Consider the following 115,343-nt stretch of genomic DNA (forward strand, 5'->3'; position numbering starts at 1 on the left):
GAAGGCGGTATGAAATGACGTTGCGTATGAGCTTGAGCCGTTGCCCTATCGACTCGCTGGGAGTCCGGTCGGAGCCATCCTCATCAATCGCCTGCTGGAGATAGGCCTTGAAGTCTTTCTGTGCTCTGAGGGCATTGATATGCCAAGCGAGTTGCAGCCCTGAATGGATACCATACTCCGGCAGCCGATGAGGAAGGTGCTCATAGATCAGAGTACAGAGATACTCAAGTTGCTTTTGCTCGGGGTTACCTTTCCACGTGAGCCATACGCTACCCAGCGCGAGCTCTCGCAGAATTCGGTCGGCCAATTCGACCTGACGTTCGACTGGAATGTGCCTGTTTTCGATCAGCGTCGCGACGGACAGCTGAGGAGTCGCATAGGCAGCCTCAAGACGCTGCCGTGACTGGTCGGTGAGGTATTCGGGTTCGAGTTTCATGAGCAGTCCCATTGGGGACGCCCCGTCTTGCAAGCCGATTGGGTACTCGACTATGAGGCTCTTCTCCTCTGGTGGCTCCTCCAGCATATGAACCTTACCGATGAAGTATTGATTCATTCGCCCGGCGCGCCCGGAAATATTCTTGAATGTGAAAAAATCAAAGGGACTGTTGTTGATTCTTCGGTCATAGATGATGACGTTCTCTGCCGACGTGTTCACCCCCTCGATCATGGTGGACGTGCAGATGATGTAGCGAATGGTTCGCTCGTTGAACAACTTCACAAAATATTGCTGGATGGCCCTTGGCACACCGCCGTGGTGAATGCCGATGCCTAGCGAAATCGCCTTCGCTACGTTCCAGGCAGGATGATAGTTATCCGCAATCCATTCTGAAATTTCACGGGTGCCATCAAGCGCAGAGAAGTCCCCCTCATCGATTAAATATTGCGCGACCCGATTTGCGCTTGCCGGTGACTGGCAGTAGATCAGGGTAGGGGAGGTGATCTGCGAGCACAGCTCAAGAAGCTTATCCTTTCGCGTGTCGCCGCGCGTTCGCAGGTTGTAGTGCGTCACGTCGACTGCCACGGTCGAGAAGTTCGAGGGAATGAAATTGTACTCATACCCATCCAGGCCTTGGATGTTCTGAATATGTGGGCCGAGTAGATAGAACTGAGCATTCAGTTTCGCAAGCTTGTGAAAAGCAAGGCTGAGATCAATAGATCGATTCTTTTCGTCAGAATCGCTGGCAAGGTCGAGCTTGTAGAACTCGTCAATGACGAAGAAATCAACATCACCCAGGTCATCACGCTGGAGCACCCTCTCCTGGGTCAGCAAGTACACATTAATAGGGGCATCTGTTGCCGCTTGGCTAGGGTGCGTGATGATGTTGCACTGCTGACGAAAGCGCCTGACCAGCCGCCGGCGAGTTTCATCAATGAGCGCGATCGTAGGCACGATCACTACAACCTTTCGGAACTTGCCCTGTGCGAGGACAGCATCAATCACCAGGCTCTTACCGACGCTGGTCGAGGCACTTAGTACGACGTTTCTGCCTTGCATCAACAAATGGAAAACATGTGCCTGCAGGCGATGAAAAACCATGCCTTTCTCAATCCCTTCCACTCGATGAACCTCATAGGCCAACCGGTCGGGGAACGAAACGCTCTCCACATGTGGGGTGATGTAGGGGAACAGTCCAACGGTACGTACTAGGCTGAGCAGCAACGACTGTTCGACTTCATCGAACAGCTCGAACTTGTCAAGCGCCCGAATGACCAAGTCACGGCCCTCCCATTCGGGATGACCCTTGTTCACGATAGAGCTCATCCCAATGAGCAGGCCGGATTTGTCACTTTTGAGATCGTAAAGGTTCTCTAGCTGCTGTTTGATGAGATCGTATTTCATATCAGCTAGCAGCCTTGCAGAGCGCATTAAATTTCTGAACGAGCTGGTGGATGCTCTCGATCGGCACCAGGAAGACCACTACCCGGACTTGTTTGATTTTTGACGGTAATGTATTGGCCAGCGCATTGTAGTGCTGGGTAACCTCTGTCTTGAGGTTGGCCAGATAATCAGACAGGTACCCCTCGGACAACGCGTCGCTGTCGTAGGCGAGCAGGATCGGGAAGCACAACACACTTAGCATTTCCTGCGCAGGAGCATTGCGGTGCAAGGCCTTGTTGAAGGCTTCGGCCGTGGGTAGGTGGTGATGAGGCTCGCGGAGCGTGATGATGATCTCTCGCTCCTCAGTTAGCGCCGCTCTGGAGATGGTGGCATCGAGCACATCGCAAATTTCTTTCAGTGTCTGATCCATCGTTCCGGTGGAAATCATCCGCGACAAACCAAGCCATAGCTGGTCTGCTTCACCCGGTTTCTGGACGATGTGCGCATTGCCGAACTCGGAAAGCTTGCCGTTGACCGCATAGAAAACCTTACATGCGATTGGCTCGCTGTTTTCCCGACTTCGCAGGATGGCATGCAATATCAACTCTGCAATCAATCGATCCCGAGGTACGGCGGCTTGGGTCAACGTGTTGATGGATCGCGCCAATGCCGTTGGCGTGTGGTGTATCTGGAAATTGGCGATTTCGCTCGCACGTAGACAGAATTCAGGCAGCCACTGCAGCAAGTGCTCCGCTAGTTGTTGGGCTCGCCATTCCTCGAAATCGTACTCGACGTCAAACCCAGAAAGGGTACGTAGCAAACCATCCTCTGTGGTCGTATGGAACTCCACCAGGAACGGATCGGGCTTGGTCTTGTATGGTTTGGCAAAGGCGGCAGAGTGCTTAGCAGCTGCACCAAGTAGTGCGTTCAGTCGCGCGAGGGCTGCCTCACGGCGGATTATTTTCTTCTCGGGCAAGGTTTTGACATCAGCAGTTGCAGCGTCGTCGGCCCAAGCCAGGAAGGCATCGTAGATCTCTTTCTGCTGGCGATGAGAAGGGGTCTCCCCATACAGATCGATAACCTCAGCAAGGACACGTAGATTCGTTGCCTCCAGCGACGAAACATCACCGCAAACTTGCCAGACGAAGTTGTCTGCCCAATAGGAAAAGTCCCGCCCTCTGACAGACACGGTCTTGAGCTGCTTGGCCAGCGTCCGCCCTCGCTGGGTGGCTAGGTCCGGGATAACCCGTCTGTCCAGTTCCTTGGCGAAATACTCCAGCGCCTTTGCGATATCGCGTTTGGACACGATCCTGAAGCAGGCTATGCCCGGTCGCACATCGCATTTTAATGATTTCTGAAACAGGGAGGAGTCAGCTTTCTGCTTCTCCAGGGCGGTGCACTCGGTCAGGTTCCACTTCTTATCACTTTCGGTGGTCTTGACCTGAATGTACTCATTGACAGTTTCCCCTGCATTCTCAGAAACCGCGACGATGTCATCAGCGGTTTCGCATTCCACTTGGAGATAGGTACTGTCACGCAGCATCTTCAAAATAAACGCAACGGCGACGTGATCCTGGTATTTGAAACCTTGTCGAGCTGCTGGCCCACCTTTATTTGATGGGCTTGGAATACTCACCATGACGTCCTTGTATCGATGAAGAAGGTTGGCGGCCGGGCTTGTGAAGAGCAAGCGCAAGCTTACGGATACATCCATTGATGGCTCCACGCTACCATCATTGGCGATCACTCGACTATCCCCACTTGTTCTCGTACGGAGGGTCAGCCATTAACTGAGGTGATCGAATAGCGCTCGACGGTGGTTGGGAACAGCAAAGGGTGACTTTTCGAGAAGGGAACTGTTGGGCGTTAGGCTGGGGGCATCCTTTTCAAACCATCCATAGCTTGCCCTCAGATATGCCCCCGGGAGCCTCATCTTCTGGAAGTGGATGGATCTCGATGGTCTGTGAAAAGGCAGAAATGATCAGCTGAACAGCCCGCCCGACGACGCCTAAAGACTCTCAGGATCGCCAAAAAACATCTGAATCCGCGAGCGCAACCAACGCTCGCCCGGATCATTGTCCTGCGATCCGCGCCAAGCCATGTGCAATTCAAAACTGCGTACCGGCAGCGGCGGATCTTCAGCCCGGACACCACCAGCCGCGGTTAGCGCGTCGGCCGTATAGTCAGGCACCGTCGCCACAATATCGGTGCCGCTCAGCAGCGAGCTCAGCCCGTTGAACTGCGGTACCGCGAGCACGACATGGCGTTTGCGCCCGAGTTTTTCCAGTTCTTCATCGATAAAACCGCTCAGGTCACCCGCGAACGACACCAACGCATGCGGCCGGGCGCAGAAGTCATCCAGGCTCAACGGCCCAGGCACGGTGTCGGCCCGCAACAGCTTCGGCATACTGCGACGCAGCACTTTGCGTTTGGCGTTGGCCGGCAGGTCGGCGGTGTAGCTGACGCCGATGGAAATCTCGCCCGAGGCCAATAGGCTCGGCATCAGAATGTAGTTGGCGCGACGCACCACCAGCACGATCCCGGGCGATTCGGCACGCAGGCGCTTGAGCAGCATCGGCAGCAGGGCAAACTCGACATCGTCCGACAGGCCAATGCGAAACACCGCGGTGCTGGTGGCCGGATCGAATTCCGCCGCACGGCTGACGGCCGTGGAAATCGAGTCCAGCGCGGGGGAGAGCAGGGCGAAGATTTCTATCGCCCGTGCGGACGGTTCCATGCTGCGACCGGTGCGCACGAACAGCGGATCATCGAACAGCCCGCGCAGGCGTGAAAGTGCCGCACTGATGGCCGGCTGGCCGAGAAACAGTTTCTCCGCAGCGCGGGTCACGCTGCGCTCGTGCATCAATGTTTCGAAAACGATCAACAGGTTCAGGTCGACACGACGCAGGTCATTACGATTCATCTGGAGTCCCTGGCAGAGTCATCAAGCTTGACGAGAGCGGCCATATAAGAACAATGGCCGGCATGAATCTTACGGGGAAAGGCTGCTACTCTGCACCGTGTAATTCAGTTTTTCCTGAAAGGCCGCTCCGATGTTCACGACATTTGATGATGCCGGCGGTGCTGCGGAATCAATGACAGGCATGTCGACTATTAATAGCCACGGATAGTCTTGGGTATAAAGCCCAGATAGAGTTCAAGGCATTAGAGGTTACTTTGACGAGGTTTGCGATGTCCCGCACGATCCGTTTTCACAAGTTTGGTCCAGCCGAGGTGCTCAAATGCGAAGAGCATGCGGCAGCGCTTCCTGCTCCGGGCGAAGTGCAGGTGCGTGTCGAGGCGATTGGCATCAGCTGGTACGACACGCTTTGGCGTCAGAACCTGGCTTCGTCTCACGCTCGTCTGCCTTCAGGTCTGGGCCAGGAAATGTCCGGTGTCGTTACGGCGCTCGGCGAGGGCGTCGATGACTTGGCAGTCGGTGACAAGGTCGCCAGCTTCCCGGCCCAAAGCCCGAACGACTATCCTGTGTATGGCGAGCAGATTGTTCTGCCACGCTCGTCACTGACCCTTTATCCGCAGGTGCTGAGTCCGATCGAAGCGGCCGTGCATTACACACCGCTGCTGGTTGCTTACTTCGCTCTCAACGATCTGGCACGGGTCAAACCCGGGCAATTTGTCCTGGTGACCGACGCCAGCCATTGTGCCGGACCTTCGTTCGTACAGCTCGGCAAAGCCTTGGGCGTACGAGTGATTGCCGCCACCAAAACGGCGGATGAACGTGAGTACCTGCTATCGCTGGGTGCCGAGAAAGTCATCGTCACTGAAGAAGAAGATCTGCTCATGCGGATCAACAAAATCACGGACAACCGCGGCGTGGATGTGGTGTTCGATGGGTTGGGTGGTCCGCAGATGTCGCTGCTCGGCGACGTGCTCGCGCCTCGTGGCAGCCTGGTGTTGTACGGCTTGCAGGGCGGTAACCAGACGCCGTTTCCGGCTTGTGCAGCGTTCCAGAAGAACATTCAGTTCTTTGTGCACTGTATCGGCAATTTCACCGGTAAGCCTGAATTGGGCATCATCCAGGACCAGGTCGCACTGCAGCGTGCCTTGCGTGATATCAACCAGTTGACCGCTGACCGCGTGCTACTGCCGCTCAAGACTCGGGTCTTCCCGTTTTCCGAGTTTGTCGAAGCACACCGCTACATGGACGAATGCCCATGCCGCGAGCGGGTGGCCCTACAGGTTGAGCCTGCGTAACACGCTCCAGAAAAAAGTCCGTGCTTGCACGGACTTTTTCATTCTCCCTCCGAAAAATGAGGCGCACCGTCAATCCATGACGGGGCCGTTCAGCAACTGAACTGGTTTTTGCCCTCAATCTGTATCTTCTAATCATCATATAAGCCCCGATAATTGAATGATTACTTTCATCTCAAGGAATGAGCTATGGCCAGGTATCGGGCAGATACTTTTCAATGCGCCCCGGCAATACAAACTCAACAATTGGCGTGTTATCGAACAGTTGCCGAAAAACTTAGGGTGACTTCTTTCTTTATTTATCGTGCTACTTGTCTGTGGGACGCTGTCGGATATTTCCTAGGATCACTCGCGCCGTCGCCAGACGCCCGTTCTGCCGGGACTGGAGGCCTGTCGACGCCAGGCGGTTTGTCGCCACGTTCTAATCGTTTCAAATAATGACTAAAGACTAAGTGTTAGCATTTGATATCAAGCACGACACTCTAATCATGACGGGCAACCGATTGCGCAATGCAAAGCGTTGTTTGCGTGACATCGAACCTATGAGTAACAGGTAAACAATGATGACCAATACCCATGATCAGGCAATGAACTATGTTTATCAGCAAGTATTGCAACGATTGCTGAGTTTCTTTTCGCGGGCCGAACGCACTGCATTGCAGCTGTTGATTCAGCGCGTGGTGGTCGCTGCAGGTGGCATGGAACGTATTGGCGAGTACAAGGTGCTGACGATCCAGTCCGGGACCCGCGACAGCTGCTATACCCTTGCGCTGCTACGTGCCGCGCAATTGAGCATTGCCGGCCGGGCACCCGCGACATTCCAGCTGCGGGTGGCGACCTTGCGCTTGAACGACGCAGCCTCGATGGCCCTTGAAAACATCCATCGCAGTTGCAGTGCGTTGTTTCTTTACGATGATCCTCGGGTTGAAGTGTTGATGGTCGATAACCGCGAGGTCCTGCCGTTCAATCACGGGGTCGGGGTCTCTGAAGCCGGCCGCGAGTCAAATCGACTCAATCTCTTGATGGTCGGTCACCGCCGAACCTGGAACGACCCTCTGGATCTGTGGGATGACGGCTACCTGGCAACGGGCGAGTTCTACGGACAAATCGCCCGCTGGGAACGGGGCGTCGATGCCATGGTCAGTAGCGATTCACCGCGCCAGCAAAAGCAGTTCATGGAGGGATTGAACCGTGCGGCGGCAAAGGCCGGCTTCCCGATGCCGGAGCAGGCTGACACCGGCTATGAGCAGCTCTTCGCGCGGCTTGATGAACTGGGCAGCGATTGCTATCGCGAGTTTTATCCCGGTCATGAGCAGCCCGCGTGGCGACCCGCAGAAAGTTTTGAGGCGTGTCGCCGCGCGACATTCATCGACATTCACGACCTGCTGGTCAGCAACCTGGAGGAGCGCTGGCCACTGCTTACCGAGTTCCTCAAGTTTCAACCTGACGGACTGATGACTCAGGTCGGCGATAACGACTACGCCAGCCTTTCGATTTCCGCACACCTGCGGGGGCTGCAAGCCAGGTTCGTGCAGGGGCGGACATACGAGGCCGGCATTAGCGATTATTTGCAGCGACTATTAGTCATGTTGCAACGCAAGCAACTTTCAGAGCATGTGTGCGACCAGGCATTGCAGACGTACGGCAACCCGGCAACCCTGTCGGAACAGCGCGAACTGGCGCAGGCCGAGGCGCAAAGAAACCTCGGCCTCAACGAAGCTCAACTGGTGTGTTTACTGTTTGCGCCCTTTGTAGAGAACGGTGCGTCGCTTGAACGTTTTCTACGCCAGTGTCATCCCGGCATGCTCGTGGCCTTGCCCGAACTGCATCGGGCAATGCAGGGCAAGCCTGCGCCCGAGCAGGTATTGCAATGGATGATCGACGTCAGCGGGTTGCCCGTTAGCCTGATCGGTGCGCTATATCGCATGGGGCCGGTGGCCAGCGCCGAAACAGCGGACACGGGACAGCACGCAGAGCTGATGGCGATTGACGCCATGACGGGCGAACGGTCAACGGGACGTTGAAAGTGCCTGGCTTGATAACGCGCACTCAGTTGCAGTGGGGCGAGCTCAGTATGTTCGGCCATTGCCCATGAAAGGACCCCGAGAAACCGACTTCGCTTATCAGGCGGTGTACCGCTACCTGACCCACCTGATCAGCGAACCGGTCAGCGACACCCGTGTGCGGCTCCCTTCGTTACGGCAGTTGGCGGACCGCCTGAGCGTCTCGATTTCGACCATTCAGTACGCCTATTCGCTGCTGGAAAAGGAAGGGCGCGTCTATTCGGTGGCCAAGTCCGGTTATTACGCACTGCCGGTGTCGTTCATCCGGCCACCTTGCAGCGGCAATGACCTGCTGGAGACGGTCTATGTGAATGCCAGACGCCCTGGAATGCTGGTATTGAGCGCTGATGAGCCTGCACTGCTGCAACCGTTGGACAGCCCGCTTTTGCTGCTTGAGAGAGAACTGTTGCGCCAGTATCCACGCCAGCCGCAACCCACCTCTCAACCCTGTGGCGAGCGGGAACTGCGCGCCGCCCTGGCGGCTCGTTACACGTCCTCTCCAGCGCGCTGTTGGCACGCCGACGATGTCTACATCGGTGCTGATCTGCGTGGCGTACTGGAAATATTGATCGCGGTGCTGTGCCTCAAAGACGCCACGGTCGTGGTGGAGTCGCCGTGCGACTGGGCGATCCTGCGATTGTTCCGGGACGCCGACGTGCAGGTCATCGAGTTGGCATTGCAAGCTGATGGCGGGCTGGACCTGGATCATCTGCAGATGCTGCTGGAAACCGAACCGGTGAGGCTGGTGATGCTGTCATCCGGCCTGAACATGCCGCGCGGCAGTGTGGCCTGCGACAGCAATCGACAATCCACGGCGCAGTTGCTGGAACGGCACGGCAGTTGGGTGTTGGAAAATGATTGTCACGGCGAACTCGAATTTGAACACGGCCGGCCACGGTTTCGTGATTGGCTGGACCCGGAGCGCTTGATCGTGTTCTCCACGTTCGAGAAGGTCATCGGGCCTGAAGCGCCCTATGGCTATCTGCTTTCGCGGCAACTGCGAGGTGAGCTGCAGCGGCACTTTTTGCTGCGATCGTTCCGGTTATCGCCGATCCGCCAGAAGGCCATCGCGCGTCTGTACAACAATGGACGAATCGATCAGCACTTACTGGTGCTGCGTCGGCTGCTCAAGGAGCGCAAAGTGCAGATGACTCAACTGCTGGAGGAGCGACTGGCAGACGCCTTGCATTTCGTCGATCCCCAGGGCGGCGCAACAGTCTGGGTGCGCTCGTTGCGGCGGGTCGATGTGCGCGGCGTGTTCCACCGCTTGCTCAAGCAGCAGGTCGTGGTGGCGCCGGGGGAATTGTTCAGTTTGCGCGGCCTGCATGGGCAACACCTGCGGCTGAGCCATACCTTTGGCGGTGAGCATGACCTTGCCGTTGCACTGGGTCTGCTGGGGGATGCCTTGCGTCTGGAGGCCACCGATTGAACGATGCGGTCAAACATCGTGAATCATCTTGAATCGATCCCATCGCGTTGCGGTCAAACTGCCAGTAAACTGCGTTCCAATTCCTGAACCAGTCTATTCCAGAGGTTTTGCATGACACTCAGTGCTTTTGCGGGCAAACCGGCACCGGCAGAATTGTTGGTCGACATCCCGCGACTGGTAACGGCCTATTACACCGGCCAGCCTGACGCCGCCATCTCTACCCAGCGTGTAGCCTTTGGCACGTCCGGACACCGAGGCAGTTCGTTCGACCTGAGTTTCAACGAATGGCACGTTCTGGCCATCAGCCAGGCGATTTGCCTGTATCGCGAAGCCCAGGGTATCGACGGCCCGTTGTTCGTCGGGATCGACACTCATGCACTGTCCACGCCAGCGGGTGCCAGTGCGCTGGAAGTATTGGCCGCTAACGGCGTCACTGTGATGATTGCCGAAGGTGATGAATACACACCGACCCCGGCCATTTCCCACGCGATTCTTTGCTACAACCGTGGCCGTACTTCGGGGCTGGCGGACGGTATCGTTATCACGCCGTCGCACAACCCGCCGCAAAGCGGTGGTTACAAATACAACCCCACCAACGGTGGCCCGGCCGATACCCATATCACCAAGTGGATCGAGGCAAAGGCCAACGAACTGCTGGCGGCCAAACTCGCCGGCGTCAAACGCATCAGTTACGAGCAGGCGCTGAAAGCCAGCACGACCCATCGTCACGATTACCTGAACACCTACGTGGCCGATCTGATCAACGTAATCGACTTCGACGCCATCCGTGATGCCAAGCTGCGTCTGGGCGTTGATCCGTTGGGCGGAGCAGGGGTGCGCTACTGGTCGGCGATTGCCGAGCACTACCGTCTGGACCTCGACGTGGTCAACAAGCAGGTCGATCCGACGTTCCGCTTCATGACCGTCGACTGGGACGGTCAAATCCGTATGGACCCATCGTCCACCCACGCGATGCAAGGCCTGATCGGCCTGAAAGAACGCTTTGACGTGGCCTTTGCCTGCGACCCGGATCACGACCGCCATGGCATCGTCACGCCGTCCGGTGGTTTGCTGGCGCCTAACAATTACCTCGCGGTATCGATCGACTACCTGTTCCAGAACCGCCCGCTGTGGCGCGCCGATGCTGCCGTGGGCAAAACCGTGGTCAGCAGCGGCTTGATTGATCGCGTGGCCAAGCGTCTGGGTCGTCGTTTGTATGAAGTGCCGGTCGGCTTCAAATGGTTTGCTGACGGGCTGTTTGACGGCTCACTGGGCTTTGGCGGTGAAGAAAGTGCTGGCGCCTCGTTCCTGCGCAAGGACGGCGGCGTCTGGTGCACCGACAAGGATGGTTTGATCCCGGCGTTGCTGGCAGCCGAAATGACCGCTCGCACTGGCCGCGATCCAAGTCAGGCCTATCGCGCGTTGACCGACGAACTCGGCGAGCCGTTCTCGGTACGCGTGGATGCCAAGGCCAACCCTGAACAGAAAGCCTTGCTGAGCAAGCTGTCGCCGGATCAGGTAACCTCGACTCAACTGGCGGGCGAGGCGATCCAGAGTATCCTCAGCCATGCGCCGGGCAATGACCAGGCCATTGGCGGCCTGAAGGTCATGACCGAAAATGGCTGGTTCGCGGCACGTCCGTCGGGCACTGAAGACATCTACAAGATCTACGCCGAAAGCTTTGTCGGTGATGACCACCTCAAGCAGTTGGTGGCCGAAGCGCAGACACTGGTGGATGGCGCCATTTCTGCGAAGTGATTGACGACCCCCATCGCGGGCAAGCCCGGCTCCCACAGGTTCAGTGGTGAACACAAATTTTGTGTTCGACCCCGACACTGTGGGAGCCGGGCTTGCCCGCGATGGCTTCAGTCCAGGCACCAAAAATCCAAAAAAAGGGGCGACCATCACGGTCGCCCCTTTTTTTGTCTGCCGTTTACCGGATCAAGCCAGGTCGACCAGGACGATTTCGCTGTCCTCAATCGCCGTCACTCGCAACACCTGCTCATCGGCTACAGCAACACCGTCTCGAGCTTGCGCACGTAAGCCATTGACTTCAATTACGCCAGTGGCCGGGACCAGGTAGGCGCGGCGACCGCTATCCAAGCGATACTCTGCGGATTCACCGGCCTTGAGGTTCGCCGCCACCAGGCGCGCATCGGCGCGGATTCGAAGGCTCTGATCATCGCCGGATTTACCGCTGGCCAGGGTCACGAAGCCTTCACGCTCACCTTTCGGGAACGGCTTGGCGCCCCAGGACGGTGCAAGACCGGATTCGTTCGGAATAATCCAGATCTGGAAGATCTTGGTCGCGGTCGCTTCCAGGTTGTATTCGCTGTGAGCAATGCCGGTGCCAGCGCTCATGACTTGAACGTCGCCTGCCTCGGTGCGGCCCTTGTTACCCAGGTTGTCTTCGTGAGTAATCGCACCTTCACGGACGTAGGTAATGATCTCCATATCCCGATGCGGGTGTTTTGGGAACCCGGTGCCGGAGGCAATCACGTCATCGTTCCACACTCGCAAGTTGCCCCAGTTCATGCGCTTGGGGTCATGGTACTCGGCGAACGAAAAGTGATGATGGGCATCCAACCAGCCGTGATGGGCGCCGCCCAGGGAGCTGAAGGGTCTGAGTTCGAGCATGGTCGTCTCCTGAAAGGGGGTTGATGGCGAGCATCATCTATCAGGCATACATCGATAAAAAGCGTAAAAAATGCCTTATTACAATCTAATTAGTTGATGTGAAATGCCCTCGAAATGTTCTCGTCCAGCTTTCACTTCATCGCATAAGCCAATGACCTCAAAGCATTTCACTAGAACTCAAGTGCAAATGCAGACACCATAGCCCTCAACAGCCTCACACCCTGGAGTCAGCCCGCGTGCCGCAACACACCCCCGATCTTCCTCCCGAACTTCGCCCCTTGGCCGAGATGCCGCTGCTCAAGCGCCTGGCCGCCCGATTCTTCGGTCATGGCTTGACCCGCCTGCGCGCGCAGCACCGCGCGTCCTGGTTGCACGGGCAGGCAGACGGCTTTCGCAGCGGTCACAGTGCGGGGTTTGATTACGGCTTTAAAGAGGGAAAACTCGAGGGGCTGGAAGAGGGCCGACAGGTCCTGCTGATCCGCGATTCACGCTCAACCGAGCATCGGCCGCCCAATGTCGATGACAACCTGTTTGACGATTGGCGCCTGCCATTGAGCGCTGAACTGAAGAAGCGCATGAAGGCCGATGTTGCCCGACTGCTGCCACCCCATGCCCAGCCAAGCGTTGCACAGTGGAAGATGATCTTCAGCGACACGCCGTCGACGTCGGTGATTGCCGGAGCGGGGGCCGGCAAATCGACCACGCTGGTGCTGCGTATTGTATTGCTGACCCACTATTTGGGTTTCGAGTTAGGCTCAATGACGGTGGTGACCTTTACCCGCGAATCGCGCAAAGACTTCATTAACAAACTGATCGAGCTGTTTGCGTTGTGGGGCCGTCCACTGAGCCTGAAAGAGGCGCGTGATCTGGTGCGTACCTTCCACTCGCGCATTCTGCCGATGGTTCGCAGCCTGCCGGGGTTCGAGCGTCTGCAAGCATTCGAAAACCTCAGCAACCGCGTGCAAAACGGTGAGGAAGAGGTCGACAGCAACCCGTTCGACCTGCGTATCAATGATGCTCAGCGTCAGCAGCTCAATGCCTGTTACCACCAGTTGCACACCCGCGATCAGCGCTTTCGCGAGTTGATCAAGCCTTTGTCCCGCCACGCCTTACAACTCAAGGAGCTGGAGCGCGACCACCCAGATGTGCAAAAACGCGTGGCCGTGACCGAGCTGGCGGCCAAGCGCGATGAAGAACTCTGTGACGTCATTGAAGACCTGTGGTTTCGCGCCGGCGCCTGGCCAATCAAGGGGATTGAACCCAATCGGCACTCGTTCGATATCAATGGCTCGACGTTCCGTTGCCACGGCTACATCCCGAGCCTGGATGCCTGGGTCGTATTGGGTTTCGATCCTCGGGAGAATCCGCAGGTTTGCCGCCCGAATGCCAAGCTGACCGTCCGGGCGGAATGGGCGGTAAAGCGCACACTGTTTCAAGCTTTCTGTCGTAAACCATTGATATGGCTAGATAGTTACGAATCATCAAAGCGGGTTTTGGCCTCTTTGGCAGGCGATGCCAGTGCGGGGCCGGGCTTTGATTACAAGGTTAAAGGCGAACTGGCTTCTGCACCCTTGCTGGACTGTTTTGTCGCGGCAGCCGGGTTTATTGAAAACCTGGGGCTGGATGTTCCGCACGCCGTTGGCCAGATGAGTTTCGCCAAGGACGACCCCGACCGGTTCTTCTTCGAGGCCTTGAGCCTGTTTTGGCGGGCGCTGGAAGATCATCTGCTTGATCAAAAACCGCCGGTGATGACCTACAACCGCATGTTCGCCTTGTTCAGCGAGCACTCCCCGGAAAACCTGAAACTGCTCAGCGATGAGTTGCTGCGGACACTGTCACACCTGATGATCGATGAATTTCAGGACGTATCGCCACAGATCGTTTCCTGGATTCGCGCCAGTCTGGCCGAGATCCGCAGTCGAGGTCCGGCGATGCATGTCGGGCGGGGGGCGCAACGCTCGTCTTTGCTTTGCGTGGGGGATGACTGGCAGTCCATTTATGGCTGGCGGGGCAGTTCGCCGACGTATTTCATGGAATTCAATAAAGAGTTCCCATCGCCAAGCACCACCAAAGTCATGCTCAGCGACAACTATCGCAGTCATCAACACATCATCGACGCTGCCGAGCATATCGTTCGCGCAGCACCGGCCATCGCGGGCAAGAAAGCCAAAGCCAGCGGCGAGCCTAAGCCGCTGCTGCCGGTAAACGTTCTGGACCGGGACGATCAAGGCATGGCCCAGCGCCTGATGGAGCATTACCGGAAGGGTGATTCAATCTTGATGCTTTATCGAAAAAGTAGCGATAAGTTATTGATTGAACAGCATATTCAACCTGTTGTTAATGTTGATTCGAGCTTGCCGTATGAAAACCGCCGGCTCAAACAGTTGACCTATCACAGCGCCAAAGGCTTGCAGGCCGACGCGGTGTTCTTGCTGGGTGATTGTCAGCATCTGACCAGTTCCCCCTACAAAAACCAGGTTTACCGCATGGCGGGACTTGGCAAGGCCGGTGACAGTGAGCCGTATGACAGCGCACAAAAAGACGAAATCCTGCGACTGGCTTACGTCGGCATCACCCGGGCAGTGAGCCATTGCTACTGGTATGTCGAGGGGCAGGACACGGCTGTGAACATGCCCAAGGCGTCGGACCGGATCGGCAAAGGGAAAGCGTTTTTTGCTGATCATCGGGTTACTCAGAAACTGGCGTAACCCTGAGTCGTCGCCCAATAAAAAGCCCACACAAAGTGGGCTTTTTATTGGGCTGTTCGGCCTTCAGGCATAGCTTTTGAGGGCCATAGGTGGAATAAATGCCTCAAGTTCATCCTCGACGGCTTCAATGATTCGTTCGACATCCGCCGCATTCATGACCGTTGCGCAAGGAATACCGGCAATGGCGATCATGGTCTCGCCACTGGCACGATCAAACAACCGGGCGATCATGCTGCCCGGCGCGTCCATGCTCGCCTCAAATCCCATGGGATGAAAATGCCAGCGCATCAGCTGGCAGGCGTTTGGAAACGTAACTTTGCTGAAATACCCTTTATTCATATGTAGCCCGCCTTCTTCATCGAGCGCTTCCTTTAGCTCATGTTAGGAGGGGAAGAGCCTTCAATGGCTCAACCGATGACTGCTTTTAAAAGTAGCACTCGAATGTGAAATCCATGTGATTTTTTTTCGGCCGTTGGGCGGTTCGTAGAGTTTATTTGATGAAGGTCACCTGACCATTTTTTCAGCCATTGAACCCGGTGCAGAACTTCGGCAAGCTCGGCGTTTTCCCATCGAGACCTTTATGCACCCCGATGATGATGGGCCGCAGCAAACCCGGGCCACGGGCGAGACGGTCATGCGCTACCACTTGTGCTGGAAACACCGTGACCTGGACGGCGTCATGGCGCTTTATCACCCAGACATCCAGTACCACGATTTTTTCCAGAACCGCGTGATGGGGCTCGACGATCTGCGCGAGTACGTGCGCGTGAGCATGCCTCGCAACCTGGACGAAGCGCTGGAACATTCGGACCGAATTCGCCTGGATGGCAACACCGCATTTATTCAGTACCGGATGACGTTGCGTGGCGGTGAGGGGCTGGTGTCCTTTCATACCAGCGAGGCGATCACAGTCCGTGACGGGTTGATCTGGCGGGTCAACGAATACGCCACGCTGGTCCACGAGCAGCCGCTTCGCAAGGCAACCAAAACGCTGCGTCCGGCCGTCAGTCGACTCGGCCTGTCCCCGCGCCAGTTGAGTTTCATGGCCGATGACTTGCAACAGTATTTCCAGCACCAGCAACCTTATCTGGACCCCGAGCTCGACCTGCAACGGGTAGCGAAGGAGTGCGGCTACAGTCGCAACCAGATTTCCTACCTGTTGAATCAAGTGCTGGGCCAGAGTTTCTATCGCTATGTTAACCAGGCGCGCCTGCAGCATTTGCTCGGCACGCTGGACACCGCCACACCGCCGATACGCGTCGACGAGCTGGCATTTGCCGCGGGCTTCAATTCGCTGTCGGCGTTTTACACCTGTTTTCGCCAGCACACCGGTCTGACGCCCAAGGCGTACACCAAACAAATTTCCTTGCGTGCACGCGCGCAAGACAGCCCCTGAGCCCACGCACTAGGATCGACGCCATCGAAGTTTGAGTGGCGGAGTCTTGCATGTCGGCGTGGCGCACTATCAGTTTATGGATGGATCAACTCGACGAGCCGTTATTGGCCCGTCCGGCGCTGGAACACGATCTGGACGTCGACGTGGCAATCATTGGCGCGGGATATACCGGGCTCTGGACCGCGTATTACCTCAAGCGTCTGGCCCCGGGCCTGGACATCGCCATTGTCGAAGCGCAAACCGCTGGTTTCGGCGCCTCGGGCCGTAATGGCGGCTGGTTGATGGGCAACCTGTTGGGTGAAGACCGCTTGCTCGCCGGGTTGTCCCCGGAGCAGCGCCGCGCCTCATTCGACTTGCTGCACAGCATTCCTGATGAAGTAGAAGTCGTTCTGGAGCGTGAAGGCATCGCCTGCGATTACCGCAAAGGCGGGGTACTTTACTGCGCCGCACGCTACCCCGAGCAGGAAGCCAGCCTGCGCCGCTATCTGGATGATCTCTACCGCCAGGGCCTGACCGAAAGTGACTACCGCTGGCTCAGCCCCGAGCAACTGGCGCAACAGATCAGAGTTGCGAAGCCTTATGGCGGTATCTATGCACCGCACGTTGCGACCATCCACCCGGCAAAGTTGGTGCGAGGCTTAGCACGGGCGGTGGAGAAAATGGGGGTCAGCATCTATGAAAACAGCGCCGTCACGCAGTGGCAGTCGGGGAGCTTGCGCACTGCCAAGGCGGCGGTTCGCAGTCGCTGGATTGTCCCGGCGGTAGAAGGTTACGCAACGACGTTGCCGCCGTTGGGGCGTTATCAAATGCCGGTGCAAAGCCTGATCGTTGCCACCGAACCACTGTCCGCTGCGACGTGGGACGAAATCGGCCTGAGTCGCGGCCAAGCCTTCAGCGAGAGCAGCCGTCAGGTGACCTACGGCCAACGCACCGCCGACAACCGCCTGGTGTTCGGGGCGCGGGGCGGCTACCAGTTTGCCGGCAAGTTACGCCATGACTTCGACCTGACGACCAGCGAAGTGGAGTTACGACGCTATCTGTTCGGCGAGCTCTTCCCGCAATTGAAGAATGTGCGGATTACCCACGCCTGGGGCGGAAATCTTGGCATGTCGCGGCGTTTCAAGCCGCACATGCTCTGTGATCACGCCAGCGGCATCGCCTTGTCCGGCGGTTATGGCGGGGAGGGCGTCGGTGCCAGCAACCTGGGCGGCAGAACCCTCGCCGACCTGATTCTTCAGCGCGATACCGAGTTGGTGCGCCAGCCTTGGGTCATGCCGCAGGGCGGACTCGACACGCTCAAGGCCTGGGAGCCGGAACCCTGCCGCTGGCTCGGTTACAACGCGATCATCCGCAGCTTCGTCCACGAAGACCAGACCCTGGCCAACCCGGCTACCGCACCCTGGCGCCGAAAGCTGGCCAGCGGGGTCGCGGGGTTCATGGAAGGTTTCATGCAGTAAACAACGCTTTTTCCATTGACAGGTACGCCCATGAGCATCACGCAATTCAAGAACACCGCCACCCTGAAGCTTGATGAATCCAATCCGGTCGCGGTGCCACTGGGAACACCCGTGGCAGTGGCCTCGACCACCAGCGTCGAACGCGATGATGGTGTCGAAACCGGTGTCTGGGAATGCACGCCCGGACGCTGGCGCCGGCAGATCGTGGCCCAGGAGTTTTGTCACTTCATCCAGGGCCGTTGCACCTTCACCCCGGACGATGGTGAACCCCTCTACATAGAAGCTGGCGATGCATTGATGTTGCCGGCTAACAGTCTCGGCATCTGGGATATCCAGGAAACTGTGCGCAAGACCTACGTTTTGATTTTTTGATCTTCTGATTGCCTGCCAATAACAAAAACCCCTACAGGAATCGACTCATGATCCGAAAGACACTGACACTGGCGCCACTTGCACTCGTCGCGACCCTTAGCCAGGCGGCCGAGACGGTCAAAATCTACAACTGGTCCGACTACATCGCCCCTGACACCACGAAAAACTTCCAGAAAGAAACCGGTATCGCCTTTACCTACGACGTCTACGACAGCAACGAAACCCTCGACGGCAAGTTGATGACCGGTAAATCAGGGTATGACGTGGTGTTTCCGTCCAACCATTTCATGGCGCGACAGATTGAAGGTGGCGCACTGAAGAAACTCGATAAAAATCAGCTGCCGAACTGGAAGAACCTCAACCCGGTGTTGCTCACAGCGTTGCAGACCAACGATCCGGGCAACGAGCATGGCTTTCCGTACCTGTGGGGCAGCACGGGTATCGGCTACAACATCGCCAAGGTCAAGGCCGTACTGGGTGACAATGCGCCCGTGGATTCCTGGGATCTGATTTTCAAACCCGAGAACATGGCAAAGCTGCAAAAGTGCGGCGTTGCCATCCTCGACAACGGCCCGGAACTCTTGCCCGCCGCCCTGAACTACCTGGGCCTGCCGCCTCACAGTAAAAACCCGGAAGATTATAAAAAGGCCGAAACGCTGCTGCTGAAAGTCCGTCCGTACGTGAGCTACTTCCATTCGTCCAAGTACACCAGCGACCTGGCCAATGGCGACATCTGCGTAGCGGTCGGCTTCTCCGGCGACATCCTGCAAGCCGAGAATCGGGCCAAGGAAGCCAACAACGGCGTCGACATCGGCTACGCCATTCCCAAGGAAGGCGCCGCCATCTGGTTCGACATGGTCGCCATGCCCGCCGACGCACCGGACGAGAAGGCCGGTTACGCCTTCATGAACTACCTGCTGCGGCCGGACGTCATGGCCAGCGTCAGCAACTACGTGCACTACGCAAACGGTAACGAACAGGCTGATAGCCTGATCGACCCGACGATCAAAAACGACACCAAGGTTTATCCGAGCCCTGAGATGATGGGCAAGCTGTTCGCGCTGGAGGCGATGCCGCTGAACATTGACCGGGTCCGTACGCGGGTGTGGAACAAGATTCGGACGGGGAGTTGAGGGTTCATAATTTGTAGTCATTGCCCCCAGTGACTTGGGTGGCTACACGGTAGATTCCAGGCTTCCTTTCAATTGATCAGGAGGCAATGGAATGCCAGTCGATACAAAAGCGGGTCACCTGCGCATTGGTCGTTTTTCGGAACCTGGGCGGATCTATCTACTAACGGCTGTCGTTCACCAACGACAGCCGTTTTTTGTTGATTGGCGATTGGGCAGGTTGGTTGTTCTGCAACTGCGCCAGGCACAAGAAGATGGATGGGCCGATTTTTTGACGTGGGTTGTGATGCCGGATCATTTGCATTGTCTGGTGCAGCTGCGGGACAAGACGCTGTCGGAGCTGATGTGTCGAATCAAATCCCGGAGCAGTCTTGCCGTCAACCAGGCATTGGGGCGGCGAGGGCGGCTATGGCAGAAGGGGTATCACGATCGTGCGGTTCGGTGGGAGGAGGATGTGAAGGATCTTGCTCGGTATGTCGTTGCGAATCCTGTCCGGGCAGGTTTAGTGACGCGCGTTCATGATTATCCACTTTGGGATGCGTGTTGGTTGTAAGTGTTTGACGACTGCTTCGCAGCCGAACGCAGCCTTCGGCAGCTGCTACAGGATTTTCGTACGCCGCGATCCTTGTAGCAGCTGGCGAAGCCTGCGTTCGGCTGCGCAGCAGTCGTTAAATATAAAATTCAATAAAGATATGGTTGATATCAATATAGTGGCGCTTATATTAAGCACTACCGTAATGTGAGACCTGTTCGACAAAAAACAACTTACCTATATTTAATATTTAAATAGCAAATTGTCAGACGATTTGCGCAAACGCACATACACAAGACAATCTTTCGACCCCACAAGCATTATTTCCGGGCATTTGCTGGATTTGCACAATTTGACGTCAAAAAAACACTAGACGTTTGATTTCGAATTGTGTCAGTTTTCTTTCGCCTTCATTGGGCGAGTGATAGGACGACCTCGCCAGAGATCGTCGCTATCTGACAAAAAACTGTTCCATAGCTAAACAAGGAAGTGTGTTTATGTCGAAAGTAAAAAACAATGCTATTGATCTAGCCGAACAGGCCATAACCCCCTTGCAAGCATTGGCTGCACCGAGTTCTGCGTATAACCAGATCGACAGCTTCAGCCATCAGTATGACCGCGGTGGCAATCTCACGGTCAATGGCAAACCGTCCTATTCCGTCGACCAGGCAGCCACCCAATTGCTGCGCGACGGTGCTGCCTACCAGGACAAGGACGGCAGCGGCAAAATCGAACTGACCTATACGTTCCTGACCTCGGCCTCGTCGAGCACCATGAACAAGCACGGGATTACCGGCTTCAGCCAGTTCAGTACGCAGCAAAAAGCCCAAGCGGTGCTCGCCATGCAATCCTGGGCCGATGTAGCCAACGTTACCTTCACCAATAAGTCTACGGGCGGTGACGGTCACATGACCTTCGGCAACTACAGTGGTGGCCAGGATGGCGCGGCGGCATTTGCCTATTTGCCGGGCACCGGTGCGGGTTATGACGGTACTTCCTGGTACCTGACCAACAGCAGCTACACGCCTAACAAGACGCCGGACCTGAACAATTACGGCCGTCAAACACTGACCCACGAAATCGGTCACTCGTTGGGCCTGGCCCACCCTGGCGACTACAACGCTGGCGAGGGTGCCCCGACTTACAATGACGCCACCTACGGGCAGGATACCCGCGGTTACAGCGTCATGAGCTACTGGAGTGAAAGCAATACCAGCCAGAACTTCAGCAAGGGCGGTGTCGAAGCGTATTCGTCCGGCCCGCTGATGGACGACATTGCAGCCATCCAGAAACTCTATGGAGCCAACACCACCACCCGTACCGGTGACACCACGTACGGCTTTAACTCCAACGCCGGTCGCGACTTCCTGAGCGCGTCTTCGTCGTCGGACAAGGTCGTGTTTTCGGTATGGGATGCAGGCGGCAAAGATACCCTGGACTTCTCCGGATTCACCCAAAACCAGAAAATCAACCTCAATGAAGCCTCGTTCTCCGACGTTGGCGGCCTGGTGGGCAACGTTTCCATTGCCAAGGGTGCAATCATCGAGAACGCGACCGGCGGTTCGGGCAACGACCTGCTGATTGGCAATGGTATCGCCAACGAACTGAAGGGCGGTGCCGGCAACGACATCCTCTACGGCGCCGGCGGTGCGGACAAGCTGTTGGGCGGTACCGGTTCGGACACGTTTGTGTTCGCTGCCAGCAGCGACTCCAAGCCAGGTGTCGCCGACCAGATCCTCGACTTTGTCAGCGGCCTGGACAAGATCGACCTGACCGGTATCACCCAAGGCGCAGGCCTGCATTTCGTGAGCTCGTTCACTGGTGCGGCAGGTGATGCCGTGTTGACCACCTCAGGCGGCAGTAGCCTGTTGTCGGTGGACTTCTCCGGGCACGGCGTGGCTGATTTCCTGGTCAGCACCGTCGGCCAGGCGGCGTACTCGGACATCGCAGCCTGATGTAAGGCGATAAGGAGGGTGGCGCCGATGCGCTGCCCTCTGTGGCTGGAGTAAAACAAAGATGGCCTCTAAAGCCTGTGCCGCATGGCTCTTGGCGATGTTCATGATTTTTTTTGGAGAAGCAGCCATGGCGAGCAGCCTGAAATTGGCAGATCCCTCGGAACTGGCCGGCAAATGGCAGGCCACCCTGAGCACCCGGGACGACTCGCCAGAGACCCAGGCACTGCAGGACAAGCCTTCCAACGTCTGTGTCATCGAATTGCAGCTCAAGCAAACGCTGGGTGAGGGTGCCGATTGTTTAAGCGCATGGCTTGCAGGCGAAAAAGCCATCGGTTGGTTTCCCGAGCCGGATGGTATTGCGATCACCGGTAAAGAAGGCTCGAAGATTCTGTTTCTCAGTCGCCAACGTGATGGCTCCTATAGAGCAAACTTGAAATCCACGCTGGTCATAACACTCGTGCGTCAGGCGCATTAATTAAAACGCCGCGACTCGTGATAAAGACATCGCGCAATTAAGTTGTAGTTAGTTTGTAAGCGCTAGTGCGCCAAATGCACATTCGCGCCTGCGCGGACAGTGAATGGAAACTTCGTCAGTATGACGAGGAATAACACCTCAGGAAGAACCCATGAAGATGTCAAAGAGCCCGCTAAGTGCACCGTTATTCAAAGCATTGGGCGACTATAAGAGCATCCTGATCAGCGTTGGCTGTTTTACCGCGTTAATTAACGTGCTGATGCTGGTCCCGTCGATTTACATGCTGCAGGTCTACGACCGTGTGTTGTCTTCGCAAAATGAAACGACGCTCGCCATGCTGTCGTTGATGGTGGTCGGTTTCTTTGTCTTCATCGGTTTGCTTGAGATCGTCCGTAGTTTCATCGTCATCCGCATCGGTAGCCAACTGGAACGACGCTTCAACCTGCGGGTTTATCAAGCCGCGTTCGAGCGCAATCTGTTCAAAGGTGAGGGCAACGCCGGCCAGTCGCTGGGGGATCTGACGCACATCCGCCAGTTCGTCACCGGCCCAGCGCTGTTTGCCTTCTTCGATGCACCGTGGTTTCCGGTCTATCTGTTCGTGATCTACCTGTTCAACGTCTGGCTCGGTGTGTTCGCGACCGTGGGCGCGCTGGTGTTGATTGGCCTTGCGTGCCTGAACGAAGCAATGACCAAAAAGCCCCTGGGCGAAGCCGCCGGTTTTTCCCAGAAGTCCAGCCAATTGGCCACCAGTCACTTGCATAACGCCGAAACCATTCAGGCGATGGGTATGCTGGGTGCGCTACGCAAGCGCTGGTTTGACGTGCATTCACGTTTTCTCGGCTTGCAGAACCAGGCCAGCGACACCGGCGCGGTCATCAGTTCCCTGAGCAAAACCTTGCGTTTGTGCCTGCAATCCCTGGTCCTGGGGCTGGGCGCGCTGCTGGTGATCAAGGGCGACATGACCGCCGGGATGATGATTGCCGGTTCGATTTTGATGGGCCGCGTCCTGAGCCCCATCGATCAGTTAATTGCCGTATGGAAACAGTGGAGCGGCGCCAAGCTGGCCTACCGTCGTCTGGACGCGTTGCTGCAAGCCTTTCCACCGAGTGACGAGGCCATGGCGCTGCCGGCGCCGAAAGGGCAAATCACCTTCGAACAGGTCAGCGCCGCGCCGCCGGGTCAGCGTGCTGCGACGCTGCACCTGGTCAACTTCAACCTTGGCGCAGGGGAAGTGATGGGCGTGCTGGGTGCTTCCGGCTCAGGCAAATCGACACTGGCCCGGGTGCTGGTCGGCGTGTGGCCCACCCTCGGCGGCACGGTTCGACTCGACGGCGCGGACATTCATCGCTGGAACCGCGACGACCTCGGCCCCTACATTGGCTATCTGCCGCAAGACATCGAATTGTTCAGCGGCAGCATTGCCGAAAACATCGCCCGCTTTCGCGAAACCGATCCACAAAAAGTCGTTGAAGCCGCGCAACAGGCCGGCGTCCACGAACTGATCCTGCGCATGCCGCAAGGCTACGACACAGTGCTGGGCGAGGACGGCAGCGGTTTGTCCGGCGGCCAGAAGCAACGTGTGGCTCTGGCTCGCGCCCTGTATGGCAGCCCGCGTCTAGTGGTGCTGGACGAACCGAACTCCAACCTCGACACCGTGGGCGAAGCCGCGTTGGCCAGCGCCATCGCGCACATGAAAGCGCAAGGCACCAGTGTGATTCTGGTTACCCACCGTTCTTCGGCGCTGGCTCAGGCCGACAAACTGCTGGTGCTTAACGACGGGCGCTTGCAGGCGTTCGGCCCGAGCCAGGAGGTATTGAAAGCACTGTCCGGCGCCCAGGAACAACAGCGGGAAAAAGCGCCGCAGGCACCCGGCGGACTGAGCATGAGCCGACAGTATCAGCCCTCGACAAGGAGTTCGGGCGTATGAATCACCGCAACGAAGCCACGATGGAACACGACTGCATCGCCGAACGCCCCGAGCACGATGCGCGCTTCTTCGCCCGCATGGGCTGGATTCTGGCGATTGTCGGCGCCGGGAGTTTCTTCACCTGGGCCAGCCTCGCGCCGCTTGATCAAGGCATTCCGGTGCAGGGCACGGTCGTGGTATCGGGCAAGCGCAAAGCCGTGCAATCGATGAGCCCCGGTGTGGTCAGCCGGATTCTGGTGCGTGAGGGTCAAGTGGTGAAGCTGGGCCAGCCGCTGTTCCAACTCGACCAGACTCAGGTCGCGGCTGACGTCGATTCGCTACAGGCGCAGTACCGCATGGCCTGGGCCAGCGTTGCGCGCTGGGAAAGCGAACGGGACAACCTCAAGCAAGTGAATTTCCCGGCCGAACTGAGCAAGGACGCTGACCCGCGACTGGCATTGGTGCTCGAAGGCCAGCGGCAATTGTTCAGCAGCCGTCGCGAAGCCTATTTCCGCGAGCAGGGCGGATTGCGCGCCAACATGGAAGGCGCCGCCGCGCAATTGGCTGGCATGCGTCGCGCGCGTACCGACCTGACGGCCCAGGCCAACTCGCTGCAACAACAACTGAGCAATCTTCAGCCCTTGGCGGATAACGGCTACATCCCGCGCAACCGGCTGATGGAATACCAGCGTCAACTGTCGCAAGTGCAGCAGCAACTGGCCGAGAACGCCGGCGAAAGTGGTCGGGTGGAGCAGGGCATCCTCGAAGCGAAACTCAAGCTGCAACAGCACATCGAGGAGTATCAGAAAGAGGTCCGCACCCAACTGGCCGACGCGCAACTCAAGAGCGTGACCCTCAAGGAGCAACTGACCTCCGCCGGGTTCAATTTGCAACACAGCGAGATCATCGCCACCGCCGACGGCATCGCGGTCAACCTGGGGGTGCACACCGAAGGCGCGGTGGTGCGCCAGGGCGACACCTTGCTGGAAATTGTGCCCCAGGGCACCCACCTGGAAGTGGAAGGGCACTTGCCGATCAATCTGGTCGACAAGGTCGGCACCCATTTGCCCGTGGACATCTTGTTCACCGCGTTTAACCAAAGCCGCACGCCGCGAGTGCCCGGCGAAGTCAGCCTGATCTCTGCCGACCAGATGGTCGACGAAAAAACCGGCGCGCCGTACTACGTGCTGCGCAGCAGTGTCAGTGACCAGGCCATGGAAAAGCTCAATGGCCTGGTGATCAAACCGGGCATGCCGGCGGAAATGTTCGTGCGTACGGGTGAACGTTCACTCCTCAACTATCTGTTCAAACCGCTGCTCGACCGGGCAGGCTCCGCGTTGACCGAGGAATAAGGATGTTCGGTTGTATGAATAAGCTTTCCAGGCTCGTAGCGACCCTGACGTTGCTGACGTGCAACAGCGTGATGGCCATGGGGCCGTTCGATATTTACGAGCAAGCGTTGCGCAATGACCCGGTGTTCCTGGGCGCGCTCAAGGAGCGTGATGCCGGTCTTGAAAACCGCATCATCGGCCGTGCTGGCTTGCTGCCAAGGGTGGCGTACAACTACAACAAGGGGCGCAACTCGTCCAAGGCCACTTACCTCAATGAGTACAGGCAGAATAAGACGGATGACCGCAATTACAGCAGTTACGGTTCGACCTTGACCCTGCAACAGCCTTTGATCGATTACGAAGCCTACGCGGCGTATCGCAAAGGCGTGGCCCAGTCGTTGTTTGCCGATGAAGCCTTTCGCGGCAAGAGCCAGCAATTGCTGGTGCGTGTGTTGGAGAACTACACCAAGGCGTTGTTTGCTCAGGATCAGATCGACATTGCGTTGGCCAGGAAGAAAGCCTACGAACAGCAGTTCCAGCAGAACGAGCAGATGTTTCACCAGGGCGAAGGCACTCGCACCGATATTCTTGAGGCCGAGTCCCGTTACGAACTGGCCACCGCTGAAGAGATCGAGGCGCGCAACGAGCAGGACGCGTCCTTGCGCGAACTTGGCGCGCTGATTGGCGTGCCGGTGATCGACATCACAGACCTGGCGCCGCTGGCCCCGCACTTCCAGACCTTCAGCCTGCAACCGGCCAACTACGACACCTGGCACGAAATGGCCGTGGCCAACAACCCGAACCTGGCCTCCCAGCGCCAGGCGGTGGAAGTGGCGCGTTACGAAGTCGAACGCAACCGCGCCGGGCATCTGCCGAAAGTCAGTGCCTATGCTTCGGTGCGCCAGAACGAATCGGAAAGCGGCAACACCTATAACCAGCGCTACGACACCAACACCATTGGCATCGAAGTCAACGTGCCGCTGTATGCCGGCGGCGGGGTGTCGGCGTCCACACGCCAGGCCAGCCGCAGCATGGAACAGGCCGAGTACGAACTGGATGGCAAGACTCGCGAAACCCTGATCGAGCTACGCCGACAGTTCAGCGCCTGCCTGTCCGGTGTAAGCAAGCTGAGCGCCTACCAAAAGGCCCTGACGGCTGCCGAAGCGCTGGTGGTGTCGACCAGGCAAAGCATCCTGGGCGGCGAACGCGTCAACCTGGATGCGCTGAACGCCGTACAACAACTATTTACCACCCGCCGCGATCTGGCGCAGGCACGCTACGACTACTTGATGGCCTGGACCCGGTTGCACTACTACGCCGGAACGTTGAATGAACAGGATCTGGCCAGGGTCGACGAAGCGTTCGGCCAGGGCCCGAGGACCTAATGATGGACCTGTAGCAGCCTTCGGCAGCTGCTACAGGGAGATGCGGTGCTGCTCCCAACGGGAAACCAGAATTCTAAAAACGCCAAAAAAGCGAGTAGTCATGAACAAGGAAGTCTCCAATAACCCGATCTCGGTAGGCACACTCTTGTTGCTGGTGTCAGCAATGCCTGGCGCTGCGCAGGCTGCCTACCTGGAAACCGGCCAACCCGGCGATGCCGCCAGTTGGCGCAGCGCAGAATTCCAGCGCGACTGGGGCCTGGCCCGCATGCAGGCGGATCAGGCGTACGCCGCCGGTATCACCGGCAAAGGCGTGAAAGTCGGCGAACTTGATTCCGGTTTCGATGCCACCCATCCCGAATTCGCCACCGACCGTTACCACGCGGTGACCGCCAGCGGCAGCTATGTCGACGGTACTGTGTTCAATGTCAACGGCACGCTCAACCCCAACAACGATTCTCACGGCACCCATGTCGCTGGCACCATCGGTGCCTCTCGCGATGGCATCGGTATGCACGGCGTGGCGTATAACGCGCAGCTCTTTGTCGGCAACACCAACAAGAATGACAGTTTCCTGTTCGGTCCCAATCCCGATCCGCACTATTTCAAAGCGGTCTACAACGCCCTGGCCGATGCGGGTGTGCGAGCGATCAACAACAGTTGGGGCAGCCAGCCGCCGGACGTCAGTTACCGCACCCTCGACGACTTGCACGCGGCCTACGCCCAACACTGGAACAAAGACACCTGGATGGATGCCGCGGCTGACGTTTCGCGGCGTGGCGTAATCAACGTGTTCAGCGCCGGCAATAGCGGCTATCCGAACGCCAGCGTGCGCTCGGCGTTGCCGTATTTTCAGCCGGATCTGGAGGGCCATTGGTTAGCGGTATCGGGGCTGGATCAAGGCAATCAGCAGAAATACAACCAGTGCGGGCTCGCCAAGTATTGGTGCATCACCACGCCCGGCGCGAAGATCGACAGCACCATTCCCGATGGTGGTTACGCGATCAAGTCCGGCACCTCGATGGCAGCGCCGCATGCGACCGGCGCACTGGCGCTGGTGATGGAACGTTACCCGTACATGAGCAACCAACAGGCACTTGAAACGCTGTTGACCACGGCCACTCAACTCGATGGTTCGATCACCGATGCACCAAACGCTCGAGTTGGCTGGGGCGTGGCCAACCTTGATCGGGCGATGCGCGGGCCGGGACAATTGCTTGGGCGTTTCGATGCCAATCTGGGGGCAGGGCAGAGCGATGTCTGGAGCAATGGCATCACGGACAAGGCATTGATTCAACGTCAATCAGAAGACCTCGCCGAACGCAGTGCCTGGCAGCAGACGCTGAAAAACAGAGGCTGGGAAAACGGCGTGCCGGTGAGCGCCAGTCAACAGGATCAGACGGATTACGCGGTAGGCATGACGCGTGATGCCGCTGCCGCCAGTCGCGTTTACGAAGGCAGCCTGATCAAGTCCGGTGCCGGGCAGCTGATGTTGACCGGCGACAATACCTATCGCGGACCGACCACGGTCAACGAAGGCTTACTCGCGGTCAACGGCTCACTGACCTCCCGTGTGACCGTCAATGACGGCGGTACGCTCGGTGGTTCGGGGCGCATCGGTGCGTTGAGCGCCAATCGCGGCGCAACGGTGGCGCCCGGCAATTCAATCGGCACCTTGCAGGTCACGGGTGACGTGACGTTCGCGCCGGGTTCGACTTACGCGGTCGAACTCTCGTCCACCAGCAGTGATCGCATTGTGGCGGGTGGTACTGCCACGCTTGGCGGCGCGACGGTGACGCTGTCACTGGAAAACAGCCCGACCCTGCTCAGCGCCACCGAAGTGCAAAGCCTGCTGGGGCATCAATACGCCATCCTGCAAGCCGCTGGCGGTATTCAAGGCCAGTTCGGCGCGGTGTTGCCCAACTATCTGTTTATTGGCGGCAGCCTCGATTACGCCGCGAGCGGTGTTCAACTGAGTGTCGAACGCAACGACACGTCTTTCGCCAGCGTCGGGCAAACGCCCAATCAACGCGCCGTTGCCACTGCCGTTGAAGGGCTGGGGGCGGGGAATCCAGTCTACGAAAGCCTGTTGCTGTCACCGTCCGCCAGTTCGGCACAACAGGCGTTCCAGCAGTTGTCCGGCGAAATCTACCCAGCGCTGGCTTCGGTGCTGGTCAATGACAGTCGTTACGTGCGTGATGCCGTGGGTGAACGCCTGGTGGAGGCCAAAGGCACTCAAAGCAATGGCTGGATCAAGGCGCTGGGTGCCTGGGGCAAGACTGATGACCGCAATGACACCGCCGGATATACGACGTCGATTGGCGGCTTGCTCGCCGGTGTCGATGGGGCACTGGATGAGCAAACGCGCATCGGGCTGGTCACCGGTTACAGCGGCAGCTCGGTGAACATGGGTTCGGGCACGCATTCATCGGCCCAGGTCGACAGTTATCACCTTGGCGCTTACGCCGGCCGCGAGTCGGGTGCCTGGCGTCTGAGCGCTGGCGGTGCCTACAGCTGGCATCGCGCCGACGTCAAACGTGACCTGCAATACGGCGAAGTCAGCGCCAGGCAGAAAACCAAAATCGATGCCGGCACCACCCAGGTGTTTGGCGAAGCGGCGTATCGGCTGAACCTGCAACCCTTGGCTCTGGAGCCTTTTGCCAATCTGGCCTACGTGCACCTCGACACTGAAGGTTTCACCGAGAAAGGTGATGCGGCCGCACTGAAAAGCAGCGGTGACACGCGTGACGCGGTGCTCAGCACGTTGGGTGCGCGCGCGCTGAAAACTGTGAACCTGTCCGCACAGCAGCAGCTGGACCTGAGCGCGAGCCTGGGTTGGCAACACAACCTGAGCAATACCGATTCCGAGGAACACCTGGCGTTCGCCAGCGGCAGCACGCCGTTTTTGGTGGAAAGCTCACCCATGGTGCCTGATGCAGCACTGGTCGGCGCCCATGCCAGCCTGGCCCTGAGCCGGGACATGCGCTTGAACCTTGATTACACCGGGCAACTGGCCAACCGCGAGAACATCCACGGAGTAGGGCTCAGCCTCAATTGGCAGTTTTAACGCGCCCCCTGTAGCAGCTGGCGCAGCCTGCGTCCGGCTGCGCAGCAGTCGTAAACCCTGAGTGATTTTGCGACTGCTTCGCAGCCGGACGCAGCCTTCGGCAGCTGCTACAGGGATGTGGGTGAATTTGAATGTGCTTTTCAAGGCACAGGGATTTTGGCAACACAACTAAGGACGGTAGCGGGATGAATAACAAACACAACACACTGACCGTGCTCTGCGCACTGGCGACAATCGGCACTGCACACGCCGAGCCTTACGTGGAAAACGGTAGCGCGGGCGACCCCAACAGCTGGCGCAGCGCCGAATTCAACGCTGACTGGGGCCTGGGCGCGATCAACGCTCAAGAGGCCTACGCCGCCGGTTATAGCGGCAAGGGCGTGAAACTGGGGATCTTCGACCAACCGGTTTACGCCCAGCACCCGGAGTTTTCCGGTGCCAATAAAGTGATCACGCTGGTCACCAGCGGCATCCGCGAATACACCGACCCGTACATTCCGGTCAAAGCCGGGGAGGCGTTTCGGTATGACGGCACGCCCACCGTCGGCTCCAACGGCAAGCTCGGTGCCCACGGCACCCACGTTGGCGGGATCGCAGCCGGCAGCCGCGATGGCGGCCCGATGCATGGCGTGGCGTTTGGCGCGCAAATCATCAGCGCCGATAACGGCGACCCGGGCCCGGAGGACGGCATTATTCGCGGCAACGACGGCGCGGTGTACAAGGCCGGTTGGGATGCCCTGATCGCCAGCGGCGCGCGGATCATCAACAACAGCTGGGGCATAGGCATTACTGATCGCTTCGACCTCGGCGGACGCGACCCGGCGTACCCGCATTTCACCGTGCAGGATGCGCAGTTGCAGTTCAACGAGATCCAGCCACTGCTCGGGACCAAACCGGGCGGTGCCTATGACGGTGCAATGGCTGCCGCACGTAGCGGCATCGTGACGATCTTCGCCGCTGGCAACGACTACAACCTCAACAATCCGGATGCCATTGCCGGCCTGGGCTATTTCGTTCCGGAAATTGCGCCGAACTGGGTCACCGTCGCGGCGTTGCAAAAGAACCCGGACCTCACCAGCCCGACCCCCTACACCATCAGTACGTTCTCATCGCGATGCGGCTACACCGCCAGCTTTTGCGTGTCTGCGCCAGGCAGCAAAATTTACAGCTCGGTTATCGGTGGCACCAACGCCGAGAACCTCACCACCGATTACGCCAATTACAACGGCACTTCGATGGCGGCGCCGCATGTCGCAGGCTCCATGGCTGTGCTGATGGAACGCTTCCCGTACATGACCGGTGCTCAGGTCGCCAGCGTGCTGCGCACCACAGCCACTGACCTGGGCGCACCGGGTGTCGACGCATTGTACGGCTGGGGCATGATCAACTTGCGCAAAGGCATTGATGGCCCGGGGATGTTGGTCACCGAGCAGGACATTCCCGAAGAATTCCGCATTCAGGGCGCCTACGGCTCCAGCCAGTTTGTTGCCGATTTACCAGGCATCGGCGCGATCATCGACGCCGGCAAACCCACCGAGCGTGTGTGCAACGATGTGCACTGCGGGCTCGATGTCTGGCGCAACGACATCGCCGGTCATGGCGGCCTGACCAAGCAGGGTATTGGTACGCTGGTCTTGTCTGGCGCCAACACCTACGCCGGACCGACGCTGGTCAATCAGGGCCGATTGGCGATCAACGGTTCGCTGGCTTCAACGGTCACCGTCAATGACAGCGGGATCCTCGGCGGCAACGGTCACATCGGCGGATTGACCGCCAAACGCGGCGGCACCGTGGCGCCGGGCAATTCCATCGGCACCTTACAAGTGGCGGGCGATGTAACCTTCGAGCCAGGCTCGACGTACGCCGTGGAATTATCGACCACCAGCAGTGACCAGATCGTCGCCGGCGGCAAAGCCGTGATCGACGGCGCCACCGTCAGCCTGTCCCTGGAAAACAGCCCGACGTTGCTGACCCCCCGCGAAGTGGAATCCCTGCTCGGCAATCAGTACACCATCCTGCAAGCGGCCGGCGGGATCGAAGGGCGCTTCGGTGCAGTGGTGCCCAATTATTTGTTCATTGGCGGATCGCTCGACTACTCGGCCACCGGCATTCAACTGGCCGTCGAACGTAACGCCACTTCCTTCGCCAGCGTCGGCCAGACACCGAACCAACGCGCCGTGGCCGCTGCCGCCGAACAACTGGGCGCAGGCAACGCGCTGTACGAAACCTTGCTGCTGTCGCCTACAGCCGCCGTCGCTCAGCAAGCCTTCCAGCAACTGTCCGGCGAGATTTATCCGGCCATCGGTACGCTGCTGGTCAACGACAGCCGTTACCTGCGCGATGCCGTCGGTGAGCGCTTGCGTGAACACGATCTGTTTGACGCCGCAGCGCCGACGGATGACCGCAGCAATGCCTGGCTCAAAGTGCTCGGTGCCTGGGGCAAGAGCGATGGCGGGCATGACAACGCCAGTTCCAACAGCTCCATCGGCGGCTTGCTGGCCGGGGTTGACGGTCTGATCACCGAAGACACACGACTGGGTTTCGTTACCGGTTATAGCGACAGCTCCTTGAGCATGGGCGATGGCACGCATTCGTCAGCCTCGGTCGACAGCTATCACTTGGGTGCTTACCTGGGCCATGAAATCGACGCACTGCGATTGAGTGTCGGCGGCGCTTATAGCTGGCATCGCATCGACGTGAAACGCGATCTGCAATTGGGTGACGTGAGCGGCAAACAAAAGTCCAAAAGCGATGCCACAACTGCGCAACTGTTTACTGAAGCGGCGTATCGCCTGGACGTGCAACCGTTGGCGCTGGAACCGTTCGCCAATCTGGCTTATGTGCACCTGAACAGCGACAGCTTCACCGAAAAAGGTGACGCGGCCGCACTCAAGGGCGCTGAAGACAACCGTGACGCCGTGCTTTCAACCCTGGGCCTGCGGGCGAGCAAAGCGATTGCCCTGTCGGACAAACAGCAGCTGGAACTGTCCGGCACGCTGGGCTGGCAGCACAACCTGAGCAGCACCCAGTCCGAAGATCACCTGGCGTTTGCCAACGGCAATACCGCGTTCAGCGTGCAAAGCGTGTCGCTGGACCGCAACGCCGCCGTGATCGGAGCCAGCGCCGGTTTGGCGGTGGCTCAGGATGTTCGTGTGAGCCTGGATTACAACGGCCTGCTTGGTTCCAACGAGAAAGACCACGGTGTGGGCCTGACGCTGGACTGGCAGTTCTGATCACGCAAAGGAAGCGACAACATGGGACTTTTTGATTACAAGCAGGCAGATGGCAAGGCGCTGTACAGCGATGCCATCGCGTTGACGCTGTATGCGTACACGCCGACGGGCCAGCCACTGCCCGCGACCGCGTGGGCACCGATACAAGCGACGGCATTGGGTTATCAAGGCAAGGTCGGCACACAGGGCACCTTTTATGGCGAGAAGGACGGTTTCACCAGTGCCGAGGCCGAAGTGCTTGGCAAATACGACGCGGCAGGCAAGCTGATCGGGATCGGCATAGCCTTTCGCGGCACCGGCGGCCTTGGGTATGGCGACACCTTTGGTGACATGAAAAACAACCTGCTGGCCGCCATCGGACCGGTGGATTATGCGAAGAACTACACGAAAAATGCGTTCGACACTTTGCTCAAGGACGTTGCCGCGTTTGCCATCGCCCATGGCATCACGGCCAAGGATGTGCTGGTCAGCGGTCACAGTCTTGGCGGGCTGGGGGTCAACAGCCTCGCCGAGCTGAGCGGTAACAACTGGGGCGGATTCTTCAAGGATGCCAACTACGTGGCCTTCGCCTCGCCGACCCAAAGTGCCACCGGCAACAACGTGCTGAACATCGGTTACGAGAACGATCCGGTCTTTCGCGTACTCGACGGCACCACGTTCAGCAGCGGTTCGCTGGGCAAGCACGACGGTCATCAAGAGTCGGCGACCAACAACATCGTCAACTTCAATGACCAGTACGCGTCCACCGCGCAAAATCTGGTGCCGTTCAGTATTCTGAACCCGCTGAACTGGTCGGCACACGGTTCGCTGGGGTACGCCGACGGTTTGAACCGGGTGATCGACTCGAGCTTCTACGACCTGACCAGCAAGGACTCGACGCTGATCGTTTCCAACCTGACGGAATCGGCCCGGGGTAAGACCTGGGTCGAGGACCTTGGTCGCAGCGGTGAGCTGCATACCGGCAGCACGTTCATCATCGGTACCGACAGCAACGATTTGCTCAAGGGTGGCGCCGGCAATGACTTCATCGAAGGCCGTGACGGCAACGACCGGTTCCGCGATGACGGCGGCTACAACATCCTGCTGGGCGGCAAGGGCAGCAATACCCTCGAATTGCAAAAGACGCTACAGAACTTCAGCGTAGCCAACGATGGCGACGGCACCCTGTATGTGCGCGATGCCTACGGCGGCATCAGCATGACCCGCGACATCGGCGCACTGGTCGGCAAGGAGTCCGGTTCGTGGTGGAGCACCCAGGACGTGACGTACAACGTCACCGCCAATGGTTTGCTCAACGGCACCGAGCTGACTCACTACAACCATTCGCTCAACGGTGACGCCTACGGCAACTCACTGGCGGCCAGCGTTGACGGGGACTGGTTGTTCGGCAATGCCGGCGACGACTTGTTGCGCAGCGACAAAAGCCACGTGACCTTCGTCGGTGGCACAGGCAATGACGCGATGCACACCGTCGGTGGCCAGAACACGTTCCTGTTCAGCGGCGCCTTCGGCTTCGATGCGATCAACGGCTACCAGGGTAGCGACAAACTGGTGTTCGTGGGCGTTCAAGGCGCGGGGCAGGGTTATGACTACACGCAGCATGTTTCGCAGGCGGGCCATGACACCGTGCTCAAGGTTGGTGACTTTGCGGTAACGCTGGTCGGCGTCGGGCTGGATAACCTGTCGGCTTCAGGCATCACGTTTGCGTAAAGGCAGCTTGCACTAAAGGCTCCGGGGCGCTTCGTGAGTGAGGCGTCCCGGTTGTGAGCCATCTCTGACAATTCCAACAAAAGAGAGGCAATACCAATGGGTGTGTACGACTACAAAAACTTCGGCGCAGCAGACTCCAAGGCGTTGTTCACCGACGCCATGGCAATCACGCTGTATTCCTATCACAACCTCGATAACGGCTTTGCTACCGGCTATCAGCACAACGGCTTTGGCCTGGGCTTGCCCGCGACATTGGTCACCGCGCTGCTGGGCGGCACCGACTCCCAGGGCGTCATCCCCGGCATACCCTGGAACCCCGATTCGGAAAAAGCGGCACTGGATGCGGTGCAAAAAGCCGGTTGGACACCGATCACCGCCTCGCAATTGGGCTATGACGGCAAGGTCGATGCGCGCGGAACCTTCTTTGGTGAGAAGGCCGGTTACACCACGGCGCAAGTCGAGATCCTCGGCAAGTACGATGCCCAGGGACACCTCACCGAAATCGGCATCGCCTTTCGCGGCACCAGCGGCCCAAGGGAAACCCTGATCAGCGACTCCATTGGCGATGTGATCAACGATTTGCTTGCGGCACTCGGACCCAAGGATTATGCGAAAAACTACGTCGGCGAAGCCTTCAGCAATCTGCTCGCCGATGTTGCGACGTTTGCCCAGGCCAATGGCCTGTCGGGCCAAAACGTCCTGGTCAGTGGCCATAGCCTCGGCGGCTTGGCGGTCAACAGCATGGCTGACTTGAGCACGGGCAAGTGGGGCGGGTTCTTCCAGGATTCCAGCTACATCGCCTACGCATCGCCGACCCAAAGCGGCACCGACAAAGTGCTCAACGTCGGCTATGAAAACGATCCGGTATTTCGCGCGCTTGACGGTTCATCGTTCAACCTGTCGTCGGTGGGCGTGCACGATGCCGCCAAAGCGTCGGCGACCGATAACATCGTCAGCTTCAACGATCACTACGCGTCGACGGCGTGGAATGTGTTGCCGTATTCCATCCTCAACATCCCGACCTGGATCTCGCATTTGCCCACTGCTTACGGCGATGGCATGAACCGGGTCATCGAATCGAAGTTCTACGACCTCACCAGCAAGGACTCGACGATCATCGTTGCCAATCTGTCCGACCCGGCGCGTGCCAACACTTGGGTTCAGGACCTCAATCGCAATGCTGAAACCCACAAGGGCAGTACGTTCATCATCGGCAGCGACGCCAACGACCTGATCCAGGGCGGTAAAGGCAACGACTATCTGGAGGGGCGCGACGGTAACGACACCTTCCGCGACGGTGGCGGCTACAACATCCTGCTCGGCGGCAAGGGCAACAATGTGCTGGAGTTGCAGCAGTCGGTGAAATCCGTGGAATTTGCCAATGATGGTGCTGGCACGTTGTATCTGCGCGATGCAGGTGGCGGTATCAGCATCACCCGTGACATTGGCAGCCTCGTCAGCAAGGAGCCGGGGTTCCTGTGGGGGTTGTTCAAAGATGACGTGACGCACAGTGTGACGGCCAATGGTCTTGTGGCCGGCAACAACCTGACCGCGTATGCCTCATCGGTGAAGGGCGGCACCGGGGCCGATACGCTCAAGGCGCAGGCGACCGGCGACTGGCTGTTTGGTCTGGACGGTAATGACCATCTGATCGGCGGCAGTGGTAACGATGTTTTTGTTGGCGGGACAGGGAATGACCTGCTGGAGTCAGGAGGCGGGGTCGATACGTTCCTGTTCAGTGGTGCGTTTGGTCAGGACCGGGTCGTGGGTTATCAGGCGAACGACAAACTGGTATTTGTTGGGGTTCAGGGGGTGGTGCCCAATGATGATGTTCGGGCGCATGCCGCGGCGGTGGGTCAGGACACGGTGCTGACGTTTGGCGGGGATTCGGTGACGTTGGTGGGGGTGGGGCTGGACAGTTTGTCGGGCTCAGGGATTGTGATTGCCTGATGGTTGAGTGGCGCCGGTAAGGGCCCCTTCGCGAGCAGGCTCGCTCCCACATGGATCTTGTGAACACCAGAGATTCACTGTGGGAGCGAGCCGGCTCCGGGCGGCGTTTCGACGATGAACGATAACTCGGTCTTCACTCTTCCGGGCGAATCGTGGCCACGTCCTTGGCATTGACCCTCACCGTCTTGCCTGAAATATCCTCGAACTCATAGAAGCCGTCCTTGTTCTTGGTATCCGGCATGTCCTTGGTCAAATACTGGGTGCCGTTTTGCAGGGTCACGACCGTCGGCGTCGAGCAGCCGGTCAAGGCTAACAAGGTTGCCGTGGCCAGCGGCAAACCCAGGGTTTTGATGTTCATATCCACCTCTCACAATGCTGAAAAATACCTCTATTGCGGTTGATGCCATCGATCGACATAGAGTTCGATGCCCACCTGAAAATGACCGAATATCGCCGCCGCTTATCCTTTTCCGTTTGCATCGCACCGCGGGTAACTGTTATCTGTACGCATAACCAGTACTCGCTTGCCATGGCGCTTTTCCCTGTGACTGCAAATCCCCTCGACGATCCGTTCTATTACCTTAACAACTTCATGCAAGTGCTTGACTGGCTTGAACATCGATATGCCGATCTATTAAGTGTAGAAGAACAAGCCTTCATCCGTGATTTCTCTCGGCTACCAAGGGAGTCACGGGCGCTGCTGGTCAGAATGGTGATGCGCAAGGGCGTGCATTTCAGGGCCGGCAAACTGAATTACGTCGAGATCGGTCCCATCGCCAGCGCGGCCGAGCCGTTGCTGGCGGCAGGCTGGATCGATGAAGTATCGCCTTTGCACATCGAGGAGCTGTTCGATGTGCTGCTCAAACCCGAGATTGTTCAGCGCTTCGGCGCTGTCATTGATCAGCCAAAGGGCAAGAAAAGTGATTGGCTCCCCCGGCTGAGTGAACAGTTTCCCGAGGCACACAGTTTTGCCCAATGGTGCCCGGCACTGAATGACCGGCTGTTCACCCTGACCGTCATGGACCTGTGTGACCGGTTTCGGCTGATGTTCTTCGGCAACCTGTATCAGGACTGGTCGGAGTTTGTACTGGCCGACCTCGGCATTTTTACCTATGAAAAAGTCGAATTCAGCGCCGAATCCCGGGGCTTGCGCAGCCGTGAGGACGTCGACGCGTGCCTGTTCCTGCACCAATGCCAGCAGCATTTCGAGGCGGGCGAGCCGCTGGCATCCATCGTCGAGCAAATCAATGGTCTGACACTCGGCAATCCGTGGCTGCAACGTCGTCGCGGCAAGTTGCTTTTTCAGATCGGTCAACACTGCGAGCGCATCGCCGATTTCGCCAGCGCACTGACGATATACCGCGACTGCGCCTATCCCGGCGCACGCGTGCGGCTGATTCGCGTGCTGGAGCGCTGTGGTGACTATCAGCTCGCCCTGGATTTGGCAACGCAGGCCCGGCAATCGCCGGAAAGCGCCGCCGAGCATCAACATTTGCTGCGCGTGCTGCCCAGACTGCGGCGCAAACTCGGCGGTCCGGCGCTCAAGCGGGCAGCCCCGCGGCCTATGCAGCGCCTGGACCTTCATCTGCCCAGAACCGATCTGGCGTTGTCGGTGGAAAATTACGTGCAGGCACACCTGGCGGAAGAACAGGCACCGGTGCATTACGTCGAGAACAGCCTGATCAACTCACTGTTCGGGTTGTTGTGCTGGCCGGCCATTTTTGCGCCGCTGCCGGGGGCGTTTTTTCACCCGTTCCAGCGCGGTCCGGTCGACCTGTTGCATGAAGACTTCTGCGCGCGTCGTGCCGAACTGTTCGAGGCGTGCCTTGCGGAGCTCGATGACGGTCGTTACCGGCAGACGATTCGCGAGCGTTATGCCGCCAAGTGGGGCGTGCAGTCGCCCTTCGTGTTTTGGGGCGTACTGAACGAAACGTTGCTGGATCAGGCACTCGCTTGCCTGCCGGCGGAACACCTCAAGCACTGGTTCAACCGCCTGTTGCTGGACATCAAGGCCAACCGCGCCGGGATGCCGGACCTGATCCAGTTCTGGCTGCAGCACAAGACCTACCGCATGATCGAAGTCAAAGGCCCCGGCGACCGGCTACAAGACAACCAATTGCGCTGGCTTGAGTTCTGTCATGAGCATCAGATGCCCATTGCCGTCTGTTACGTGCAATGGGCGGAGCAGACCGCTTGAGCTACAGCATTGCGGTACGGGCACTGTGTGAATTCACCGCAAAGGTCGGCGACCTGGACCTGCGTTTTACCCCGTCACCGACGGCGCTGGAAGGCATCGTCGGGCACCGCACGGTGGCGTCCCGGCGCAGCGACGGTTATCAAAGTGAAGTCGCCCTGGAAGGCACATATAAAACCTTGAGCGTGAAGGGCAGGGCGGATGGCTATGACCCCGGGCAAAACTGCCTGGAAGAAGTCAAAACCTATCGCGGTGACTTGAGCAAACAACCGCCCAACCACCGGCAGTTGCACTGGGCGCAGGCGAAGATCTACGGCTGGTTGATGTGCCGGAAACTGGAGCTGGCGCAGATCAACCTGGCGCTGGTGTATTTCGACATCGTCAGCGAAAAGGAAACCTGTCTGGTCGAGGCGTTCAGCGCTGAGCAACTGCAACCGTTCTTCGAACATCATTGCACGCTGTTTCTGCACTGGGCTGAACAGGAAATGGCCCATCGTGAGGCGCGCAATCAATCGGCGCAGCAATTGGCCTTTCCCCATGCCGGGTTTCGTCCGGGGCAACGGCATCTGGCCGAATCCGTGTTCAAAGCCGTCAGCACCGGGCGCTGCCTGATGGCGCAAGCACCGACCGGCATCGGCAAAACCGTGGGTACGCTGTTCCCGATGCTCAAGGCCCTGGCGCCGCAGCAACTGGACAAGGTGTTTTTCCTCACCGCCAAAACGCCGGGGCGCAAACTCGCGCTGGACGCTGCACAGGTGATCCTGCAAAGCGCCGATGCGCCGCCACTTCGGGTGTTGGAGATGATCGCCCGGGACAAGGCCTGCGAGCATCCAGACAAAGCCTGCCACGGCGAATCCTGCCCGTTGGCACGGGGTTTCTATGATCGGTTGCCCGCCGCTCGTCAGGCCGCCAGCGAACTGAGCCTGTTGAATCAGAGCACTTTGCGCGAGGTGGCACTGGCGCACGAGGTTTGCCCCTATTACCTGAGCCAGGAAATGGCCCGTTGGGCCGACGTGGTGGTCGCGGACTACAACTATTACTTCGATTTCAGTGCGCTGCTGTTCGGGCTCGCTCAAGCCAATAACTGGGCGGTCGCGGTACTCGTCGATGAGGCCCACAACCTGGTGGAACGCGGCCGGCAGATGTACAGCGCCAGTCTCGATCAGTCGACCCTCAACGGCGTACGCAAAACCGCGCCTGAGCCGCTGAAAAAATCCTTGCAGCGGGTCAATCGGGAATGGAATGCCCTGCATAACCCGCAATCCGGCGCGTATCAGGCGTACGACAGACCGCCGGAAAAACTGCTTCAAGCCTTGTTTTCGTGTAGTGCGAGCATCGGTGACTATCTCAACGATCACCCGCAGGGTCTGGACAGCTCGCTGCAAAGTTTCTACTTCGAGATGCTGCAATTTTGTCGAGTGGCCGAACTCTTCGATGAACAGTTCCTGTTCGACATCAGCAAACGCGACCTCGACCGCCCGCGCCAACTGTCACAGTTGTGCCTGCGCAATGTGGTGCCGGCCGGTTTCATCCGCCCGCGCCTGACCGCTGCGCGCAGCACTGTACTTTTTTCCGCGACGCTGAGCCCGCGGCATTACTACGCCGACCTGCTGGGCACCCCCGCGAATACGGTGTGGATTGATGTCGAGTCGCCGTTTCATGCTGATCAGCTACAAGTACACATCGTCAGCCAGATCTCGACACGCTTCGTCCACCGGCAGGCGTCGCTTGAGCCGATTGTCGAGCTGATCGCCCGGCAATTTGGCGAACGCCCCGGTAACTATCTGGCATTTTTCAGCAGCTTCGATTATTTGCAGCAAGTGGCGCAGTTGCTGGCCGAGCGTCACCCGCACATCACGCTGTGGTCGCAGTCCCGGGGAATGGGGGAGGCGCAGCGTCAGGACTTTCTCGACCAGTTCACCGCGCACAGCCAAGGCGTCGGCTTTGCGGTGTTGGGCGGCGCCTTTGGTGAAGGCATCGATTTGCCTGGCGCACGGTTGATCGGTGCGTTCATCGCCACGCTGGGTCTTGCGCAACTCAATCCGGTCAACGAACAGTTGAAACACCGCATGGCTGCCATTTTCGGTGCCGGTTATGACTACACCTATCTGTTTCCAGGGGTGCAAAAAGTGGTGCAGGCCGCCGGGCGCGTGATCCGTACCCAGCAGGATCAGGGGGTGGTGATGCTCATCGACGACCGGTTTGGCGACAGCAAGGTTAAACAGTTATTGCCACGTTGGTGGTCGGTTGAACCGACGCATTTTCGCGCTATCGAGTAGGATTTTTTACTTTAAAAAACAGTGACATATCTTGAAAGACACGCCGATTTGAACAAACAGCGAATCACCGCTTTATTCAAAGGGCAGGCAATCACTTTCAAGCGATTCTTTGATAAGGAAATCAGGGTATGTCAGTTGCACCAAACTACGCTTACACCCCGGAGCAGGTCACTGCCGCATTCAATGAAATCAAAGCGACGTTGTTCCGCGGCATCACTGCCCAGGCAACCCCCAAAATACTGATCGTTGCCGGGCTGCAAGGCTCAGGCAAAACCTATCTATTGGAAAACAGCCTTCTACCTTCCACGCGTTATCAGTGTTTTGTCCGTCTTTACTTGCCCGAGTACCGACAAAAACACCCCCAGTACGCCGAGATGATCAAGCTCGGCGTACTGCATGCCTATGAGCAGACAGAAGCCTTTGTCCGCGAGGTCAGCGCCAAGATCTTCACCGAAGCCTTCACTCTCAAATACAACATCATCATGGAGTGTGCGTTCGACAGCCTCGATTTCGCCGCCTTTCCTCCCCTGGCAACCGCAGCCGGTTATCAGTTCGAGACGCATATCGTTGGCTGCAATCAAGCGTTCGCTCACGTATCGAGCATCAGAAGAGCCCTCAGCAGCCTGAAAAAACAACAACTCGAAAGGTTCGTCACCTTATCGGCGCTGGATGCCAGCATGAGTAACGCGCAGGCGATTATCCTGGCCTTTGAAACCGCCTCGAAAGCGGTCAGCGGCTCACAGATCACGGTCTATGAACGCGGGCTCGGCGGGTTGAAAGAGCGGGTTTCGCGTTTCCAGAAGACTTATACAAAAGACGCAACTGAGATAACCCCTCCAACGGCACCGACCGTTTGCAGTACCTATGCCAGCATTATCAATAACCACGTCTACACCCTGAGGGAACGCGACGAGATGGTAAAGACATGCCACTTGGCGTTACTCAAAACCCAGGCACAAGCTACGCTGGTGCCTGACTTCGTCTACAACGACCTGCATGCCTACATCGTCAAATACGTGAACCGATAAGTCGTACCCATTCGGCGGCGAAGCGATGACAGTCTCCCGGCCAGCGAGCGGTCAATAACTGGCCATCACGCACGACAAAGCCTCGTTGTGGCTGGTCCGCTGAATCACGTACGGCGAGAAATCGGCCCCGCAGGAAATCTGCGGGGCTGGAAAGGGCGCTGGTGACTTCCGCCTCGACGGTCTGCGGGTAGGTTCGGTAGTAGCGCCCAAGCAAGGGCGCGGTCATTGCCCAGGCAGGTAATTCCATGGTGTTGGCCACCAGCGCGGTGACCTTGCGACCCCGCAATATAGAAAACCCGGTATCGGGATTCACGGTACGGGCCAGTAACAGAACACCGTGACACACCGCGGCCACCGGCTTGTCTGCGGTGAAAAAGTGCAAGGCAATCCGTTGTGCCTGAGCGGATTCCAGCAGTGTGCGCATGCCCTTGGCATGGCCACCAGGAATCAATAGACCGTCGAATTTGCTCGGGTCGACATCGTCATAGGACAGTGGTTTACGAAATGACGCGTCTTCGATCATCTGCCTATAACTGGCGAGGTCGGGCTTGCGTGTCATCAGCAAAGGGTTGAGCGGACCAAAACCGATATCCACCAGGCGCGAGTCGGCGTAGGCAGGCAAACCTTGTGGTGTGGCAAAACACACCTCGAACCCGGCCCTGCGCATCGCTTGCCAGGGCACGCTGCTCTCGGTCGGGTCGTAGTCGCAGGTTGGTAACAGAATCAGGATCATGGTGGCGCCTTATATCCGCCCAAGATGGCGTTTGGCGTCGAGCATAGGTGTTCTGCTGCCTGCACTCCACTGAACAAGCGTGCTGCGGCTTTCCAAACCCACGGTTTGCCGCATACTCCATCAAAACGATAGTCGCGGGTGTAATCGATGAGTGATGTGCCGTCCAAAACCAATTCCATCGAGGAGATGCGCTTTCGCCTGCTGATTGATGCTGTGGTGGATTATGCGATCTACATGATCGATCCCGACGGCATCATCACCAGCTGGAACTCTGGCGCCCGGCGATTCAAAGGCTACGAGGAAGCGGAGATTCTCGGCCAGCACTTCTCGCGGTTCTATACCGAAGAGGATCGACGTGCCGGTTTACCCCAGCGCGCGCTGGACACGGCGATTAATGAAGGTCGTTTTGAAGGCGAAGGCTGGCGGGTGCGCAAGGACGGCACGCGTTTTTGGTCGCACGTGGTGATTGACCCGATTCTGGACCCGACCGGCAAGCTGCTGGGATTTGCCAAAATCACCCGCGACCTCACCGACCGCAAAATGGGCGAGGAAACCCTCAAGCAAAGCGAACAGCAGTTCCGGTTGCTGGTTCAAAGCGTCACGGACTATGCCATCTATATGCTTTCCCCGGATGGACGCCTGACCAACTGGAATCAGGGCGCCCAACGCATCAAGGGTTATCGGCCCGAAGAAGTCATCGGCCAGCATTTTTCAATGTTTTACACCCCTGAAGACCGTGAAGCCGGCGAACCGCAACGGGCATTGGAGACGGCCATACGGGAGGGGCGATTCGAAAACAAGGCGTGGCGCGTGCGCAAGGACGGTACACGGTTTTTTGCTCACGTCGTGGTGGACCCGATCTGGGGCGACACCGGCACGTTGCTGGGTTTTGCCAAGATTACCCGTGACATCACCGAGGCGACCCTGGCCCAGCAAGACCTTGAGCGAACTCGCGAGGCGTTGTTCCAGGCGCAAAAAATGCAGGCCATCGGCCAACTCAGCGGCGGGATCGCCCACGACTTCAACAACCTGTTGACGGTCATCCTCGGCAATCTGGAAATCGTGCGCAAACGGATAGGGGATGATCCGAAACTGACCCGTCTGGTCGACAATGCCCGCCAAGGCGCCTTGCGCGGTGTATCCCTGACTCAGCGCATGCTGGCCTTTGCCAGACGTCAGGAACTCAAATTCGAATCCGTGGAAATACCCGCACTGATAGAAGGTATCAGTGGGTTGTTACGCAGTTCCCTCGGGCCTTCAGTAGTCCTCGAAACGCACTTTTGCGCAGAACTTGAGCCGGTCATGGCTGACGTCAACCAGCTCGAACTGGCCGTTTTGAACCTCGTCACCAATGCCCGGGATGCCATGCCCGACGGTGGTGAAATCGTCATCACAGCCAAGAAAGCGGAGCCGGGCGATCAAACAGCGTTATCCCTGAAGGAAGGCGCTTATGTTTGCCTGAGCGTTACCGATACGGGCGAAGGGATGAATGAGGAAACGCTCGCGTCGGCGATGGATCCGTTTTTCACCACCAAAGGGGTGGGTAAAGGCACGGGCCTGGGGCTGTCGATGGTGCATGGTTTTATCGAACAACTGGGTGGGCGGTTAATTCTCAAGAGCCGCAAGGACATAGGCACCACCGCTGAACTGTGGATCCCTGTCGCCACTCCTGCGTCAGACATCAGGCCCGTCATCGAAGAAGAACAATCAGCGCCGGTGGCGCAGCTGTGTGTGCTGGTGGTGGACGACGACAGCCTGGTGTTAACCAGTACCGGGCTGTTGCTGGAGGATCTGGGTCACCGGGTAATCGCTGCGATATCCGGTGCGAAAGCGCTTGAACTGTTCGAGAGCGAGCAGCACATCGACCTGGTGATCACCGACATGGCCATGCCGCACATGAATGGCGCGCAATTGGCACAGGCCATCCGGCTGAAGAAACCCGACCTGCCGATCATCCTGGCCACCGGTTACGCCGAACGCCTGGAAGGTTTCGCGACCATGCTCCCGCGCTTGTCCAAACCATATACCCAACTCAATCTGGTAGATGTCATTGCCCAGGCTATGAAGTGATTGCCTTTGAATTGCCACAATGCCGGTCAGTTACTCGAATACGCATTTGTAGCAGCAGGCTCCGCCAGCTGCTACGGATCGAGTCAAGCAGCGAGATTACCGTCGCTCCTACAGGGGCGATTGGTTGTGTTTGTCAGACCTTGCGATTACGCAAGCTGCGCTCCATCCGCGCAATGCCTTCTTCAAGCAACGCGCGCGGGCAGCCGAAATTCAGGCGCACGAATTGTCGGGTGTCATCGCTGAAATCCAGGCCAGGGCTCAAACCGACTTTGGCTTCTTCCAAGAAGAACTGCTGTGGGTTGTCCAGCCCCAGCGCCGAGCAATCGAGCCACGCCAGGTAGGTGCTTTGCGGGACGTTCATGGTGACGCCCGGCAGGCGGGTGCGGACGGCGTCGACCAGGTAATCGCGGTTGCTTTGCAGGTAGGCGCTCAGTTCCGCCAGCCATGGCCCGGCTTCGCTGTAGGCGACGCGGGTGGCTAACAGGCCCAGTGGGTTGACGCTGTCGACCATGCCGCAACGGGCGTGGTTGACCTTCTCGCGCAAGGCGCGGTCCTGAATAATCATGAACGAAGTTTTCAGGCCGGCGATGTTGTAGGCCTTGCTCGCCGACATCAGCGTGATCGTGTGCCGGGCGATTTCCGGGCTGAGCGTTGCCATCGGTATATGCTTGCGCCCGTCGAAGCACAACTCGGCGTGGATTTCGTCCGAGATGATCCAGGCGCCCTGTTCCAGGCAGATGTCGGCAATCGCTTGCAGTTCGTCTCTCGGGAAGGCTTTGCCCAGCGGGTTGTGCGGATTGCTCAGCAGCAGCGCGCCACCACCTTGCAGCGACTGGCTGAGGCTGGCGAGCGGGGTGGTGTAGGTGCCGTCAGCCTGCTCATCGAAATTCAGCTCGACCTTGTTCAGCCCCCAATGACCCGGCGCGTGGCGCAGCGGCGGATAGTTGGGCACCTGCACCACCACGTTCTGTTGCGGCTGGACCAGCGCCTTGAGCGCCATGTTGAAGCCCGACTCGACTCCCGGCAAAAAGATCAGCTCTTGCGGTTCGACGCGCCAGGCGTATTTGTTCCAGAGGTCGGTGACGATGGCGTCACGCAAGTCATCCGGGGCCACGCTGTAGCCGACCATCGGGTGTTCCAGGCGTTTTTGCAGGGCCTGGATGATCATCGGCGGCGCGGCAAAATCCATGTCGGCCACCCACATCGGGAGCACCTCGGCCGGGTAGCGGCTCCATTTGGTGCTACCGGTGTTATGGCGGTCGAACACCTGATCAAAATCGAAAGTCATGCGCGGTCTCGTAACAGCGGGTGGTTGATGCCGGCCATGATAATCGCCAATCCCTGTGGGAGCGAGCCTGTTGGCGATGGCGGCGAATGGTTTGAATCACATACCCCTGTAGGAGCTGGCTTGCCAGCGAAAGCGGTTTGACATTCAACATCTATGTTGCCTGACATTCCTTCTTCGCTGGCAAGCCAGCTCTTACAATGACCGTGCTGATTGATGCAGATACGCGCAAACGTCCGACGGTCGGTTTTCACACAGGACGCAGCTGCGTTGACTAAAGTTTCAAGTGTCGGCAGCCCGTCTGCCGCCAGCGTGATTGCTTAGAAAGTCCGGCAAAGCCCCGGACTTCCACCTGATCAGGAGTGCACGATGGACCTCAGCCGTCGTCAGTTCTTCAAGGTCGCTGGTATCGGCCTTGCAGGCTCGAGCCTGGGCGCGTTGGGCATGGCCCCCACGCTTGCCTTCGCCGAGCAGGTGCGCCACTTCAAGCTTGCCGCCACCCATGAAACCCGCAACACCTGCCCGTATTGCTCGGTCGGTTGCGGCGTGATCATGTACAGCCAGGGCGATACTGCCAAGAATGTCGCGCAAAACATCATCCATATCGAAGGTGACGCCGACCATCCGGTCAACCGCGGCACCCTTTGCCCCAAAGGCGCGGGCCTGCTGGATTTCATTCACAGCCCCGATCGCCTGCAATACCCGCAAGTCCGCAAGCCCGGCAGCAGCGAGTGGACGCGTATCTCCTGGGATGAAGCGCTGGATCGCGTCGCCGACCTGATGAAGGCCGACCGCGACGCCAACTTCATCGAGAAGAATGCTCAAGGCCAAACGGTGAACCGCTGGCTCACCACCGGTTTCCTCGCGGCATCGGCGTCATCCAACGAAGCGGGCTACATCACCCACAAGGTCATTCGCAGTTTCGGCATGCTGGGGTTTGATAACCAGGCGCGTGTCTGACACGGCCCGACGGTGGCAAGTCTTGCCCCGACGTACGGCCGTGGTGCCATGACCAATACCTGGACCGATATCGCCAACGCGAATCTGGTTCTGGTGATGGGCGGCAACGCAGCAGAAGCGCACCCGTGCGGTTTCAAATGGGTGACGGAAGCCAAGGCGCACAACAACGCGCGTCTCATCGTGATCGATCCGCGATTTACCCGCACGGCCTCGGTGGCCGACTATTACGCGCCGATTCGCACCGGCACCGACATCGCCTTCATGGGTGGGCTGATCAACTACTTGCTGACCGAGGACAAAATCCAGCACGAATACGTGCGCAACTACACCGACGTGTCGTTCATCGTCAAAGCCGGGTATGGCTTCGAGGACGGGATTTTCAGCGGTTATGACGTGGCTAAACGCGCCTACACCGACAGGTCCGGCTGGGGCTATGAGCTCGGTGAAGACGGCTTTGCCAAGGTCGACCCGACCCTGCAAGACCCACGCTGCGTCTATCAATTGATGAAGCACCATTACAGCCGTTACAACATTGACCTGGTGAGCCAGATTTGCGGGATGCCGGTCGATGCCATGCAAAAAATCTGGGAGGAAATCGCCACTTGCTCGGTACCGGGCAAGACCATGACCATCCTCTATGCGCTGGGCTGGACCCAGCACTCGATCGGCTCGCAGATGATCCGTAGCGCGGCGATGGTGCAATTGCTGCTGGGTAATGTCGGCATGCCGGGCGGGGGAGTGAATGCTTTGCGCGGGCACTCCAACATCCAGGGCCTGACTGACCTCGGGTTGCTCTCCAACTCGCTGCCGGGTTACCTCACATTGCCGGGCGACGCCGAGCAGGACTACGCCGCGTACATCACCAAGCGCACGCAAAAACCGTTGCGCCCGGGGCAGTTGTCCTACTGGCAGAACTACAGCAAGTTCCACGTCAGCCTGATGAAAGCCTGGTACGGCGGCAATGCCACGGCCGAGAACAATTGGGCTTACGAGTATTTGCCGAAACTGGACATTCCCAGCTACGACATCCTCAAAGTGTTCGACCTGATGGGCCAGGGCAAGGTCAACGGCTACCTGTGCCAAGGCTTCAATCCGATTGCCGCGTTGCCCGACAAGAACCGGGTGATGGCGGCGCTGGCCAAACTCAAATGGCTGGTGGTGATGGACCCGCTGGCCACCGAAACTTCAGAGTTCTGGCGCAATGTCGGCCCGTACAACGATGTGAAAAGTGCTGACATCCAGACCGAAGTGATTCGCCTGCCCACTACCTGTTTTGCCGAGGAAGACGGCTCGCTGGTCAACAGTAGCCGCTGGCTGCAATGGCACTGGAAAGGCGCCGACGGCCCGGGTGAAGCGCAAACCGACATTCGGATCATGGCTGAGCTGTTTCTGCGTTTGCGTCAACGGTATCAGGCGCAGGGCGGCGCTTATCCCGACCCGATCCTCAAACTGTCGTGGAAGTACAAGATCGCCGACGAACCCTCGCCAGAAGAACTGGCCAAGGAAATCAACGGCTACGCCACCACTGACTTCACCGACGCCACGGGTGCGGCGATCAAGAGCAATGCACAACTGGCTGCGTTCAGTCAGCTCAAGGATGACGGCAGCACCGCGTCCGGCTGCTGGATTTTCTGCGGCAGCTGGACCGAGTCCGGTAACCAGATGGCCCGTCGCGACAACAGCGACCCGTGGGGCATGCACCAACAACAGGGATGGGCCTGGGCTTGGCCGGCGAACCGACGGATTCTTTACAACCGCGCGTCCGCCGACCTGCAAGGTAACCCGTGGGACCCGAAAAAACGTCTGGTGTGGTGGAACGGCAAAGTCTGGGGCGGCACTGATGTGCCCGACTACAAGGCCGACGTGCCGCCAGAAGCGGGGATGAATCCGTTCATCATGAACCCCGAAGGCGTGGCGCGGTTCTTCGCCGTCGACAAGATGAACGAAGGCCCGTTTCCTGAGCATTACGAGCCGTTCGAGACGCCCATCGGCATCAATCCGCTGCATCCGGAAAACAAAAAAGCCACCAGCAACCCGGCGGCGCGGATCTTCGATTCGGTGTGGGATTCCCTCGGCGTGGCCAAGGATTACCCGTACGCGGGCACCAGCTACCGCTTGACCGAGCATTTCCACTTCTGGACCAAGCACTGCAGGCTCAACGCGATTACCCAGCCGGAGCAATTCGTCGAAATCGGCGAGGTCCTGGCGAAGGAGAAAGGCATCGTCGCCGGCGACCGTGTGCGCGTCAGCTGCAAGCGCGGGCACATTGAAGCGGTGGCGGTGGTGACCAAGCGGATTCGTCCGTTGCAGGTCAACAATCAGGTGGTGCACCAGATCGGTATCCCGTTGCACTGGGGGTTTACCGGACTCACGCGCCACGGGTACCTGACCAACACCCTGGTGCCGTTCCTCGGCGATGGCAATACGCAGACCCCGGAATCCAAGTCATTTTTGGTCAACGTGGAGAAAATCTAAATGGCCAGCCAAGACATTATTGCCCGGTCGGCCACCACGACCCCGTCGCCATCGGTGCGCATTCAGGAGGAAGTGGCCAAGCTGATCGACACCACCAAGTGCATCGGCTGTAAGGCTTGCCAGGTTGCCTGCTCGGAATGGAACGAGCTGCGCGACGAAATTGGCTACAACCACGGCACCTACACCAACCCACAAGACCTGAGCGCAGAAACCTGGACCCTGATGCGCTTCACCGAGCATGAAACCGATGCCGGCAACCTCGAATGGCTGATTCGCAAGGACGGCTGCATGCATTGCGCCGAACCCGGTTGCCTGGCGGCGTGCCCGAGCCCGGGGGCGATCATCAAGCTCGCCAATGGCATTGTCGATTTCAACCAGGACCACTGCATTGGCTGCGGCTATTGCATCACCGGCTGCCCGTTCAACATTCCGCGGATCTCGCAAAAGGATCACAAGGCCTACAAATGCACGTTGTGTTCGGATCGGGTCGAATACGGGCTGGAACCGGCCTGCGTGAAAACCTGCCCGACCGGGGCGATTGTGTTCGGCACCAAGGAAGACATGAAAGAACACGCCGCCGAACGGATCGTCGATCTGAAAAGCCGTGGCTTCGAAAACGCCGGCTTGTACGACCCGGCCGGCGTTGGTGGCACCCACGTGATGTACGTGCTGCACCATGCTGATACGCCGCAGCTGTACGCCGGGCTGGCGAAGGATCCGGCAATCAGTCCGCTGGTGGGGTTGTGGAAAGGCGTGAGCAAACCGTTAGGGCTGTTGGCCATGGGCCTGGCGGTGCTGGCCGGGTTCTTCCATTACGTACGCATCGGGCCGCAGGTGGTCGAAGAGGACGAACATCCTCCAGGCAAGGACCCGGCCGTGCATGAGGTTGACCCATCGGTTCATACCTATGATCCGCGGCGGGAGGACAGGCCATGAGCAACAAAACGATCCTGCGCTACACCACCGGCCAGCGCACCAATCACTGGCTGGTGGCGATCCTGTTTTTCATGGCGGCACTCTCCGGGTTGGCGTTGTTTCATCCGGCGTTGTTCTGGCTCAGCAACCTGTTTGGCGGTGGCCCATGGACACGCATCCTGCACCCGTTCATGGGCGTGGTGATGTTCGTGCTGTTCCTTGGATTGGTGCTGCGCTTCTGGCGAGCGAATTTCTTCATTACCAATGATCGGTTGTGGCTGAAGCGAGTCGGGCGGGTGATCAAGAACGAGGAAGAGGGCGTGCCACCGATCGGCAAGTACAACCCCGGGCAGAAGCTGCTGTTCTGGACCTTGCTGGCCTGCATGCTGGTGCTGCTGTTCAGCGGGCTGGTGATCTGGCGCGCGTATTTCAGCGATTTTTTTGGTATCACCACGATTCGTTGGGCGATGCTGCTGCATGCGTTGGCCGGGTTTGTGCTCGTGCTGAGCATCATCGTGCACATCTACGCCGGGATCTGGATCAAGGGCTCGGTCAGCGCCATGGTGCATGGCTGGGTCAGCCGCGCCTGGGCGAAAAAACACCATGAACTGTGGTACCGCGAAGTGACCCGCGACGAACATCCCGACCGGCCGATCAGCAAAAAAGGATAAGCACTTGCCGACGATTCTTGAGCCTGGAGAGATTGAAGCGGCGGCGAGTTCACCGCCGTTTCTGTACCTGCCGCCGCACAACCTGTTCACCTTGCGTGCATTACGCCTGGAGCGGTTGGCCGAGGGGCATCCGCTGGCCGATTACCTGCGCCTGGTGGCCGGCCTGTGTTATGTGCAGCAGCAACTGATGGACGATCCACCCGTCGCCACCTTGCCAGATCCCGAGCGAATCAAGGTATGCCAGGAGCACGACCTGCCACCGCTTGCCGCCGACAGTCTGGTGCGCGAGGGGCATTGGTTGCCCTACCTCGACACCTTGTTGGAACGCTACCGGCCAGCGCCGCAACTGGCGGTAGAACAAGCCCTGGCGACGTTGCGCAATACCGACTCCGGACAACGCAAAGCCTGGGCGGTGGCCTTGGTCAGCGGCCAGTTCACGCTGCTGCCCGCAGCGCTGGTGCCGTTTCTCGGCGCCGCCTTGCAAGCGGCCTGGAGTCACTGGTTGCTGAGCACGCCGGACCTGGCGCTGAAACCTGGTGACAGCCTCAGCCAATGCCCGGCCTGCGGTTCGCCGGCGATGGCCGGGGTGATTCGCAACCGTGGCAAACACAACGGTTTGCGCTATCTGGTGTGCTCGTTGTGTGCCTGCGAATGGCATGTGGTGCGGGTCAAATGTGTGTACTGCGAACAAAGCAAAGGCCTGGAATACGTCAGCCTCGACGACGACCGCCATGCCGCCAATCAGGCGCCGTTACGCGCCGAAACCTGTCCGGGCTGTCGCAGTTACCTGAAACTGCTGTACCTGGAAAACGACGCTGAGGCCGAAGCGTTGTCGGCTGACTTGGCCAGTCTGATGCTCGACATGCGCCTGGAACAGGAAGGCTACCTGCGTCCGGCGCCCAATCTGCTGCTGGCACCCGGGAGCGACTGAACGCTCAGCGGCTACACTCAGGCGCGACGGTCAATCGTTTTCAGGAGCGCCGGATGCCTTCAACCTCCGCCAGCCAAACCCTGCGGCTGCCTTCCATCGACAGTCTGCTGCGCCATCCCGCCTGCCAACCACTAGCCGAGCGCTATGGCCGGGAGTCGCTGCTGGCAAGCCTGCGGCAATTGCTCGATGACTTGCGCGAACCGGTGCTGGCCGGGCAACTCGATGCCGTGGAAATCAGCCCGCAGGTATTGGCGGGGCGGGCGGGTGAGCGTCTGGCCCAACATCACCAAAGCCATGTGCGGCGGGTGTTCAACCTGACCGGGACCGTGCTGCACACCAACCTCGGCCGGGCGCTGCTCCCCGAAGTCGCCATCGAAGCGGTGCAAATGGCTGCGCGCTATCCGCTCAATCTCGAATTTGATCTACACAGCGGCAAGCGCGGCGACCGTGATGACCTGATCGAAGGCCTGATCCGCGAACTGACCGGCGCCGAAGCGGTGACGGTGGTCAACAACAACGCGGCGGCGGTGCTGCTGACGCTCAACAGTCTGGGCGCGCGCAAGGAAGGGATTATTTCCCGGGGCGAGCTGATTGAAATCGGCGGCGCCTTCCGCATTCCCGACATCATGGCGCGAGCCGGGGTCCGGCTACATGAAGTCGGCACCACCAACCGCACGCACGCCCGTGATTACGAAGCAGCCATCGGCCCGCGCAGTGGTCTGGTGATGCGCGTGCATGCGAGCAATTACAGCATTGAAGGGTTCACCGCGCGGGTGCCGACCGCCGAACTGGCGCAGTTGGCGCACAGCCACGGATTGCCGCTGCTCGAAGACCTCGGCAGCGGCAGCCTGCTGGACCTGACCCGCTGGGGCCTGCCCGCCGAACCGACGGTGCGCCAGGCGCTGCTCGATGGTGCAGACATCGTCACCTTCAGTGGCGACAAATTGTTGGGTGGTCCGCAGGCCGGGTTGATTGTCGGGCGCAAGGACCTGATCGCGAAGATCAAGAAAAACCCGCTCAAACGCGCACTACGGGTCGACAAACTGACCCTGGCCGCGCTCGAAGCGGTGTTGGGTTTGTACCGCGATCCCGAGCGCCTGGCCGAACGTCTGCCAAGCCTGCGCCTGCTGATCCGCCCGCAGACCGATATCCTCGCCCAGGCCGAACGCTTGCAACCTTCGCTGGCGCACGCATTAGGTGACGGCTGGAGTGTCAGTGCGCTGCCGGCGTTGGGCATGATCGGCAGCGGCAGCCAACCGGTGGCGCGCCTGCCCAGCGCCGCGTTATGCCTGCGGCCAAAGGTGTCCAAACGTCTACGCGGGCGGCAGTTGCTGGGGCTGGAGGCCGCGTTCCGCCAGTTGGCCATTCCGGTGCTGGGCCGCATCGACGACGACGCACTGTGGCTGGACCTGCGCCAACTGGACGACGAAGCCGCCTGGCTGGTGCAACTCGATCAGTTGTCGGTCGAGGGGCAGGTAGGGTGATCGTCGGCACCGCAGGGCACATCGACCACGGCAAGACTTCGCTGCTGCAAGCATTGACCGGGCAGGCCGGCGACCGTCGCCGCGAAGAACGCGAACGCGGCATGACCATCGACCTTGGTTATCTTTATGCGGCGCTGGAACCGGGCGCCGAGTTGACCGGGTTCATCGACGTGCCCGGTCACGAGCGGTTCACCCATAACATGCTGGCCGGGGCGCAGGGCATCGATCTGGTGTTGCTGGTGGTCGCCGCGGATGACGGCGTCATGCCGCAAACCCGCGAACACTTGGCGATCATTGAACTGCTGGGCATTCCCCGGACGCTGGTGGCGATCACCAAGTGCGACCGGGTCGATCCGGCCCGGGTGCAAGCCGTCCATGAACAGATGACAACGCTACTGGCGCGCGGGCCCTATGCCGATGCGCCGCAGATCGCGCTGTCGAGTGTGACCGGGGAGGGCGTCGAGGCACTGCGCCAGGCGCTGCTCGATGCACAGCGTGACGTCCTTCAACGCAGCAGCAACGGCGGTTTTCGTCTGGCAATTGATCGGGCTTTTAGTGTGGCAGGCGCTGGCATCGTGGTGACCGGCACGGCATTGTCCGGGCAAGTGGCGGTGGGCGACACACTGGTGCTCAGCCCGCTAGGTAAACCTGTGCGTGTGCGCGGTTTGCATGCGCAAAATCAAGCGGCAAACAGCGCGTATGCCGGGCAACGCGTTGCGTTGAACCTGAGCTCCGAGCGCCTGGCGCTGGAGCACATTCACCGTGGCCAATGGCTGCTGGCCGAGTGGCTGTATGCCCCGACCCAGCGACTGGACATCGACCTGCACTTGCTGGCCAGCGAAGCCAAAGCCTTCGAACACTTTCAGCCGGTGCATGTTCACCTCGGCACTCAGGACGTGACGGGGCGGGTGGCGTTGCTCGAAGGTGCCAGTCTGGCGCCGGGTGGGCGGATGTTCGCGCAAATCCTGCTCAATGCTCCGGTGCAGGCGGTGAAAGGTGACCCGTTGATCCTGCGGGATCAGAGCGCCCAACGCACCCTCGGCGGGGGCCGGGTGCTCGACCCGTTTGCTCCGTCCCGACACCGACGCAGCCCCGAACGCCTGGCACAGCTACAGGCCCTCGCCAGCCGTAATACGCTGGAAGAACTCTTGCCAGCGTTGTTGGCCAACAGCGACACCGGCCTCGATCCACGGCAACTGGAGCGTCAGTTCAACCAGCTACGTGCGACCTGGGTATTGCCCGCTGACGTGCGCTTGATCGAGACCCGCCAAGGTCCGTTACTGTTCAGTGCTGCGCGTTGGGAGTCGCTGAAAGCTCCCTTGCTGGAACAGCTCGCACGCTTCCATCAACTTGAGCCGGATCAAATGGGCCCGGACCGGGATCGCCTGCGTCGCTTCGCTGCAACGGCTTTGGAACGCCCGACCTTCATCTGCCTGCTCGACGAATTACTCGCCAGCGGCGTCCTCGCCACCAGCGGGCCGTGGTTGCATTTACCCGGTCATCAAGTGCGCTTGAGCGAAGAGGACGAAGCCCTGTGGCAGCGTTTGCAACCGCTGTTCGAACAGGCCGGTTTCGATCCGCCGTGGGTGCGCCAACTGGGAAATGACGAGGCTACCGTGCGCCTGTTGTTGCGCAAAATGGCGCGGTTGGGGCTGCTGCATCAAGTGGTCCGGGACCTGTTCTACACCGACGCGATGATCCGTCGATTGGCGGCTATGCTCTTGCAACTGGCCGAGCACAACCCGGTGATTCAAGTCGCGGCGTTTCGCGATGCGGTCGGCCTGGGTCGCAAGCGCAGCATTCAGATTCTGGAGTACTTCGACCGCATCGGCCTGACCCGACGCCTGGGCGACAAGCGCCAAATCCGTCTCGACAGTGCCTTGGCGCAACAGAGAGACGACTGACTTCAAGGAAGGTAATCGCGCCCGGTGGCGCGGCCGGGCTTCAAACCCGGTTGGGGACGGCATCCGTTCCCGGGCCGGTTCGACTCCGGCTGCCTTCCGCCATTTTCCGCACGACCTGTCTCCTCCGGACAGCGGGAGGGCGTGGTTGCGTAGATTCAGGCGCGGATGTTGGATCGATGTGCTGCATTGTCACTTTTTTTTTTCGAAGTGCTGCGATGCAGAGCACAGATCACGTCGCACTGTTAAATCATTGTCTATGCTGGCCTTACCGCTTCCCTACCTGCTTTGCATAAGCAAGGAGACATCCATGGTGCCCACACCTCTGTCCGAGAAATCGTTGACCCGCAGCATGCTCGATGTCCTGATTCGTGCCGGGTTGATTGTTGTTCTGGTGCTGTTTTGCTTCGATATATTCCAGCCGTTTCGCGACCTGATGCTGTGGTCGGTGATCCTGGCGATCACGCTCTACCCGTTGCAACTGCGATTGATGGGGTCGTTCGGACGCAGCGAAGGGCGTGCTGCAACGGCGATTGTGCTGATTGCCATCGCTATTCTGGTGGTGCCGGTCTATCTGTTGGGCACCTCGATTGCTTCGTCGGTCGGGCAGGTCATCGACCTGGTGAAGGAAGGTACCTTCAACATCCCGCCGCCGCCCGACACGGTCGCCACGTGGCCGATCGTGGGTAAAACTATCTCGTCAGTATGGATGCAGGCATCCACCGATCTTCCGGACCTGATAGCGAAGTACTTGCCGCAAATAAAAGGCGTCAGTGTGGGCTTGTTGACCAAAATTGCCGGCGTCGGTGCGGGTTTGTTGATGTTCATTGTTGCCTTGATCATCGCCGGTATTTTCATGGCGCACGGTGAGGCCGGCACCCGTGCCGCGGTAGAGATCGCGTCTCGCATCAGCGGTCCTGACAAGGGGGCAAAAATCGCCGAACTGTGCACTGCAACCATCCGCGCAGTTGCGCTCGGCGTGGTCGGCATCGCGTTCATTCAGATGCTGCTGGTGGGTATCGGCTTCGTGCTCAAAGGCATCCCGGGCGCAGGTATACTTGCCATCTTCGTGTTACTGCTCGGCATCATGCAGTTACCGGCCACGCTGATTACGCTGCCGGTGATCATCTATGTGCTGGCCACCGAGGGGCCCAACACGAGGACCATTATCTTCTCCGTCTTTGTGTTCGTTGCCGGCCTGGTGGATAACGTACTCAAACCGCTGTTGCTGGGACGGGGGGTGGATGTGCCGATGCCGGTCGTGCTGATTGGCGCGCTGGGCGGCATGGTCACGAGCGGCATCCTGGGCTTGTTCATAGGGCCGGTGGTGCTTGCGGTGGGCTACCAATTGTTCTGGCAGTGGGTTCAGGATCGGCCGGAGGAAGGGTAAAATCCGTAACCATGAACGCGCCAAGTCACGAGTTGCTGGACCGGGTGTTGACTGCTCATGGTGGTGTCGAACGCTGGAACAGCCGAGAAGCCCGACGGGCAGGTCGTTGCCGAACGATCAGCCCCCCGGTCCTCCTTTCCAGGTCACGAAGAAAATACCCCTTGGGACCCACTGCACCGCGCATACTTCAACGGCTATGCGTTGTGGTCCTACCTGACCATGCCCTTCCAGTTCAGCTGCCGGCTGTCGTACGGAAGAACTCTCGGCATCAGGTCAACCAGACACGAAGGCGTTACTGGTAGCAATCGACCTCAGCGACATCGTCTACTCGTAATGCACGTTGCAGTGCCCGCGGGCTCTGTCAACGGCCGGGGTCGGAGGAGGCGTTTTGAAACCGTTCCTGCCCGGACCGGGTACATCAGCGTGGAACATGTTGCGCCAGGCGTGCCTGCAACGCCGCGATGCCGTGCCGCCAACCTTGACGGAACTGGCGGTCGTCCCCGGCATTCCAGAGGCGCGTTACTGGCTGGACCGGGAAATCGCTCCGCTGATTCGGGACGTGCATCAGGCCAACCATCGAGAGGCCCAAGCGCTTGCCAGAGCCGGGGAGCCGAATGACATGCTACCGCTGGCCAACATGCTGGCGGTCTCTGGTGGTAGTGACGCTGGCACCTTCGCGGCGGGCATCATCGCAGGATGGACGTTGCATGGGACGCGGCCAGCTTTCAAAGTGGTAACGGGCATCAGCGCTGGCGCCCTGGTTGCCCCGTTCGCTTACCTGGGGCCTCAGTACGACGACATCATTCTGCGCATCTGCAGCGCCATCGGCCCCAAAGACATTTTCCGTTCGCGCAATGTGCTGACCCGGCTTGCCAGCGACGGTATTGCGGACAGCAAGCCATTGTCGCGGCTCGTCGCGCAATACGTCACCCCTGACCTTCTGGCGGCGATTGCGGCGCAGTACGCCAATGGACGACTCCTGATGATCGGCACCACCGACCTCGATGCAGGGCGGCCCGTGACCTGGAACATGGGCGCCATTGCCGCAAGCGGTGCGCCGGGAGCGCTCGACCTGTTTCGTCAGATCCTGATCGCATCAATGAGTATTCCCGGTGCCGTCTCACCCGTCATGATCGACGTGGAGGTCAACGGTCAGCGGTTCCAGGAAATGCACGTGGACGGCGGCGTCATCACGCAGGTATTTCTTTACCCCCCAGGCACCGTCATGGCGCTGAATAACGTGACGGGCGCGCGCTTGCGCCGTGATCGGCATTTCTATGTGATTCGCAACGGGAAAATGGAGCCGCAGTGGTCCGGGACCAAGCGCCGCACGCTGAGCATCGGCGGTCGCGCCATCAGCGCGTTGATCCAGACGCAGGGCATCAGTGACCTCGACCGGATTTACCGAATGGCCCAGCAGGACGGGTCCGACTTCAATCTTGCGTACATCGGCTCCGATTTTCATCACCTTCGCACTCATCGGTTCGATGGCGAGTACATGAAGCGTTTGTTCGAGTACGCCTTTGAGCTCAGCGCGAAAGGTTACCCGTGGCATAAATCCCCCAATACCTGAATCTTTTATGTTTCTGTACCGGGATGTTGTTGGACTGGAACGGCCCCATCGCGAGCAGGCTCGCTCCCACACTGGATCTCCATCAGGCACAGATTTTGTAGATGACAAAGATCAACTGTGGGAGCGATCCTGCTCGCGATGGGGCCAGTCAAGACACCCATTACTGTCAGGTGTACTTGTGCTTGTCCGGTGCTGGCGGGAATTACTGGCGCAGTTGCTTTCGTGAAATTAATCATGTAGTTTTTCATGAAATTATAAAAACATAATTTCATGAGAGCCGATATGTTCCAGCAGTCCACGCAGCATGTCGCCAGCTACTACGCCCACAGTTGCGCTGATCGCCTGACCACTCGACCTGCGCTCGCAGGTGAACACGACACCGAGATCCTGATCATCGGCGCAGGGTTCAGTGGCCTGCACACCGCGTTGCGCCTGGCCCTGGCCGGCAAGCGCGTGACATTGCTGGAAGCCAGTCGCGTGGCGTGGGCAGCCTCGGGACGCAACGGTGGTCAGGCCATTCTCGGCTGGTCATGTGACATGCCACCTCTGGAAACGGCGCTGGGTTATGAGCGCGCTCGCCGGTTGTGGGACGGAATGCGTTGGGCGGCGCAAGAGCTGCGTGAATTACCCGCTCGCCATGGTTTTGACTGTGATTATCGCGCCGGCCATCTGTGGACTTCGGTCATGCCCCGACGTGTTGGTCTGCTGACCGAGTGGCAGCGCGAGGCCAGTCACAAGTGGGGGCACCATGGCTTACAGTTCATCAGCCGTGAGCAGTTGCCGCAGTGGATCGCCAGCGAACGCTATCAGGCCGGTCTCTTTGATCCTGAGGGCGGTCATTTGAACCCGCTGAAACTGGCACTCGGTCTGGCCACCGCCATCGAACGCGCCGGCGGCCGTATCCATGAACAAAGCAAAGCACTGAGTTATCGAGAGGACAGCGGTCGCTTCGTGGTGAACACTGATCGCGGGTCCATTCGGTCGGATGTTCTGGTGCTGGCCTGCAATGCCTATCTGGACCGGCTCGACCCCAAGCTGGCCAGTTGCGTATTACCCGTCGGTACTTATCAAGTGGCGACCGCGCCCCTGACGCCAGAGCAGGCCACTGAGCTGCTGCCCCGCAATGTATGCGTTACCGACAACCAGTTTGTCCTCGACTATTTCCGTCGCACACCGGACAACCGGCTGCTGTTCGGCGGCGGCTGCACGTATCTGGGCGGCATGCCCAAGGACATTGCCGGGGCAACACGACCGTTCCTGGAACGAGTGTTTCCACAGCTCAAAGGCGTAGAGCTGGAGTTCGCCTGGGGCGGGCACATCGACCTGACACTTAAACGAACGCCTGACATCGGCAGGTCGGGGGATCGCTACTGGCTGCAAGGCTATTCCGGGCATGGCGTCCTGCCCACACTGGCCGGCGCCCGTGCAGTGTCCGACGCCATTCTTGGCCAGGACGATGAATTATCCTTGTATCAGGGCTTGAACAACGGCAGTTTTCCCGGTGGTAAATACCTCGCCGCGCCGCTGGAAGCTATCGGCAAAGCCTGGTATCGACTGCGCGACAGTATCTGATGAGTCATCTACCGGAATTGCAGGCATGAACAAGCAAGAAGAAATCGCTGCGCTGGCGATCCTGATTCACGATTTGCGCAAGCACAAGAAATACACCTTGAAGGAACTGGCGGACAAAATCGGCCGTTCCGTAGGCTTTCTCTCGCAGGTCGAACGCGGTCTGTCTCGGCCTACCGTGGCAGACCTGACGGCGATCAGTGAAACCCTGGACGTACCGACGACGTATTTCTACAGCCTGCCAAAACCCAAGGAATTGCCGTGGGTCACGCGGCCGGACGAACGCCGCACGTTGTACTTCGCCAACGGCATTACCGACATTCTGGTTTCGCCAAAAATACGTGCGTCATTTTCCATGCTCGAAAGTCATCTCGAAGCTGGCGCCAGCAGCGGCGACCGGCACCTGACCGACAGCTCGGAGCAGGGCGGTTACGTGCTCGAAGGCGAGCTGACGCTGTGGCTGGGCGACGACGAAGACCCCGTTACCTTGGTGGCTGGCGACAGTTTTCAGTTCGACAGCCATACCCGTTGCCGTTACGGCAACCTCACCGGGCACCTCACGCGAGTGCTTTGGGTTTACACCTGATAACAAGATAAGGACCAACAATGATGGATGCTACCTGCTCTGATCTGCTGGCTGAGGTGCGGGCCTTTCGCCAACGCTATCCTGAGGTGCGCTATGTCGACCTGATTTCCCTCGATATTCCGGGACATTTTTACGGCAAGCGTTACCCGGTGGACATGCTGGAAAAGGTCGCGGCCGGCAGTGCGCTGAAACTGCCGCAGAACTGCGTATTGCTGGGCGTGCAGGGCGGTTTGTTCAAGATCGGTGATTACTGTTTCAACGACGGCGATCCGGATGCATTGCGTCGTCTGGTGCCGGGAACACTCAAACCGGTGAGCTGGGAAGGGCAACCGCTGGGGCAAATGCTGATCACCTCGGACGGCACTGAAAACCCCATTGTGTTTGAACCGCGCCAGGTACTCGCGCAGGTCCTGGACAGGCTTGCAGGTAAAGGCATTCATCCCGTGGTGGCGTTCGAGCTGGAGTTCTACCTGTTCGATAAAAAGCTGCGCGACGGGCTGCCGCAGTTTCCCCGCGACGGGCTGACGGACGATGCCGATGACCAACCCAACATGCACATCGAGCGACTGTCACGCTTTGCGCCGGTACTCGACGACATGGTCGAGACCTCGCGGGCTCAGGGTATCGACAGCACGGTGATCACCGCCGAACTCGGGCCGGGTCAGTTCGAAATCAATTTCGGTCACCTTGACGATGGCTTGCGTGCGGCAGACTGGGCGGCGCTGTTTTGTCGCAGCAGCCGTGGCGTAGCGCTCAAGCATGGTTATCGTGCGAGCTTCATGGCCAAACCTTACTTGCAGCACCCGGGCAGCGGCATGCACGTGCATGTCAGTCTTTACGACGCGGCCGGCAACAACATCCTGGCGGCCAACCAACAGCAGTCATTGCGTCACGCCGTGGCCGGCTGCCTGGAATTACTGCCGCATTGCATGCCGGTTTTCGCCCCGAACCAGAACGCTTATCGCCGCTTGGGCGGCACGACTAACATCGCCACGCGAGCGAGCTGGGGCTTTGAAGATCGTGATGCGTGCCTGCGCATTCCGGAGTCGGATTCGAAAAATTTGCGCATCGAACATCGTCTGGCGGGCGCCGACGCCAATCCCTATCTAGTGTTGGCGGCGATTCTGGTGGGACTGGAACATGGGCTGGACGCCCGCAAAGAACCCATCCCGCCGCTGAACGAAGACCGCAACAGTGGCGTCGACTTCCCACTGGAAATGCTCGAAGCCGTGCGATCGATGCAGCATCAGCCGCAATTGCGTGAAGGTTTGGGGGCCGAGTTCGTGGATGTCTATTGCGAGAACAAACGTCAGGATCATTTGGCGTTCATGCAGGAAATCAGCGCGCGGGAATACCGCTGGTATCTGTAATCGGTGGAGACGGGCAATCGTTCAATCCGAGTGATTGCCCGCGACACTAGCGAGAAGATCGATGGTGCCCAAGACGATTGAGCACGAGAAGCGAACCGCTAACCAACAGCGCAACACCGACCACCAGCAGCGCCGAAGGGCGAATCGGCATTCTTTCGGCACTTGTCGTGCCGATTGCCGACGAGTACGAAGGGCTCAAGTGCTGGCGGCTGCATGGATCGCCCCGAGTCTACTTCAGCCACTAATTTAGCTCTCAATTTTTCATTGGGTGGAGTCTGGCCATGTCGTGTGTAATCTGTGAAAACGTTTCTGCACGAACAATCTGCGCGGGCGCGTGGCAGGAATTCCATTGCCCTGAATGCGGCAATGGCCGTATTTCCCAGGAGCTTCTGAGCCTGATGATGTTATTGAACCTGCAACTTGATGTCAGGCGCAGCCGAAAATGGTTTCAAGAGCGCAGACCCTCCGACCCACTGCCAATGATGCGCGTGTCTGACATTTTGCTGTGCTGTGGCGCCAAGGATACTGTCGGTCCGGCCACAGGCGCCAAGGGTTAGGCACCGCAGAGCAGGGAATCTAGTTGCCATCCGCCACGTGGCGTTCTATCTCCGCTATTTTTTCTTTGAACTTCTCTATGGCCTGTTCCTTGGCGTGGGTGGAAGAAGGCGTGAGGGTTTCATCAACGGCCTCTGCATCACGGTCCTGAAGATCGCGATCGACCACGTTAACGGGTTTATCTGTTACATCAGTGGTTGGGCCATTTGATGTTGCTTGGGTGTCTTTGACATCGTCATCGTTGTGCATGTCGTTTACCTCTGTTGACTGCATTCACTTGGCTTTTTCTTCTTCTGAGCCTTCCTGCGAAGGTTACAAAACGTTAGAAATTCAGGATGAGGTAAAGGTGCTGTTTCGCTGACGAGCGGCAGCACTTGTGGGAGCGAGCCCGCTCGCGATAGCGGTGGGTCAATCAACAATGAAGCCGACTGACGCACCGCATTCGTCGGAACGCCGCCCGGAGCCGGCTCGCTCCCACAGGGGATTTGTGTGAGGGCATTAAAAAAACGCCGCGCATCTGACGATGGGCGGCGTTTTCTATGGCGTTGTAGCGTTAGGCTTGAACGACCGGAATGTTGGCGTTCGCAGCCGCTTCACGGAACTCGGCGATCTGGTCGAAGGACAGGTAGCGGTAGACATCGGCCGCCATGCTGTCGATCTTGCCAGCGTATTCCATGTACTCCTCGACGGTCGGCAGGCGACCCAGGATGGAAGCCACGGACGCCAGCTCGGCCGAGGCCAGGTAGACGTTCGCGCCGTCACCCAGACGGTTCGGGAAGTTACGGGTCGACGTCGACACCACGGTGGCGTTTGGTTCTACGCGAGCCTGGTTACCCATGCACAGCGAGCAGCCCGGCATTTCCATGCGCGCGCCGGCCTTGTTGTAGATGCCGTAGTAGCCTTCCTCGGTCAGTTGGTGAGCGTCCATCTTGGTCGGCGGCGACAGCCACAGACGGGTTGGCAGCTGACCGTCGACCTGTTCCAGCAACTTGCCGGCCGCGCGGAAGTGACCGATGTTGGTCATGCACGAACCGATGAACACCTCGTCGATTTTCTGACCTTCAGCGGTCGACAGCAGACGAGCGTCGTCCGGGTCGTTCGGTGCGCAGAGAATCGGTTGGGTGATTTCTGCCAGGTCAATCTCGATGATTTCAGCGTATTCGGCGTCAGCATCGGCAACCAGCAGCTCAGGGTTGGCCAGCCAGGCTTCCATCGCTTGAGCACGACGTTCCAGGGTGCGCGCATCGCCGTAGCCTTCGCCGATCATCCAGCGCAGCAGGGTGATGTTGGAGGTCAGGTACTCGGCAATGGCCTTTTCCGGGAGTTTGATGGTGCAGCCAGCCGCCGAACGCTCGGCCGAGGCGTCGGACAGCTCGAAAGCCTGCTCGACGGTCAGGTTGTCCAGTCCTTCGATTTCCAGGATGCGTCCGGAGAAGGCGTTGATCTTGCCTTTCTTCTCCACAGTCAGCAGACCGGCCTTGATGGCGTAGTAAGGGATCGAATGGACCAGGTCACGCAGGGTGATGCCCGGTTGCATTTTGCCTTTGAAACGCACCAGGACGGACTCGGGCATGTCCAGCGGCATAACGCCGGTGGCAGCGGCGAACGCAATCAATCCGGAGCCCGCCGGGAACGAAATACCGATCGGGAAACGGGTGTGCGAGTCACCACCGGTACCGACGGTGTCCGGCAGCAGCATGCGGTTCAGCCAGCTGTGGATGATGCCGTCACCCGGCTTGAGCGAAACACCGCCTCGGTTGCGCATGAAGTCCGGCAGGGTGTGGTGGGTCGTCACATCCACAGGCTTGGGGTAAGCCGCGGTGTGGCAGAAGGACTGCATCACCAGATCGGTCGAGAAGCCCAGGCACGCCAGGTCTTTCAGTTCGTCACGGGTCATCGGACCGGTGGTGTCCTGAGAACCGACGGTGGTCATCTTCGGTTCGCAGTAGGTGCCCGGACGAACGCCCGTCACACCGCACGCCTTGCCGACCATCTTCTGCGCCAAGGTGTAACCCTTGGTGCTTTCAGCCGGCGCTTCAGGCTTCTTGAACAGGTTCGACGGTGGCAGACCCAGCTCGGCACGCGCCTTCTCGGTCAGGCCACGGCCGATGATCAGCGGAATACGACCGCCAGCACGGACTTCGTCCAACAGCACCGGGGTCTTCATTTCGAAGGTGGCGATGATTTCGTCAGTGCCGTGCTTGCAGACTTTGCCAGCATGCGGGTACAGGTCGATCACGTCGCCCATGTGCATGTTGGACACATCGAATTCGATTGGCAGGGCGCCGGCATCTTCCATGGTGTTGTAGAAGATTGGAGCGATCTTGTTGCCGAAGCAGAAACCGCCAGCGCGCTTGTTCGGTACGTAAGGCACGTCGTCGCCGAAGAACCACAGCACCGAGTTGGTGGCSGATTTACGCGACGAACCGGTACCGACCACGTCRCCGACGTAGGCGATSGGGAAGCCTTGGCCGCGCATTTCTTCGATCTGCTTCATCGGGCCGGTGACGCCTTGTTCGTCCGGCACGATRCCGTCGCGAGCCATTTTCAGCATGGCCAGGGCGTGCAGCGGGATGTCCGGGCGGGACCAGGCGTCCGGAGCAGGGGACAGGTCGTCGGTGTTGGTTTCGCCGGTGACCTTGAACACGCGCAGGCTGATCTTGTCGGCCAGCACAGGGCGGTTTTTGAACCACTCGCCGTCAGCCCAGGATTGCAGCACGCCTTTGGCGTGAACGTTACCGTTCTTGGCGCGTTCAGCGACGTCGTGGAAAGCGTCGAACATCAGCAGGGTGTGCTTGAGTTCTTCGGCAGCCACTGGGGCCAGTTCGGCGTCGTCCAGCAGGTTGACCAACGTGACAATGTTGTAGCCGCCCTGCATGGTGCCGAGCAGTTCAACCGCGCGCTTCTTGTCGATCAGAGGGGATTTGGCTTCGCCTTTGGCGAGGGCAGAGAGGAAACCGGCCTTTACATAGGCCGCTTCGTCCACTCCAGGTGGAACGCGATTGGTGATCAGGTCAACGAGGAAAGCTTCTTCGCCAGCCGGGGGATTCTTCAGCAGCTCGATCAGGCCTGCAGTTTGTTCGGCGTTAAGCGGCTGGGGAACGATACCCAGTGCTGCACGCTCTTCGATATGTTTGCGGTAGGCTTCAAGCACAGTTATTACCCTCATCAGTGGTCCCAAATGGGTGTCCGGGACGCTCATCCCGAATTGCCGTACTCATGCGCTGCATGGCGTTGTGAGCCACTTAGCCAGAATTACCGGCAATTCCTTACAGAAGCTGCTTTCAAAGTTTTACGCCTGCAGAACGGGAGCTGATGAGGGTTGGCGCTGAGCTTTTCCCCGCTGGAAAAACCCTTCGCCAACACCGCTCTGAAGGAACGACTGTGCTCGTGACGCTTTGAAAACAGCTTCTAACGGACATTGGCGCCTTAAAAGGCTGGCTGATTCTACGGCAAAAAAAAATTAAAGGTAAGTTAGACCCCGAATTTTGAGGGGTGATGAATGTTAGACAAAGGGCTAACATGCCGACCTGTCAGTTTCCCCCGTGTTTTGCCTATCTATGCCCAATCAGACCATCAAGACCCCCTGCGTCGGCCTTTGCTCCACTGTTTACGGTGATTTGGTGTGCCGTGGCTGCAAGCGTTTCCACCATGAAGTGATCAACTGGAATGGTTACAACGAGGAGGAAAAGCGCGCGGTATGGCTGCGTCTTGAGCAATTGCTGTCCCAGGTGATGGCCAGCAAACTGGAGGTTTTCGACCCTCAGCGTCTGCGTTTGCAACTGGAGCAACGCAAGATTCGTTTTGTGCCGCATCAGTCGGAGTATTGCTGGGCGTATCAGCTGATTGCCCGTGGGGCGCGGGTGATCAATAACCTGGAAGCCTACGGGATGGTGCTGATGCCGGAATTTCGCGACTGGAACCTGCCGGAATTGCGTGATGCCATTGATCGGGAATTTTTCTTGCTGTCTGAGGCGCATTATCAACGGTACATCGCACCGGGCTTCCTGAAAGACGCCTTTGGCGCCTAAAAGCATCGTCGGAACGCCGCCCGGACCAAGCCCGGCTCCCACAGTGGATCTCCAGTGCTCACAAAACCCTGTGGGAGCCGGGCTTGCCCGCGATGGCGTCCGACCAGACGCCATAGATTTCAATGCTGAGCCAATTCCCCAAGCTTATCCTCAATCTCCTGCGGCTTGAGCACCAGCACATCACCCTCCACCGCATCCAGCACCACTTCCGCCGTATTGCCGATCAAAGCCCCCGACAACCCGGACCGCGCCACGGTGCCGATCACGGTCACTGCCGCCTGTAGCTTGTGCACCATGAACGGAATCAACACATCCGCCGGGCCTTCCTCGATATGCAAATGGTCATCGTCGATGTCGTATTCCGCCTGGAACGCCTTGCACTGCTCGCGATAGCGCGCTTCGATGGTTTCCTTGAGCTGGAAGGTCGGGTCGGCCGACGACAGCATCGGCGATGGATGCGCACTGATCACGTGCAAATGAGCCTTGGCCAGGCTGGCGATGTCATAACCGTAATCAATGATGGTGTTGTGCAGGTGACGGTGTTCAAGGTCGCTATTGCCGACATCGACAGCCGCCAGGATCACTTTGTCTTTCCAGGAACCGGCAGTTTTTACCAGCAGCACCGGGGTAGGGCACTCGCGAAGCAGCTTCCAGTCGTCCGGGGTCAGCAGTGCCTTTTTCAGCTGGCTGTCCGGGTAATGCTGTTTGACCACCAGCCCGCAGCCCTCAGCCTGCTGCACTTCGATGATGGTTTGGTGCAGGCTTTCATTCCAGGCCTGTTCGGTGGTGACGCTAAAGCCGTCCGCCAACAAGGCTGCCTTGAGCACGCCCAACATACCGTTATGGTCATGTTTGCGGTCAACGACCAGCAGGTGCAAGTGCGCCTGAGTCACTCCGGCAATCAATTTGGCCCGTTTGAGCGCCAGGCTCTCCGAATGTTCGGGTTCTATGACCACCAGAATGCTGCGAATGGCTTGCATGATCGGGATCTCCATAAAGGGGTAAAAAGCACGGCGTTGCACAACTATAGTTGCTGCTCGCCAACCAGGTACTTGATGCATATCAACGGTTGGCGACTGGTGGTCTGCCGACAGGCCGGTATAATCGGCGCCCTTCGTTTTTGAACCCTTTATCCGTGAGCCCCATGATCCTTCCCGAAATTCACGAGTTCCTCGGCTGCCGTACCCCTGACGGCTGGGTGCAGGCCGCACTGGCCGATCAGGAAACCTTGCTGATCGACCACAAGAACTGCGAATTCAAAGCGGCCAGCACGGCGCTGAGCCTGATTGCCAAGTACCACTCCCATGTCGACCTGATCAACCTGATGTCGCGCCTGGCCCGGGAAGAACTGGTGCACCATGAACAAGTCATGCGCCTGATGAAAAAGCGCAAGATCGAGCTGCGCCAATTGTCCGCCGGTCGCTACGCCTCGGGCCTGCGCAAAGTGGTACGCAGCCATGAACCGGTGAAACTGGTGGATACGTTGGTGGTGGGCGCTTTTATCGAGGCCCGCAGTTGCGAGCGTTTCGAGGCGCTGGTGCCGCATCTGGATGAAGAACTGGGCAAGTTCTACTTCGGGCTGCTGAAAAGCGAGGCGCGGCATTTCCAGGGTTACCTGAAACTGGCTTACCAGTACGGGGACGCCAAGGACATCGCCCAAGTGATCGATAAGGTCCGTGCGGCAGAGCAGGAGCTGATCGAGTCGCCGGACGTGGAGTTCCGTTTCCACAGTGGCGTGCCCGCTGCGGCCTGACGCTTAAAACGCCTTAGCGGCTCAAGCCGAGGCGTTCGTGCCAATCAGCGATGGACTCTTCGGGATAGACCTCGAACTGCTGATCGCCGGAATGCGCCTCGACCTCCACCCACGGCGCTTTTGAGCCGAGCATCAAGTGCGTGTGCTCTGGCGGCACCGGCAACGGGGTGTCGATGGCGGACGCAAACGGGTGGATCAGCTCCGGCCATTCAGGGCTGAACAGCCACAGTCCCGTACCACAAAGGGAGCAGAAATGCCGTTCGGCGCTGCTGCTGTGCGCCCGTTTATCGCCTTCATCCTTGAGCCGTGCATGGTAAATCGCGATGTGCTTTCGGCCGCGTACCTTGAGGCTCCCGGCATCGCCGCCGAGATTGATCGCATAACCGCCACCGCCCTGTGTCTTGCGACAGATCGAGCAGTAGCAACGTTGATAAGGGTAGGGGTGGGCACTGTTCAGGCTGAATGACACGGCGCCGCAGTGGCAGGAACCTTCTAGATGCATGGTCGCTTCCTACGAGTATTGGGCTTATCTGCAAAGCTTAGACTTTCAGTGGTAAGGCGGGCCTCATCGCGGGCAAGCCCTAATGCCGATCAGTTAAGCAATTTATGCGACAACGCAATTTTTGTAGCAGCTGGCGAAGCCTGCGTTCGGCTGCGCAACAGTCGCGAAATCAGACGATGCAGTGTTTCAGGAAGACCGCAAACTCAGGTTTTACGACTGCTGCGCAGCCGAACGCAGGCTTCGCCAGCTGCTACGGATCGCGTTATGGCTTAACTGATCGGCATTAGGGCAAGCCCGGCTCCTACATTGGTTTTGTGAACACTGAAGATCAACTGTAGGAGCCGAGCTCGCTCGCGATGAACGATTACGCGGTCTTGCTGGACGCCCGCTAATGGCCAAGGCAGCATGAGCGCCTTCACCACCGGGGCTGACTCATGCGACGACTACCTTCACTGGCAGCACTGCGAACCTTCGAATGCGCCGCCCGCCACGCGCACTTCGGCCGGGCTGCCACTGAGTTGTGTGTCACCGACAGCGCTGTCAGCCACCAAATCCGCCAACTCGAAGAACACTTGGGCGTTTCGCTGTTCATCCGCGAAGGCCGGCAGATTCGCCCGACCATGGCTGCCGGGCGGCTGATGCAAAGTTTGCAGCAGGCTTTTGAACTGATCGGCGATGCCTGCGATGAGCTGCGCGATCCGTCATCGCTGGCGGTGTTGCGTCTGGCTGTTACCGCCGAACTGGCCCAAAAGTGGTTGATGAGCCGCCTCACGGATTTCTACGCGCGCTATCCGCACATCACCTTGCACCTGTACGAACAACCGATCGATGCAACGGCGCCGGGGGAAGACATCGACTTGGCGATCACCTACGGCACCGGTCCGGTGGACAGTAGTGCGTACTTTGTCAGGCCATTGCCGGCATTGCAGTTCTTTCCGGTGTGCAGCCCCGGCCTGTTCAATCAGGGCACACTCAAAGCGCCCAGGGATCTGGCACGCCATTGCCTGCTGCACGATGACCAGGACGGCAAGACCTGGACTGCCTGGCTGACCAGCCATGCCGGTGACCAGCGCCCCGAGCGACAGTTGTATTTCGCACATGCCGGCCTCGCACTGGAAGCGGCAGCCCAAGGGCAGGGCGTGGCGATGGGCGATAACCTGACAGCACAGGAAGATTTGCTCAGCGGTCGTCTGGTCCGGCCGTTCACCTCCAGCATGACCGCCCTCGGGCAATACGCGCTGGTGTGCGAACGAGTGCGGCTGGAGCGTCCGGCGGTGGCGCAGATGCTGGAATGGTTCAACGATCAACTGATCGATTGATGAGTTGAATTCAACTGTTCCGAAATAATCGTCGTTGGCGAGCAAGGCGCCAGCAACCTTAGCCTGTGGTCATTCCAATCCCCGCTGATGAGGTTTGACCATGGCACGTTTGCTCGATTCAACCCCTAAACAAGACGGTTTCCGTTTGCCCGGCGAATTCGAAACCAAGTCCGGTTGCTGGCTCGGCTGGCCGGAGCGAACCGACGTGTGGCGCAATGGCGCCAAGCCGGCGCAGAAAGTCTGGGTGCAAATTGTCACCGCGATCTCGCACAGCGAACCGGTCACCGTTTGCGCCTCTGCCACGCAGTTCGCCACGGCCCGCCGCCAGTTGCCGCCGCAAGTACGTGTGGTGGAAATGACCTGCAACGACACCTGGTTCCGCGACAGCGGCCCGTGCTTCGTGGTGAATGACAACAGCGGTGAAGTGCGCGGTGTCGACTTCGAATTCAACGCTTACGGCGGTCTCGACGGTGGTTTGTACTACCCGTGGGACAACGACGATCAGATCGCCAGCAAGGTTCTCGAAATCGAACGTTTCGACCGTTACCGTGCGCCGCTGATCGCCGAGCTGGGCGGGATCCAGAGTGACGGTGAAGGCAGCATCCTCACCACTGAGCAATGCCTGCTCAACCGCAATCGCAACCAGCATTTGGGCAAGGATGAAGTCACGCGACGCCTGACCGATTACCTCGGCGCCGAGCAAATCATCTGGCTACCTCGGGGCTGCAAATTCGACGAAACCGACGGTCACGTCGATGACCTCGCCTGTTTCGTGCGTCCCGGCGAAGTGGTGCTGCAATGGACCGACAACCGCGATGACCCGCAGTGGGAAATCTATCAGGAGGCCTACGACATCCTGCGCAGCACCCGCGACAGCCGTGGCCGCGAGCTGATCGTGCACAAACTGCCGCAACCGGACGTGCTGGAGTGGACCGCCGAAGAAGCCGAAGGCCTGGATCAGCAAGACAGCACGCACACGCGTCAGGCCGGGACGCAAATCTGCGCGTCGTACATCAACTACTACGCCGGCAATACATCGATCGTGGTGCCGTTGTTCGGTGACCGCAACGATCAGGCCGCCATGGCGACCCTCGCCGAGCTGTTCCCGCAGCACAAAATCGTCGGCATTGAAAACTCCCGGGAGATCCTCCTTGGTGGTGGCAACGTTGCTTGCATCACCATGCCGCAATACGCGGCGCCTGCCAGCAACAAAAAGGGAGTTTGAATATGGGCCTGCACAAACTGACTCAAGCGTTATTGCTGGTGCTTGCACCCCTGTGTGTGCAGGCCGCCGACACCGCCAAACCGGTGGTCAACCTGTACATCTGGGGCGAGTACCTGGCGCCGGATACGCTGACCAATTTCGAGAAGAAAACCGGCATCCATGTGGTCGCCGATCACTTTGATTCACTGGAAACCGTCGAGACCAAATTGCTGACGGGTCGCAGCGGTTATGACCTGGTGCTGACGGCGGGACAGCATTTGTCCCGGGCGATCCAGAGCGGCGCGATCCAGACGCTGGACCGCAAGCATACGCCGCATTTTCAAGGCGTCGGCGAGGAGTTTCGTCAGCACATGGCGGTGTTCGATCCGGGCAATCGCTACGCCGGCATCTATGCCTGGGGCACCACCGGCGTCGGCTATCAGGAAGAGGCGGTACAACAGCGCTTACCCGACGCACCCCAGGACAGTTGGGCGATGCTGTTCGATCCCGCCGTGGTGTCGAAATTTGCCGGTTGCGGAGTCAGCCTGCTCAACGATCCCAACGAGGTGTTTGCGGCGGTCATGAAGTACATGGGCCTGGACATCAACCGCCAGAACCTCGATGACCTGAAGCTGGCCGAGCAGCAATTGGCGAAGATCCGCCCGTATATCCGCTACTTCGACAATGACTTGAACATAAGCGACCTGGCCAACGGCAACACCTGCGTGGCGATGTCGTGGAACGGCAACGTGGCGATCGCCGCGGGGCAGGCCGAGGCGGCGAAGAAACCGTTCACGTTGAACTACCGGATACCCAAGGAAGGCACCTTGATCTGGTTTGACGCCATGGTCATTCCCAAGGACGCGCCACACCCCGAGGCGGGGCTGGCGTTGATGGATTATCTGATGACGCCTGAAGTGATCGCGCCGATCACTGACACCATTCACTACGCCAACGCCATTACAGCGGCGGATGGCTTGATTGATCCGGCGATTCGCAATGACCCGGGGACGTATCCTTCGGCGCAGGTGAGGGCATCGCTGTATAGCAAGAACGACAATGGGAAGGTGTTTAACCGGGCGTTGATTCGGGCGTTTAGTCGGTTGAAGTCGGGGTTGTGATTGGCCTTGAGTAATGTGGTGAATGTGATTCCGCCATCGCGAGCAGGCTCACTCCTACAGGGGATTTGTGGACACTGGAGATCCAGTGTAGGAGTGAGCCTGCTCGCGATGAACGATAACGCGGTCTATCTGGTAGGCACCCGCCACAAATACCACGCCGCCACCGTCCGATACGGGCTCCACGCCACCCCGATCTCTACCATTTGCTTACGCGTCGGCTGCACCTCCAACCCCTTCAGCCGGCGATACCCTTCACGCACGCCAAAATCATCGGCCGGCAGAATATCCGGCCGTTCGAGGCTGTAAATCAGCAGCATCTCAACCGTCCAGCGGCCGACCCCGCGCAAGGTGATCAAGCGCTCGATCAACGCCTCATCCTCCATCGCCAACGCCGTCGCATATTCCGGCACCACGCCGTCTAGCGTTGCTTGGGCAATCCCCTGAATGGTCGCGATCTTGCCCGCCGAAAACCCGCAACTACGCATCTGATCAAACCCGGTCGCCAGTATCTGTTCCGGCCGTGGGAATGCCACCGACGGAAACAGGGCCAGCAACCGCCCGACAATCGCATCCCCGGCCTTGGCGTGCAGTTGCTGATAGGCAATCGCCCGCACCAGCGACTCATACGGATCGCGAGCCGCATGGGGCTGGTGCAGGCACGGACCGATGGCCGCGATGTGGCGCGCCCAGTCTGCGTCGAGGGACGCTAAAAACCGGGTCGCCGGCAGATAGGGATCGGGCATGGCGATCAAGTGTTTCCGGTTGATTTCAGCAAGGCGTTAACTTCACCGTAAGTAAAAGCCTTGAGGTGGCTGCTATCGAGTTTGCCGGTCTCCAGAAAGCTCTTGGCCAGCCCGGCCATGGCGCCATACAAAAACTCGGCGATGCCCGAACCGGCACTCAAACGCCTCACGCCCAGTGCTTTCAATGCTTCAAGCGATGGCAACCCCGGCAGCCCAAGCACATTCACCGGCAACGTCGTGCCCTGGCACAACGCGGCGATTTCATACTCCGCCGAGACACCCGCGGCAAACAGCCCGTCGGCACCCGCCGCTTGATACAGCGCGGCGCGCTTGAGTGTTTCGGCGACGCGATCTTCGGCCGGCACCAATCCTCGCAGGTACACATCGGTGCGGGCATTTATGAACAGCTTCACATTGCGCTGATCAGCAACCTTGCGCGCCACCTCGATCTTGCGCACCAGCAACTCGGGCGCAGACGCACCGTCTTCGATATTGATCCCGACCGCGCCGGCGGCAATCACTGCCTCAATCACTTGGGCAACCCGCGTCAGGTCATCGGAATAGCCAGCCTCGACGTCCACGGTCAACGGCAACGAAATCACGCGGACGATGGACTCGACGGTCGATACCAGTCGTTCGAGGGGCAGGGCATTACCGTCCGCATAACCATGAGCCCAGGCCACCGCCGCGCTGCTGGTGGCGACGGCTTTGCAGCCCAGTTGCTCGACGATACGGGCCCCGGTGGCATCCGCGACGTTGGTGAGGATCAACAAGCCTTCGTGGTGCAGTTGGTGGAATTGTGTGTCCATCGAATGTCCTTCCTGATGACGGTTGAGGCAATCAGAACGCCAGTTGTTGGGTGACCAGCATCGCTGCGTTTTCCAGCCGGAGCAGAAACGCCTTGCGCGGTTGTCCTCCACCATAGCCGGTCAGCGAGCCATCCGCACCGATGACCCGGTGGCAAGGCACCACGATGGCCAGTCGGTTGTGCCCGTTGGCCAGGCCCACCGCCCGACTGGCACCGGGTTTGCCCAACAGCCTGGCGATGTTGCCGTAGGTGCTGGTCTTGCCGTACGGGATCTTCGCCAATTCACCCCAGACCTGCCGGGCGAATTCACTGCCAGGCAGGTGCAGCGCGACGGTGAACTCGGTGAGTTTGCCGGCGAAATACTGCGCCAGTTCCACCTCGATCTGCTGTAGATGCGCGTTGTGCCCTGGCGCGACCGCGTAGCCATATCGGTTCTGCAGTTCTTCGACTTCACGGGTCAACGCCGGACGGTCGAGGAATTCCAGCAGCACCAGTCCACGGCGCTCGGCCATGGCGATCATCGGCCCCAGTGGTGTGGTCAGTCGAGTGTAGAGCAACGGTTCACTCTGCGCGGCTCGGCCCGGGGTGATGTGGAACGACTTTTGAAAGGCGTCACGGAAACCGCTGAGGGATTCATATCCCGAGTCGAATGCCGCGCTGTCGATGGAATCGCCCTGTTTGATCCCGCCCAGCGCCATGCCGAGACGGCGCGTGCGCAGCCAGGCGTGAAAGGTCATGCCCAAATGCTGCTTGAACCAGCGCCGCAGTTTCAACGGCTCGATGCCCTCGGCCAGCAACTGGGTGTCGGTCCAGCGCTGCTCGGGATCGGCATTCACCGACTTCAGCAGCGTCTGTACCCAGTCGGGCGCGATGGCCGCAGCGTCCAGCGGCTTGCAGCGCAGACACGCGCGATAACCCGCTGCCAGGCATTCATCGGCGTGCGCAAAGAACTCGACGTTCTCTGGTTTTGGCGAACGCGCCGTACAGCCGGGACGGCAAAAAATCCCGGTGGTTTTCACGGCCGTGAAGAACACCCCCTCGTAGGCAGTGTCGCGTTCGAGCATGGCGCGAACCATTTCAGCATGGGGCGGCAGTAAAGCGGTCTGTATGTTCATGGGCTGAGCATAAAACCCTGTGGGCGGTGTCTCCACCGGAAAATCGACAATGAATTTTTGTGGCTCTGGACTACAGTGATCGGGTTACTGATCAGGCAGCCAAACAGGGAGTGATTTCATGCAACCGTTTACGATTCAACACATCGATCACATCGTGCTGCGCGTCCAGGACCTGGAGCGAAGCATCACGTTCTACGCGCAGGTGTTCGGCGCTGAACTGGTCAAGCGCCAAGACAATCTGGGGCTGGTGCATCTGCGTGCCGGGACCTCCATGATCGACCTCGTCAGCCTGGACGGTGAACTCGGGCGCAAGGGCGGTGCCGCCGCCGGGCAAGAGGGGCGTAATCTCGATCATGTCTGCCTGCGCATCGAGCCCTTCGACGAAGCGGCACTCATCAGCCACTTGCAGTCGTTCGGTCTGGCGCCTGAGAAAGCGGCCACACGCTTCGGCGCCGAAGGCTATGGCTTGTCGCTTTATTGCTTTGATCCGGATGGCAATCAGGTCGAGCTCAAAGGGCCGTCCACGTAAAACACTACTGATCAGCCTTAGGTAGCCTGAAGTTGCTCGCGTAAAAATTCGATAAATCGTCGGGTTTGTTGGAGGGCCTGTTCTTGAGAAGTGCGGAGCGAATGGCGAAAACATCCATGCCATACGCTCCAATGGTGCCTGCCGTCATTATTGGCTGGAGCGAACGGCCCCTCCATCAATCAACAAATTCTGCCCGGTCAGGTAGCCCGCATGGCTGCTGCAAACGAAGGCACACAGCGCACCGAACTCCTCGGGTGAGCCGAAGCGTTTGGCAGGAATTTCGTGACGGCATTCGTCAAGGAATACCTCACTGTCTTGCCCCGACTCTTGGGCGGCCGCGACCAGGTTGTCACGCAGTCGATCGGTATCGAAGGAGCCCGGTTGCAGGTTGTTGATCGTCACATTACGACTGGCAATGTTTTCTTGCCGGGCAAGCCCGGCGATGAACCCCGTCAGACCACTGCGCGCGCCATTGGACAGACCCAGGCTTTCGATAGGGGACTTCACGGCACTCGACGTGATGTTGATGATTCGGCCAAATCCACGCGCCGCCATACCGTCTACCGTTGCCTTGATCAACTCGATCGGGGTGAGCATGTTGGCATCCAGCGCCTTGAGCCAGGCGTCGCGGTTCCATTCGCGGAAATCCCCGGGAGGAGGGCCTCCAGCGTTGTTGATCAATATATCGAAATGCTCATGGGCCATGAGCGCTGCCGCCCGACCCTCAGGCGTCGAAATGTCTCCGGCTACGGCGATGACAGTCACTTCAGGATTTATCGCTCTGAGTTGACGGGCTGTTTCATTCAGCGTCTGTTCGCCCCGTGCAGTGATCACCACGTTCACGCCTTCGTGGACCAGTGCCTGTGCGCAGGCTTTGCCCAGACCTTTGCTGGCGGCGCATACCAGCGCCCAGCGTCCTGCTATTCCTAGATTCATGCGGGTTTTCCTGAAAGAAGTAAGCTCAAAAAATGTAGTTGCCTATTCATGCAAGATCCACCGTTGCAGACCGGTTTGGCGATGGCGCATCGATTCCCATAAAGCGCCGCACTCGCTCTCCTTCGGCATCGCATCGTATGGTTTCAGGCGCGGCATCGAGTTGAATATTGCCGTTCTCCATGAAAATCACCCGGTCGGAGATCGACATGGCGAAGTCCATTTCGTGGGTCACGATCAGCATGGTCATGCCTTCCTTGGCCAGGTCGCGGATCACATTCAGCACGTCGTTGACCAGTTCCGGGTCGAGGGCTGAGGTCGGCTCGTCGAACAGCATGATCTGCGGCTCCATCGCCAGAGCCCGCGCGATCGCCACGCGCTGTTGCTGCCCGCCGGAGAGTTGATGCGGGTACTTGTGGGCATGGGCCAGCAGGCCGACCTTGTCCAGCAGCGCATAAGCGCGATGTTCACTCAGCTCGCCCGGCTGGCCGTGGTAACGCGGCGCCAGAGTGACGTTGTCGAGAATGGTGCGGTGCGGGAACAGGTTGAAGTTCTGGAACACCATGCCAATGTGCCGCACGCCTTTGCGCAAACGGGAGCTATCGGGTTTGTCCGAAGCTTCGATGAATTTTTCGCCGAACAACAGAATGTCGCCCGTATCGATGGTTTCCAGGCCGTTGACCGTGCGAATCAGCGAAGTCTTGCCGGAACCGGATGGGCCAATGATCGAGACAACCTGGCCGTATTCGACATTCAGGTCGATACCCAGCAGCACTTTGTGCGTGCCATAGCTCTTCTGGATGTTCTTCAGTTGCAGGATAGGCGTCGCGTTGTTGCCCGCTGCTTTGCGCGCACTGTCTGGCAAGGCTTCGGCGCAGGCCTTGAACTTGGCCACGGCGGCGTCATCGAGTGTGTGCGGCTTGCGGAAGTTCAGGTCCAGGTAGCGCTCCAGACGCTGCAGGAAATAACCGAACACGGTGACGATCAACACGTAGTAGACGCCTACCGCCGCCAGGGTTTCCATGACCAGGAAGTTGGTGGCATAGAGGCGCTGGCCGACTGTGAGAATTTCCGTCAGGGAGATCACCGACACCAGCGAGGTCAGTTTGACCACGGTGATGTATTCATTGATCAACGTGGGCAGCGAGATACGGAAAGCCTGGGGAATCACGATCAAGCGTTGCATGCCGAACAGGCCGACACCCAGCGCGCGCCCGGCTTCTTTTTGGCCCTTGGCCACGGAGATCAGACCACCACGGTGGATTTCCGCCATGTACGCCGCTTCGGTGACCACCAGGGCCAGCAAGCCAGAGTAGAAGGGGTTGGACAGTATCGGTCCACTGCCGGGAAACAATTGCGGCAAGTTGTAGACGAAGACCACCAGCACCAGCAACGGGATGCTGCGGAAGAACCAAATGTAGACCGCTGCGGGAATACGCAGCAAAGGCGACTGGGACAGCTTGGCCGTGGCCAGAACAAAACCCAGCAGCATGCCGATGAACCAGGCCAGGGCACTGAGCTGGACCACCGTGACGCAGGCACTCCAGAAGTCTGGCAGGGAGAACAGGGAGAAGAAATACGACCAATCGAATTGCATAGGGCACCTCGATCTGCCGCCCCGATGCAGGGGAGGCAGATGACCAAACTACAAGGACACGTTCTTAGTTGGCAGTCGGTTCTTCCAAGGCATATTTCTTAAGAATAGCGGCGTACTCACCACTCTTCTTGGTCTCCTCGAAGGCCTTTTGCACCGCCTGGAAGGTTTCTTCGTTACCTTTCTTGACGAAGATGCCCAAGGTTTGCTGATAGATCGGGTGATCGGTGGTGATGACTACCCGGCCGTTGGTCTTTTCCGCGATCAATTTTGCGGCGCCGGCGATTTCAACCTGGGCCTGAATGTTCTTGGACAGCAGAGCCTGGGTTACTTCAGGCGCCGAGGGGTACTCACTGACGGTGATGGCGCCTTTGTTGTTCGGCACGCAATATTCATCGGATAATTTCCTGAATTCCTTGACCCAGGTAGTGCCCTGTTCCAGACCCAATTTCAAACCGCACAGGTCTTCAGGTGTTTTCGCATTGATCTCGCTGCCCTTGGGCACCATGACCGCGGCACCGGTGTTGGCATAGGCGATGGTCTGGGCCTGAGTCTGGCGCTCCGGCGTGATGTACATGCCGGAAATGACCGCGTCGTACTTGCCGGAGTTAAGGCCCAGGATCAGGCTCGGGAACTTGGTGTCGACGAATTCCACCTTGGCGTTCATGTGCTTGGCCAGTGCCGCTGCTATCTCGGGGTCCGAGCCCACCACGTTTTTGTCCTTGTCATAGGACTCGAAAGGAGGGTAAGTGATTTCCATGCCGACCTTGAACGTGTCTGCCGCGGCCATGCTCACCGAGGCACCGAGCATACCGGCTGCCAATACAGCCAAGCTCAACAGGTTCTTTTTATTGTTTTTCATTTTTTACTGACTCCGGCGTAGGTAAGGGTGTAGATGAAAACTTCAATCAGGACGGTTGAGCCTGATTTTTCAAATGTCCGAAACTGGCGGGCTTGCGTGCCTTGCCTGGCAGTTGAACTTCCCCTTTGGCTACCCTCTGGCGCAGATACTGATAGGTCTGCAGTGCCTGGCCATACATGTGTTCGCCGATCGTGATTTCTTCGTAGTCCTTACTTGCCTGGGCGAATCCGGGCAGCGGTTTGATCTGGGTGTGGTAGTCGCAGGCATAAAACAGTGGAAAGGAATAACGCTCCTCGCTCACGCTGCGAACCCGGTGTGCAGTGGCAACGAATGCGCCTGCTGTCATCACTTCCAGCATGTCACCGATGTTCACCACAAAGGCATCGGCCATCGGTGGTGCATCGATCCATTGGCCAAGATTGTTCATGACCTCAAGGCCTGGTTTGTCGGCCAAGAGGATGGTGAAACACTCATAGTCAGTATGGGCGCCAAGACCCGGTGCGTCATGGGCGGCACCGTCGAAGGGGTAGTGGATCAGGCGCAGCTTGGGCGGCGGACGGGTGACCAGGCTGTCGAAATAGTTTTCTTCCAGCCCCAGGGTCAGGGCAAAGCCGCCGAACAGGCGCTGGCCCAAGGCGAAGATCGCTTCATAGTAGGCCTGAACCGACGCCTTGAAACCTGGCAACTGCGGCCAGTCGTTGGGCCCCAGCAATGGGGTGTTGGCCAGCACCAGCGGGTCATCAGCCGGCACTTCGAAGCCGACGTCGAAGGCCTCCTTGTGGTCCGGCTTGCCTTTGGAATAGACCTCTTCGCCTTCGGGTACAAAGCCCTTGTGGGTTTGCGAAGTGCCGATGTAATGCCGCATCTTGGTGTCGAGGGGTTGGTCGAAATAGTCCTTGGCAGCCTTGCGCAGGTTGGCGATCAGCTGCGGGTCGATACCGTGATCGGTGATATAGAGGAACCCGACCTCGCTGGCAGCGCGCCCCAACTGTTCGGCCACGGCCAGGCGATGTTCCAGTTCAAAGCTGAGCAGACCGGCGATGTTAACTACCGGGATGCTGTTGAAATTGGCTTTGTGTGTGTCAGTGCTGGCGCTGTTATTTTTATTGTCAGGCATGACGCATCGGCTCCCTAAGGATTGCTTGAGTGGTGGAAGCGGCTGAAGTGTTGCCGCTCGGTCTGGCCCATCCACACGTTCAATGACCACAGGTCGGCAACGGGTACATTGGTGAAGGGCAAATGATGCAGGTAGCCGTCAGCGCCGAATTCCGGGGTCAGGGTGCTGATCTGGTAACCGCGGGCTTGCTGCGAGCGCCAAATGCTTTCCCAGTGCTGCTGATGGAAGGCCAGTTCTTTTGCATATTCGGGAGCCGCCGGGTGCGGAACCTGCGGGCCCTGGTCGTAACCGACCCGGGCCTGGATATGGTGAACCCGCTCGATGAAGGCGCTCAGGTCATCGGCCGGGTCGTTCAATAGACGCTCGCAGGTCACGACCCAATGGCTGATGTCACTGGTGAACAACAGATCGGGCAGCTGCCGGATCAACTCCAGCGTCACCCACGGGTTGAACAGCGACCGCGAGCGGTGGGTTTCGAAACTGCAGACCTGGCCATGTTTACGCGCCAGTTCCAGCGCTTGGCCAAAGAACTCCACTTGTTGTGGCAGGGACCAGCGATCATTACCCGCCAGCACGTTGACGAAGCGCGGGCCAAGTTCGCCGGCCCAGGCGAGTTTCTGCTGCAGGTCATTGAGGTGAATGGCAGGTGTTGCCGACTGGTCTGGCAGCACGTCGTACGCGGTGAAGACTGTGCTGATATAGCCCAGGCGATTGGCCTGGAGGAAGGCGCCGAACTCAGCCCGTTCACGGGCGTCCAGAGGCAGGCGTGCTTCCATGCCATCAAAGCCCGCCTGCAGCAGCTCCTCGAGCGCCTGGGCCTTGCTGGCGGTGTAACCCCACAGCGTGCGAAAAATTTCCAGCTTCATCGGTAATCCTCAAAAAACTCTGGGCGCAACCTGAGCCCACCCAGCGATGCCGTGGCGGGTTCGCTGTGGTGCCGATGTTAGGCATAGGCTGCGGCGTGAAAGAATCTGAAAGTTCAAATGAATACTTCAGACTTTCTTCAACAAATAGCTACCTACGTACACAGTGTTAGAGGTGGGGTTTTTTCGGTGGGTAGGCGTCTACGCTGACCAATAGCGAGAGTCGCCAGCATTATGGAATCATTTAGATCCATCCAAACAACACCCGGCGCTATGACGTGGATTTTCCATCCAGCGCAAGCTGATGGTCAGCTTGGTTTGAAGTCGGCCGTGGGCCAGACGCGACACTGGGCCAAATCCTTCGTTATATGGGCTGGGTGAAAGAGCATCTTGCGGGCGAGAACAACGTGTACGGCGTCATCGTTGCGTCAGATATCAACCAGAAACTGCGGTACGCCGCAACGCAGGTTCTAGAAAATCGATAAGCAGTACGATCAAGCGGGTGCCGCCTGCGCCGAGCTTTGTTGAATGAAACGGTCAATCAACCACCTCGCGGCGGGGCCCGGTGGTAAATCCGTGCGATAGATGACGTCGAAGGGATATTTTCCGCTTTTGTATTCCGGCAGGTTCAGCTTCACGAGTCGGCCGCTGTCCAGATCTTCCTGGATCATAGGGGCGGGCATGTTCCCCCAGCCAATGCCTTCACGCAGCAGCATGTGCTTGGCCCCAAGGTCCGCTAGCCGCCAGGTGCGGTTACTGAGAACGGCGAAATCCTTGTCCTTGGTCAGAAGTGAGCGGTCAGACAGCACCAGTTGAGTGGACTCTCGCCCGGCACCCGGAACATTAGAGTCGCTTGAGGCCAGTGGATGATTCGGGGCTGCCACCGGAATCAATTCGACACTGCCGACGCCAATTCTTTCGATACCGCTGATTCCCTCATTCATTGGCCCACTCACGCCGACTATCGCGCCGCGGTTGATCACCAGATCAGTGACAGCCCCAAGCGCTTCCATGTGCAGGTGGAGTGCGACCGTGGGGAATTCTTCTCGAAAGGATTTGAGGGCGTCCACCACACGTTCGGCGGGAAGCATCACATCGAGCACGACGTGAACTTCGGCTTCGAGTCCTTGCAGCAGGCCTTTGACCTTGGCGCGCAGTCCATGGATACCGTTGGCGATTGTTCTGGCTTCGACCAACACGGTGCGCCCCGCATCGGTAAGTTGGGGTTTGCGTGTTGTCTGGCGATCAAACAGCGATACACCGAGCTGCATTTCCAGGTTGGCGATTGAGTAGCTGACGACCGAGGTGGCCCGATGCAGTTTTCTGGCGGCCGCTGCAAAACTGCCGACCTCTACGACCGTCAGAAACACACGCAGTTGGTCCAGTGTTGGTGTTCCGGGGTCAGAGATCATGCCTGTTTCCTTGAGCGTAATGGCCGATATTAGCCCGCAGAGTGGCGGGTCGCAGAGCGGTTCATCTACAAGCCGGTGGTCGAGATGGAATGAAGCTGGCAGATGGAAGGTCTGGGGATGTCTTGCCTATTTTATCGAATCTAATGATCTAAATTAGCCAGCTATTCAGATTAGCTGACGAGGCGCAGGATTTCTTCACTAGGGCGGTTCATGTCGAATCGCACCCAATTGAAGGAAATGTCCCCTATGACTACTTCTGCAAACATCGCTCAATCAGCCACCTCTGAACATAGCCATTCCAACGTGACACAGGCCTCGGCCTCGTTGATCGGTCGCATTCTGCTCAGCGCCATCTTCATCCTCTCCGGATTTTCGAAGCTCGCCGCTCCCGCCATGATGGTCGGTTACATCAGCTCCGTCGGGCTTCCATTTCCCCAGTTGGCGCTGGCGCTGGCGATCATTGTTGAAATCGGTGGTGGCCTGGCTCTGATCGCTGGTTACCGCACCCGCACCGTCGCCGCCGTCCTGGCGCTGTTCAGTGTGTTTACCGCCTTGGCTTTCCATAGCGCACTGGCCGATCAAAACCAGTTCATCCACTTCTTCAAGAACATAGCGATGGCCGGTGGCCTGTTACAAGTCGTGGCCTTCGGTGCCGGTCGTTTCAGCCTCGACGCTCGTCGTCGTTGATGCCTCGCGCTGCGAAGGCCGGTTCCCTCGCAGCGCAGTGTTTGTCTCCCGTCCTTTCAATAGTCGAGGTCTCCATGAAAGCCATACGTGTGTACGAATACGGCAACCCTGAAGTGTTACGCCTGGATGAAATGGCGGACCCGGTGCCCGGTGAAGGTGAGGTTCTGATCGATGTCGCCGGAGCCGGCGTCAACCCGATTGACTGGAAGATCCTTTCCGGGGCGATGAAAGCATTCATCCCACTGCCGCTGCCTTTTACACCCGGGGTTGAAGTGGCCGGTACTGTTGTCGCGCTGGGGAAGGGCGTCACTGAGTTCAGCATCGGCGATGAAGTGTTCGGCTTCATCAATATCGTCGGTGGTTATGCGACCAAAGCGGTTGCCCAGGTTTCAAAACTGGCCTTGAAGCCTCGTACGCTTAGTGCACTCCAGGCCAGTGCTGTGCCCGCAACTGCTTTGACGGCATGGCAAGCGCTCACTGAACATGCAAGTGTGCAACGGCGCCAGAAAGTGTTGATCCACGCCGCAGCCGGTGGCGTGGGCAGCATGGCCGTGCAGATTGCCAAATACTTTGGCGCTGAAGTCTACGCAACAGCCTCTGCACACAATCATGCCTATCTGAAAGACCTCGGTGCTGATTACACCCTCGACTATACGACTCAGGCATTTGATGAGTGGGTGTCTGACGTCGATGTCGTACTGGATCTGGTTGGCGGCGAAACACAAACCCGTTCGTTTGCGGTACTGAAAAGAAACGGCGTGTTGGTATCGCCTGTGAGCCTGCCGAACATGTCGCTGGCAAATGACTATGGTGTGATCCCCGCAAATTTTGCTACCCGCTCGGATGGCCGGCAGCTCGCGCTCATTGCTGAACTGTTCGACAAGGGACACCTCACGGTCGATGTCGAGGCATACCCCTTGGCTGATGCGAAAGGGGCGATCGAGAAAAGCATGAGTCGTCATTTACGGGGCAGGCTAGCCCTCGATACAACGAAGTAAGCGCTGGGCCCGTTATCTGCCACCTCATCCGGGATGTGCGTGTTCACCTTGGCTGTGGTGGCGTTCTTTTCTCCGACTCTCCTGTGAGCAGGCCAATTCTGACAAGGACTTACTTCGCTCATTCAGATTTAAACATCGGAAATCTCTGATGGTAGTTATTTTTTGGCTGTTTCTATACTGGCCCCCCCCCACTCAAAGGTTTAAGCATCACAACGGTTACGCACGTAGCTATGCAGTTGAAGTGACTGCTGGCGGCTGAAAAAATCATTCTCGGCTGGAGAGTTTTCCTGGAGGGCGATAAAAACAAGAAAGCTGTAAATCAAATCTGAATAAGCTATTGGTGTCTGGCTTGTTCGGGTTTTGAGTATCTGCATTTTGCTTAGTTGAATAATAAGAGCAGTGTTCAAATCGACTCAGACGGTTTGACGCTACAAATCTTCTATAGCTATTAATCAGAGCCTGAAAAATGAACTTCTATGAACTCATCGGTTATGACCGTGACGGAACTGTTCGTGAACTTGATACGGCGCTAAACAAGGGGACTTTAACCACCAGGGATGTGACGTTTTCAGCGCTTGGTTTTAATGCTCCAGGCTGGATTGCAGCCTCTTCGATGTCGATTCTTTACTCAATATCGGGCCACCATGCTCCGCTGGCCATTTTAATTGCGTACTTCTTTCCAATGTTGGTCATGGCTTTCTGCATGATCTCCCTCACTCGACAAGCACCGTCGGCAGGCGGAGTGTTTACCTTCACGTCGCGGTTTCTCCATACCAGCGTCGGGACCATTCTCGGCTGGGCGTACGCTGTTGCCTGCACGGCAGTGATGGCCATGTGCGCAATCATCGGAACCGAATATATCCAGGCGCTGATCCCGGCACTGGCGGGTCCGCTTAACGCCAAATTGATCGGGACGGGTATGGTTCTGATCTTCCTGGCCATTTCCTGCAAGGGCGTCAATGCCACCGCCAAAATCGCCAGCATCTTTCTGATTTTCGAGATCAGTGTTGTTGCCGGGCTCGGGTTGATGGGCATCATCAACCCTCAGGTTCCCGATTTGTCGGTTATGTCCATGTATACGCTGGAAGGCTCGGGTGGCTGGTCAGCAATCGGGCCAGGGGTCCTGTTCGGAGTATGGATGCTCGCCAACTTCGATTCTGCGATCAACTACATCGAGGAATCGCGTATTCCCGTTCGAACCGTACAACGCTCCATGTTGCTCGTTCTGACCTCCGCCTTTGTTATTTACACCCTCGCGGCTATCGGCTGGCAGTACGCCGTGCCTGTGGAGAAATTGGCGGCAATCATTGAGGACGGCAACGGTGGGCCAATCGCAGCGGTCGCGAACGTTTACTTGCCACCGGCCATGGCCTGGATTGCATTGTTCGTCGTGATAACTTCGGCATGTGCCGGTATGCAAATCTCTTCGAGTGCGGCGGCGCGTACGCTCTATCGAATGAGTGAAGAAGGGCATCTGCCAGTAGCGCTTAGCGCCGTTAACAAAACAAAATCGCCGTGGCTCGCCAGCGTTATCGTCGCGGCCGTCGCTATTTCCCTGCTCTGGTGGAAACCGCTGGATAAGATTGTCTGGTACTACGATGTCGTGACTATCACGCTGGTGATGTCCTACATGGCGGCTATCGCAGCCTTTATTGTCATGACTTTCCGACGTCAGCGTTTCGGCATCGCGTTAGCACTGTCGATCCCTGCGGCTCTCGCCATCCTCGTTCTCGGATACATCGGTTATACCGCCGGCGCTAATCCAGTTTCGCCAGAGGACCAATACACGGCCTGGTACCTTGGCGCGCTGACGATCCTGTCTGGGGCGCTGATTCTGGTGTGGCAATCGCGTGTCTCCAGGCGCCCCGTGCTTTCCAAAGCGCAAGAGTCCTGATTTCCACGCGCGGCGTTCATTTAAAACATCATGGGTGAATTTATGAAACGTGTTGTCGTTATTACTGGAGCTGGAAAGGGCATAGGGCTGGCAATCGCCAAACGTTTTGCTGCAAGTGGCGATCATTTGGTACTCAATTACTTCGACACCAAGGACCAACTGGACCCCGTGCTACGTATTGCCGAAGAGAACGGTGGCGATGGGATCACTGTTCAAGCGGATATCAGTAATCCCGAAGCCGCAGCCGCAATCATCCGGGAGGCGGAGAGTCGCTACGGAAGGGTCGATATTCTTGTCAACAATGCCGGGAGACTGGTTTCGGCGACAGTAGAGCAAACGACCTGGGCGCAGTGGGAGCAGATGATCAGTACCAATCTCGGGGGGACCTGGGCCTGCATGCAAGCCGTATTGCCGGGCATGCTGGCGCGCGGTCAGGGGCGGATTATCAACATCAGCTCCGAGTTGGGGCTGATTGGATTCCCGACCTACGCCGCGTACTGCGCATCCAAGGGCGGGGTGATTGCGCTGACAAAAGCGGTTGCCAAGGAAGTTGCCCCCCGAGGTGTATTAGTCAACTCGGTAGCGCCGGGGCCGATTGAAACAGACATGCTGATCAACGACACGATCGAATACAACGATGAGACCCGCGCGACCATTCCATTGAAGCGCTTCGGCAAACCGGATGAAATCGCGGCCATGGTCGAGGCCCTGGCCGGGCCCGCGGGTGATTTTATGGTTGGACAGATCATCAGCCCCAATGGCGGCGCTGCGATCTAGTTGGGTATCTCGAAGTTTAACTTCACTGAGTCATTAATTTCCCAGTCAAGTAAGTGGCTCTTATTCTGCTAATAACAAGAAGGATACAAAATGAGCGCTGTAATGATTACCGGTGGTTTAGGCTATGTGGGCAGGTACCTGACGAAAAGACTCAGCGAGCAAGGCATCAAGGTGATTAGTTATAATCGTGACTACTCCGAAGCTCACTCGGAATTCATGACCCCTGTACAGGGGGAGTTGTACGATATACCCAGGATTGTCAGAACCATCCAGCAGTATGGGATTGATCGTGTTATTCATACGGCGGCCATGTCACATCCCGACTTGTCCATAGACTTGCCTATTACGACAGTAGCGGCGAATATCGATGGCACAATCCATTTGCTTGAAGCAATGCGATTGGCGGGAATCAAAAAGTTAGTAAACTTTTCTTCGGAAACGGTGTATGGGCATTTCGAGGGCGTGATTAATGAACAAACACCGACTTACCCAACGACACCCTATGGTGTAACCAAGGTTGCCACCGAGCACTTTGGCCGAGTCTACAATGATCTTTATGGTATGGAGGTGATTTCACTGCGAATTGCGGAAGTGTATGGCCCGGAAAATAAAATGCCGCAAGTTCTCAGGGATATCCTTAAAACCGTCCATCGCGGTGAAGCATTTACCTTGCCTTCGGGCGGAGATCATCGGTTCCACTATATTCATGTGGAAGACGTTGTGCGTGCCGTCCTGATGGCGGCCGAAACCAGAGATCTGAAAGGCGGAGTCTTTAACATTGCCGGTGATCGCTCCTGGACGCTGCATCAAGCCGTTGAAATTATCAGGAAAATTATTCCTGATGCGCGCATCGAAGTTGGCGATGGTTATTGGCATCTCGATCGCCATGGGGAATGGGATCTCAGTGCGGCCGAGCGGGAGTTGGGCTATCGAGCGCAATGGTCGCTGGAAAAAGGACTCACGCATTATTCCAATTGGTTGCTCGATCACGAGTATTGATAGGGGGCTGGGTCGCTGTTGTTGGTGATTCATTAACTTTTAATATCAACGGGTGATTAAGCATGATTGCGAATCCTATTGTCTGGCCAAACGGTGCACGCTGCGCTGTAGCCTTTACCTTTGATATGGATGCGGACAGCATTCTGCATGTGGCGCACCCCAAAGATTCCGCGACACGGGTTGCCAGTATTTCCATGCTGCACTATGGACCGAAAGTGGCCATTCCAAGGATTTTGGAAACCTATCGGCGCTTCGAAATTAAACAAACGTTTTTCATCCCGGCCTGGTGCATCGAACAATACCCCGAGGCCATTGAGGCGATCGTCGAAGGTGGGCACGAAATTGCTCACCATGGCTACATACATGAACATCCAAACGAGCTGACCCGGGAAGAAGAAGCTTATTGGCTCGATCGGGGTTGCGACACCATCAAGCGCTTCACCGGCCAGGCACCGCGAGGCTGGCGGGCTCCCCTCTACAATATGTCAGAGCACTCGGCTGACCTGCTGATCGAGCGAGGCTTCAGTTATGACGCCTCTTTGATGGGGGATGACGTGCCTTACCTGTTGCGCACGGGTGTGGGCGAGCTGGTGGAGCTTCCATCCAGTTGGGCGCTGGATGACTGGCCTCAGTACATGCACAGCATCGACCTTGATTTTCAGATGCCGATTCAGTCGCCGCAACGCGCCGTCGAGGTTTTCAAGGCCGAGTTCGATGCAGCCTGGGAGTATGGCGCTCTCTTCGTACCGGTCTGGCATCCTTTCCTTTCCGGTCGTTTGTCACGATGGCATGAAGTGTCGAAGTTGATCGAATACATGATGGCCAAAGGTGATGTCTGGTTTGCACGAATGGATGAGATCGCCGCGCATGTCCAGCGCAGTGTAGCCACGGGCGCCTATAAACCACGGATTGATAAGCTGCCTTATTATCAGGGACCGGTTAAGGCTGCCATCAGATAAAACACAAAACCCTGTAGGAGCGGAGCTTGCTCCGGGCGGCGTTCCGACGAAAGCGGTAGCACATTCAACATGGATGTTGGCTGACACATCGCCATCGCGAGCAGGCTCGCTCCCACCCGGATTTCGATCGACTGACGTAGCGAGAGAATTCCTCTGTCTCGCTGGCGCTTAAACAACAAAAATCCTACCTGTTTAAATGAAGCCTCCTGTTACCACCCGAAGGCTACAACGCCTTGCGTCATCGCCTACGGGTAAGACAGAATCCGCCGGCTTGTGCGTCTAGGGCACGGGTTCTATCGTGGCTGGGTCACTGAAAAGCAGTGATCGGGTTTGGTAGACCCGCAGCATCGACGCATAGCGTCACCTTCGGCGGTCCTTTCTCAGGACTGCGTTTTTATGGTGGCCATGCGCAGGGCTCCTCCGGGGGCGCCGGTTCCGATGCCCGGTCTACCAACCTTCGTATGGCCGCCACCCTCCGTTTGGTAGCGAGAGGGTGATGGCTCCTTTTAAGTAGCATCGGAGTTTCATCTATGATCAAACCAACACCCAACCCACCGGAAACAGATCCGGCATCGCCCTACGAATCCCTCGATTCCAAAAAATTCCATGAAGCGGCCGAACGCGCCCTCGACCATTACCTCAACCCGGCGGCCCAAATCATGGGCAGCACCCACGAACCCGAACCCATGTTCCTCGCCAACCCGAAGTACGACACCGAATCCCTGCTGGCCAACGCCAGCGAATCACTGGGCTCGGCCACCACCATGCTCAGCAATTTTGCGGCGCTACTGGATAACTCACACCGCAAGACCCTGTTGGGGATTACGCAAGTGGTCATGTTGGGGGAGTTGGCGGTGAATCAGGCGTTGGATAACGTCGAGCTTAAGGAGTAAACACAGACCCTCTGTGGCGCAGGGCTAGCTCGTCGCCACAGAGGGAGAGGTAGTAAGTCCGCATGTGCGTGCGCTAAAGCCACGTATTCACCACCCGCCGATCCAGTTCCTCCCAATCCGCCATGCCCAGCACTCGCATGGTGTTCAACCCGCGCAAATAACCGCGCAACTGATTGGCGGTGGCCCGCACAAGCTCCGAGTCAGGCGTGTTTTCGCACAACAGTACGGTTTCGTACTCGACCAGGTACTCGGCCACCCGGTCACGGAAATCGGGTAAAACGGCGTCGCGGATCAAGTCAAAAGTCCTCAAGGAGAGATCCTCATCAATCTTTTCCAGTTGTAATCGGGTGCGTATCCGTCTGCACGGCGCGCAACTATTGCCGGGAGTAATAGTGACCATTACGAAACGCAAGTTCTGCTTTGTCGACGATAGTCGGAAAATCGCCTCCATTGATGAACCGAACCGTTTATTTTCAGGATGAGACTGATGCGCCCTTTATTCGTGCCTGCCATGGTGTTTGCACCTTTGTTGCTCGCCGGTTGTGCCTCCGCGCCGAATGCGCCGACCCTGACCTTGCAGACCAGCAAGACCCCTGCTCAATACGCCGACTGCGTCGTGCCGAAATTGCAGGGCAGTGCGTTGAACCCGACTGTCTCGCAAACCTCGCGCAGCTATCGAATCGTGGTGCCTAGTAAGGTATCGACGGACAACGTGCTGGAAGCCTACAAGGCCGGGAAGGGTGGCAAGGTATTCATCTACGAGCGCCATTTGCTGGCCTCGAACTTCCTGCCTTCGAGTTTTGAACGCGCCGCACAGGATTGCATCTGAAAGGACCGTCGCACCCGCTTGATCAAACCCGCTTCGCCATCAACAACACCGAAGCCGCCGCCGACAACAACCCCGCGCAGCACCGATTGAAGATCCGCTTGCCGGAAGGCTCGGCGAACCAGCGACGCATGTGCAGCCCCATGTAGGCGTACGCACTGATTGCGATCCATTCCAGCATCAAGAACAGCGCGCCGAGTAGCGCGAATTGCGGTGTCACCGCGCGGGTCGGGTCGACGAATTGAGGCAAGAATGCGGTGAAAATCAGGATGGCTTTGGGATTGCCGGCCGCCACCAGAAACTCCTGCCGCGCCAAGGCCAGCACGCCGACGGGGGCGCGGGTGTCAATGCGCTCGGCACCAGGATCAGCGCGCCACAATTGCCAGGCGAGGTAAAACAGGTAGGCCGCGCCGAGGATCTTGATTCCGTAGAACAGCATTTCGGAGGTTTGCAGCACCACCGCCAATCCTGCGGAGGCGAGGGCGATCATGCCGGCAAACGCCAGTAACCGACCGATCCCGGCCACGCAGGAGGCCCGATAGCCGTAACGCGTCGAGTTGCTGACCGACAGCAGGTTATTCGGGCCGGGTGCCATGTTCAGGGCAAAGCAGGCCGGCAGGAAAAGGGTGAGGGTGGCGAGGTCCATGGCGAGTCTCCGCAAACGAGAGCGCCATTTTTATCATGGACGGTGTGCGGCTCGCCCGGTACAGCCATGAACGCAAGCCGCAGTACACTTTCATTTGGCGAATTTTCTCGCGCCCGCGACGCAGAAAATCACCGCCACGGTGACCCCGAGCATGCCAAGGCTGACCTGTTCGTGCAGCAACGTCGCCGCCAGCGCCAAGCCAAAAAACGGCTGCAACAACTGAAGCTGTCCCACCGCCGCAATCCCGCCCTGCGCCAGCCCGCGGTACCAGAACACAAAACCGATCAGCATGCTGAACAGCGACACATACCCCAAGCTCAACCAGGCCGGCACACTGATCCCGGATAACGAAACGGGCATCCGCCACCAGGTCAATGCGGCCATCAACGGTAGCGACAACACCAAGGCCCAACAAATCACCTGCCAGCCGCCCAGTGTTCTGGAGAGCTTGGCGCCTTCGGCATACCCCAGGCCACACGCCAGAATCGCCAACAGCATCAGGACGTCACCGACGGGAGAAGCGCTCAGCCCCTGAGAGACGGCGAAGCCAATCACCAGCAAACTCCCAAGCACCGAAAAAAACCAGAACGCCGGCCGTGGCCGCTCGCCACCGCGCAACACGCCGAAGGCGGCAGTGGCGAGTGGCAGCAGGCCGACGAAGACAATGGAATGCGCCGACGTCACGTATTGCAACGCCAGCGCCGTCAGCAGCGGAAAGCCGATCACCACACCCATTGCGACGATGACCAAAGGCAGCAACTGGCTGCGCGCTGGCCGCTGTTGCTTGAACAGCCATAGCATGCACAGCGCCAGCACGCCGGCGATGGTGGCGCGGGCGACCGTCAGAAACACGGGGTTGAATTCAAGCACGGCCACGCGAGTAGCGGGCAGCGAGCCGCTGAAGATCAGCACGCCGAAGAAGCCATTGATCAGTCCGCTTGCGTGCTTGTCCAGCGTCGGGCTTTTGAGCGTTGAGGTCCTTTCCATTTTGCGTCTCCGTGTCGGGTTGCGTGAATGGCATCTTATGATCCAGGATTAAGAACAATCAAAAAATTGTCATGGATACATCCCACGATGCCACGCTCTCGCTACAAGTCGCTGGTTGACACTTTTGCTGCTGATATTCACTCGGGGCGCTTACTGCCCGGCACACGCTTGCCGACGCACCGCCAGTTGGCCGTCAGCGAAGGCCTGGCGCTGGTCACGGCCAGCCGGGTCTATGCCGAGCTGGAAGCCATGGGGCTGGTCAGTGGCGAAACCGGGCGCGGGACCTTTGTCCGCGAGACCTCGTTGCCACCCAGTCATGGCATTGATCAGCCAGATGTCGCGGCAGGGGTTATCGACCTCAACTTCAACTATCCCTCGCTGCCGGGGCAGGGCGATCTGTTGCGCAATGCCTTGCGTCAACTGGCGTTGTCCGGCGACCTGGAATCACACTTGCGCTATCAGCCCCATGCCGGGCGTGCGCATGAGCGCGCCTCCATCGCCCGCCATTTGAGTAGCCGTGGTTTGACGGTTCAAGCTGAGCAGGTATTGATTGTCAGTGGCGCGCAGCATGGCCTGGCAGTGACGTTGATGGCGCTGCTGCGACCGGGTGACGTGATCGCGGCCGATGCGCTGACCTATTCGGGCTTCAAGGTGCTGGCCGAAGCGTTGCATCTTGAAATCGTGGCCATCCCCGTCACAGCGCAGGGGCCGGATCTTGAGGCGCTGGAAAAACTGTGCCGCAGCCGGACAGTGCGTGCCGTCTACACCATGCCGACCCTGCATAACCCGATGGGCTGGGTGATGGCCGCCGATCAACGCGAACACCTGGTGGCGATTGCGCGCAAGCATGACCTGCACATTATTGAGGACGGGGCCTATGCGTTTCTCGCCGAAGAAGCGCCGCCGCCCATTGCTGAACTGGCCCCGGAACGGACCGTCTACGTGTCCGGTTTTTCCAAGAACGTCGCCACCGGTCTGCGCGTGGGTTTTATCGCGGCACCGGCGCAAAGGGTGGCCGCACTGGAGCGCACGATCAGGGCGACCACCTGGAACACTCCGGGCGTCATGACGGCCATCGCCTGCGCATGGCTCGACGATGGAACGGTCAGCACGCTGGAAGCGCAAAAGCGCGCTGATGCCCAGGCCCGGCAGGCTTTGGCCAGTGAGGTGCTGGCGGGACTGCGCGTGGTTCGCCATCCCTCGTCCTATTTTCTTTGGCTGCCTCTGGTGGAGGATGCACGGGCGGACCAGATCGCCATGGCCTTGATGCGCGAGCACGTTTCGGTCTCGACCGCCGAGCCGTTTGCCACCTCTGTCCATGTGCCGCATGCGATCCGCCTGGCGCTTGGCTCGGTGGGTATGGACACGCTTCGAGAGGCGCTGATGGCGGTGAAGCGAGTGGTCGGGGGTTATACGTAACGGAACTGGCGCGACGACGTTTCTTTTGCAATTGAGAATGATCTACACTTCGCTTCCGTTGCCGGAGGCCCGTCGCTCGTGGAAGTACTGACTTTTTTTTATGACTATTTGTCCAGGTGGGTAATCGAGCCGGTCGCCGACCAGTTTTTCGGCATTTTCGATTTGAACGGCCGCTTCGGCTTGCTGTTTCTCATGACGTCCTACAGCGTCGCCTATGCGCTGTTCCGCTACCGCAAATCCCGTGGATTGACCCACGCCTCTACGTTCTGGCAATTCATCGGTGGCCGCCGGGTTCACCTGCATCGCTCGGCGTTGCTGGATTACCGCTACTACTTCGTCCGCGCCATCCTGAAAGTCATGCTGGTGCTGCCCATCTTCGGCCTGGTGGACGCCTATATCCTGCGCTCCGGCGACTACGTGCGTTTTTTCACTGAGTTGTGGGGCGCGCGCCTGCAAGTCGAGGAACACCCAGCGTTGTCGCTGATCTATGGCCTGGGCGTGTTCATGGTCAAGGATTTCGCCAACTATTGGGGCCACCGGGCCTTTCATACCCGCTGGCTTTGGGATTTCCACAAGGTCCATCATTCGGCGCCGGTGCTGGTCCCGGCGACTGCCAGCCGGATTCACTTTGTGGAAAAAATTGTCGAGAAGGTGACCAATACGCTGTGCATCGGTGCCTTTGCCGGGATCTTCTGGTACGCCTGTGGTGGCGAAATCAGTCGCTACACCCTGTTTGGCGTGACCTGGATGGTGTTGATCCTCAACGGCTTTGCCGCCAACCTGCGCCATACCCATGTATGGCTGTCGTTTGGCCCCGTGATCGAACATGTGCTGAACAGTCCGGCCCAGCATCAGATTCATCACAGTGACGCACCAAAACACTTCAACAAGAACTTCGGCATCAACCTGTCACTCTGGGACTGGATGTTCGGCACGCTCTACGTCACCACCACCAAGCCCGAGGCGATCCGCTTTGGCACCAGCGACGCGGATCACCAGCGTTACCTGACGGTGTACAGCCTGATCGTGACGCCTTTTGTGGACATCGCCCGCAAAATCCGCCTGACGAAACCCGCGCAAACTCTTGCCCCCGAGTTGGTTGACGGGTCGAAGGACGTGCCTCTTCGGTAACAGGACGCCTCCAAACGAATCCATGACCTACGCTTGTTCTCAGGCGCATGTTCAGTGAGCAGGGGTTGCTCCTGAGCGAGATTCAACCGGCACCTACAAAAACAAGATCAGGAGTCCACTCATGTTCGCTTTGTTCCGTCGTTTCAATTTCGCCGCTGCCGTGGCTATCACCGCTGCCGCACTCGCAACACCCGCCCTGGCGCTGGATACCGTCAAGTTCATGGCCCCCGGTTCTGTCGGTGGCGGCTATGACCAGACCGCACGAGATCTGGGCAAAGCCATGATCGAGGCCAAAGTTGCCAAGGCCGTCACCTTCGAAAACAAGGGTGGCGCAGGCGGTACGCTGGGCCTGGCGCAGTTTGCCAACAGCACCAAAGGAGATGGGAGTGCGCTGCTGGTGGTGGGCGCGATCATGGTCTCGGGCATTGAACAGAACAAACCGCAAATTACCCTGAAGGACGTGACACCGATTGCCCGGCTGTTTACCGAATACAACGTGATTGCCGTGCGCAAGGAGTCCGAGTTCAAAACCCTGGACGACTTGTTGACTGCCTTCAAAGCCAAGCCGACCAGCATCACATGGGGCGGCGGCTCAAAGGGCTCGGTCGATCACATCGGTATCGCCGAGCTGGCCGGCAAAATGGATATCCCGGTCAATAAGGTCAATTACGTCGCCTTCGGCGGTGGCGGCGAAGTGGTTGCTCAGGCGCTAGGCGGCCAGCTCAAAGTGATCACCGGCGGTTATGCCGAATTGGGTCAATACATCAAGAACGGCCAGTTCCGCGTCCTCGCCATCGGCGCGCCGGAGCGCGTCGCCGGTATCGATGCTCCGACCCTCAAAGAAAAAGGGTACGACGTGATCATTGGCAATTGGCGCGGTGTGTACGGTGCCGCGGGCCTTAGCCCTGAGCAGCGTAAGGAGCTGACCGACGCTGTCGTCGCTGCCACCAACAGCCAATCCTGGCAAGACAACATTAAAACCAACGCGTGGTCGTCGAGCGTGTTGACCGGCGACGCATTCGGCAAGTTTGTCGACGAAGAACACGTGCGGCTGCGGGCGATGCTGGTTAACGTCGGGCTGCTTTGACATGACCGGGATGCGCAAGATTGTGCCGCCACAGTTGGCGATAGGCCTTGGCCTGATCGCCATCAGTGCGGTACTGGCGGTCGGTGCCTGGTGGTTTCCGCCCGAGATGGGCTTCGTCATTTTGCCCGCGTATGTCTATCCCTCTGGGCTGGCAGTGTTCCTGGGTGTCGTCGGGTTGCTGCTGAGTTATCAAGCCTGCACCGGTGGTTTTCGTGAATTGGCGGACCACGAAGACGAGTCGGCCAAAGCGTTGCCCGGCGGCAAACTCGGTGCGGCGTGGGTGACGGCGGGGCTGGTGGGGGTGGCGTTGTTGATTAACCTCATCGGCTTCGTCCTCGCTGCCGGGCTGCTGTTTGCCTGTTCCGCGCGCGGGTTCGGCAGTCGCCATCCTCTGCGGGATCTGGCCATCGGCATTGCCTTGACGTTGCCGATTTACTGGCTGTTCAACGTCGGGCTCGGGGTTTCCCTGCCGCCCCTTGTCAACGCCTGGATCTGAGCCGGGCTGAAGGAGATCAAACCGGTGGATATTCTCGCAAGCCTGGCGATGGGGTTTTCCGCCGCGCTGTCACCAATCAATTTGATGTGGGGGTTTATCGGCTGTTTGCTCGGCACGGCGATTGGTGTGTTGCCCGGTATCGGACCGGCGCTGACCGTCGCGCTGTTGCTGCCAATCACCGCCAAGGTCGATCCCACTGGCGCGCTGATCATGTTCGCCGGCATCTACTACGGCGCGCAGTTTGGCGGCTCGACCACCTCCATTTTGCTCAACACGCCGGGGGAGTCATCCTCCATGGTCACGGCCCTGGAAGGTAACTTGATGGCCCGCAACGGCCGGGCCGGGCCGGCACTTGCCACGGCGGCAATCGGTTCATTCGTGGCCGGGACCATCGCCACAATTCTGCTGACCCTGTTTGCCCCCGTCGTCGCCACGCTGGCGCTGAAATTTGGCCCGGCGGAATATTTCGCGATTCTGGTGCTCTCGTTCACCACCGTGTCGGCAGTACTTGGCGCGTCGATGCTGCGCGGTTTCGCCTCGCTTGGGGTTGGCCTGGCCATCGGCTTGATCGGGCTGGACTCAACCTCGGGCATCGCCCGTTACACGCTGGGGGTGCCGGAGTTGGTGGATGGCATCGAAGTGGTGTTGGTGGCGGTCGGCTTGTTTGCCGTGGGGGAGGCGCTGTACAGCCTGCTGTATCAAAAAGAAGAAAGCAGCGGTCGGCACCGCTTGACCTCGTTGTGGATGACCCGCGCCGACTGGAAACGCTCGGTTCCGGCCTGGCTGCGCGGCACGCTGATCGGTTTCCCGTTCGGCTCTATTCCGGCGGGTGGCGCCGAGATTCCGACGTTTCTGTCCTATTCGGCCGAACGCAAGCTGAGCAAGTACCCGAAAGAGTTTGCGGGCAGCAAGGGCGAGGGCGCGATTGAAGGGGTTGCTGGCCCCGAGGCGGCCAACAACGCCAGCGCGACGGGCTCGTTGGTGCCGCTGCTGACGCTGGGCATTCCGACCTCCGCGACGGCGGCCATCCTGTTGGCAGCGTTCCAGAACTACAACCTGCAACCGGGGCCGATGTTGTTCCAGACCTCGGGTGACCTGGTCTGGACCCTCGTCGCCTCGCTGTACATCGGCAACGTTATTCTGCTGGTGTTGAACCTGCCGTTGGTGGGGTTGTGGGTGAAACTACTGCAAATTCCCCGGCCGTACTTGAATGCCGGCATTCTGGTGTTTGCCACCATCGGCGTGTACGGCATGCGCCACTCTTCGTTTGATCTGCTGCTGATGCTCGGCATCGGCTGGGGCGGGGTGCTGATGCGGCGTTTCGATTTCCCCGTGGCGCCGGTGATCGTCGGTATGTTGCTGGGGCCGATGGCTGAAAAACAATTGCGCAACGCCTTGTCCATTAGCGAAGGCGATTGGCTGATCTTTGTCACGCAACCCATCGCCGCGTCGTTCCTCGCGCTGACGCTTTTGGTGTTGATCGTTCCGCATTTGCTCCACGCTCGGGGCATCAAATTGCATGAGGATGATTGAATCAACGCGCGACCTGTGTAGCAGCTGCCGAAGGCTGCGTTCGAGGACGAAGTCCTCGTAAACCAGGCACAGCAGTCTTTCTGAAAGAACTTGCTGTCCGGTTCGACGACTGCTACGCCCGAGCGCGGACCGGCCGACGCAGGCTTCGCCAGCTGCTACAAAACGTGTCGTTACTCTTTAGGTAGTTTTCTTCAATACGCGGGGCAGGGTGCTCAGTACCGTGAGCGCTGATTTCCCTGAATTGAAGAAGGTGTGCGATGAGTCTGATTATCTCCATGGCAACGTTTGCACTGGTGGCGTCCATAACGCCGGGGCCGGTGAATATTGTGGCGTTGAGTTCGGGCGCGCAGTTTGGCTTTCGCGCCAGTCAACGTCACGTTGCAGGGGCAACGCTGGGGTTCGTGTTGTTGCTGGTGCTGATGGGCCTGGGGCTGCATGAAATATTACGGTTGTGGCCAGCGTTGACGCGGGTGGTGCAATGGGCGGGCGTGGCGTTTTTGTTGTTCATGGCCTGGAAACTGGCGGCGGACGATGGTCGTCTCGATGCCAAGGCGTCGGCAAAGGCGCCATCGATGGTGTATGGCGCGGTCATGCAGTGGCTCAACCCGAAAGCCTGGCTGGCTTGCGTGGCGGGGATGGGCGCATTCGTCGCGGACGGCGAGGCGCGGTTGGTGTGGCAGTTTGCGGCGGTGTATCTGGTGATCTGCTATGTGTCCGTCGGCTGTTGGGCGTACGCCGGGACATTTTTGCGTGGCTATCTGGACAACCCGGCGGGCATGCGCCTGTTTAATCGGACCATGGCGTTGCTGTTGGCAGTGTGTGCGGTCGGATTGATGTTTTCCTGAAACCACACCCCTTCAAACGAGGTGTGGAGTCATTAGGAGCGTCGGGTAGCGAACCTCAACTCAAACCGCTCAAGGCGCTTTCGGTCGCGACACTCAGCGGGGTGAATCGACCCTTCCTCAATTCTGCAATCGCGTAGATCGCACGGGCGGTACGGCCATTGCCATCGACAAAGCTGTGGTAGCCAAGGAATGCTCCCAGCATCTGTTTCGCGAAATGCTGGTGATCCGGATCAAGTGTTGCGAGGTGCTTTTCCAACAGCGCCGCACCCGAGACATTTGAAGGATAACGGGCCTCTGCGGTCGGGCTACGGAAACTCCCCGTCACCTCGGGCGCGATACGCCGATGCAATTCGTTATAGACCGAAGGGGAAGTCAGGGGCAGGTTGTTGGCGCTGTATTCTCCAAGCACGTCTCTAATGTTGTCCGCCTGGTTTCGAGAGTTGGAAGCCTTGAGAATCCAGGCGTTGGCACGTTCACTGTCGCCAGTTAAACCACTGGGATTAAAGGTAAGTTCATCAAGGATGCCGTCGAAAGGTGCCTTGCCAAGGTCTTTGGCGATCAAGGCACTCTGATGCAAGCTCATCGCCCTCAGATTTTTGTTTTCTACCTTCAGCAGGCCATGGAAGATTTCCGCCAACGTTGTGTGTTCCTGGAACTGACGCAGGTTGGTCAGGGAAAACTTTTCAGCCTGACGCCGGATCAGCCTGTCGACAACGCCTGGGTCCAGGACTTCTTCGAGCAACCGGGCAGGTTCGGACTTGAGGGCAATGTCGACCAGTGAATGCTCCAGCAGATGTTGAAGCTCTTGTTCTGGAATGTTCTTCAGCAGGTTCGCATCAGGTGCGCGTAGATGCTTGAGCACCTGGTCGGCGGTTTCGATGCCATCAGCCTTGAAAATCGTGCGTGCATGACTGACAGCGTCCAGCGACATACGGATCTTCGTTGCCGCGCCCGTATGGTCGACGGCGCTGAGCAGATCATAGGTGTTCGCGCCGGTCAAATAGCGCAATTGCTGCCTTGCCAGATGCGGGGCAGACAGAGCATGCGCTCCGAGTTTTTTCACGCCTCTACCCAGTAATTTGCCGCCCCCCTGGAGCAATGGCGGCAGGCCGTCCAGTGGGTTGAACAGGCTGAGGATTGTCCGGCTGAGCACTTTGGAAGCAGACAATAGCCGGGTAGCCACGGTTGCAGTTTTGGCGGTGGTGGCGGCAATTTTTCCCGGCACGGCTGCAAACGACATAGCGACCAGTGCCGCGTCCATGACGCACCCGGAGATTGCGCTCTTCTGCCTGGATGGAACACCCGAGGACAGCTCCTCGATGCACTCCTTGAAGGGAATGATCAGGTTGAGAATGGAATTGAAGACCGCATCGGTCTTTTCTATGGCCCGCTCTCGTACCGTTTGATCGAAACCCAATTGCTTCAGCTCATCTTCGGTGAAATATGGGTTTTCTTCAGCCATTAGCTGGCCGATGGCCTTTTGGCGCGGCGACCGCAAATAAGCGGGGGGAGATGCCGGCTCTGCTTCATTCAGTGGCGCCTTGAGTTCACCGATCTTTCGGATAAACACTTTGGAATGGGCATTGTCCCGTGGTTCAAGGTTTTGAAGATAGGCGTCTACGTCGACCGGTATGTTCTCGATAACTTTGTGGTGAGCAACGTCTGGCTCAAAGTCATTCAGATTCCGACCCAACAGCGGACGGAACAGGGGTTCAAGTTGTTGATTGGGATTGCATTCCAGTCTTAATGGAAAAACTTCATAACACCGAACGTTATCGCGCCATTTGGCACACAGGATGACACCAAAACGCCCCGTCGTTCCCGGGGCAACAACAGGATCAGTCACAATGCCTGGTCGTGCAGCTGAAAAGGTGGTTTTTGTATATTGTCGAATGCAATAAATATCAAGAGCGCCGTACTCTACGTAGTCGGCGTCTTCGGGTTTTAATTGCGACAGTGCAATGACTATGTTGCTGGTCAGTGCCTCGGTTGTTTCTCTGTAATATTTGTCTATAGCTTCTTCGTATATATCGGCAATCGGAAACAGGCTGCTCAGTTGAGGGAATGAGTGGTAAATGCTGTTTCCCCCGGGGCGGTCCCAATCCTCGGTGTGAAGTTCATCCCCCAAGTACAGATCGATAACCGATACCTTCCTTCCTGCGCCACCCCCCGTGCCGCGATGTTTAACCAGGAGCTCCTCAGGGTCACAGTCAGGTATCTCTGCTTTCAGTGCTTTTAGAGCCAGCGGCTTGCGATGGGGTAATGGTTTGCCAAGTTTGCTCGCGGCATCCGTTATCAAATCGACGTACTGGTTGTATTTACTAAACGCGAGGGTAACGGCTTCCTGGCTCAGTTTGCCCCCGACGTCCCGGGTGATCAGGTTGTTCATCACTGCCCAGGTCATCACCGGGTCAGCCGAGGTTGCAGCAAACATTGCCTCCAGTTGAGGGGAGAGCTTCGACAGCCGACTGAAACCGAGCAAGTGCTGATAGCCCATGCTTCGAGAAATACCAGGGGCGACAGCTTCTGCAAAGTGCACGGATTGGGTGAAGACGACCCAGCCAGGGGTACCGATCCGCAATTTCTCCGGCAGATCCAGGGCCAGATACTCCGGCGCCATCCCCCCCAGAATCAACTCGGCCACCAGCGGTGCGATCAGGGTGTCGAGCCTGAGCGTATCGACCAGATGCAGTTCCAGTTGCCGGCGCACCTGCGCTGGCCGGCTCAACAAGTAACGCTTGGAGTACAAGTCAAAGCCTGCAAACGTGGTGTTGGCAATGTCGGCGTCAGGGTCAAGGTCAAGCAGCATCACTGCAATCATTAGTTGCTCTATGAACTGCTCTGTCGGCTTGGGATCTTTGTCTTCGGCGAACCAGCCGAGAGCGTCGATATACGCTTGCCCATTGGCCGAAGACACTACCGCGCTGTCGATCAGACGGCTCAGTCGGGCAGGTACCCGGTCTGGAGAACCGCTTTCGAGTACCACCGATCGAGCGTACAGCGCAGCCAACGAGATCAAGCCTTCAGTTTCTTCTTCTGTGACTCGACGAATGATTGCGCGGTTTTCTTCCGTCAGCTTGAACGGTGAGTCCTCGGGGCAATCCAGCAACTGCCAGTAGTTCTCATACGGTGAGTTTTCGGGAAGGGTGGCGAAATGGAGTAAATCAATGAGTTCATTGGCACCTTCTTCAGTGGTGGGAAGTGGCAATTCGTGGAAGCGCAACCACTGACCGACTGTAATCTGTTTGCTTGACGTAACCATCCCGCCGGTCATCTTTGCGATGCTGGCCAACAGGCTAAGGCTTTCATCGAAATCCGCGACACCGGAGAAATGCCGGGTGATGTCTACACCCGCGGAAAAGTAAGGGACGGTGACGTGAGTGTCCTCACTTTGGTGGCTGCTGAGATTTTCGTAGGCGTAATAAATACGAGCATTTTCATCGACGTAAAAGGCCACTGGTTGTGGGAGAGATTGTTCGGATCGAATCCTGACAAAGTCTGGATGCCGGATAAGTCTCACCAGACTAAAAGCCCCCGGACGATGCAGATCATCAAAATCGGTGTCTTCTACCCGGGAAGTTGCCAGGCGGTCCCATTCCCACTCAATGGTTTCTTTTACTCCTTGATCGCCGATAAAGTTGGAAATGGCTTCGGTGATCAATTGTTTTTGATGTTGGTTTTTAGATTGAAAGAGGGTGTTGTTTAAATCACTCAAGTTGGAAGCTCCGTCTTCTGGTTTCGGTGTGGGGCGAGCTTAAGTGAATGCGTGGAGAAGTGTCGTCGCACTTATATGACGGCGTGTTTCATTCTTCAGAAATAGTTGGAGAGATTGGTTGGTGTATATGTAACGAATGTTTAATCATGCAAGGCTGGGCCCAGGTTAAAACATTAACCGCGATACTGCCCCGGTGTCGCCGCCAGATGCTGTTTAAACGCCCGTTGAAAATGCGCCTGATCAGCAAACCCTGCTTCCAGCGCTACATCGGCAATCAACTTGCCACTGCGCAATTGATCGCGGGCGAACTGGATACGTCGGTTGACCAGAAACGCATGGGGCGTCATGCCGTAATGCTGTTTGAAGGCGCGAATCAGGTACGACGGCGACAGTTGAGCCGCCTCGCAAATGTCCTCAAGCTTGAGCAGCTGCGTGCAGTTGTCGCGGATGTAGTCAGCAGCGCGTTCCAGCTTGAAATTGGGTTCGCGCAGCGGTTGGTCAACGGGGTTGAGCCGCTGTTGTACATCAGTGAAAAACTCCACCGCCACGCTGTGTTTGCACAGCACGTCCTGCAGGGGATCGACCAGTATTTCGTACAGACCTTTCAGGCCGGTAAACAGCTGGATATCGCGGGTATGGGTGGTGGAAAAGCGTCGAAACGCCGAGTCCTGGCTGAAGCCAAGCTGATGCTGCAAGTCGGTCAGCCAGGGTGTCTCGACGTACAGCATCAGGTACGACCATGGCTGGTCGTCGATCGGATTGCAGGCGTGAACGTCGTCCGGATTCATCAGCACCACGGTGCCGGTACTGACCTGAAACGCGGCTTGCTCATGCAGGTAGGTGCTGCACCCGGCAGTGATCGCACCGATGGAAAAGTGCTCGTGGGCGTGCCGGGTGTAGCAGACGTCACGACCGTCGGCGATGGAGCGGGCTTCGATGAAGGGCAGGGCGTCATCACGCCAGAAGCGCGGGGCCTTGTCAGCGTTTTTGGCAGCGGCGTGCTTCATCGTCAGCGTCCTCGGCAGGTCAGCCCTGGAGTGTATTAGCTCTCGCCGTCAAAGGCTCGTTGCAAGGCTGCGATGTCGAGCTTTTTCATCTGCATCATGGCTTGCATGGCGCGCTGGGACTTGGTCGTGTTCGGGTCTTTCAACATCTCCATGAACGGGATCGGGACGATTTGCCAAGACAGCCCGTATTTGTCCTTGAGCCAGCCACACTGCTGGGCCTGCGGCTCGCCACCGGCGGAAAGCGTGCCCCAGTAATGGTCGATTTCTTCCTGTGTCTGGCAGTTGACCTGAAAGGAAACCGCTTCATTGAACTTGAAATGGGGGCCGCCATTGAGGCCGGTAAAAGGTTGCCCATCGAGCTCAAAGCTGACTGTCAGCACCAGGCCTTCAGGCATGCCGTGAACCTCCTGGCCAGCCTTGCCGTAATGAGTGGTGCCGGTGATTTTTGAATGATCGAAAATCGAACAGTAATACTTCGCCGCCTCTTCGGCCTGAGTGTTGAACCAAAGGCAGGGAGTCAGTTTTTGCACGCGTTGCATGGTGGTGCTCCTCTACGGGTTACTCATGCTGGACTATCAGCGTAGTCAGCCTGTCGACGATCAGTTGGACCGTAGATCGATAACTTGATGGAAATAGAAGTCAAAGTGACTAGATGTAAGGTCATATAGACTATTTTTCGGTGTGGTCGATATGACTTCATATTTCTCAAGATATTGATTTAAAAGGGTTAAATTCCTGGCGCGAGACTTGATACTCAAAACGTACAACTGACCCGCTTCAGGAGTACGGCAAAATGTTCGATTTTTTCGATAACCCTCTGACCGTTCTGAACCTGTCGAGCAAAGTGCTCGGCGCTGGCCTGACCATGCTGTTGGCCGGTATCTATGGCGCCTACCTGTACGGCGGTCATTTGCCGATCGTGGTGTTGGTGTCGATGCATGCCATGACCATCATCGGGCCGACCTTAATCAAGATTGGCTACGTCATGCGCCTGCTGGCTCAGTATCGGTTGGGTAAAGGCCTGACCCATGCGGTGGCTTGAGATGAGAAAAATCGCCGCTGCCCCGGTATTCAGCCTCGGATTTCGACCGTTCTTTTTCGCCGGCGCCGTGTTTGCGGCCGTCGCTGTGGCGATCTGGGCACTTTGGCTGTATGGCCGCTTGCCCGGTGCGCAACCGATGGGCGGTATGTTGAGCTGGCATCGGCACGAGATGCCGTTCGGGTTTGCCACGGCCATCATCGCCGGGTTTCTGTTGACGGCGGTGCCGAACTGGACCGGGCGTCCCGGCTTGAGCGGCTGGCCGTTGATCGGGCTGGTGCTGGTGTGGTTGTTGGCGCGATTGGCGTGGTTGCTGCCGATCCCTGCGCCCCTGTTGATTGCTCTGCAGACACCTTTTCTGCCGTTGCTGGCGTGGATGTTGGGTCGGGATTTGGTGGCGGTCGGCAAGCGTGAGAACTATCCGATTTTATTGGTGGTAGCCCTGATAGCCAGCTGCCAGGCGCTGACGCTGTGGGGGATCGTCACTGATGACGTCGGGCTGCAGCGCCGCGGTGTGCTGGCGGCCCTGTGGCTGGTGGCAGCGTTGATGACAGTGATTGGTGGGCGGGTCATTCCGTTTTTCATTCAGCGCGGCTTGAACCGTCCCGCCACGCCTGCGGCGCATCCGCTGCCCACTAAAATCCTGCTGGTGAGTTCGTTGTTGGCGGCGGTGTCCTTCGCCAGTGGTTTGAACGATATCCCGAGGGTGTGGTTGGCAGCGTTGTTTCTGCTGATGGGCACTTTGCATCTGCTGCGTTTGTGGCGCTGGCATGATCGAGGCATTTGGCGGGTGCCACTGCTGTGGTCGCTGTACCTGGCGTATGCCTGGCTGCTGATGGCCGCGCTGGCGATGGCGCTGTGGCATGCGGGGCTGATGCCACAACAAAGTCTGGCCACCCATGCGCTGGCCGTGGGCGGCATCGGCGGGTTGATCCTGGCGATGATTGCCCGCGTCAGCCTTGGCCACACCGGGCGACTGTTGCAGCCGTCGAAAACCGTGGTGCTGGGCTTTGCCTTGCTGATCGTCGCTGGCGTCTGCCGGGTGTTGCTGGTTCCGTTTTCCGGGGTAGGGCTGGGACTCTCGGCGCTGCTGTGGTGCGCGGCGTTTGGCCTGTTCCTGACGCGATACACGGCAATCTTGTTCACGCCAAGGGTCTAGTGCCCCAAGCCACCCCGTAGCAGCTGCCGAGCAGCGCGAGGCTGCGTCCGGCGACGAAGTCGCCGTAAAATCAGACACTGCGGTGTGACAGAAAAACCGCATTCGCAGGGTGTACGACGACTTTGTCGCCGGACGCAGCCTCGCGCTGCTCGGCAACTGCTACAAGCCATCAGATTGGTCTTGAAGGGGTGACCGGTGGTCGATGAACCGGTCTCGCCCGACATTTTGCGCTTAGCTGAAGGGAGAACCCCAAGGCGCGCACAGGCAGTTGATTGTCACAGCGACGCCCTTCAGAACACCGTGAGTCTGAGGACAATCACAATGCTGACCCTCAACATCAATGGCAAGGATCAGGAGCTCGATGTCCCGGCGGACATGCCGCTGCTCTGGGTGCTACGCGATGTTGTGCACCTCACCGGCACCAAATTCGGCTGCGGCATGGCCCAGTGCGGCGCCTGCACCGTGCACGTCGACGGTGCGCCGTTACGTTCCTGCATTACGCCCGCTACAGCCGTGTCCCACGGACAGAAAATCCTCACCATCGAAGGCCTGTCCACTGACGGCTCGCACCCGGTGCAACAAGCCTGGGCCGAACTCGATGTGGTGCAGTGCGGTTACTGCCAGTCCGGGCAAATCATGTCCGCCGCCGCGTTGCTGGCGAAGATTCCCCAACCCACCGACAGCGACATCGATCAGGCGCTCTCCGGCAACATCTGCCGCTGCGGCACCTACCCAAGGATTCGCGCAGCGGTCAAACGTGCCGCCGGGATGGGTTGACGTTGAGGGGGCTGAAACCATGAACAGCATCCACCCGTTGTCGCGCCGTAGTTTTCTCAAGGGCAGCGCCCTGTTGGGCAGTGGTCTGGTGGTGGCGTTTGTCATCCCCGGTGCCCATCGCTTTGCCTTGGGCGCGGAGAATCAAGGCAACATTTTTGCGCCCAATGCCTTCCTGCGGATTGGCAACGACAACAGCGTCACCGTACTGCTCGGCCATTCGGAAATGGGCCAGGGCATCTGGACCGGCCTGACTATGTTGATCGCCGAAGAACTGGACGCTGACTGGTCGAAAATCCGTGTCGAACACTCACCGGCCTCGGCCGCTGAGTACGGGATGCCTGGTTTTGGCGGCATGCAGATCACCGGGGGCTCGACCTCGACCTGGATGGAGTTCGACCGCTACCGCCAGGCCGGGGCGGCAGCACGCCTGATGTTGATCGAAGCGGCAGCCAAGCGGTTTGATGTTGCACCTTCGCAGATCCGCACCGAATCTGGCGTGGTCATCGCGGGCGACCAGCGCGCCACTTATGGCGAGCTGGCGGATGACGCCGGCCAGCTGCCGGTGCCGGATCCGGCCTCGATCAAGTTCAAGGAGGCCAAGGACTGGAAGATCATCGGCAAACCCACCAAACGCCTGGACACGCCGGAGAAAATTACGGGCCAGGCCAAGTTCGGTATGGACGTGCAGTTCGACGGTTTGATGACCGCCATGGTTGCCCGGCCGCCCGTTTTCGGTGGTAGCGTCAAATCCTTCGAAGGCGCCGAAGCGCTGGCGGTGCCGGGCGTGCATAAAGTGGTGCAAGTGCCGACGGGCGTTGCGGTGATTGCCGATCATTTCTGGGCGGCAAAGCTGGGGCGCGATGCGCTGAAAGTCGACTGGGACCTTGGGCCGAACACCGGCCTGGACAGCCAGAAACTGCTGGAGAGTTTCCGCAAACTCGCCGCCACGCCAGGTATTTCGGCCAGCAAGGCGGGTGATGCAACTGCCGCAATGAGCAAAGCGGCGAAGAAGCTCGACGTCGAATACAGCGTGCCGTACCTGGCCCATGCGCCGATGGAACCGCTCAATTGCACGGTGAAAATCAGTAAGGACAAATGCGAGATCTGGACCGGCACCCAGTTTCAGACGCTGGATCAAATGATCGCCGGAAAAATTACCGGGCTCAAACCCGAACAGGTGGAGATTCATACCGAGTTTCTCGGCGGTGGTTTTGGTCGCCGGGCCAATCCGACTTCCGATTTTGTCGCTGAAGCGGTGCAGGTCGCCAAGGCGGCGGGCGCTCCGGTGAAAACCGTGTGGTCCCGTGAGGACGACATTCGCGGCGGTTACTACCGTTCGATGTTCCTGCACCAGGCGAACATCGGGCTGGATGCCGACGGTTTACCGGTGGCCTGGAAGCATGTGCTGGTCGGGCAGTCGATTATGGCCGACACGATGCTGGAGGCGAGCATGGTCAAGGGTGGCGTCGACAAGACCTCGGTCGAAGGCGTCGCCGATAGCCCATACATCGAAGACCTGGCCAATCACCAGGTGGAACTGCACTCACCGAAAACCGGCATCGCCGTGTTGTGGCTGCGCTCGGTCGGGCACACTCACACGGCGTTCGTCATGGAGTCGTTGATCGATGAAATGGCCGAGGCGGCCGGCAAGGATCCGGTGGAATACCGACGAATCTTGCTCAAAAACCACCCGCGCCACTTGGGCGTGCTCAATCTGGCGGTCGAGAAAGCCAACTGGGGCGCACCATTGCCCGACGGTCACGCATTGGGCGTAGCGGTACACGAGTCGTTCGGCAGCTATGTGGCGCAGGTCGCTGAAGTGTCCCAGGACAATCTGAAAATCCGCGTGCACCGGGTGGTGTGCGCCGTGGATTGCGGAATTGCGGTCAACCCGCAGAGCATCGCCGCGCAGATGGAATCGTGCATCACCTTCGGCCTCAGCTTCGCTTTGCACAGCAAACTGACCTTAAGGGGCGGGCAGGTGGTGCAGTCCAATTTCCACGATTATAAGGTGCTGCGGCTGAACGAAATGCCGGTGGTCGAGGTGCATATCCTGCCGAGCAGCGACAAGCCCGGAGGCATCGGCGAGACCGGTGTTCCGCCTACAGCGCCGGCGGTCGCCAACGCCGTGTTCGCCTTGACCGGGCAGCGCTTGCGTGAGCTACCGCTGCAACTGTCGGGGGTGTGACATGAAACGACATCTGATACTGGGCGCGGTGCTGTTGATCGGCTTGGCGTGCTATGCCGAGTACCTGATTGCGGACGACAAGGAAGCCATCAAGGCATTCGATACGGTGCAGAAAGTCTTTCAAAGTCCGCGTTGTCAGAACTGCCATATTCCGGATGATTCGCCGTTGCAGTTCGACGCCGGAATTCCCCACGCCATGAACGTGGTACGCGGGATGGACGGCAAGGGCGCGGCCGGTTTGCCGTGCGCAACGTGTCATGCCGAGTCCAACCCGCCGGCCAGCTACGGGCCGCATACGCCACCGGGGGCACCGCACTGGAGCTTGCCGCCCGCGTCGCACAAAATGGCCTGGATCGGTCTGCCAGCCGACAAGTTATGCGCGATGATCAAAGACCGCTCCAGCAATGGCGACCGTGATTTCGCCGCACTGATCAAGCATGTGAGCGACGACAAGTTGGTGCTGTGGGGCTGGAACCCCGGCGAGGGCAGGGCGCCGGTGCCGGTGCCTCACGACGTCTTCGTCACGCAGTTCAAGCTGTGGGCGCAGGCGGGAGGGCCGTGTCCGCTGGTGGGCAGTTGACCGGCGGTCCGTTAACACTGAGTCAATGCGGGTATGACCGACTCTAAAGACCATACCTGCGAATGGAGTGAGCCATGCTAATCCCAGGCAAACCGGTCAAACCAGGTGCTGGTGCCAGTCCTTTACGTTCCCCGCAAGAAGAGCGTGAATGGCTGCGTGACTTGGCGCGCAAGGCCGAGCAAGAACTGTCCGGCGTACAGATGGCGAGCATGGACGAGTTGACCCTGCTCCCCAACCGCCACGGGTTCACCACGCTGGCCGAACAAGGCGTGGACGCCTGTCAGCGACTGGAGAAACCAGCTACGTTGTTGCTGTTCAACCTTGATGACTTCAAGCGCACGCACTACCTGTATGGTCGGGCCGCGAGCGACAAAGCGCTGAAAGTCTTCGCTGACGTGCTGCGCATCGCCTTTCGCGAAAACGATGTCATCGGCCGACTGGGCAGCGATAAGTTTGTCGCGTTGCTCACGGGTTCAGGCGCGGTCGAACTCGCCGCGATCAAGGCCCGGCTCGAAGAAATACTCGCCGAGCGCAATGCCGCGGCCCATCGCGCCAACGACCTGCGTTTCAGCCTCGGCCAGATCGAATACGACCCTCTGCTTCACGGCTCAATCGAAGGGCTGTTGGCCGAGGCGGACGCGTTCACTTGGCAAACAACTGACTGATGTCCTTGAACGCCTTGAACTCCAGCGCATTGCCGCAAGGGTCGAAGAGGAACATCGTCGCTTGCTCGCCCACCAGGCCCTGAAAGCGAATACCCGGTTCGATCACGAACGAGGTGCCCAGCGCGGTCAGACGCTGAGCCAGCGCCTCCCACTCACTCATGCTCAAGACCACGCCGAAATGCGGAACAGGCACGTTATGGCCGTCTACGGCATTGGTGTGCGCCGCTTCCTGGGAGGCACTTTTCGGTGCCAGGTGAATCACCAGTTGATGGCCGAAAAAGTTGAAATCGACCCAGTGGTCGCTGGAGCGACCTTCTTCCAGGCCGAATACCTCGCCATAAAAATTCCGTGCGGCGGTCAGGTCGTACACCGGAATCGCCAAGTGAAAAGGGGACAGTTGCATAGGGCGAGCCTCGGATGGTGGTAGGTGTGAGGCTGAGTTTAGCGCTGTGCTTTTTGATTGAAAGACGATAGTTTTTGCGTCGAGCTCAAATTATTTCGATCAATTGAGAGTGCCATGCTGCGGGAACTGAAAACCTTCATCGCCGTCACGCGTTACGGCACCTTCGCTGCCGCCGGCATGCACATCGGCCTGACGCAGTCGGCGGTCAGCGCGCAGATGCGCAATCTGGAACAGGCGCTGGGCATCCGTCTGTTCGACCGCACCGGGCGTCAGGCGATTCTTAACGCCGCAGGCCTGCGGGCGTTGCCGATGGCCAAAGAGATGCTGGATACCTTCAGCCGCATGGCGATCAGTGATGACGTCAGTGAATACAGAGGTGAGTTGAAGATTGGTGCAGTGGCCACGGCTCAGACCGGGTTGCTGCCCCAGGCGTTGTTGCGGTTGAGGCAGCAGGCACCGTTGCTGGAGCCGAAACTGGTGCCGGGTGTGTCGCTGAATCTATTGAGCCAGGTGGACACCGGTGAGGTGGACTTGGCGATTCTGATCAAGCCGCCGTTTGAACTGCCCAAGGAGTTATCGGCGCAGGTCATTCGCCGTGAGCCGTTCGTACTGATCGTGCCGATGGACCTTGAGGGCGATGAGCCGTTACCGATACTCGCCGACCATCCGCAGGTGCGCTACGACCGCAATTCGTTCGGCGGACGTCTGGTGACGCGGTTTTTACGTGAACAGCAGATTGACGTGCAGGTGGCGCTGGAATTGGATGAGCTGGAAGCCATTGTGAAAATGGTCGAATGCGGTTTGGGCGTGTCGCTGCTGCCCGAGGCAGGGCTGTGGCTGGAGTATGGGGCTAAGGTCAGGATCATCCCGTTGGGCGAGCTGACGTTTTATCGGGAGATCGTACTGTTGCAGCGCTACAGCCAGCGCACACAGCCGATTCAGCAGCTGTTCGCCCAATGCCTCACACACTTCGAAGGCTAAACACAAATCCCCTGTAGGAGCGACGGTGCGGCGATCCGACTTGCCCGCGAATGCGGTGTATCAGTCAACATCCATTTTGAATGTTAGTCCGCCTTCGCGGGCAAGCCCGCTCCTACATTGATCCTGTCCAACCTGAAACAACGGGCACAAAAAAACCGCCTGAACAGGCGGTTTTTTTATGGCTAGCTGAAAATTACTCTTCCAGGCTACCCATTGCAGTGGTGTTGAAACCACCGTCTACGTACATGATTTCGCCGCTGATGCCGGACGCCAGGTCCGAGCACAGGAAGGCGCCGGCGTTGCCGACTTCGTCGATGGTGACGTTGCGACGCAGCGGGGTTTGCGCTTCGTTGGCGGCCAGCATCTTGCGGAAGTTCTTGATGCCAGAAGCGGCGAGGGTGCGGATCGGACCAGCCGATACGCAGTTGACGCGGGTGCCGTCCGGGCCCAGGGAGCCGGCCAGGTAACGCACGCCAGCTTCCAGCGAAGCCTTGGCCATGCCCATCACGTTGTAGTTCGGCATGGTGCGCTCGGCGCCCAGGTACGACAGGGTCAGCAGGCTGCCGTTGCGGCCTTTCATCATTTCGCGACCGGCTTTGGCCAAGGCCACGAAGCTGTAGGCGCTGATGTCATGAGCGATGCGGAAACCTTCACGGGTGGTGGCTTCGGTGAAGTCGCCGTCCAGTTGGTCGCCCGGGGCGAAGCCGACGGAGTGCACGATGCAATCCAGGCCGTCCCACTTCTTGCTCAGCTCAACGAAGACCTTGGCGATTTCTTCATCGCTGGCCACGTCGCACGGGAAGCACAGTTCAGGGCTCGAACCCCAGCTCTGTGCGAACTCTTCGACACGACCCTTGAGTTTGTCGTTCTGATAAGTGAAGGCAAGCTCAGCGCCCTCGCGATGCATGGCGGCAGCGATGCCGGATGCGATGGACAGCTTGCTGGCGACACCGACGATCAGTACGCGCTTACCGGCGAGAAAACCCATGTGTTGCTCCTCTCTTTCAGGTTATTACGCAGTGGCTGGTGCCAGGAAAGCGGCTTCCAGCAACTGCTGTGTATACGGATGTTTGGGGGCGGCAAAGATACTTTGCGCGTCTCCCTGTTCGACCACTTGGCCTTGCTTGACCACCATCAGCTGGTGGCTCAGCGCTTTGACGACAGCCAGGTCATGGCTGATAAACAAATACGTCAGGTTGTACTTGGTTTGCAGTGACCGCAGCAGCTCCACCACTTGGCGTTGTACCGTGCGGTCGAGGGCCGAAGTTGGCTCGTCCAGCAAAATCAACGCCGGTTTTAGCACTAATGCCCGGGCAATGGCGATTCTTTGCCGTTGCCCGCCGGAAAATTCGTGGGGGTAGCGGTGCCGGGTTTCCGGGTCCAGACCTACCTCCTTGAGTGCCGCAATAATCGCTTGTTCCTGTTCCGCCTCGGTGCCCATCTTGTGGATCCGCAGGCCTTCGCCGACGATCTGGCTCACGCACATCCGTGGGCTCAGGCTGCCAAACGGGTCCTGAAACACCACCTGCATCTCGCGGCGCAACGGTCGAACTTCGTTCTGCGTCAGGCAGTCTAGCTGCTTGCCTTCAAAACGGATCGCGCCCTTGCTGCCGATCAGCCGCAAAATTGCCAGGCCGAGCGTCGATTTGCCGGAACCGCTTTCACCCACAATCCCCAGGGTCTGCCCCTGGGGCAGGCTGAAATTGATCCCGTCCACCGCTTTGATGTGGTCAACAGTCTTTTTCAGCAGGCCTTTCTTGATCGGGAACCAGACTTTCAGGTCCTCGACTTGCAGCAATGGCGGCCCGATTACATTGGTCGCCGGCGTGCCGCTGGGCTCCGCTGCCAGCAATTCCCGAGTGTACGGATGCTGCGGCGCGCGGAACAGTTCCTCGCACGATGCCTGTTCGACGATGCAACCGCGCTGCATGACACATACGCGATGCGCAATTCTTCGCACAAGGTTCAAATCGTGGCTGATCAGCAGCAGCGCCATGCCCAGGCGGGCCTGTAACTCCTTGAGCAATTCGAGGATTTTCAGCTGAACGGTCACGTCCAGCGCCGTGGTCGGCTCGTCCGCGATCAGCAATTCCGGCTCATTGGCCAGGGCCATGGCGATCATGACTCGCTGACGCTGGCCGCCGGATAATTCGTGGGGCAGGGCTTTCAGGCGTTTTTCCGGCTCGGGAATCCCGACCATTTCCAGCAGTTCCAGCGTGCGTTTGGTCGCCACTTTGCCGGTCAGGCCTTTGTGGATGCCCAGCACCTCGTTGATCTGCTTTTCAATGGAGTGAAGCGGGTTTAGCGAGGTCATCGGCTCCTGGAAGATCATCGCGATCCGGTTGCCGCGGATGTGGCGGATCGTCTTCTCTTTCAGGTCCAACAGGTTGTGCCCGGCGTACTTGATGGTGCCGGACGGATGCCGGGCGATCGGGTAGGGCAGCAGTCGCAGGATCGAGTGGGCGGTAACCGACTTGCCCGAGCCGCTTTCACCGACCAACGCCAGGGTTTCGCCGCGCCGGATATCAAAGCTCACGCCCTCGACCACCCGTTGCACGCGCTCGCCAACGCCAAACTCGACGGACAGGTCGCGCACTTCGATCAGATTGTCCTGATTCATTTCACTTCCTCGGGTCGAAGGCATCGCGAGCGGACTCGCCGATAAACACCAGCAAACTCAACATTATCGCCAGCACCGCAAACGCGCTGATGCCGAGCCATGGGGCTTGCAGGTTGGACTTGCCCTGGGCCACCAACTCACCCAGTGACGGCGCGCCGGGTGGCAAGCCGAAACCGAGGAAATCCAGTGCGGTCAAGGTGCCTATAGCGCCGGTCAGGATGAACGGCATGAACGTCATGGTCGAGACCATGGCGTTGGGCAGGATGTGGCGGAACATGATTGCACCGTTCTGCATCCCCAGCGCCCGCGCCGCACGCACGTATTCAAGGTTGCGCCCGCGCAGGAACTCGGCGCGCACCACGTCCACCAGGCTCATCCACGAAAACAGCAGCATGATCCCCAGCAACCACCAGAAATTCGGCTGTACGAAGCTGGCCAGGATGATCAGCAGGTACAGCATCGGCAAGCCGGACCAGATTTCCAGAAAACGTTGCCCGGCCAGGTCCACCCAGCCGCCATAGAAACCCTGCAAGGCCCCGGCAATCACGCCGATGATCGAACTGAGAATGGTCAGGGTGAGGGCGAACAACACCGAAATCCGGAAGCCGTAAATCACCCGCGCCAGCACGTCGCGCCCCTGATCATCGGTGCCGAGCAGGTTTTCCATCGACGGTGGCGCCGGGGCCGGGACTTTCAGGTCGTAGTTGATGCTTTGATAGCTGTAGGGAATCGGCGCCCACAGCACCCAGGCGTCTTTGGCCTTGAGCAGTTCGCGGATGTACGGGCTCTTGTAATTGGCTTCCAGCGGGAATTCGCCGCCGAAAGTGGTTTCCGGGTAGCGCTTGAGCGCAGGGAAGTACCAGCTGTTGTCGTAATGCACCACCAGCGGTTTGTCGTTGGCGATCAGCTCGGCGCCAAGGCTCAGGCCGAACAACAGCAGAAACAGCCACAGCGACCACCAGCCACGCCTGTTGGCCTTGAACAGTTCGAAACGGCGTCGATTGAGCGGGGACAGGTTCATCTCAATGCTCCCGGCTTTCGAAGTCGATGCGCGGATCGACAAAGGTGTAGGTCAGGTCGCCGATCAGTTTCACCACCAGGCCCATCAAGGTGAAGATAAACAGCGTGCCAAACACCACCGGGTAATCGCGGTTGATCGCGGCTTCAAAGCTCATCAAGCCGAGGCCGTCGAGGGAGAAAATCACTTCCACCAGCAACGATCCGGTAAAGAAGATCCCGATGAGCGCTGACGGAAACCCGGCGATCACCAGCAACATGGCGTTGCGGAACACGTGGCCGTAAAGCACACGATGACGGGTCAGGCCCTTGGCCTTGGCGGTGACCACGTACTGTTTGTTGATTTCATCGAGGAAGCTGTTTTTGGTCAGCAGGG

93 protein-coding genes and 1 tRNA gene (2 of these 94 cut by a window edge) are annotated in these 115,343 nt (G+C 58.5%); 62 read left to right on the forward strand and 32 right to left on the reverse strand.

From position 1 onward, the window contains the following. The 3 genes from AC1DWM_RS00240 to AC1DWM_RS00250 form a co-directional block, all read right to left on the reverse strand. A protein-coding gene (locus AC1DWM_RS00240) for a DEAD/DEAH box helicase (protein ID WP_477786959.1) crosses the window boundary here: on the reverse strand, nucleotides 1-1,840 show its 5' portion. It extends 305 nt beyond the left edge of the window; only the first 1,840 of its 2,145 coding nucleotides appear in the window; the start codon lies at nucleotides 1,838-1,840; its stop codon lies off the left edge, out of view. A 1-nt stretch (nucleotide 1,841) separates the two neighbouring features. Further along, nucleotides 1,842-3,533: a HamA C-terminal domain-containing protein gene (locus tag AC1DWM_RS00245; RefSeq protein WP_477783598.1), complete on the reverse strand. Its 1,692-nt coding sequence runs from the start codon at nucleotides 3,531-3,533 to the stop codon at nucleotides 1,842-1,844. A 294-nt stretch (nucleotides 3,534-3,827) separates the two neighbouring features. Continuing rightward, nucleotides 3,828-4,742: a LysR family transcriptional regulator gene (locus AC1DWM_RS00250; protein ID WP_477794386.1), complete on the reverse strand. Its 915-nt coding sequence runs from the start codon at nucleotides 4,740-4,742 to the stop codon at nucleotides 3,828-3,830. A gap of 269 nt (nucleotides 4,743-5,011) precedes the next feature. Here AC1DWM_RS00250 and AC1DWM_RS00255 point away from each other — a divergent pair, with 269 nt between their 5' ends. The 4 genes from AC1DWM_RS00255 (at nucleotide 5,012) to pgm (ending at nucleotide 11,281) form a co-directional block, all read left to right on the forward strand. Next, nucleotides 5,012-6,034 (forward strand): zinc-dependent alcohol dehydrogenase family protein, encoded by a 1,023-nt coding sequence (locus AC1DWM_RS00255; RefSeq protein ID WP_223512499.1) that lies wholly within the window; start codon nucleotides 5,012-5,014, stop codon nucleotides 6,032-6,034. Between the two features lie 560 nt (nucleotides 6,035-6,594). Further along, nucleotides 6,595-8,055: a hypothetical protein gene (locus tag AC1DWM_RS00260; protein ID WP_223512496.1), complete on the forward strand. Its 1,461-nt coding sequence runs from the start codon at nucleotides 6,595-6,597 to the stop codon at nucleotides 8,053-8,055. A gap of 67 nt (nucleotides 8,056-8,122) precedes the next feature. Continuing rightward, nucleotides 8,123-9,523, forward strand: coding sequence for an aminotransferase-like domain-containing protein (locus AC1DWM_RS00265; RefSeq protein WP_223512493.1), 1,401 nt, complete (start codon nucleotides 8,123-8,125; stop codon nucleotides 9,521-9,523). A 111-nt stretch (nucleotides 9,524-9,634) separates the two neighbouring features. Next, nucleotides 9,635-11,281 carry a phosphoglucomutase (alpha-D-glucose-1,6-bisphosphate-dependent) gene (gene pgm / locus AC1DWM_RS00270; RefSeq protein WP_477794387.1) on the forward strand — a complete coding sequence of 549 codons (1,647 nt, stop codon included), beginning with the start codon at nucleotides 9,635-9,637 and terminating at the stop codon, nucleotides 11,279-11,281. A gap of 183 nt (nucleotides 11,282-11,464) precedes the next feature. Here the strand turns inward: pgm and AC1DWM_RS00275 are convergent, their stop codons facing one another. Beyond that, entirely contained in the window at nucleotides 11,465-12,160 is a 696-nt protein-coding gene (locus AC1DWM_RS00275) for a pirin family protein (RefSeq protein WP_223512488.1), read from the reverse strand. A gap of 236 nt (nucleotides 12,161-12,396) precedes the next feature. On the opposite strand from AC1DWM_RS00275, the gene AC1DWM_RS00280 reads away from it, so the two are divergent. Further along, complete coding sequence (locus AC1DWM_RS00280; protein WP_477794388.1) at nucleotides 12,397-14,868, forward strand: UvrD-helicase domain-containing protein; 2,472 nt, start codon at nucleotides 12,397-12,399, stop codon at nucleotides 14,866-14,868. Nucleotides 14,869-14,931: 63 nt separating this feature from the next. On the opposite strand, the gene AC1DWM_RS00285 is transcribed toward AC1DWM_RS00280, so the two are convergent. Continuing rightward, nucleotides 14,932-15,207: a DUF1652 domain-containing protein gene (locus AC1DWM_RS00285; RefSeq protein ID WP_223512483.1), complete on the reverse strand. Its 276-nt coding sequence runs from the start codon at nucleotides 15,205-15,207 to the stop codon at nucleotides 14,932-14,934. Between the two features lie 241 nt (nucleotides 15,208-15,448). Between AC1DWM_RS00285 and AC1DWM_RS00290 the strand changes: the two genes are divergently transcribed. From AC1DWM_RS00290 to AC1DWM_RS00355, 14 genes are all read left to right on the forward strand, one after another. Next, nucleotides 15,449-16,264 (forward strand): helix-turn-helix domain-containing protein, encoded by an 816-nt coding sequence (locus AC1DWM_RS00290; RefSeq protein ID WP_477794389.1) that lies wholly within the window; start codon nucleotides 15,449-15,451, stop codon nucleotides 16,262-16,264. 50 nt (nucleotides 16,265-16,314) lie between these two features. After that, nucleotides 16,315-17,721, forward strand: coding sequence for an NAD(P)/FAD-dependent oxidoreductase (locus AC1DWM_RS00295; RefSeq protein ID WP_477794390.1), 1,407 nt, complete (start codon nucleotides 16,315-16,317; stop codon nucleotides 17,719-17,721). Between the two features lie 30 nt (nucleotides 17,722-17,751). Beyond that, a complete protein-coding gene (locus AC1DWM_RS00300) occupies nucleotides 17,752-18,093 on the forward strand; it encodes a cupin domain-containing protein (protein WP_223512476.1) in 342 nt (113 codons plus the stop codon). A 47-nt stretch (nucleotides 18,094-18,140) separates the two neighbouring features. Beyond that, entirely contained in the window at nucleotides 18,141-19,226 is a 1,086-nt protein-coding gene (locus tag AC1DWM_RS00305; protein ID WP_477794391.1) for a polyamine ABC transporter substrate-binding protein, read from the forward strand. A 91-nt stretch (nucleotides 19,227-19,317) separates the two neighbouring features. Continuing rightward, nucleotides 19,318-19,776 (forward strand): REP-associated tyrosine transposase, encoded by a 459-nt coding sequence (locus AC1DWM_RS00310; protein ID WP_223512471.1) that lies wholly within the window; start codon nucleotides 19,318-19,320, stop codon nucleotides 19,774-19,776. Between the two features lie 476 nt (nucleotides 19,777-20,252). Continuing rightward, complete coding sequence (locus tag AC1DWM_RS00315) at nucleotides 20,253-21,710, forward strand: serralysin family metalloprotease (protein ID WP_223512460.1); 1,458 nt, start codon at nucleotides 20,253-20,255, stop codon at nucleotides 21,708-21,710. A gap of 61 nt (nucleotides 21,711-21,771) precedes the next feature. Next, nucleotides 21,772-22,185, forward strand: a complete 414-nt coding sequence (locus AC1DWM_RS00320) for an AprI/Inh family metalloprotease inhibitor (RefSeq protein ID WP_223512456.1) — start codon at nucleotides 21,772-21,774, stop codon at nucleotides 22,183-22,185. 151 nt (nucleotides 22,186-22,336) lie between these two features. After that, the gene (locus AC1DWM_RS00325) at nucleotides 22,337-24,112 is read left to right on the forward strand and encodes a type I secretion system permease/ATPase (protein ID WP_477794392.1); all 1,776 of its coding nucleotides are present in this window, start codon (nucleotides 22,337-22,339) and stop codon (nucleotides 24,110-24,112) included. Next, nucleotides 24,109-25,443, forward strand: coding sequence for an HlyD family type I secretion periplasmic adaptor subunit (locus AC1DWM_RS00330; protein WP_223512452.1), 1,335 nt, complete (start codon nucleotides 24,109-24,111; stop codon nucleotides 25,441-25,443). Before AC1DWM_RS00325 ends, AC1DWM_RS00330 begins: the two co-directional genes overlap by 4 nt. A 2-nt stretch (nucleotides 25,444-25,445) precedes the next feature. Beyond that, a complete protein-coding gene (locus AC1DWM_RS00335; RefSeq protein ID WP_223512451.1) occupies nucleotides 25,446-26,807 on the forward strand; it encodes a TolC family outer membrane protein in 1,362 nt (453 codons plus the stop codon). Between the two features lie 100 nt (nucleotides 26,808-26,907). After that, nucleotides 26,908-29,871 (forward strand): autotransporter serine peptidase EprS, encoded by a 2,964-nt coding sequence (eprS, locus tag AC1DWM_RS00340; protein WP_477794393.1) that lies wholly within the window; start codon nucleotides 26,908-26,910, stop codon nucleotides 29,869-29,871. A gap of 185 nt (nucleotides 29,872-30,056) precedes the next feature. Continuing rightward, the gene (locus tag AC1DWM_RS00345; protein ID WP_477794394.1) at nucleotides 30,057-33,104 is read left to right on the forward strand and encodes an autotransporter domain-containing protein; all 3,048 of its coding nucleotides are present in this window, start codon (nucleotides 30,057-30,059) and stop codon (nucleotides 33,102-33,104) included. Between the two features lie 21 nt (nucleotides 33,105-33,125). Further along, nucleotides 33,126-34,814: a polyurethane esterase gene (locus AC1DWM_RS00350; RefSeq protein WP_477794395.1), complete on the forward strand. Its 1,689-nt coding sequence runs from the start codon at nucleotides 33,126-33,128 to the stop codon at nucleotides 34,812-34,814. Nucleotides 34,815-34,910: 96 nt separating this feature from the next. Next, nucleotides 34,911-36,764, forward strand: coding sequence for a polyurethane esterase (locus AC1DWM_RS00355; protein WP_223512429.1), 1,854 nt, complete (start codon nucleotides 34,911-34,913; stop codon nucleotides 36,762-36,764). 133 nt (nucleotides 36,765-36,897) lie between these two features. On the opposite strand, the gene AC1DWM_RS00360 is transcribed toward AC1DWM_RS00355, so the two are convergent. After that, the gene (locus AC1DWM_RS00360) at nucleotides 36,898-37,122 is read right to left on the reverse strand and encodes a YgdI/YgdR family lipoprotein (protein WP_223512425.1); all 225 of its coding nucleotides are present in this window, start codon (nucleotides 37,120-37,122) and stop codon (nucleotides 36,898-36,900) included. Between the two features lie 171 nt (nucleotides 37,123-37,293). Between AC1DWM_RS00360 and AC1DWM_RS00365 the strand changes: the two genes are divergently transcribed. The 3 genes from AC1DWM_RS00365 (at nucleotide 37,294) to AC1DWM_RS00375 (ending at nucleotide 42,265) form a co-directional block, all read left to right on the forward strand. Beyond that, nucleotides 37,294-38,961 (forward strand): VRR-NUC domain-containing protein, encoded by a 1,668-nt coding sequence (locus AC1DWM_RS00365; RefSeq protein ID WP_477794396.1) that lies wholly within the window; start codon nucleotides 37,294-37,296, stop codon nucleotides 38,959-38,961. Next, the gene (locus AC1DWM_RS00370) at nucleotides 38,958-41,237 is read left to right on the forward strand and encodes an ATP-dependent DNA helicase (protein ID WP_477794397.1); all 2,280 of its coding nucleotides are present in this window, start codon (nucleotides 38,958-38,960) and stop codon (nucleotides 41,235-41,237) included. Before AC1DWM_RS00365 ends, AC1DWM_RS00370 begins: the two co-directional genes overlap by 4 nt. Nucleotides 41,238-41,365: 128 nt before the next feature. Further along, nucleotides 41,366-42,265 carry a zeta toxin family protein gene (locus tag AC1DWM_RS00375; RefSeq protein ID WP_477794398.1) on the forward strand — a complete coding sequence of 300 codons (900 nt, stop codon included), beginning with the start codon at nucleotides 41,366-41,368 and terminating at the stop codon, nucleotides 42,263-42,265. Here the strand turns inward: AC1DWM_RS00375 and AC1DWM_RS00380 are convergent. Further along, nucleotides 42,246-42,998: a DJ-1/PfpI family protein gene (locus AC1DWM_RS00380; RefSeq protein ID WP_477794399.1), complete on the reverse strand. Its 753-nt coding sequence runs from the start codon at nucleotides 42,996-42,998 to the stop codon at nucleotides 42,246-42,248. The two genes, AC1DWM_RS00375 and AC1DWM_RS00380, sit on opposite strands and share 20 nt — an antisense overlap. A 147-nt stretch (nucleotides 42,999-43,145) precedes the next feature. On the opposite strand from AC1DWM_RS00380, the gene AC1DWM_RS00385 reads away from it, so the two are divergent. Continuing rightward, complete coding sequence (locus AC1DWM_RS00385) at nucleotides 43,146-45,068, forward strand: hybrid sensor histidine kinase/response regulator (protein WP_477794400.1); 1,923 nt, start codon at nucleotides 43,146-43,148, stop codon at nucleotides 45,066-45,068. Between the two features lie 133 nt (nucleotides 45,069-45,201). On the opposite strand, the gene AC1DWM_RS00390 is transcribed toward AC1DWM_RS00385, so the two are convergent. Continuing rightward, nucleotides 45,202-46,356, reverse strand: a complete 1,155-nt coding sequence (locus AC1DWM_RS00390; protein WP_477794401.1) for a MalY/PatB family protein — start codon at nucleotides 46,354-46,356, stop codon at nucleotides 45,202-45,204. Nucleotides 46,357-46,722: 366 nt separating this feature from the next. Here AC1DWM_RS00390 and fdnG point away from each other — a divergent pair, with 366 nt between their 5' ends. The 12 genes from fdnG to AC1DWM_RS00450 all read left to right on the forward strand — a co-directional run bounded on the left by fdnG (nucleotide 46,723) and on the right by AC1DWM_RS00450 (nucleotide 62,178). Next, a complete protein-coding gene (gene fdnG, locus AC1DWM_RS00395; protein WP_477794402.1) occupies nucleotides 46,723-49,788 on the forward strand; it encodes a formate dehydrogenase-N subunit alpha in 3,066 nt (1,021 codons plus the stop codon). After that, nucleotides 49,789-50,724 carry a formate dehydrogenase subunit beta gene (gene fdxH / locus AC1DWM_RS00400; RefSeq protein WP_477794403.1) on the forward strand — a complete coding sequence of 312 codons (936 nt, stop codon included), beginning with the start codon at nucleotides 49,789-49,791 and terminating at the stop codon, nucleotides 50,722-50,724. It begins immediately after the preceding gene. Continuing rightward, on the forward strand, nucleotides 50,721-51,374 hold the full coding sequence (locus AC1DWM_RS00405; protein ID WP_223512389.1) for a formate dehydrogenase subunit gamma: 654 nt from the start codon (nucleotides 50,721-50,723) through the stop codon (nucleotides 51,372-51,374). The genes fdxH and AC1DWM_RS00405 overlap by 4 nt, the downstream gene beginning before the upstream one ends. 4 nt (nucleotides 51,375-51,378) lie before the next feature. Then, nucleotides 51,379-52,305, forward strand: coding sequence for a formate dehydrogenase accessory protein FdhE (gene fdhE, locus AC1DWM_RS00410; protein WP_477794404.1), 927 nt, complete (start codon nucleotides 51,379-51,381; stop codon nucleotides 52,303-52,305). A gap of 53 nt (nucleotides 52,306-52,358) precedes the next feature. Further along, nucleotides 52,359-53,789 carry an L-seryl-tRNA(Sec) selenium transferase gene (gene selA, locus AC1DWM_RS00415; RefSeq protein ID WP_477794405.1) on the forward strand — a complete coding sequence of 477 codons (1,431 nt, stop codon included), beginning with the start codon at nucleotides 52,359-52,361 and terminating at the stop codon, nucleotides 53,787-53,789. Further along, nucleotides 53,786-55,693: a selenocysteine-specific translation elongation factor gene (gene selB, locus AC1DWM_RS00420; RefSeq protein WP_477794406.1), complete on the forward strand. Its 1,908-nt coding sequence runs from the start codon at nucleotides 53,786-53,788 to the stop codon at nucleotides 55,691-55,693. Before selA ends, selB begins: the two co-directional genes overlap by 4 nt. Nucleotides 55,694-55,699: 6 nt before the next feature. Next, a tRNA-Sec gene (locus tag AC1DWM_RS00425) sits at nucleotides 55,700-55,795 on the forward strand. 205 nt (nucleotides 55,796-56,000) lie between these two features. Then, the gene (locus AC1DWM_RS00430) at nucleotides 56,001-57,080 is read left to right on the forward strand and encodes an AI-2E family transporter (protein ID WP_223512381.1); all 1,080 of its coding nucleotides are present in this window, start codon (nucleotides 56,001-56,003) and stop codon (nucleotides 57,078-57,080) included. Between the two features lie 388 nt (nucleotides 57,081-57,468). Beyond that, nucleotides 57,469-58,653, forward strand: coding sequence for a patatin-like phospholipase family protein (locus AC1DWM_RS00435; protein WP_477794407.1), 1,185 nt, complete (start codon nucleotides 57,469-57,471; stop codon nucleotides 58,651-58,653). Between the two features lie 282 nt (nucleotides 58,654-58,935). Further along, nucleotides 58,936-60,225, forward strand: a complete 1,290-nt coding sequence (locus AC1DWM_RS00440; RefSeq protein ID WP_223512379.1) for an NAD(P)/FAD-dependent oxidoreductase — start codon at nucleotides 58,936-58,938, stop codon at nucleotides 60,223-60,225. A 25-nt stretch (nucleotides 60,226-60,250) separates the two neighbouring features. After that, entirely contained in the window at nucleotides 60,251-60,808 is a 558-nt protein-coding gene (locus tag AC1DWM_RS00445; RefSeq protein ID WP_223512377.1) for a helix-turn-helix domain-containing protein, read from the forward strand. Nucleotides 60,809-60,831: 23 nt separating this feature from the next. Beyond that, on the forward strand, nucleotides 60,832-62,178 hold the full coding sequence (locus AC1DWM_RS00450; protein ID WP_223512692.1) for a glutamine synthetase family protein: 1,347 nt from the start codon (nucleotides 60,832-60,834) through the stop codon (nucleotides 62,176-62,178). A gap of 576 nt (nucleotides 62,179-62,754) precedes the next feature. Here the strand turns inward: AC1DWM_RS00450 and AC1DWM_RS00455 are convergent. Further along, nucleotides 62,755-62,982, reverse strand: coding sequence for a hypothetical protein (locus AC1DWM_RS00455; protein WP_477794408.1), 228 nt, complete (start codon nucleotides 62,980-62,982; stop codon nucleotides 62,755-62,757). A 304-nt stretch (nucleotides 62,983-63,286) separates the two neighbouring features. Then, a complete protein-coding gene (gene acnB / locus AC1DWM_RS00460; RefSeq protein ID WP_477794464.1) occupies nucleotides 63,287-65,887 on the reverse strand; it encodes a bifunctional aconitate hydratase 2/2-methylisocitrate dehydratase in 2,601 nt (866 codons plus the stop codon). Between the two features lie 406 nt (nucleotides 65,888-66,293). Here acnB and AC1DWM_RS00465 point away from each other — a divergent pair, with 406 nt between their 5' ends. After that, on the forward strand, nucleotides 66,294-66,764 hold the full coding sequence (locus AC1DWM_RS00465) for a DUF1289 domain-containing protein (protein WP_027923350.1): 471 nt from the start codon (nucleotides 66,294-66,296) through the stop codon (nucleotides 66,762-66,764). A 119-nt stretch (nucleotides 66,765-66,883) separates the two neighbouring features. On the opposite strand, the gene AC1DWM_RS00470 is transcribed toward AC1DWM_RS00465, so the two are convergent. Continuing rightward, complete coding sequence (locus tag AC1DWM_RS00470; protein ID WP_223521800.1) at nucleotides 66,884-67,744, reverse strand: universal stress protein; 861 nt, start codon at nucleotides 67,742-67,744, stop codon at nucleotides 66,884-66,886. A 164-nt stretch (nucleotides 67,745-67,908) separates the two neighbouring features. Here AC1DWM_RS00470 and AC1DWM_RS00475 point away from each other — a divergent pair, with 164 nt between their 5' ends. Continuing rightward, nucleotides 67,909-68,517: a MiaE family protein gene (locus tag AC1DWM_RS00475; RefSeq protein WP_046032069.1), complete on the forward strand. Its 609-nt coding sequence runs from the start codon at nucleotides 67,909-67,911 to the stop codon at nucleotides 68,515-68,517. 13 nt (nucleotides 68,518-68,530) lie between these two features. Here the strand turns inward: AC1DWM_RS00475 and AC1DWM_RS00480 are convergent, their stop codons facing one another. Beyond that, entirely contained in the window at nucleotides 68,531-69,019 is a 489-nt protein-coding gene (locus AC1DWM_RS00480; protein WP_223521803.1) for a GFA family protein, read from the reverse strand. Between the two features lie 434 nt (nucleotides 69,020-69,453). Here AC1DWM_RS00480 and AC1DWM_RS00485 point away from each other — a divergent pair, with 434 nt between their 5' ends. From AC1DWM_RS00485 to AC1DWM_RS00495, 3 genes are all read left to right on the forward strand, one after another. Continuing rightward, nucleotides 69,454-70,338, forward strand: a complete 885-nt coding sequence (locus tag AC1DWM_RS00485) for a LysR substrate-binding domain-containing protein (RefSeq protein WP_477794409.1) — start codon at nucleotides 69,454-69,456, stop codon at nucleotides 70,336-70,338. 100 nt (nucleotides 70,339-70,438) lie between these two features. Next, entirely contained in the window at nucleotides 70,439-71,563 is a 1,125-nt protein-coding gene (gene aguA / locus AC1DWM_RS00490) for an agmatine deiminase (protein WP_477794410.1), read from the forward strand. 2 nt (nucleotides 71,564-71,565) lie between these two features. Beyond that, nucleotides 71,566-72,663: an extracellular solute-binding protein gene (locus AC1DWM_RS00495; protein ID WP_477794411.1), complete on the forward strand. Its 1,098-nt coding sequence runs from the start codon at nucleotides 71,566-71,568 to the stop codon at nucleotides 72,661-72,663. Between the two features lie 125 nt (nucleotides 72,664-72,788). On the opposite strand, the gene AC1DWM_RS00500 is transcribed toward AC1DWM_RS00495, so the two are convergent. From AC1DWM_RS00500 to AC1DWM_RS00510, 3 genes are read right to left on the reverse strand one after another with little or no spacing between them, the layout of a single operon-like run. Beyond that, nucleotides 72,789-73,406 (reverse strand): DNA-3-methyladenine glycosylase family protein, encoded by a 618-nt coding sequence (locus AC1DWM_RS00500; RefSeq protein ID WP_223520934.1) that lies wholly within the window; start codon nucleotides 73,404-73,406, stop codon nucleotides 72,789-72,791. A gap of 5 nt (nucleotides 73,407-73,411) precedes the next feature. Then, nucleotides 73,412-74,215: an isocitrate lyase/PEP mutase family protein gene (locus tag AC1DWM_RS00505; RefSeq protein WP_223520932.1), complete on the reverse strand. Its 804-nt coding sequence runs from the start codon at nucleotides 74,213-74,215 to the stop codon at nucleotides 73,412-73,414. A 31-nt stretch (nucleotides 74,216-74,246) separates the two neighbouring features. After that, nucleotides 74,247-75,329: a bifunctional transcriptional activator/DNA repair enzyme AdaA gene (locus tag AC1DWM_RS00510; protein ID WP_223520930.1), complete on the reverse strand. Its 1,083-nt coding sequence runs from the start codon at nucleotides 75,327-75,329 to the stop codon at nucleotides 74,247-74,249. 118 nt (nucleotides 75,330-75,447) lie between these two features. On the opposite strand from AC1DWM_RS00510, the gene AC1DWM_RS00515 reads away from it, so the two are divergent. Further along, on the forward strand, nucleotides 75,448-75,858 hold the full coding sequence (locus AC1DWM_RS00515) for a VOC family protein (RefSeq protein ID WP_223520928.1): 411 nt from the start codon (nucleotides 75,448-75,450) through the stop codon (nucleotides 75,856-75,858). Between the two features lie 147 nt (nucleotides 75,859-76,005). On the opposite strand, the gene AC1DWM_RS00520 is transcribed toward AC1DWM_RS00515, so the two are convergent. From AC1DWM_RS00520 to AC1DWM_RS00545, 6 genes are all read right to left on the reverse strand, one after another. Continuing rightward, a complete protein-coding gene (locus AC1DWM_RS00520; protein WP_223520926.1) occupies nucleotides 76,006-76,794 on the reverse strand; it encodes an SDR family oxidoreductase in 789 nt (262 codons plus the stop codon). Nucleotides 76,795-76,840: 46 nt separating this feature from the next. After that, nucleotides 76,841-78,388: an amino acid ABC transporter permease/ATP-binding protein gene (locus AC1DWM_RS00525; RefSeq protein ID WP_223520924.1), complete on the reverse strand. Its 1,548-nt coding sequence runs from the start codon at nucleotides 78,386-78,388 to the stop codon at nucleotides 76,841-76,843. A 64-nt stretch (nucleotides 78,389-78,452) separates the two neighbouring features. Then, nucleotides 78,453-79,247 (reverse strand): ABC transporter substrate-binding protein, encoded by a 795-nt coding sequence (locus AC1DWM_RS00530; RefSeq protein WP_223520922.1) that lies wholly within the window; start codon nucleotides 79,245-79,247, stop codon nucleotides 78,453-78,455. Nucleotides 79,248-79,293: 46 nt separating this feature from the next. Beyond that, nucleotides 79,294-80,364, reverse strand: a complete 1,071-nt coding sequence (locus AC1DWM_RS00535; protein WP_477794412.1) for an isopenicillin N synthase family dioxygenase — start codon at nucleotides 80,362-80,364, stop codon at nucleotides 79,294-79,296. A gap of 14 nt (nucleotides 80,365-80,378) precedes the next feature. Further along, nucleotides 80,379-81,230, reverse strand: a complete 852-nt coding sequence (locus AC1DWM_RS00540; RefSeq protein WP_223520916.1) for a sugar phosphate isomerase/epimerase family protein — start codon at nucleotides 81,228-81,230, stop codon at nucleotides 80,379-80,381. 491 nt (nucleotides 81,231-81,721) lie between these two features. Continuing rightward, nucleotides 81,722-82,639 (reverse strand): LysR family transcriptional regulator, encoded by a 918-nt coding sequence (locus AC1DWM_RS00545; RefSeq protein WP_223520914.1) that lies wholly within the window; start codon nucleotides 82,637-82,639, stop codon nucleotides 81,722-81,724. A 246-nt stretch (nucleotides 82,640-82,885) separates the two neighbouring features. Here AC1DWM_RS00545 and AC1DWM_RS00550 point away from each other — a divergent pair, with 246 nt between their 5' ends. The 7 genes from AC1DWM_RS00550 (at nucleotide 82,886) to AC1DWM_RS00580 (ending at nucleotide 89,846) form a co-directional block, all read left to right on the forward strand. Continuing rightward, nucleotides 82,886-83,326: a DoxX family protein gene (locus tag AC1DWM_RS00550; RefSeq protein WP_223520912.1), complete on the forward strand. Its 441-nt coding sequence runs from the start codon at nucleotides 82,886-82,888 to the stop codon at nucleotides 83,324-83,326. A 74-nt stretch (nucleotides 83,327-83,400) separates the two neighbouring features. After that, nucleotides 83,401-84,324 (forward strand): NADP-dependent oxidoreductase, encoded by a 924-nt coding sequence (locus AC1DWM_RS00555; protein WP_223520909.1) that lies wholly within the window; start codon nucleotides 83,401-83,403, stop codon nucleotides 84,322-84,324. Nucleotides 84,325-84,790: 466 nt separating this feature from the next. After that, entirely contained in the window at nucleotides 84,791-86,218 is a 1,428-nt protein-coding gene (locus AC1DWM_RS00560; RefSeq protein WP_223520907.1) for an APC family permease, read from the forward strand. A gap of 42 nt (nucleotides 86,219-86,260) precedes the next feature. Next, nucleotides 86,261-86,995: an SDR family NAD(P)-dependent oxidoreductase gene (locus AC1DWM_RS00565; protein WP_477794413.1), complete on the forward strand. Its 735-nt coding sequence runs from the start codon at nucleotides 86,261-86,263 to the stop codon at nucleotides 86,993-86,995. A gap of 90 nt (nucleotides 86,996-87,085) precedes the next feature. Further along, entirely contained in the window at nucleotides 87,086-87,994 is a 909-nt protein-coding gene (locus AC1DWM_RS00570; RefSeq protein ID WP_477794414.1) for an NAD-dependent epimerase/dehydratase family protein, read from the forward strand. 62 nt (nucleotides 87,995-88,056) lie between these two features. After that, a complete protein-coding gene (locus AC1DWM_RS00575; protein WP_223520899.1) occupies nucleotides 88,057-88,953 on the forward strand; it encodes a polysaccharide deacetylase family protein in 897 nt (298 codons plus the stop codon). Between the two features lie 530 nt (nucleotides 88,954-89,483). Further along, complete coding sequence (locus tag AC1DWM_RS00580; protein ID WP_477794415.1) at nucleotides 89,484-89,846, forward strand: DUF6124 family protein; 363 nt, start codon at nucleotides 89,484-89,486, stop codon at nucleotides 89,844-89,846. A 73-nt stretch (nucleotides 89,847-89,919) separates the two neighbouring features. Here AC1DWM_RS00580 and AC1DWM_RS00585 read toward each other — a convergent pair whose 3' ends face one another. Beyond that, nucleotides 89,920-90,156, reverse strand: a complete 237-nt coding sequence (locus AC1DWM_RS00585; protein ID WP_452626190.1) for a hypothetical protein — start codon at nucleotides 90,154-90,156, stop codon at nucleotides 89,920-89,922. 177 nt (nucleotides 90,157-90,333) lie between these two features. Between AC1DWM_RS00585 and AC1DWM_RS00590 the strand changes: the two genes are divergently transcribed. Further along, nucleotides 90,334-90,675 (forward strand): YajG family lipoprotein, encoded by a 342-nt coding sequence (locus AC1DWM_RS00590; RefSeq protein WP_223520892.1) that lies wholly within the window; start codon nucleotides 90,334-90,336, stop codon nucleotides 90,673-90,675. 22 nt (nucleotides 90,676-90,697) lie between these two features. Here AC1DWM_RS00590 and AC1DWM_RS00595 read toward each other — a convergent pair whose 3' ends face one another. Both AC1DWM_RS00595 and AC1DWM_RS00600 read right to left on the reverse strand, forming a co-directional pair. Continuing rightward, nucleotides 90,698-91,318 carry a LysE family translocator gene (locus AC1DWM_RS00595; protein ID WP_223520890.1) on the reverse strand — a complete coding sequence of 207 codons (621 nt, stop codon included), beginning with the start codon at nucleotides 91,316-91,318 and terminating at the stop codon, nucleotides 90,698-90,700. 90 nt (nucleotides 91,319-91,408) lie between these two features. After that, nucleotides 91,409-92,305, reverse strand: coding sequence for a DMT family transporter (locus AC1DWM_RS00600; protein ID WP_223520887.1), 897 nt, complete (start codon nucleotides 92,303-92,305; stop codon nucleotides 91,409-91,411). Nucleotides 92,306-92,392: 87 nt separating this feature from the next. Here AC1DWM_RS00600 and AC1DWM_RS00605 point away from each other — a divergent pair, with 87 nt between their 5' ends. From AC1DWM_RS00605 to AC1DWM_RS00630, 6 genes are all read left to right on the forward strand, one after another. Further along, complete coding sequence (locus AC1DWM_RS00605) at nucleotides 92,393-93,724, forward strand: aminotransferase-like domain-containing protein (protein ID WP_477794416.1); 1,332 nt, start codon at nucleotides 92,393-92,395, stop codon at nucleotides 93,722-93,724. 78 nt (nucleotides 93,725-93,802) lie between these two features. Beyond that, on the forward strand, nucleotides 93,803-94,855 hold the full coding sequence (locus tag AC1DWM_RS00610; RefSeq protein ID WP_477794417.1) for a sterol desaturase family protein: 1,053 nt from the start codon (nucleotides 93,803-93,805) through the stop codon (nucleotides 94,853-94,855). A gap of 121 nt (nucleotides 94,856-94,976) precedes the next feature. Beyond that, nucleotides 94,977-95,942, forward strand: a complete 966-nt coding sequence (locus AC1DWM_RS00615) for a tripartite tricarboxylate transporter substrate binding protein (protein ID WP_223520880.1) — start codon at nucleotides 94,977-94,979, stop codon at nucleotides 95,940-95,942. A 1-nt stretch (nucleotide 95,943) separates the two neighbouring features. Next, nucleotides 95,944-96,438 (forward strand): tripartite tricarboxylate transporter TctB family protein, encoded by a 495-nt coding sequence (locus AC1DWM_RS00620; RefSeq protein ID WP_223520877.1) that lies wholly within the window; start codon nucleotides 95,944-95,946, stop codon nucleotides 96,436-96,438. Between the two features lie 24 nt (nucleotides 96,439-96,462). Beyond that, the gene (locus tag AC1DWM_RS00625) at nucleotides 96,463-97,971 is read left to right on the forward strand and encodes a tripartite tricarboxylate transporter permease (RefSeq protein ID WP_223520874.1); all 1,509 of its coding nucleotides are present in this window, start codon (nucleotides 96,463-96,465) and stop codon (nucleotides 97,969-97,971) included. A 257-nt stretch (nucleotides 97,972-98,228) separates the two neighbouring features. After that, complete coding sequence (locus tag AC1DWM_RS00630) at nucleotides 98,229-98,816, forward strand: LysE family translocator (protein WP_223520872.1); 588 nt, start codon at nucleotides 98,229-98,231, stop codon at nucleotides 98,814-98,816. Nucleotides 98,817-98,871: 55 nt separating this feature from the next. On the opposite strand, the gene AC1DWM_RS00635 is transcribed toward AC1DWM_RS00630, so the two are convergent. From AC1DWM_RS00635 to AC1DWM_RS00645, 3 genes are all read right to left on the reverse strand, one after another. Beyond that, nucleotides 98,872-102,531 carry a hypothetical protein gene (locus tag AC1DWM_RS00635; protein WP_477794418.1) on the reverse strand — a complete coding sequence of 1,220 codons (3,660 nt, stop codon included), beginning with the start codon at nucleotides 102,529-102,531 and terminating at the stop codon, nucleotides 98,872-98,874. Between the two features lie 173 nt (nucleotides 102,532-102,704). After that, entirely contained in the window at nucleotides 102,705-103,538 is an 834-nt protein-coding gene (locus AC1DWM_RS00640; RefSeq protein WP_223520867.1) for an AraC family transcriptional regulator, read from the reverse strand. 35 nt (nucleotides 103,539-103,573) lie between these two features. Next, nucleotides 103,574-104,077, reverse strand: a complete 504-nt coding sequence (locus tag AC1DWM_RS00645; protein ID WP_223520864.1) for a VOC family protein — start codon at nucleotides 104,075-104,077, stop codon at nucleotides 103,574-103,576. A 254-nt stretch (nucleotides 104,078-104,331) separates the two neighbouring features. Between AC1DWM_RS00645 and AC1DWM_RS00650 the strand changes: the two genes are divergently transcribed. The 6 genes from AC1DWM_RS00650 to AC1DWM_RS00675 all read left to right on the forward strand — a co-directional run bounded on the left by AC1DWM_RS00650 (nucleotide 104,332) and on the right by AC1DWM_RS00675 (nucleotide 109,946). Next, a complete protein-coding gene (locus AC1DWM_RS00650) occupies nucleotides 104,332-104,580 on the forward strand; it encodes a transmembrane sensor/regulator PpyR (RefSeq protein WP_223520861.1) in 249 nt (82 codons plus the stop codon). A 1-nt stretch (nucleotide 104,581) separates the two neighbouring features. Beyond that, nucleotides 104,582-105,736 (forward strand): NnrS family protein, encoded by a 1,155-nt coding sequence (locus tag AC1DWM_RS00655; protein ID WP_477794419.1) that lies wholly within the window; start codon nucleotides 104,582-104,584, stop codon nucleotides 105,734-105,736. Nucleotides 105,737-106,057: 321 nt separating this feature from the next. Then, nucleotides 106,058-106,513, forward strand: coding sequence for a (2Fe-2S)-binding protein (locus tag AC1DWM_RS00660; protein ID WP_223520855.1), 456 nt, complete (start codon nucleotides 106,058-106,060; stop codon nucleotides 106,511-106,513). A gap of 19 nt (nucleotides 106,514-106,532) precedes the next feature. Then, on the forward strand, nucleotides 106,533-108,701 hold the full coding sequence (locus tag AC1DWM_RS00665) for a xanthine dehydrogenase family protein molybdopterin-binding subunit (protein WP_477794420.1): 2,169 nt from the start codon (nucleotides 106,533-106,535) through the stop codon (nucleotides 108,699-108,701). Nucleotide 108,702: 1 nt separating this feature from the next. Then, nucleotides 108,703-109,281: a hypothetical protein gene (locus tag AC1DWM_RS00670; protein WP_477794421.1), complete on the forward strand. Its 579-nt coding sequence runs from the start codon at nucleotides 108,703-108,705 to the stop codon at nucleotides 109,279-109,281. Nucleotides 109,282-109,355: 74 nt separating this feature from the next. After that, nucleotides 109,356-109,946, forward strand: a complete 591-nt coding sequence (locus tag AC1DWM_RS00675; RefSeq protein WP_477794422.1) for a GGDEF domain-containing protein — start codon at nucleotides 109,356-109,358, stop codon at nucleotides 109,944-109,946. On the opposite strand, the gene AC1DWM_RS00680 is transcribed toward AC1DWM_RS00675, so the two are convergent. Continuing rightward, nucleotides 109,924-110,349: a VOC family protein gene (locus tag AC1DWM_RS00680; RefSeq protein WP_477794423.1), complete on the reverse strand. Its 426-nt coding sequence runs from the start codon at nucleotides 110,347-110,349 to the stop codon at nucleotides 109,924-109,926. The genes AC1DWM_RS00675 and AC1DWM_RS00680 overlap by 23 nt on opposite strands. Nucleotides 110,350-110,463: 114 nt before the next feature. Here AC1DWM_RS00680 and AC1DWM_RS00685 point away from each other — a divergent pair, with 114 nt between their 5' ends. Then, nucleotides 110,464-111,330 carry a LysR family transcriptional regulator gene (locus AC1DWM_RS00685; RefSeq protein ID WP_477794424.1) on the forward strand — a complete coding sequence of 289 codons (867 nt, stop codon included), beginning with the start codon at nucleotides 110,464-110,466 and terminating at the stop codon, nucleotides 111,328-111,330. Between the two features lie 193 nt (nucleotides 111,331-111,523). Here AC1DWM_RS00685 and fabI read toward each other — a convergent pair whose 3' ends face one another. The 4 genes in view from fabI to AC1DWM_RS00705 are tightly spaced (at most 24 nt apart) and all read right to left on the reverse strand, a layout consistent with a single transcriptional unit that may run on beyond the window. Next, complete coding sequence (fabI, locus tag AC1DWM_RS00690) at nucleotides 111,524-112,318, reverse strand: enoyl-ACP reductase FabI (RefSeq protein ID WP_007944572.1); 795 nt, start codon at nucleotides 112,316-112,318, stop codon at nucleotides 111,524-111,526. 24 nt (nucleotides 112,319-112,342) lie between these two features. Beyond that, entirely contained in the window at nucleotides 112,343-113,950 is a 1,608-nt protein-coding gene (locus AC1DWM_RS00695; protein WP_477794425.1) for an ABC transporter ATP-binding protein, read from the reverse strand. Nucleotide 113,951: 1 nt separating this feature from the next. After that, nucleotides 113,952-114,971 (reverse strand): ABC transporter permease, encoded by a 1,020-nt coding sequence (locus tag AC1DWM_RS00700; RefSeq protein WP_223520840.1) that lies wholly within the window; start codon nucleotides 114,969-114,971, stop codon nucleotides 113,952-113,954. 1 nt (nucleotide 114,972) lies between these two features. Then, nucleotides 114,973-115,343, reverse strand: the 3' end of a protein-coding gene (locus tag AC1DWM_RS00705; protein WP_223520838.1) for a microcin C ABC transporter permease YejB. Its footprint extends 703 nt past the window's final position; only the last 371 of its 1,074 coding nucleotides appear in the window; the start codon falls outside the window, past its right edge; it ends in the stop codon at nucleotides 114,973-114,975.

The sequence above is a fragment of the Pseudomonas sp. P4_C8 genome (assembly GCF_056401975.1).

Excerpts from the sequence above, each read along its gene's own strand:
- AC1DWM_RS00245 (WP_477783598.1), bottom strand. The coding sequence starts at position 3,533 with ATGGATGTATCCGTAAGCTTGCGCTTGCTCTTCACAAGCCCGGCCGCC.
- AC1DWM_RS00250 (WP_477794386.1), bottom strand. The coding sequence starts at position 4,742 with ATGAATCGTAATGACCTGCGTCGTGTCGACCTGAACCTGTTGATCGTT.
- AC1DWM_RS00255 (WP_223512499.1), top strand. The coding sequence starts at position 5,012 with ATGTCCCGCACGATCCGTTTTCACAAGTTTGGTCCAGCCGAGGTGCTC.
- AC1DWM_RS00260 (WP_223512496.1), top strand. The coding sequence starts at position 6,595 with ATGACCAATACCCATGATCAGGCAATGAACTATGTTTATCAGCAAGTA.
- AC1DWM_RS00265 (WP_223512493.1), top strand. The coding sequence starts at position 8,123 with ATGAAAGGACCCCGAGAAACCGACTTCGCTTATCAGGCGGTGTACCGC.
- pgm (WP_477794387.1), top strand. The coding sequence starts at position 9,635 with ATGACACTCAGTGCTTTTGCGGGCAAACCGGCACCGGCAGAATTGTTG.
- AC1DWM_RS00275 (WP_223512488.1), bottom strand. The coding sequence starts at position 12,160 with ATGCTCGAACTCAGACCCTTCAGCTCCCTGGGCGGCGCCCATCACGGC.
- AC1DWM_RS00285 (WP_223512483.1), bottom strand. The coding sequence starts at position 15,207 with ATGAATAAAGGGTATTTCAGCAAAGTTACGTTTCCAAACGCCTGCCAG.
- AC1DWM_RS00290 (WP_477794389.1), top strand. The coding sequence starts at position 15,449 with ATGCACCCCGATGATGATGGGCCGCAGCAAACCCGGGCCACGGGCGAG.
- AC1DWM_RS00295 (WP_477794390.1), top strand. The coding sequence starts at position 16,315 with ATGTCGGCGTGGCGCACTATCAGTTTATGGATGGATCAACTCGACGAG.
- AC1DWM_RS00300 (WP_223512476.1), top strand. The coding sequence starts at position 17,752 with ATGAGCATCACGCAATTCAAGAACACCGCCACCCTGAAGCTTGATGAA.
- AC1DWM_RS00305 (WP_477794391.1), top strand. The coding sequence starts at position 18,141 with ATGATCCGAAAGACACTGACACTGGCGCCACTTGCACTCGTCGCGACC.
- AC1DWM_RS00310 (WP_223512471.1), top strand. The coding sequence starts at position 19,318 with ATGCCAGTCGATACAAAAGCGGGTCACCTGCGCATTGGTCGTTTTTCG.
- AC1DWM_RS00315 (WP_223512460.1), top strand. The coding sequence starts at position 20,253 with ATGTCGAAAGTAAAAAACAATGCTATTGATCTAGCCGAACAGGCCATA.
- AC1DWM_RS00320 (WP_223512456.1), top strand. The coding sequence starts at position 21,772 with ATGGCCTCTAAAGCCTGTGCCGCATGGCTCTTGGCGATGTTCATGATT.
- AC1DWM_RS00325 (WP_477794392.1), top strand. The coding sequence starts at position 22,337 with ATGAAGATGTCAAAGAGCCCGCTAAGTGCACCGTTATTCAAAGCATTG.
- AC1DWM_RS00330 (WP_223512452.1), top strand. The coding sequence starts at position 24,109 with ATGAATCACCGCAACGAAGCCACGATGGAACACGACTGCATCGCCGAA.
- AC1DWM_RS00335 (WP_223512451.1), top strand. The coding sequence starts at position 25,446 with ATGTTCGGTTGTATGAATAAGCTTTCCAGGCTCGTAGCGACCCTGACG.
- eprS (WP_477794393.1), top strand. The coding sequence starts at position 26,908 with ATGAACAAGGAAGTCTCCAATAACCCGATCTCGGTAGGCACACTCTTG.
- AC1DWM_RS00345 (WP_477794394.1), top strand. The coding sequence starts at position 30,057 with ATGAATAACAAACACAACACACTGACCGTGCTCTGCGCACTGGCGACA.
- AC1DWM_RS00350 (WP_477794395.1), top strand. The coding sequence starts at position 33,126 with ATGGGACTTTTTGATTACAAGCAGGCAGATGGCAAGGCGCTGTACAGC.
- AC1DWM_RS00355 (WP_223512429.1), top strand. The coding sequence starts at position 34,911 with ATGGGTGTGTACGACTACAAAAACTTCGGCGCAGCAGACTCCAAGGCG.
- AC1DWM_RS00360 (WP_223512425.1), bottom strand. The coding sequence starts at position 37,122 with ATGAACATCAAAACCCTGGGTTTGCCGCTGGCCACGGCAACCTTGTTA.
- AC1DWM_RS00365 (WP_477794396.1), top strand. The coding sequence starts at position 37,294 with ATGGCGCTTTTCCCTGTGACTGCAAATCCCCTCGACGATCCGTTCTAT.
- AC1DWM_RS00375 (WP_477794398.1), top strand. The coding sequence starts at position 41,366 with ATGTCAGTTGCACCAAACTACGCTTACACCCCGGAGCAGGTCACTGCC.
- AC1DWM_RS00380 (WP_477794399.1), bottom strand. The coding sequence starts at position 42,998 with ATGATCCTGATTCTGTTACCAACCTGCGACTACGACCCGACCGAGAGC.
- AC1DWM_RS00385 (WP_477794400.1), top strand. The coding sequence starts at position 43,146 with ATGAGTGATGTGCCGTCCAAAACCAATTCCATCGAGGAGATGCGCTTT.
- AC1DWM_RS00390 (WP_477794401.1), bottom strand. The coding sequence starts at position 46,356 with ATGACTTTCGATTTTGATCAGGTGTTCGACCGCCATAACACCGGTAGC.
- fdxH (WP_477794403.1), top strand. The coding sequence starts at position 49,789 with ATGGCCAGCCAAGACATTATTGCCCGGTCGGCCACCACGACCCCGTCG.
- AC1DWM_RS00405 (WP_223512389.1), top strand. The coding sequence starts at position 50,721 with ATGAGCAACAAAACGATCCTGCGCTACACCACCGGCCAGCGCACCAAT.
- selA (WP_477794405.1), top strand. The coding sequence starts at position 52,359 with ATGCCTTCAACCTCCGCCAGCCAAACCCTGCGGCTGCCTTCCATCGAC.
- AC1DWM_RS00430 (WP_223512381.1), top strand. The coding sequence starts at position 56,001 with ATGGTGCCCACACCTCTGTCCGAGAAATCGTTGACCCGCAGCATGCTC.
- AC1DWM_RS00440 (WP_223512379.1), top strand. The coding sequence starts at position 58,936 with ATGTTCCAGCAGTCCACGCAGCATGTCGCCAGCTACTACGCCCACAGT.
- AC1DWM_RS00445 (WP_223512377.1), top strand. The coding sequence starts at position 60,251 with ATGAACAAGCAAGAAGAAATCGCTGCGCTGGCGATCCTGATTCACGAT.
- AC1DWM_RS00450 (WP_223512692.1), top strand. The coding sequence starts at position 60,832 with ATGGATGCTACCTGCTCTGATCTGCTGGCTGAGGTGCGGGCCTTTCGC.
- AC1DWM_RS00455 (WP_477794408.1), bottom strand. The coding sequence starts at position 62,982 with ATGCACAACGATGACGATGTCAAAGACACCCAAGCAACATCAAATGGC.
- AC1DWM_RS00465 (WP_027923350.1), top strand. The coding sequence starts at position 66,294 with ATGCCCAATCAGACCATCAAGACCCCCTGCGTCGGCCTTTGCTCCACT.
- AC1DWM_RS00470 (WP_223521800.1), bottom strand. The coding sequence starts at position 67,744 with ATGCAAGCCATTCGCAGCATTCTGGTGGTCATAGAACCCGAACATTCG.
- AC1DWM_RS00475 (WP_046032069.1), top strand. The coding sequence starts at position 67,909 with ATGATCCTTCCCGAAATTCACGAGTTCCTCGGCTGCCGTACCCCTGAC.
- AC1DWM_RS00480 (WP_223521803.1), bottom strand. The coding sequence starts at position 69,019 with ATGCATCTAGAAGGTTCCTGCCACTGCGGCGCCGTGTCATTCAGCCTG.
- AC1DWM_RS00485 (WP_477794409.1), top strand. The coding sequence starts at position 69,454 with ATGCGACGACTACCTTCACTGGCAGCACTGCGAACCTTCGAATGCGCC.
- aguA (WP_477794410.1), top strand. The coding sequence starts at position 70,439 with ATGGCACGTTTGCTCGATTCAACCCCTAAACAAGACGGTTTCCGTTTG.
- AC1DWM_RS00495 (WP_477794411.1), top strand. The coding sequence starts at position 71,566 with ATGGGCCTGCACAAACTGACTCAAGCGTTATTGCTGGTGCTTGCACCC.
- AC1DWM_RS00500 (WP_223520934.1), bottom strand. The coding sequence starts at position 73,406 with ATGCCCGATCCCTATCTGCCGGCGACCCGGTTTTTAGCGTCCCTCGAC.
- AC1DWM_RS00505 (WP_223520932.1), bottom strand. The coding sequence starts at position 74,215 with ATGGACACACAATTCCACCAACTGCACCACGAAGGCTTGTTGATCCTC.
- AC1DWM_RS00510 (WP_223520930.1), bottom strand. The coding sequence starts at position 75,329 with ATGAACATACAGACCGCTTTACTGCCGCCCCATGCTGAAATGGTTCGC.
- AC1DWM_RS00515 (WP_223520928.1), top strand. The coding sequence starts at position 75,448 with ATGCAACCGTTTACGATTCAACACATCGATCACATCGTGCTGCGCGTC.
- AC1DWM_RS00520 (WP_223520926.1), bottom strand. The coding sequence starts at position 76,794 with ATGAATCTAGGAATAGCAGGACGCTGGGCGCTGGTATGCGCCGCCAGC.
- AC1DWM_RS00525 (WP_223520924.1), bottom strand. The coding sequence starts at position 78,388 with ATGCAATTCGATTGGTCGTATTTCTTCTCCCTGTTCTCCCTGCCAGAC.
- AC1DWM_RS00530 (WP_223520922.1), bottom strand. The coding sequence starts at position 79,247 with ATGAAAAACAATAAAAAGAACCTGTTGAGCTTGGCTGTATTGGCAGCC.
- AC1DWM_RS00535 (WP_477794412.1), bottom strand. The coding sequence starts at position 80,364 with ATGCCTGACAATAAAAATAACAGCGCCAGCACTGACACACACAAAGCC.
- AC1DWM_RS00540 (WP_223520916.1), bottom strand. The coding sequence starts at position 81,230 with ATGAAGCTGGAAATTTTTCGCACGCTGTGGGGTTACACCGCCAGCAAG.
- AC1DWM_RS00545 (WP_223520914.1), bottom strand. The coding sequence starts at position 82,639 with ATGATCTCTGACCCCGGAACACCAACACTGGACCAACTGCGTGTGTTT.
- AC1DWM_RS00550 (WP_223520912.1), top strand. The coding sequence starts at position 82,886 with ATGACTACTTCTGCAAACATCGCTCAATCAGCCACCTCTGAACATAGC.
- AC1DWM_RS00555 (WP_223520909.1), top strand. The coding sequence starts at position 83,401 with ATGAAAGCCATACGTGTGTACGAATACGGCAACCCTGAAGTGTTACGC.
- AC1DWM_RS00560 (WP_223520907.1), top strand. The coding sequence starts at position 84,791 with ATGAACTTCTATGAACTCATCGGTTATGACCGTGACGGAACTGTTCGT.
- AC1DWM_RS00565 (WP_477794413.1), top strand. The coding sequence starts at position 86,261 with ATGAAACGTGTTGTCGTTATTACTGGAGCTGGAAAGGGCATAGGGCTG.
- AC1DWM_RS00570 (WP_477794414.1), top strand. The coding sequence starts at position 87,086 with ATGAGCGCTGTAATGATTACCGGTGGTTTAGGCTATGTGGGCAGGTAC.
- AC1DWM_RS00575 (WP_223520899.1), top strand. The coding sequence starts at position 88,057 with ATGATTGCGAATCCTATTGTCTGGCCAAACGGTGCACGCTGCGCTGTA.
- AC1DWM_RS00580 (WP_477794415.1), top strand. The coding sequence starts at position 89,484 with ATGATCAAACCAACACCCAACCCACCGGAAACAGATCCGGCATCGCCC.
- AC1DWM_RS00590 (WP_223520892.1), top strand. The coding sequence starts at position 90,334 with ATGCGCCCTTTATTCGTGCCTGCCATGGTGTTTGCACCTTTGTTGCTC.
- AC1DWM_RS00595 (WP_223520890.1), bottom strand. The coding sequence starts at position 91,318 with ATGGACCTCGCCACCCTCACCCTTTTCCTGCCGGCCTGCTTTGCCCTG.
- AC1DWM_RS00600 (WP_223520887.1), bottom strand. The coding sequence starts at position 92,305 with ATGGAAAGGACCTCAACGCTCAAAAGCCCGACGCTGGACAAGCACGCA.
- AC1DWM_RS00605 (WP_477794416.1), top strand. The coding sequence starts at position 92,393 with ATGCCACGCTCTCGCTACAAGTCGCTGGTTGACACTTTTGCTGCTGAT.
- AC1DWM_RS00615 (WP_223520880.1), top strand. The coding sequence starts at position 94,977 with ATGTTCGCTTTGTTCCGTCGTTTCAATTTCGCCGCTGCCGTGGCTATC.
- AC1DWM_RS00620 (WP_223520877.1), top strand. The coding sequence starts at position 95,944 with ATGACCGGGATGCGCAAGATTGTGCCGCCACAGTTGGCGATAGGCCTT.
- AC1DWM_RS00630 (WP_223520872.1), top strand. The coding sequence starts at position 98,229 with ATGAGTCTGATTATCTCCATGGCAACGTTTGCACTGGTGGCGTCCATA.
- AC1DWM_RS00640 (WP_223520867.1), bottom strand. The coding sequence starts at position 103,538 with ATGAAGCACGCCGCTGCCAAAAACGCTGACAAGGCCCCGCGCTTCTGG.
- AC1DWM_RS00645 (WP_223520864.1), bottom strand. The coding sequence starts at position 104,077 with ATGCAACGCGTGCAAAAACTGACTCCCTGCCTTTGGTTCAACACTCAG.
- AC1DWM_RS00650 (WP_223520861.1), top strand. The coding sequence starts at position 104,332 with ATGTTCGATTTTTTCGATAACCCTCTGACCGTTCTGAACCTGTCGAGC.
- AC1DWM_RS00655 (WP_477794419.1), top strand. The coding sequence starts at position 104,582 with ATGAGAAAAATCGCCGCTGCCCCGGTATTCAGCCTCGGATTTCGACCG.
- AC1DWM_RS00660 (WP_223520855.1), top strand. The coding sequence starts at position 106,058 with ATGCTGACCCTCAACATCAATGGCAAGGATCAGGAGCTCGATGTCCCG.
- AC1DWM_RS00665 (WP_477794420.1), top strand. The coding sequence starts at position 106,533 with ATGAACAGCATCCACCCGTTGTCGCGCCGTAGTTTTCTCAAGGGCAGC.
- AC1DWM_RS00670 (WP_477794421.1), top strand. The coding sequence starts at position 108,703 with ATGAAACGACATCTGATACTGGGCGCGGTGCTGTTGATCGGCTTGGCG.
- AC1DWM_RS00675 (WP_477794422.1), top strand. The coding sequence starts at position 109,356 with ATGCTAATCCCAGGCAAACCGGTCAAACCAGGTGCTGGTGCCAGTCCT.
- AC1DWM_RS00680 (WP_477794423.1), bottom strand. The coding sequence starts at position 110,349 with ATGCAACTGTCCCCTTTTCACTTGGCGATTCCGGTGTACGACCTGACC.
- AC1DWM_RS00685 (WP_477794424.1), top strand. The coding sequence starts at position 110,464 with ATGCTGCGGGAACTGAAAACCTTCATCGCCGTCACGCGTTACGGCACC.
- fabI (WP_007944572.1), bottom strand. The coding sequence starts at position 112,318 with ATGGGTTTTCTCGCCGGTAAGCGCGTACTGATCGTCGGTGTCGCCAGC.
- AC1DWM_RS00695 (WP_477794425.1), bottom strand. The coding sequence starts at position 113,950 with ATGAATCAGGACAATCTGATCGAAGTGCGCGACCTGTCCGTCGAGTTT.
- AC1DWM_RS00700 (WP_223520840.1), bottom strand. The coding sequence starts at position 114,971 with ATGAACCTGTCCCCGCTCAATCGACGCCGTTTCGAACTGTTCAAGGCC.